Here is a 115,343-nt window from a genome sequence, read left to right on the forward strand (position 1 = left end):
CGCCACCGGACTCCGGGTACATGAACAGGTCGGGCAGGCTGTCGCTGGCGACCATCGTGGAGAACTTGGTGCCGTAGTCGTCGGCGGGGACGGCGGTGATGTCCACCCGGCCTCCGAGGAGCTTCTCGATCTGCTGCCAGGCGGCGTTCTTGCCGCGCGCGGGCGGCGGCGGGGAGAACGTCTCCATCGTCGCGCTGATCGGCTCGGCCCCCTTCAGCGGGGTACCTTTCGTGGCCCGCAACGGCTTGGCCGGGTAGCTGAAGAAGCCCTGCGGGACACCGGTGGTGGTGCCCTGGAGGTCGGGCTTGAGGCCGATGTTGCGGACCGCGGAGTTCGGGAGCAGCGAGGCGCTCTTGGCCTCCGCCTTGGCGGTCGTGCCACCGTCGCCGCAGGCGGCGAGCAGCGGAGCGGCGGCCAGACCGAGACCGACGCCCGCGCCCAGGCGGAACAGCGATCTGCGGTTGATGGGGGTGGAGCTCGACACCTGGAATCTCCTTGGGAGAGAAGGGAAGGGAAGTGCAGGGGGTGGCGGAGTGGCGGTCAGCCCTTGATGGCGCCGGTGAGCACGCCCTTGGTGAAGTAGCGTTGGAGGAAGGGGTAGACGCAGAGGATCGGTACGACGGCGATCACCAGGACCGCCATCTGGACGGCCTGCTGCGGGGCGAGGACCTCGCCGGCCGACGCGGCGTTCAGGCTCTGGCCCTGGAGGACATAGGTGCGCAGGACCATGGGCAGCGGCCACTTGTCGGAGTCGCCCAGGTACAGGAGCGAGTTGAAGAAGGCGTTCCAGTACGTCACCGCGTAGAAGAGGCTGATCACGGCGAGGACGGCCTTGGAGAGCGGCAGGACGATGCGTACGAGGACGCGGAAGTCGCCGGCTCCGTCGACCTTCGCCGCGTCGTACAGCTCTTCGGGCAGGTTCATGAAGAAGGACCGCAGGACGACCAGGTTGAAGGCGCTGACCAGGGTGGGCATGACGAGCGCCGCGTACGTGTCGTACAGCCCAAGTCCTTTGACCAGGAGGAAGTTGGGGATGATGCCCGCGTTGAAGAGCATGGTGAACAGGGCCGTCATCAGGATGAAGCGGGATCCGGTGACATCGCGGCGGGAGAGGCCGTACGCCATGCCGACGGTGACGAGCAGGCTGGCGAGGGTGCCGAACACCGTGATGCCGAGGCTGACCACGAGCGCCCGGGTGACGACTCCGCCGGTGAAGATGGTGCGGTAGGCGTCCAGGGTGGGGTGATCGGGCCACAGGACCAGTCCGGAACTGCGGATGATGTCGGTCTGCGAGGCGAAGCTCGTGCCGATGACGCCGAGCAGCGGATAGGCGACGGCGGCGACCACGACGACGATGGCGAGGCCCTTGGCGGCCTGCCCGACGCGGGTCGGCTTCTCCATCCACGGCGGACGGCCGTCGGACTGCTTCTTGCTCCGGGGAGTCTTCTTCGCCGGCGCCTTGGTGGGTACGGACGTGGCGGGCGGCTTCTCAACGGTCAGCACCGCGGTACACCCCTTCGTGGCCGAGGCGGTGGGCGAACTTGTTCGCGCCCAGGACGAGTGCGGTGCCGATGACCGCCTTGACGAGTCCGACGGCGGCGGCGACGCCCCAGTCGTTGTCCTTGATGCCGTGGTAGTAGACGTATGTGTCGAGGACCTCACCGGCGTCCGGGCCGACCGCGTCGCGCTGGAGCAGGATCTGCTCGAAGCCGACGGAGAGGATCTGCCCGAGGTTGAGGATCAGCAGAAGGATCAGAACCGGTGCGATGCCGGGAAGAGTGACGTGCCACAGGCGGCGCCTGGGACCGGCGCCGTCGATCGCTGCGGCCTCGTACTGGCCCTTGTCAATGCCGAGCAGCGCCGCGAGGATGATGATCGTGCCCCAGCCGGCGTCCTTCCAGGCCACCTGAAGGGTCAGCAGCCAGGGGAAGGCGTCGGGGTCGCTCATCATGTCGTAGCGCGGCAGCCCCATGCCCCCGAGGACATCGGGCAACAGCCCGGCGCCGCCCAGGATCTGCTGGAAGATCGAGACGATGATGACCCAGCCGATGAAGTGCGGCAGGTAGACGACGCTCTGCACGAAGCGCCGGATCCGTTCGCTGACGATGCTGTTGAGCAGCAGGGCGAGAGCCACCGGGATCGGGAAGAAGAACACCAGCTGGATGAGGGCGATCTCCAGGGTGTTGAGGGTCGCGGACCAGAAGGCCGGCTCGCCGAACGCGGTGGTGAAGTTGGCGAAGCCCACACAGGCGCTGTGCATGTAGCCGAGGTACGGCTGGTAGTCCTGGAACGCCACGACATAGCCGAGCAGCGGAACGTAGTGGAAGACGATGAAGTACAGCAGGCCCGGAAGGGTCAGCAGCAGCATCACCCGGTCCCGCTTGATCCGCTGCCAGACGGTCAGCCTGCTCTGCGGGAGAACGGCCCGGGTCGACGAAGACGACGACGTTGCAGTCCTCTGTAGCCGTTTTGACCGCTTTTCCCGAGGCAGCGGGGGTGCTGTTTCAGCCATGGTGCGTCCTGTTCGGCCGGTTGGCGCGTGGTGAGCCTTCTGCGGCCGCAAGTTAGTAAGCGGTTAACCCCAGCGTCAAGAGATCTGGAGAAACGGCTGCGTTACGCGGAGCCCTCACAGCCGAATCCTGGGGGATGAATCAGCAAAATAACCAAGAAACAGGATAGTTGACCGACGGTCATGCTTGACGGTCGGGCCTCGGGGTACCTAGCGTGCCGGTCATTCCATAGAACACGCTTACTGTCCGGAGGCAGGGTGCGAACCACCGAAGAGGCACCGGCTCATTCCGCTACCGACGCTGCGGAACTGCCCCCGAGGCGGCCGCGCACGGTCCTGGTCATGAGCCCCGGACTGCTCGACGACGTCTTCCCACCGCCCGTACGGACCCGGCTGGAGGAGGCCGCAGATCTCCTCGTCCCGTCCGCGGTCAGAGATTTCGACACACCGGAGGCCGCCGTGGCGCTGGCCTCGGCCGAGGTCCTGCTCACCGGCTGGGGCTGCCCGCCCGTCGACGCGGCCCTGCTGGACCGGGCGCCACAGCTCCGCGCCGTGATCCACGCGGCCGGCACAGTGAAGACCTTTCTGTCGCAGACGGCGTTCGACCGCGGGATCGTGGTCTCCTCGGCCGCGGCGGCCAACGCCGTACCGGTCGCCGAGTACACCCTGGCCGCGATCATCATGGGCGCGAAGCGGGTGTTCCCGCTGGCCGGTCTCTACCGGACCCGCCGGACCCACCGCACCGGCGCCGATCTCGACCGGCAGCACTGGCTCGGTACACACGGACTGACCATCGGCGTCATCGGCGCGTCCCGGATCGGCCGCCGGGTCATCGAACTGCTCGGGATCCTCGATGCCGAGGTGCTGCTATACGACCCGTACGTCGACGCCGACGAGGCCGGACGGCTCGGGGTCACCCCGACCGATCTGGACACCCTGGTGGCGACCAGCGATGTCGTCACCGTGCACGCCCCCGACACCCCTGAGACCCGTGGGCTGCTCGACGCGCGCAGGATCGGCCTGATGCGCCCCGGCACCCTGCTCGTCAACACCGCGCGCGGCCCCCTCGTGGACACCGAGGCACTGACCGAGCACCTGGTCAGCGGGCGGCTGGACGCGGTTCTGGACGTCACATTCCCCGAGCCCCTGCCGGACGGTCACCCCCTGTGGGACCTGCCGAACGTCTTCCTCACCCCGCACCTGGCGGGTGCGCAGGGCAATGAGGTGGGGCGGCTCGGCGCGCTCGCCGTCGAGGAGCTGGTGCGGTACGCACAGGGCGCGCCGTTCACCCATCCGGTCCACCGGGCCGACCTGGGGAGGATCGCGTGAACCCCACCCGCGCCCAGGCTCTAGGCTCGGCGTCACACAACAGTCACCAGGGGGTGAGTCGGATGCGCCGGCAGAGCACGGCCGCGGACGGATCGCGCAGGGCGACCGTCACGGATGTGGCCAGGCGGGCGGGCGTCTCGACCGCCACGGTCTCGCGCGTCATGAACCGCAACTACCCGGTCGCGGAGGCGACCAGGGAGCGGGTCGAGGCCGCGATGCGCGAGCTCGGCTATGTCGTGAACGCGCACGCCCGCGCCCTTGCCGGCGCCTCCGGCCGCACCGTCGGCATCATCGTCAACGAGCTCATCGACCCGTTCTACGCGTACATCGCCCGCGGCGTGGAGCGGGAGGCTGCGCTCGGCGGGCGGCTCTGCCTGGTGTGCTGCGCCCAGGGCGACCCCCAGCGCGAGCTGGCCTTCGTCGAGCTGATGCACGAGCGCAGGGCCGACGCGGTGATCGTGGTGGGCGGCAGCGTCGCCGACCGCGGCTACACCTCGGAGCTGGCCCGCCGGGCCCGCGAGCTGGACGCCGGCGGATCGAAGCTCGTGCTGTGCGGCAGGCCGCCGCTGGGCGAGCAGGCACCGACGGCCGCGGTCGAGTACGACAACGAGGGCGGCGCCTTCGCCATCACCGACCATCTACTGATGCAGGGGCACGAACGGATCCTCTACCTGGGCGGCCCGCCGAAGCTCTCCACCACCCGCGACCGGCTGGCCGGGCACCGGCGGGCCCTGGAGCTGCGCGGGGTGACACCGGACCCGGAACTGGCCCAGCCCGGCACCTTCAGCCGGAACTTCGGCTACCGGCGGATGGCGGAACTGCTGCGGGACGGGCCGGACTTCACCGCCGTCTTCGCCGCCAACGACATCGTGGCGGCGGGCGCCGCCCAGGCGCTGGAGGAGGCCGGGGTGCGGGTGCCCGAGGACATCTCCCTGGTGGGGTACGACGACATTCCGGTCGCCCAGGAGCTACGACCGCGGCTGACCACCGTTCATGTACCGCTGGAGGAGATGGGACGGCAGGCCGTGCGGCTGGCCGTCGGCGGTGGGGACGAGGACGACTGGCGCGAGCCGACCACGGGCGCCCTGCGGCTCGGCACGCACATCGTGGTACGCGATTCCGTCGCACCCCGGTCCGGTCGGTCTACCCGGATGTGACCGGTTACTGCGCCACTGCCCGTAGTTGACCATAGTAAATAACAGTAACTTCCTGAGCCCTCTTGCGGCTCGATAGCAACCGCTTACATGCTGACGGCGAGCTTCACCCGTTCCGCACGCTTCCGCCCCTCAATTGTTTCTGCAGGGAGAGTTCCGCATGCGTCAGTCCTCTTTCTCCGCCGTCACGCCTCCGGCCGTCGCCTCCGTCCCCGTCGGCCGCCGTTCGGTTCTCGCCGCCGCGGCCGGCGTCGGAGCAGCAGTCACGCTCGGCACCACCGCCCCCTCCGCCCGGGCAGCCGGTACCGCTGTCGCGGATTCCGCACAGCCCGTCAAGGTGAGCGTGACCGCGCGGCCCGCCGCCGAGGCGGAGCGGCTGCGGCTCGGACAGGCCCTGCGCGGCTCCGAGTTCCAGCCCACCGGCCTGTACGTCCCGGCCGCCACCCCGCTCTCGTTCACCGTCCAGCCGAACGACGGCCTGGTACCCACGCTCTGGATCGGTACGTGGGACTACTACGGTGAGATCACCGAGCCCCGCAGCTACCCACTGACGGCCGGCGCGAACACCGTGACCGACCCGCACGGCGGCCCCGTCTATCTGACCCTGACGGGGGACGGCGAGCGGGCCGGTGTGGTCTTCCGCTCCGGCGCCGTCCCGATGCCGGTCTTCACACTGGGCCGCACCTCCGAGGCCGACTACCAGCACCAGCTCGACACACTGACCATCTCGCCGTACGTCGAACTCCACGCGCCGCACACGATCATGACGCTCACCCGCGACGGCGCGCTCCTGTACCGCGGCGAGGACCATGCGGCGCTGCTCGAACTGGTCGAGACGATCATCGACTCGCACGCCCGGATCAGCGGGCTCGACGGTTCGAAGCCGGTGCACCGGCGCAAGGCGGGGCCGTACCACTTCACCGAGGTCAGCAAGGTGCCGACCGGCGTCGGCGCGTACGCCACGCACGGCTACAACGGCTTCCCCCGCGCCTATCTCGACCGGGCCACCACGGTGGAGGGGCTGCGGACCCGCGGCTGGGGGCTGTACCACGAACTCGGCCATCTGCACCAGCAGATGGCGTACAAGCCGGGCGGTCTGACCGAGGTCACGGTCAACATCTACTCGCTTGCCGCGCAGCGCACCCTGAAGCAGCCGTCCAACCTCCTCACGATCGATCCGAAGACCGGGCTCACCTATTTCCGGTCCGCGCAGCTCAAGTTCGGCACGGCGGGGCTGACGTACGAGAAGTCCTTCGGCGCGTACGAGAAGCTCGTCCCGCTGCGCCAGCTGGAGCTCGCCTTCGGTGACGACTTCTGGCCGCGTATGCACAAGCTGGTGCGCGAGGAGAACCCGCAGTCGGACTACACGGAGACCGACAAGCGCTACCGGGCACTCGCCACCTATTCCAGCCGGGTCTCCGGCTACGACCTCACGGACTTCTTCGTGAACACCTGGGCGTTCCCGATCGACGCCGTCGGCAAGGCGGAACTGGCCGCGCTGAACCTGCCGAAGCCGCCCGTCGACCCCAGCACGCTCACGGACTGATCGCAGGCAAAAGGAGACACCATGAACCTCAGCAGACGCACCCTGCTCGCCGCGACGGGCGCCACCGCGGCCGTCGCGGCCACCTCCGCCACGACGCTCGTCGCCACGGCCGGCGCCGCGCAGGCGCAGCCCGTGGCGGCCGGCGAGACCGCCGGCACCGTGGGTTTCGACGCGCTCCTCCAGCGCGCCGAAACCCTCCTGACCGGCGGCGCGTTCGACCTGTCCGACCCCGACGTCGTCGCGGCGGTCGCCACTCTGGACACCACGGCGAGGGGGCTCTGGGAGACCCTGGACCGCAGCGCCGGGCGGACCGCCCTCTGGCCGGATCTCTCCCCGGTCACCGACCCCGGTAACTTCGGCCAGAGCTACACCCGGCTCCGTACGCTCGCGACCGCCTGGGCCACCCCCGGCACCTCACTGGCCGGCAGCGCGGAAACGGCGGACGCCCTCGTCGCCGCGCTGCGCTTCACGTACGACACCGCGTACAACCCGGCCAAGCGTGAGACCGGCAACTGGTGGTTCTGGGAGATCGGCGCCCCACGGGCGCTGATGGACTGCTCCGTCCTGCTGCGTGGGCGACTGCCCGCCACCGATCTGACGGACTATCTGGCAGTGGTCGACCGGTTCTGCCCGAACGCGGACCGTCGCACCAACTCCCCCACGCTCGCCGAGACCGGCGCCAACCGCACCGACAAGGCCGTCATCGTCGCGCTGCGCGGACTGCTGGGACAGGATGCGGCCAAGCTGGCATCGGCCCGTGACGCGCTCTCCGACGTGCGCGACTCCGGACGCAACAGCCTGTTCCGGTACACGGGTTCGGGTGACGGCTTCTACGAGGACGGGTCATTCGTCCAGCATGACGTGGTCGCGTACACGGGTACGTACGGCACGGTTCTGCTCGGCGGCGCCGCCTATCTGCTGTCCCTGCTCGCCGGCTCCGAGTGGGCGGTCGCCGACCCGCAGGTCTCCGTGATGTACGAGGCAGTCGAGCGGACCTTCTCGCCGGTGGTCTTCGACGGGTTGATGATGGACGCGGTACGTGGCCGGGCGATCTCCCGGGAGCGCGCCGGTGACCACCGGGACGGTGCGGCGACCGTCGCAGCGATCCTGCTCCTGGCGACCGGCGCACCCGCCGCGTACGCGGACCGCTGGCGCGCGCTGGCCAAGGGCTGGCTGACCCGCAACCGCACCACCCCGTTCACGACTCTCGCCACGCTTCCCCAACTGGCCCTCGCCAAGGCCGTGCTGAATGACCGGAGCATTCCCGCCGGGGCGCGCACGACCGGTCACTTCGTCTTCGCCGACATGGACCGGGTGGTGCACCGCCAGCCCCGCTGGGCCTGCACACTGTCGTTGTCGTCGAAGCGGATCTCGGCCTACGAGGCCGGCAACGGCGAGAATCTGCACGGCTGGTACACCGGCGACGGCATGACATATCTGTACGACGGCGACGACCTGGGGCAGTTCAACAACGGCTTCTGGCCGACCGTCGACCCGTACCGGCTGCCCGGCACCACGGTCGACACCAGGCAGCGCACCGATCTCGGCACGGGCGCCGGCACCTCCACCTACCGTCCGACGAACGCCGTCGCGGGCGGAGCGGTGCTCCACGACCGGTACGGTGCTTCGGCGATGGAGCTCATCGGTCCCGCGGGCAGTACCCTGCGAGCCAGGAAATCCTGGTTCCTGCTCGACAACGCGGTGATCGCGCTCGGCGCGGGTATCACGGCGACCGACGGACGCACGGTCGAGACGGTCGTCGAGAACCGCAATCTCGGCACGGACGGCACGCAGCGGCTGACGGTCGACGGCGTCCGACAGCCGGCGGAACAGGGCTGGACCGAGGAGTTCGGCCACGCCCGGTGGGCGCATGTCGACGGCGTCGGCGGCTATGTCTTCCCCGACCCCACTGCTCTTCAAGCGCTGCGCGAGGAGCGGACCGGAACCTGGCGGGCGCTCAACACCGGGGCGGACACCGGCGGCAGCACCGATCCGGTCACCCGCCGCTATGTGACACTCTGGGTCGATCACGGTGTCTCACCCACCGATGCGGGCTACGCCTATGTCCTGCTGCCCGGCGCGTCCTCGGCCGCGACAGCCGTCTGGTCGCACTCGCGTCCGGTCCGGATCGTCGCCAACGACGCCACCGCGCAGGCCGTGGAGGTCCGCAGGCAGGGGCTGACCGCGGTGAACTTCTGGGCAGCGGCCACCGCCGCCGGGATCACCGCATCCGGACCGGCCTCGGTGCTGGTCCAACGAAGGGACCAGGAACTCGCCGTCGCCGTCGCCGACCCGAGCCGCACGCAGACCACGGTCACGGTGGAACTGCCCTTCCCGGTGAGCAGGGTGGTCACGGCCGACCCGACCGTGTCCGTGACACCCGGCCGTCGCCCCGTCCTCACCGTCACGGTCGGTGGATCGCGCGGTCACACGCACACCGCCACCCTCTCCTGAACAGGCACCTGCGACCGGTCTTCCCCTCCTTCCTCAGGGAGTACGCATGCACGCTTCCCCTGCCTCGTCCCCGTTCAGCCGCCGCAGTGCCCTCGCCGTCCTGGCGGGCGCGGGCGCCGCGACCCTGCTGGGCTCCGGGACCGCCTCGGCCCGCCCCGGTACCACCACCGTCCGCGCCACAGCATTCCCCTCGGCGGAGACCGAGCGGCTGCGCCTGGCCACCACGTACCGCGGCTGTGACTTCATCACGACCAAGCGGTACGCCCCGGCCGGCGCCACCCTCACCGTCAGAGTGCGGGCACCGCACGGAGTGCTGCCGACGCTGCACATCGGCACGTACGACAACCACCACGACGTGGTGGCACAGCGGGCCCCGCGCGACCACACCCTGACTCCGGGCATCAACACGCTCACCGACCCCTACGGCGGACCCGTCTATCTCCGCTTCGCCGGACAGGGTGAGCGCGCCGAAGTGACCTTCCTCTCCGGTGCCGTGAACCTGCCGACGTTCACCCTCGGCGAGACCACGGAGTCCGAGTTCCAGGCGCTGGTGGACGCGGCCAACGACTCCGGATACGTCGAACTGACCTCGCCGCACGCGATCATCACCGTCACCCGGGACAGCTTCCTCGCCCACCGGGACGAGGACCATGACGCGTTGATGCGTCTCGTCGAGAGCCTGGTCGCCTCGCATGCGAAGGTCAGCGGGCTCGACGGCTCCCTCCCACTGCACCGCCGCAAGGCGGGCCCCTACCAGTTCAACGAGGTGTCGAAGGTTCCCGCCGGTGTCGGGGCCTATGCCACCCACTACTACAACGCCTTCCCCGCCGCGTATCTCGACCGGCTGATCACCGTCGAAGGCGTCAAGAACCGGGGCTGGGGTTTCTACCACGAACTCGGGCATCTGCACCAGCAGTTCGCCTACCGGCCGGCAGGCCTGACCGAGGTCTCGGTCAACATCTACTCGCTGGCCGCGCAGCGTATCTTCGGCCAGACCTCCAATCTGCTGACGGTCAACACCACCACCGGGCTCAACTGGTTCCAGACGGCGCTGCCCAAGCTCGGCACCCCCGGCCTGAGCTTCGCCACCTCCTTCGGCGCGTACGAGAAGCTCGTCTCGCTGCGCCAGCTCGAACTCGCCTTCGGCACCGGCATCTGGCCGCGACTGCACAGACTGATCCGGGAGGAGAACCCGCAGTCCGACTGGCAGACCCAAGACGCTCTGCGCTGGTCGAACTTCGCCACGTACACGAGCCGGATCACTGGTTACGATCTCACCGACTTCTACGTCGACAAGTGGGCGTACCCGATCGACGCGGACGGCAAGGCCGCCCTCGCCGCGCTCAACCTGCCCACACCGCCCGTAGACCCGTCGACCCTGACGGACTGAGGAGCACCGCCCGCATGACCCCGCCCTTCCTGCACCTCCCCCCGACCGACCGGCTGCTGTCCTCGCGGACCGGCTGGACGCGCGCACACTGGGAGGCCTCGGCCGACCGCATGCTCGACGCGCTCGTCCCTTACGCCACACCGGGCTTCGCGCAGTACCGGCTGCCCGGCCGGGCCAGCTGGTCGGGCGTGGTGTCGGACGGGCTCGAAGGATACGCACGCTCCTTCCTGATGGCGGCCTTCCGCATCGCCGGAGCCCGCGGGGACGTCGATCCGAAACTGATCGAACGCTACGCGCAGGGTCTGGCAACGGGCACGGACCCGGCCTCCACCGAGGCCTGGCCCAGGCTCACCGACTGCTCGCAGCAGATGGTCGAGGCCGCCTCGATCGCCGTCGGTCTGCATGAGACCCGCCCCTGGATCTGGGACAAGCTGGACACCCAGGTCCAGGAGCGGGTCGTCGACTGGTTCTCCGGCTTCGTCGGCGGTCGCACCTGGGACAACAACTGGCGTCTCTTCCAGGCGGTGTCCGAGCAGTTCCTCGCCTCGGTGGGCGCCCCCTACAGCCGCTCCGACATCGAGAGCAATCTGGACAGAATCGAGGACTGGTACGTCGGGGACGGCTGGTACACCGATGGGGACGGCCGGAACTTCGACTACTACATCGGCTGGGCCATGCATCTCTATCCGCTGCTCTGGTCGCGGATGGCGGGCCCGGACGACGACGGCGGCAGGACCGAGGTCTACCGGCAGCGGCTCTCCCGGTTCCTGCAGGACTATCCGCACTTCTTCGGCTCCGACGGTGCGCCGGTCCACCAGGGGCGCTCACTGACGTACCGGTTCGCGGCGCTCGCACCGGTCTGGATGGGGGCGCTGGCCGACTGCACGCCGCTCGCACCCGGACTCACACGCCGGCTCGCGTCGGGCACCCTGCGGCACTTCGTGGAGCGCGGCGTCCCGGACGAGCGGGGGCTGCTGACCCTCGGCTGGTACGACACGTTCCTGCCGAGCACCCAGCCGTACTCCGGTCCCGCTTCCCCGTACTGGGCGAGCAAGGGCTTCCTCGGGCTGCTGCTCCCGGCGGACCACCCGGTGTGGACGGAGCGGGAACTCCCGCTCCCCATCGAGGAGTCCGACCAGTACACCGCGCTGCCCGCACCGGGGTGGCTGCTGCACGCCACACGGCACGACGGCATCGTCCGGCTGATCAACCACGGCAGCGACCACAACCCGCCCGCCGCCACCGACGACACCACGGACGCGGACACGGGCGAGGAGGACCCGCACTACGCGAAGCTCGCCTATTCGACGGCGACCGCGCCCGAGTCCGCGCCGCACGCCGTGGCACGCGCCATCGACGGCCATCTGGCACTCCTCGCTCCGGACGGAACCCCGTCACGGCGGCGCAGGATCCATCCGCTGCGTTGTGAGGACCGCGTCGCCTCGTCCTGGTACGCGGCCCGGCTACCCCGCGACGACCGCACGTACCGGATCGAGACCGCAAGTGTGCTGCACGGCCCGTGGGAGATCCGGGTGCACCGGGTCGAGGCGCCGGAGGGTGCGGTGGTGCGGGACGGCGGACATGCGGTCGCGCACGCCGAGCGGCCGTTCTCCTCGTCGGGACCCGGCTGGGCGCTGACGCGTACCGCCGACGGTCTGACCAGTGCCGTGGTCGCCCTGTACGGCTGGGACGTCGCGGCGGGCGGGACGCCCGAGGAGGCAGCGGAAGGGTCCGGCGTCGCGCGGGACGTGCAGTCCAACGCGTACGGGCCGCACTCCGCGATCCCGTATCTTCGGAGCGACCGTCATCCGGGCGGGCGGAGCATCCATGTCTCGCTGGTCGCGCTGTCCCGCGACACCGTCCATCCGCAGGCACTGCGTGAATCGGTGGCGGTGCGGGCCGATGATGAGTCGGTGGTACTGACCTTCCTGGACGGCACGACGGTCGAGGTCTGAGCGCGGGCGTCCGGGCATGGGCGGCGGCTCGCACACGTCCGAGGCGCGGGCGGCACGACGGATCAGAGCGCGATGGTGCCGTTGTCCTCCCGTCGGTGGATGTGGCCGACGAGTTCCTGCGCCAGGGACTTGATCGTGTCGAGACCGGCCCGCCCCCAGGGGCTGGGCACGGTGTCGACGGCGCAGACCGCCCCCAGCGCGATGCCCGTACGGTCGATGAGCGGCGCCCCCAGATAGGAACGGATGCCTATGTCGTCGACGACCGGATTGCCGGCGAATCTCGGGTAGTCGCAGACGTCTTCCAGGACGAGCGCCTTCCGTCGTGCGACGACGTGCGGGCAGTAGCCGTGATCGAGGGCCACGTACCGACCGCCACGGCCGCTGCCCGCGGCCATGGCACCCAGTTCGCAACCGGTGTGCGTACCGGTCGGCGTGTGCAGTCCGGCGAAGAACTGCCGGTTCCCGTCGATGAAGTTGACCACGGAGAAAGGAACATCGGCCATTTCGGCCACCTTGTCCGCAAACGGGTCGAAGCTGTCGAACGACCCACCGGCCCGTTCCCCGAGCCCGAGCGTCCGAAGCCGCTGGGCGCGGACGGGGCATCGCGGTCGACGGGGGTCAGTAACAGCCGGCCGCTGGTGCGTCCGTTCACGGGTGGGCTCCCAAGGTGGAGAGCGGGGCGGGGTCGGAGGTGGCGTTGATCAGATGCTGGACCAGAGTGACCAGCGCTCCGGTGCCCGAGTTCGCGATCCTGGCGTCACAGGGGACGACCGGCACCTCGGGCGGAAGGTCGAGCGCGGCCCGTACCTCGTCGGGGCCGTAGCGGTAGGCGCCGTCGAACTCGTTGACCGCGACGATGAATCCGATACCGCGCCGCTCGAAGAAGTCGACCGCAGGGAAGCACTCCTCGAGCCGCCGGGTGTCGGCGAGCACGACCGCTCCCAGCGCACCCTGGGAGAGCTCGTCCCACATGAACCAGAAGCGCTCCTGGCCCGGGGTGCCGAACAGATAGAGCACGTGCTGCTCGTCGAGGGTGATGCGGCCGAAGTCCATGGCGACCGTCGTGGCGGTCTTCGACTCGATACCCTCCAGGCTGTCGGTCGCCGCACTGACCTGGGTCAACAGCTCCTCCGTGCTCAGCGGTGCGATCTCGCTGACGGCGCCCACGAACGTCGTCTTGCCGACGCCGAAGCCGCCCGCCACCAGGACCTTGAGCGCGACGGGGAAGCATTCGGGGCCCCCGGGGGCGTCGCCTCGGCCCGAGATGCCGGAGCCGTCAGAGCTGTCGTCGTAAGCCATCGAGCACTGCCTCCAGCAGAGATCGGTCGGTGGGCATGTCATGGAAGGCGGGCGGATGCGCGGTGACTGCGCCGCAGTCGACCAGATCGGAGACGAGCACCTTGGTGACGACTGCGGGCAGTCGCAGATGTGCGGCGATCTCGGCCACCGACGTGGGCCCGCCGCACAGCCCGAGCGCCACGGAGTGCTCGGGGCCGAGATGCGTCTGCGGATCGGTGCCGGTGGCCCTCACCAGGGAGAGCAGATCGAGCACGGCGGTCGGACGGGTACGGCCGTTGCTCACGGTGTACGGACGGATGAGCCGGCCCGCCGCGTCGTCGAGCAACGGCCCGTCGTGCGGGGCCGACACTCTCACAGCCCCGTGGTGCTCGGTGCCCCGGCCGCTTGCCTGGCCGGAGTATGCAGATACGGCCGGACGCTCTTGACCAGCATCGTCATCTCGTAGCCGAGCACCGCGGCATCTGCCTCGCGTCCGGCGAGGACAGCGAGACAGGTACCGGAACCGGCGGTGGAGACGAAGAGCAACGTCGAGTCGAGCTCCACCACCACCTGCCGGACCTCCCCGTTGTCCCCGAAGCGCGCCCCGGCGCTGCGGCCGAGGGAGTACAGACCGGCGGCCAGCGCCGCCATATGGTCGGCGCTGTCCGCGTCCATGCCGTGGAGGGACTTCACCAGCCCGTCGGCGGAGAGCAGGACCGCGCTGCGCGTGTACGGCACGCGCTGTACCAGCCCGCTCAGCAGCCAGTCGAGGTCCGCGACCTGACCGGACGGCGTATCGGTCGTCATGGTGCATCTACTCCTTCAAAGTATTCGTTTCGAGGGGGTCCGGTTCGGGAGGGAGCGGGGAGGCGGTCGCGGTGGTTCCCCGGACGGGCAGCGGTTCGAGGGGCTGCCGGGCCGGCGGTCCGGACGCGTCGGGAGCGCTGTCCGGAGCCTGTGCGGTGTCGGCGTCCCCTTCGCTCCGGGCCTCGGCGAGCTCGATGCCCCGCCGGAATGACGCCATCAGCCCCGGGTCGTGCGGGGGGGGTTCTTCGTCCTCGGCACGGGGGGCGGGGGCTTCGCGCAGCTGCGGGACCAGGTGTTCCTGGTGCGCGCGCCTGGGGAGTTGGGGTCGGCCCATGGTGCCGCGCACGGTTCCGGGCTCCGGCTGGACGGCCAAAGGCGCGTCGTCCGGGCGCTGGATGCCGGGTCGGGCGTCGGCGGGGGTGGGCCGGCTGACACGCTCGACGCGCAGCGGCAGCAGCGGTCCCTCACCCTGCCTTCGCGGCTGCTGGGGCGTTTGGTGCAGGCGGAGCGGCTGACTGGGCACCTGGGCCTGCCGGTTCGGGGCCGGGCTCAGATTCCGCTGCTGCGCGGTGTCGTCCTGGGCCGGTGGCCGGTGTACGGGCCCGGGCGGCGGGACCGGGACGGCGTCGGCCGTGGTGGGTGCGTCGGGGTCGACGCCGAGCAGGGACTGCGGGAGTACCAGTACGGCCTGGGTGCCGCCGTAGATGTTGCTCTGCAGTCGGACCGCGATGCCGTGCCTGCGGGCCAGCGATGCGACGACGAAAAGCCCGATCCGGCCGTCCTGGAGCAGATGGGCGACATTGACCTGGTCGGGGTCGGCGAGCAGGGCGTTCATCCGCTTCTGCTCGTTGCCCGGCATGCCGAGCCCCCGGTCCTCGACCTCCAGGGCCAGCCCGGCGGTGACGTGCTGGGCCCGCAGCAGCACCTGGGTGTGCGGGGCGGAGAACACGGTGGCGTTCTCGACGAGTTCGGCCAGCAGATGGATCACATCGGCCACGGCGTGACCGCGCAGGGTGCCGTCGATCGGCGGCACCAGTTTGACCCGCGGATACTGCTCGACCTCGGCGATCGCCGAGCGCAGCACCTCGGTCGTGGTGACCGGGTTGCTCCACTGGCGCCGGGAGACGGCTCCCCCGAGTACGGCGAGGTTCTCGGCGTGCCTGCGGATGCGGGTGGCGAGGTGATCGACCTGGAAGAGGCCCTTGAGGAGATCGGGGTCCTCGACCTCGTGCTCCAGCTCGTCGAGCAGCTGGATCTCCCGGTGGACGAGGGACTGCAGGCGGCGGGCGAGATTGACGAAGACCTCGACCCGCTGTTCCTCGCCGGAGTTGTTGCTGAGCCGGGCTGCCTGGACGACGGCGGCGACGGCCCCTTCGTGCGACCGGCCCATTTCCTGGGCGAGCAGGTCGAAGGCGTCGCTGCCGGCGGCGACGGGCCGCGGGGGGCGCCGCGCCGGCACCGGCCGTCCGTTGCGGAGCTGCTCCACCAGCCGCTGCAGGTCGGCCTGGTCCTGGGCACTGGCACGGCGCAGCGCCAGACAGCGGCCGAGGACGGTGGTCGTGACCCGGTTGGCGCCAAGGAATGCGGCGACCACGGCGGCGACGGCCAGCGCCCCGGATCCGCCCAGCGCGGTCCAGAGCTGGATGGTCGGGCGGGTACCTGTGGAACGGATGGTGAAGATGACGGCTGCGGCACCGCTCAGCACCGCGGCGATGGCCGGGAGCAGGGTGGTACGCAGGATCTGTGGGCGCATGCGGGCGTCAGGAGATGGCTGTGCGGCGCGCGGCCTGGCCGCGGCCGAGTGGGAACGGGCAACCGGTCGGCCGTGCCGCGCGCCCTCTCGGCGTTCCGGTCGCGCTTCAGGTGCGCGAAGTTGAGACATCAGCGTCCTCGGTACATGGGGCACCAGGAATCGGCGTTCATACGGTGGCACCTACGGTGGTCGGTCAGGCTCGGGTCAACGCTCGGGCAAGCTCGAACGATATGAGCCCAGCGTTGACCACCGGCCACACACAGTAGTCGCCAATCGGGCTCCCGCGACGGGCAGTTGTCAAACTTGCCCGCGATCCGTCCCGCTCTGGTATGAGCTCTCGCACAAGAGACCGATAACGCCGCATTGACACGGGTCGCCCAGCAGCCTGACCGCCGGGTGCGACGGACCGACGGACCGACGGACGCGCGCGAACGGCCCGGTCGACGGTCGCGGCGGCCAGTGGGTGCAGTTCGGTCTGGACACACTTGCCGTGGCCGGGAACGAACCGGAACCGCATCCCGATGGTGACCCGTTCGCAGCCGGCCACCCCAAGTCCCTGGAGCTACGCCACACTGCTCCTGCAGTCACGCAGCCGCCGCTGCCTCACCGGCGAGACCGATGGCCGTAGTCGAGCCTCGACCGGCAGCGGACGCTCGGAGGATCCTGGGCGGTTCCTCGCCACGGGGCGCCCGCCGCCAGGTGACCTCGGGCGCCCGGTGCGACTGCTGTCACCTCACGTTGAGCGCCGTGTCGTCGATGACGAACGAGGTCTGGAGCATGGAGCCCTCGACGCCGGTGAACTTGATGGTCACGGTCTGGCCCGCGTAGCTGCTGAGGTCGAAGCTGCGCAGAGTGTAGCCGCCGACGGCGTTGAGGTTGGAGTAGGTGGCGAGGGTGCCGAGCACGGTGCCGGAGCTGTTGAGCACCTGGGCCTTGAGGGTGTCGTAGGCGGTGCTGGTGGTGGTCTCGGCGGTGTCGATGTGGAGGTAGAAGCTGAGGGTGGCGGCGCAGCCGGACGGGATGGTGACGGACTGGGAGAGGGTGTCGGTGGTCGCTGAGCCGTAGCCGCCGAGCCAGGCCTTGTAGGAGCCGGTGCGGGCGGCCTCGCTGCTGCTCGTGGTGATGACGCCGCTGCTCGCGGTCCAGGAGGTGTTGCCGGACTCAAAGCCGGGATTGGCGAGCAGTTGGGCGGCGGTGCAGGTACCGGTGCCGCCGCCGCCGCTGCTGCCGGAGAGCCACTCGGTGGCGTTGAGGGCGAGGGTGGCGTTGGTGGCGCCGGAGTCGTTCCAGCCGTCGTACAGAGTGTTGCCGGACTGGCCGGTGCCGTCATCGATCGGCGAGCTGTCGCCCCAGAAGGCGACGCGGCCGCTGCCGAAGGTGCTGGTGGCGAAGAAGGCGCCGGTGTTGCCGGAGTACCCGGTGCGGTAGAGCAGGCCCTTGACGCTGGAGTTGTCGGCCGGCTTGAGGGTGGCGGTCGTACCGCTGGCGATGAGGCTCTTGGTCACCGTGCCGAAGGAGCCGTGCAGCACCGCGTTGGTGCTGTCGGTGATTGCCGCCGGGTAGTCGGAGCTGATGCTGAGCGAGTCGACGGAGAAGCCGAACGGGTCGGTGCTGTCGACGGTGTTGTTGGTCATCAGGTCGTTGATGATCTCGACCGCGTCCTCACCGTCGCTGTTGCGGTCGGCGCCGGTGTGGTCGGAGATCAGGAACAGGCCGCCGCCGTTCTTCACGAAGTTCATGACGGCGGTCTTCTCCGCCGCGGTGAGCAGAACGTTCGGCTCGGGCAGCACGAAGGTGTCGAAGTTCATCAGGTCGGTTGCGCTGGTGGTGCCGTAAGTGATCGAGCTGCCCGACGGCAGCGTCTTCAGGCTGTACTTGCCGGTCTTCTGCAGGGCCACGCCCCAGGAGGAGAGGGCGCCGGTCCAGGAAGTCTCCGAAGTGGGGCTGGAGTTCTGGCCCAGAGGGTCCGGCTGGCTGGTGCTGATGATCCAGTCCGCGTTGCCGGCCGTCTCGGCGTGTGCGTTGTCGAACAGCACGCGGTTGGTGGTGGCTGCGGTGGCGGTGGGGGCGGCGTGAACCGCCTGGACGGCGGTGCCGGCGGCGAGAACGCCCAGAACGGCCATACCGCTGACGAGCCTGCGACGAGGGGACTTACCGGATCCAAGCATCCGTCATACCTCCGGGAGGGGTTGATCTACGAGGGCACAGCCGCTGGGTACTGAATTCTTCGCGCGTAGAACAATGGCTGGGATGCGACCTGGCAACAGAACGTTTAAGCGTACATGACAAACAGCTGCAAGGAAGAGCCCCCGCGCTCAATGGGTGACCGGGCGAATCGACCCCACGCCGCTGGGTGCGGTGCGGGGTCGTGGCAGTTGTCGTGGAGTCTCGGGCCTCAGTGCGCCCTTGCGCTCCCCCATCCGCCGCCAGAAGGTACCTCTTCCGAAGACCACGACCACTGGCCTGCTGACGCACTACCAGATGGAGTTGCCTCCTTGACGCATCCGAGCGGCTTTCGCGAGATCGTCCACGCCGGCATCACCGCTCCCCCGCAAGGTCGAGATCACCCCGGGCGGCCGACGCAGTATCCGGCACCTCGGAGCGGCGCCACGGGTGCGCAATAGGCGCGGACACCGCGCGCCACCAGGGGTCCGTGGGGAGCATCCCCGCCGGCTCGAAGGGTTCGCCGGGCCGGGGGAACGCCACCGCCTGCCCGACCTCCGCAGCAGCATCCTTCGTCCCCTCCCCCGGCTCGGCCCACGGGTGCGGGGCCAGATTGAACGTGGCCCAGTGGATCGGCAGCATCGCTCCGAGCGGCTCCCCGCCCTGGAGGTCCAGATGGGCTCGCATGCCCTCCGCCGGTGTCATATGGATGTCGGGCCAGTACTCGGAGTAGGCGCCGATCTGAATCATCGTCGCGTCGAACGGGCCGTGCTCGGCGCCGATGTCCTTGAAACCGGGGAAGTAGCCGGTGTCACCGCTGTGGTAGATCCGGTGCTCCGGGCCCGCGACGGCCCAGGACGCCCAGAGGGTGTGCTGCTGGTTGCGCAGGCCGCGCCCGCAGAAGTGCCGGGCGGGGGTCGCGGTCAGACTGATCCCCGCGATGTGCGTGGTCTCGTTCCAGTCGAGCTCGCGGATCCGGTCGGCGGAAACGCCCCAGCGCTCCAGATGGGCGCCGACGCCGAGCGGCACGGCGAAGACCGTGTCCGTGCCCGCCAGGGACTGGATCGTCGGCAGGTCGAGGTGGTCGTAATGATCGTGGGAGATGACGACCACGTCGACCGGGCCGAGCGCGGCCAGCGGCAGCGGGACGGGGTGCAGCCGCTTGGGCCCGGCGAACGCGAAAGGCGAGCATCGCTCGCCCCACACCGGGTCGAAGAGCACCCGGCGGCCGTCGATCTCGGCCAGCACGCTCGAATGCCCCATCCAGGTGAGCCGCAGCCCCGTGACGGGCGGCGCGGCGAGGTCGGCGAGCGTGGTGGCGTGGACGGGTACCGTGCCGGTCGGCGTCCGGCGGGCCCTCTCCTCCTTGCGGAAGAAGACCTTCGCGAACTCCAGCATGGAGCCGGACGGCCTGCTCCGCGCCCCCATGGGGTTCTGGAAGACGCCGTCGGCGAAGTTGGGTGAGCGCCGGATGCGCTCCATGCGGTCGCCGTCGGGGTCGGCGCCGAATGCGGCAGGTCGCAGCGTACGGAGCCGGGTGCGGAGCGGGTGCAGGGAGTCAGCGCCGGTCACAACATCTCCTGAGGGAGTCGGTGTCGTTTCATTATGAGCAGGGGGTACGACGGTGCGAGTACGGAACGGCCAGGGGAATGAAGGCCGGACCCCGCCACCTCAGCCACGCGGCTGCCCGTACACATGCTCCACGTGCAGTCGCAGGACGATCCGCCGGTCGCGGACCATGGCACTGCGGTAGCCGTCCCAGTCGGGGTGCTCGCCCTGCACGTCGCGGTAGAGCGTGATCAGCTCCTCCACGGTCGCATCGTGCGGATCGACGGCGACCGGCGACAGCTCGGCGGTCCCGTCCGCGACCGTCCAGGCCCAGCGATCCTTGCTCGTGACGTGGTAGCTCGCCCTGGGATCGCGCCGGAGGTTCCGCGTCTTCGCCCTGCCCTCGGTGATCGAGACGCGGATGATGCGCTCCTCGGGATAGTAGAAGTGATTGACATTGGACAGCTGGGGCCGGCCGTCCCGCTTCAGCGTCACGAGCACCCCGCCGTCCTCCTCGGCGATCAGCCGGAGAAGCGCGTCCTTCTCTGCATCGATTCCCGTCATGCCGGAACCAACGTCCGCACCCGTCGCAGGATTCCGCGATCGGCCGCTGTCCGATGTCACATCCGGCAGCCCTCGCCCGTCGCATCCGTGACAGCAGCCGCCGCCGGCACCCCCAAGGAACCGCGCGGCGGGCTCGGAACCGAACCGAAGGAGACCCGTCATGACCGCCCGTATCTCGCTCGACCCGCCCCGCAGCCTCCTCTTCCGCACCGTGTCGTGGTACTCGAACCGAACGTTCGGGAAGGTCATCGATCCCGTACGGGCCACCGCCCACCACACCAGGGTGCTGTGGGCCGGGCTCCGCTTCGAGCTGGCCGTGGGCCGGTGGAAGGCGCTGGACCCGCAGTTCAAGGCCCTTGCGGTGATGACGTCCGCGGCGACCGTGGGCTGCAGCTGGTGCATGGACTTCGGCTACTGGGAGAACCACCGGCACGGGATGGACCCGCGCAAACTGCGCGAGGTGCCGGTGTGGCGGGACAGCGAGGCGTACACACCGCGGGAGCGTGACGTCATGGAGTACGCGGAGGCGATGAGCCTCACCCCGCCGGAGGTCACGGACGAGCTGGTGGACCGGCTCAGGACCGCGCTCGGCGAGAAGGCCCTGGTGGAGCTGACGACCATGGTCGCCGTGGAGAACATGCGCTCGCGGACGAACTCCGCACTGGGTCTGACCAGCCAGGGTTTCAAGGACGAGTGCGAGGTGCCGCGCCCCGCCGCCCCCTGACGGTCGCACCTCAGCTACTGAACACCGATTCAGTAAAGATCACATTGACAGGGGCGTCCCCGCCTCCCAATACTGACTGGCGATTCAGTAAATCGACCTGTTGGTGGAGGGAGGCAGTGTGTCCGAGCAGCCGAGGCCGACCTCACTGACCGGCGGCGAAGCCGTGGTTCGCGCACTGGCGGAGCACGGTGTGACGCAGGCGTTCGGGATTCCGGGAACGCACAACCTGGAGATCTACCGGCATCTGGCCCCGTACGGAATCGCGCATGTCACCCCGCGCCACGAGCAGGGCGCGGGGTACGCCGCCGATGCGTACACGCGGGTCACCGGGCGCCCCGGGGTGGCGATCACCACCACCGGTCCGGCGCTGCTGAACATCGCGGCGGCGGTCGGGCAGGCGTACTCGGACAGCGTGCCGTTGCTGGTCGTCTCGCCCGGCATGCCACTGCGCCACCCACGCCAGTCGACCGGTCTGCTGCACGAGATGCGCAGCCAGACCGAGGCGCTGCGGGGGGTCTCGGCATTCAGCCACCGGGTGTCGACGGTCGAGGAGATCTTCTCCGCGGTGGCGCGCGCCTTCACGCTGTTCCGCACGGGACGCCCTCGCCCGGCCCATATCGAGGTGCCGCTCGATCTGCTGGAGAAGCCGGAACTGGCGGGTCCGATGCGGCTCGCCCCGCCGACGCCCGCGATCTGCCCGTCCCTGCCCGCGCTGCGGGACGCGGCGCGGGTGCTGCGGTCGGCCCGGCAGCCCGCACTGGTCCTCGGTGGCGGTGCCAGGAACGCCGCGGCACAGTGCCTGACGCTGGCCGAGGAGCTGGGTGCGCCGGTGGTCACCACTGCCAACGGCAAGGGGATCGTCGACGAGACGCACCCGCTGTCGCTCGGGGTGTCGCTGCACAGCCCGTCCGTACAGCAGTGGCTGGCCGGGTGCGATGCGGTGCTGGCCGTGGGCACGGAACTGGCCGAGTCCGATCTCTGGTCCGCGCCGCCCGCGCTGCGCGCCACCCTGATCCGGGTGGATGTCGACCCGGATCAGATGTACGCGGGACTGCCCGCGCAACTGCCGCTCGTCGGCGACGCCCGCGCCACCCTGGAAGCCCTGCGGCAGCAACTCGCCGAGCCCCACGGCGCACCGGCTTCCGGGGCTCCGGACCGGACCGGTGCCGTACGGGCGCTGCGCGCCGGGCGGGACGCGGAGACCGCTGAGCGCGATGCCCACCGGCTGCCGTATCTGCAGGCCGTACGGGCCGTGCTGGACGCGGACGCGATCCTGACCTCGGACAGTGCGCAGTGCTGTTACTACGGCGCGATCCCGCATCTGCCGGTGGGTCCGGCGGGGCGCTATCTCCATCCGACCGGCTTCGGCACGCTCGGCTATGCCCTGCCCGCCGCGATCGGCGCGAAGACCGCGTATCCCGCCCGTCAGGTGGTGGCACTGAGCGGCGACGGCGGGCTGCAGTTCTCCGTGCAGGAGCTCGCCACCGCCGCCCAGCTGCGACTGCCGCTGCCCGTCGTGGTGTTCGACAACGGCGGATACGGCGAGATCCGCGACGAAATGACGGCGCGCGGCGACACCCCCACGGCGGTCGATCTGCCGTCCGTCGACCTCCCGGCGCTGGCCCGTGCGTACGGCGGCCACGGTGTCCACGCCGATTCACCCGAGGCGCTCACCCGCGCCCTGTCCCTGGCCCTGACCACCCCTGGGCCCACCCTGATCACTGTGACCGAGGAGACCCCCCGATGACGACGCCGACGACGACCGCGTCCCCGACCACCCCGCCGGCTCCGCTGATCTCGCTGACCTGGACGGACCACGTCACCGGACGCCAGGGCCATCTGGTCGTCGACCGGCTGGTGCGCGGTGTGTCCAGCGGCGGGCTGCGGATGCGGGAGGGCTGCACGCTCGACGAGGTGGCCGGACTCGCCCGCGGCATGACGATGAAGGAGGCCCTGCACTTCGACGCCGACGACGCACAGGCCCGCTACATACCGCTCGGCGGCGCCAAGGGCGGCATCGACTGCGACCCGCGCGCCCCGGAGGCGTATGGGGTACTGGTGCGCTATCTGCGGGCCGTGCGCCCGTACATCGAGAACATCTGGACGACCGGTGAGGACCTCGGGCTGACGCAGGACCTCGTCGACCGGGCGGCCGCCGAGGCCGGGCTCATCTCCTCGATCCAGGCCGTCTATCCCCTGCTCGACGACGAGACGGCGGCGCGGCAGCGGCTCGCCGACGCGTTCGCCGTCGAGGTGGACGGCATCGGGCTCGACGAACTGGTCGGCGGCTGCGGGGTCGCCGAGTCGGCGCTCGCCGCGCTGGACCGGGCGGGCGTGGCGTACTCGCAGGCGCGCGTCTGTGTGCAGGGCTTCGGCACGATGGGCGGGGCGACGGCGCGGTTCCTGGCGCGGGCCGGGCTGAAGGTCGTCGCCGTCGCGGACATCAAGGGCACCATCGCCAACCCGGCGGGCCTCGACGTCGAGGCGCTGCTCGCCGCCAGGGACGCGTACGGAACGGTGGACCGCGGTGCGCTGCGGGACGGGGACCGCGAGCTGCCCGCCGACGCCTGGCTGGCCCAGGAGGCGGAGGTGCTCGTCCCGGCAGCGGTCTCGTACGCCATCGACGCCACGAACCAGGCTCTCATCACTGCCCGTTGGGTGGTCGAGGCGGCGAACATGCCGGTGCTGCCGGAGGCGGAGGCGCTGCTCGCCGGGCGCGGGATCACCGTGCTGCCCGATGTGGTCGTCAACTCCGGTACGAACGCCTGGTGGTGGTGGACCCTGTTCGGCGACATCGGCGCCGACGCCGAGGAGGCGTTCGGGCACACCCGTCGCTCGATGCGCGCCCTGATCGACCGGATGCTGGTCCGCGCCGAGGCCGACGGCTCCACGCCCCGTGCGGCGGCCCATGCGCTCGTCGCCGAACGGCTGCCGGTGATGGCCGAACGGTTCGGCTGGTACCGGTGACGCTCCGCAAGCCTTCGCTCAACTCCCGTTGATCTAAAGGGTTTACGGCGAATAGCTGCCATGGCAGCTTCCCGCCAGCACCGACCGGCCCCGCGCCGCCATGCTCCTGACATTCTCGCCTCACCACCCCCTGGGAACACACGAGTTCACGAGGTGAGAATGAGACGGACCAGATGGGCGGCGGCCTGCGCCACAGCGCTCGCCGCCGCCCTTGCCGGTGGATCACTCCCTGCCGCCGCCGACAACGCCCCCGCCTTCGCCGACCCGGCCATGTCCCCGGCCGCAGGTGGCGCAGCCCGCACCGTCACGCTGCTGACCGGCGACGTGGTGACGTACTCCGGCAGCGGGAACGCCCTGCAGATCAGCTCGATCGTGCCGGGTTCCGGCCGTGAGGGCATGGGCTTCACTCGGTTCCGGGCGGACGGCCACGAGTACGCGGTGCCGATCGACGCCGTCGGACAGATCGCGCAGGGCCGCGTCGACCGACGGCTGTTCGACGTGACCGAGCTGGTCGCATCGGGCTACGCCGACAGCAGCACCGACACCCTGCGGGTCCTGGTCGGCGGCGACACACCGTCCGCCGCGAGCCCCGACGCGCCGAAGGGCGCCCGCGTCGCCGTGGCCTTCCGCACCGCACGCACCACGGCGCTGAGCGTGCCCAAGAAGTCGGCCGGCACCGTGTGGAAGCAGCTCGGCACGGCGTCCGGGGCCCGCAGCGAAGGCATCGGGAAGGTCTGGCTCGACGGCAGGGTACGGGCGACGCTCGACCGGTCCGTACCGCAGATCGGCGCGGACACGGCTCACCGCGCCGGAATCACCGGCAAGGGCACCAAGGTCGCGGTCCTCGACACCGGCTACGACCGCACCCACCCGGACCTGAAGAACGCTGTCACCGCCTCGCAGGACTTCACCGAGGACGGCGACGTCCAGGACCTCCAGGGCCACGGCACCCATGTGTCCTCGATCATCGCCGGATCCGGCGCCGCCTCCGGGGGCCGGTACGCGGGTGTCGCGCCGGGCGCGGAGCTCGTCGAGGGCAAGGTCCTCGGCAACGACGGCTACGGCTACGACTCCTGGATCCTCGCCGGCATGCAGTGGGCCGTCGACCAGGACGCCCGGATCGTCAACATGAGTCTCGGATCGAACCGGGCCTCCGACGGCACCGACCCGCTGTCCGCCGCGGTCGACAAACTCTCCGCCGAGCACGGCACGCTCTTCGTGATCGCCGCGGGCAACAGCGGTGACCGGACGATCGGCGCGCCGGGCGCCGCCGATGCCGCGCTGACGGTCGGCTCGGTCACCAAGTCCGGTGAGATGTCGGCGTTCTCCTCACGCGGACCGCGCCAGGGTCGGCCCGCCGTCAAGCCGGAGATCTCCGCACCGGGCAGTGCCATTGTGGCCGCCCGCGCCGCCGGCACGCTGGACGACGCGGCCGTCACCGAGCAGTACGCCTCGCTGTCCGGTACGTCGATGGCCAGCCCGCATGTCGCGGGCGCCGCCGCCCTGCTGGCCCAGCGCCACCCCGACTGGTCGGGGGCGCAGCTGAAGTCCGCACTGGTCGGCAGCGCCGCCCCGGTGGCGGGTGCGTCGGTCGCCGACACGGGCGCAGGTCTCACCGACGTACCGGCGGCGCTGGCAGCGAAGGTGGTTGCCGTCCCCGCCACGCTGGCCGCCCACGCCACCTACCCGAGCGCCTCCGCCGCAGCGCAGAGCCACCAGGTGACGTGGACGAACACCACGGACAAGCCCGTGGAACTGCGGCTGTCCGCCGGGCCCGGCCGGGTGATCGGGGTGGGCGCGGAGACGGTGACTGTGCCCGCTCGGTCGTCCGCGGTCACGGAGGTCGTCCTCGATCCGTCACGGGTCGAGGCGGGGACGACGTACAGCGGAGCGGTCACCGCGACCTGGCCGGGGCGCGGCAGGGCGACGGTGCCCGTCTCCGTCGAGGCCGATCCGGAGACGTACACCCTCACCCTGACCGGTCCCGCACCGCGCGAAGGCACCGAGCGCACCTCGACGGGCGCGGTCCTGCAGAACGAGAAGACGGGCGCGTCCCAGCTGATCGGCCTGGACGGCACCAAGCCGAGGACGGTGACGCTGCCGCGCGGCAAGTACCGCATCCTGGGGCACACCTGGGAGTACGACACGGTGGGCAACACGGTCGTCGGGACCACCGCGATCCATTTCGCCCACCGGGTGATACTCGATCGGAGCAGCACCCTCGCACTGGACACCAAGGACGCAGAGCCCGTCAGGATCGGTGTCGACGACGGGTCCGCCCGGGTGTCGCTGCAGTCGGCCACCGGGATCGCGTCACGGGTCGGTTCCGGCACGGATGCCGCGGACACCGGGCTGGTCGCACCGAGCTCCGCCGGCCAGTACCGCGTGGAGGCGGTGCCCTCCACGGGCGGGACGCTGGACGGGCTCACCTTCTTCGGCGGTCTGAGCTGGCAGCAGCGGGAGGTCGACGCCCACGAGCCGGGCTCATCGGCCGACGCGCTGAGGCTGCTGCTCTCCCAGTACAGCATCTACAGCTGGCTGGGTACGGCCACCGGCGAGGTCGTCGACATCGGCACCGGGGCGGACACCGACCCGGCGGCCATGGACCTCAAGGGAAAGATCGTCCTGTGGACACCGGCCACCAGCCAGACCGCGTTCAACAACGCGCTCTACCAGAAGCTGACGGACGCGGGCACGGCCGCCATCGTGTATGTCGGCTACGGGCTCTCGGTCTACAAGCCGACACCGGTGCTCAGGCTGGACACGGCCAGTGTGCCCGCCCTGCGGGCACGGCTGGCCGAAGGGCCGCTGACGCTGACGCTCGACGGCATCAGCACCTCGGCGGACGCCTACTTCCTGCACCACTCGGTCGACGGCAGGGTCCCGGCGGGGGCCGACTGGTTCGACCGGCGGTCGAATCTGGCCTGGGTGACGACGGTGGAACGCACGCACGGCTACCCGACCGATCCCAAGGGCATGTACGCCTGGACGACGTGGCACGGGCTGACGCTCTACCAGCAGTCCACCCGCTACCGGCCGCCGTCGGAGCAGACTCTTTACTACAGCCCGGACGTCGCGTGGACGACGGCGACCTTTCACTACCAGTACGACGTCTCCGACCTCGTCTACCCGTTGGGGACGCTGGTCGGCGCGCCCACCGTGTACCACGCGGGCGGTGACTACCGGGACGACTGGATGTCCGCGCCCTTCAACCCGGCGCTCGGCGAGCAGGCCGGGGCGGCGCAGATCACCCGGGAGGGCGACAAGCTGAATGTGGCGCTCCCGGTGTTCTCGGACGCGGCCGGGCACCGTGCCGAGACGGCGCCGGGGGCGGACACCGGCAGCACGGTCCTGGCGGACGACGGCGGGAAGGTGCTGGCCCGCAACGACGCACCGGGCCGCGCCACGTTCGACCTGCCGCGCAAGGACGACTGGTACCGGCTGACCGTCGACGCCACCCGTACGTCACCGGACCCGGTGACGTGGATGCTCGGCACCCGGATCACCAGCGAGTGGCGGTTCCGCTCCGGTCACGAGAAGTCGGCTGCCGCGGCCCGGCTGCTGGACCTCGACTACCGGCTGCCGCTGACCGGCGAGAACGCGGCCGACGCGGGAAGGCCGCTCGATTACATGGTCGGACTCACGGCGCAGGGCAGTCGGCAGGCGCTTGCCGTCGCTTCGTTGAAGGTCTGGTACGCGACGGACGGCACCGGCTGGAAGCAGGCCGCGGCGGCGCGTACGGCCGACGGCAGGTGGAAGGTGACGGTGCCTGCGATGGGCACAGCCAAGGTCGACCTGCGCACCACCGTCACGGACACCTCAGGTGCCTCGCTGACGGAGACCCTGATCGACGCGTACAACTCCGGCTGCGCCGATATCTGGTGCTGACCTGCGCCGGAGCCTTGAGGTGACAGGTGGTGAGCAGGGGGCGGGGCCGTATGCGGTCCCGCCCCCGACCTGTCCGGGAGCGGCGCATTGGTTAGGGTGACGCCGTGGCAAGAGTGCGGTTGAGCGTGGCGGAACGACGCGAGGAGCTGCTCCGCGCTGCCGTCGAACAGATCGAGGTGCGAGGTGTCGCGGCGGTACGGATCGCCGATGTCGCGTCCGTGCTCGGCGTGAGCAACGCCCTGGTGCTTTACCACTTCTCGACGAAGGAGAAGCTGGTCGCAGCCGCCTTCGCGCATGCGGCCGAGGCGGACCTCGCCCATCTGCGCAAGCTCCTGAGCCGTCGCACGAGTGCGGTACGGCGGTTGCGCGCCGCCGTCCGCTGGTACGCACCGACCGGGCAGGCCAAGGGCTGGCGGCTGTGGATCGAGGGCTGGGCGGCCTCGCTCCGGGACCCGGCGCTGCGCAATGTGGCCGGCGATCTCGACCAGCAGTGGAAGGCGGAGCTGGCCGAGGTCATCGAAGAGGGCGCCGCCGCGGGTGAGTTCCACTGCGACGACCCGATGTCCGTGGCCTGGCGACTGACCGCCCTGCTGGATGGTCTGGCCGTCCAGATGACGTCGTACGCCGGTCCGCTCTCCCGGGCCACGATGCTGGCGTGGACCGATGAGGCGCTCGCCCGCGAACTGGGCATCGACCGGGCGACGCTGACGGCCTGACCCGGCCGGCCACTCCGCCTCCTTCGCTTCCTTCCCGCACTGTCGACCGATCAGGTCTGGCGCAGAGGCGTGTACGCGTCTCCGTCCAGCCCGAAGGTCCAGGCGACGCCGCCCTTCGCGGTCCTGGTCGAGGGCGGTACCCGCAGCCAGTACGTGCGATGGGTCCCGTCGGGCTCCGGGGTCGAGTTGACCACCTCGACCATCACCACGTCCTCGTCGCCGTCCAGCGCGATCCGCCACAGGATGCCCGTCTCGTCCCGGTGCACCGGCTCGGCGCCCGACTCGGTGAGGTAGCGGTCGTAACCGTAGAACTCCAGCATCACGCGGCGCAGCTCCGCGTTCTCCTCCTCGCGTATCCGCTCGGGGGTCAGGGCCGTCAGTTCCGCGAGGAACTCGGCGGGAACAGGCATGCCACGCCAGGCGTACAGCGTGAACCCGTCACGGTACGAGAGGGCAGGGCCGTCCCCGCGGTCGAGCCGGCCCGCCTCGTCGCGGTGGAGCGTCTCCGGGCGTTCGCTGATCACCACGGTGCGCTCGTACGGCCACCACCAGCCCGCGTGCCTGGCCACCTCCGCCAGGCCGTCGAGCCGGTCCCCGCGGCCGTCGAACGCGGCGAGCCACGCCGCGTCGTGCTGGCCGAGGACCGCGTCGAGCAGCACCATACGCACATCCGTCTCGTCCTCCGGGCTCTCGGCGAGGGCCGCGACGACACCGGTCCGTATCCGCTCGGCGAGCGCGGCTGTGGTCTCCCAGAGCTGGGCGCCCGTGGCCGACCAGAGGGAGGACCAGCCGGCCGGACCCAACTCGTCGTACATCCGGCGCCGTTCCTCCGCCCACGGCCGGGTCCGCACCTCGTCGCGCACCGAGCGGCCGGCGCCGACGAGTTTCTCGACCACCTCGACGGCCGCCTTCGGCGAATCGGCCCAGACAATCTGCTCCGGCTCGGCCAGTCCCGCGCTGCGGTAGGCGAGGCGGACCCCGTCCTCGGCCGCTCCCCGGTCCGCCGCACCGGTCGCCGCTGCCACGGCCCGCCATGAGTCCACGTACTGCATCGGTTGTCCCCGTTCCCTGTTCACTCTCTTGGATCTCTGCTGTTCGCCGCCTGTCCGGCGGTTCGCCGTGCCGCCCGGTACCGGCCCGCTGCGTCGCGCGCCGCCTGTCCGGACCGGCCGGCTCAGTCCGCGACGATGCGGACCGCACCCGGTGCGTACTCCCGCTGGCGCACGACGCGGTACCAGCCCTTCGACAGCGGTATCGCCGCATGCTCCTCGTGCACCACCCGCCCGCCATCGGGGAGATGGAGCAGCATCGGGCCGAAGGCGCCCGCCTCACGCATCAGCCGGCCGGGTCCTTGGACTGCATGCGCATGACCGGTGACCTCGCCCAGCGCGAGCACCATCCGCCCGCGGGCGTCCCGCGGCTCCCCCGGCGCGTCCGCCAGGTGCGCGGGCACCTCGGACTCGTCCAACGCCACGATCAGTACATCGCCCTGCCGGTACACAGACGTCTCCCCTCCAGGGTGGCACCCGCTGTGCCGACCCTGGAGAAAACGCTAAGGGGAGGGTCTGACAACCGGTCACAACCGCTCCCCCGCCCGCCGCATTGTCAGTGGGACTTGATAAACCTTGCGGACATCAGCCGTCCCCCAGTCTCAGGAGCTCAGGGCCATGTCCGGTGTGGATCATCTGCACGAGTTGCTCGGCCTGCCGGCCGTCGACTTCCGGCACGCGACGAACGAGGCGCCGGCGCAGGCCGCCGATGCCGCGGCCTGGCGTATCGCGGTCGATCCGTACGACGACGAGTCCGAGATGACCTGGGAGCAGGCGTTCCAGGCGTTCCTCGGGGCGGTCGATCCGGGCGGCGTGCGGGCCCTGATCATCGGACAGTGGGGGGAGGCGACCGACGAGACGTCGTCCTACCCGATCGGTCTGGTGACCGCCGCGGCCGACCGTCTGACTTCGCTGGAGGCGATCTTCGTCGGCGACATGACGCGCGAGGAGAACGAGATCTCCTGGATCGAGCAGTCCGACGTCACCGCGCTGCTGAGGGCGTTCCCCGGCCTGCTGGAACTGGGCGTGCGCGGCGGCACAAGCCTGGAGTTCTCCCCGTCGAAACACGAGCGGCTGCGTTCGCTGACCATCGAGACGGGCGGGCTGCCGGCCGGAGTGATCCGCGGCATTCTGGACAGCGAGCTGCCCGCGCTGGAGCGGCTCGATCTCTGGCTCGGTGTCGCCGAGTACGGCGGCGACGCCGATGTTTCGGACCTGGCCCCGCTGCTCTCCGGCTCGCGCTTCCCCCGCCTGCACCACCTCGGTCTGCGCAACAGCGAAGTGCAGAACGAGATCGCGACGGCCGTCGCGGGTGCCCCGGTCGTCGCCCAGCTGCGCACCCTCGATCTGTCGCACGGGACGCTCGGCGACGAGGGCGCGGCCGCGCTGCTCGAAGGCCAGCCGCTGACCCACCTCGAACGGCTCGATCTGCACCATCACTTCCTCACCACGCCGATGGAGCGCCGGATCAAGGAGGCGCTGGAACCGTACGGAGTGCAGGTCGATGTGTCCGAACGCGAGGAACCATGGGGCGATCGTGGGGCCGAGGGCCGCTACACCACGGTTTCGGAGTGACGCCCCATGACTGACATCGACCATCCCGAGACGTTCCACGGCCTGCCGGTCCTCACGCTGCCCGGCCCCGGCCTGCCGCACACCGTTCCGCTTCCGGCGGCGGACGCGGTCGCCTGGCGGCTGGAGAGCGCCTGGCAGGGCAGCCTGACATTCGCCACCCTGTGGCAGCACTTCCTCGACACGGTCGACACCACCCAGGTGCGAGCCCTGCTGATCGGTCCGTGGTGGCAGGAGGAGTACGAACCGTTCGCCCCCGTCGTCGACCTGCTGGCGGGCCACGCGGACCGGTTCCCGTCCCTGCGGGCGCTCTTCCTCGCCGATGTCGTCAGCGAGGAGTGCGAGCTCTCATGGCTGGAGATGGCCGACATCACCCCTGTGCTCGAGGCGTTCGGACAGGTGCAGGAGCTGACGGTGCGCGGCTGCGGCGAGCCGATCGCCGGCAAGCAGACCCTTGATCTGCGGCCGGTGCGGCACGAGGCACTCACCTCGCTGCGGTTCGAGTCCGGCGGGCTTCCGTCGGCCGTCGTACGGGCGGTCGGGGCGTCGGAGTTGCCCGCGCTGGAGCGCCTCGAACTCTGGCTCGGCGTCGCCGAGTACGGCGGGGACGCGACGGTCGAGGACCTTGCGCCGCTGCTCTCCGGTGCCGCGTTCCCGAACCTGCGCCATCTGGGTCTGCAGAACAGTGAGATCCAGGACGAGATCGCGGCCGCGGTGGCGTCCGCCCCGGTTGTCGCCCAGCTGGAGTCGCTCTCCCTGGCGATGGGCACGCTCGGGGACCTCGGAGCCGAGGCGCTGCTCGCGGGCCAGCCGCTCACCCACCTGACCTCGCTGGATCTGCATCACCACTACATCAGTGACCCATGGCTGGACCGTCTCAGGGGACTGCTCGGTGCCGACCGGGTCAACGGTGAACCGAACGAGGTGGAGTACTGGGATCCGGATGAAGACGACGAGCGCTATGTCGCAGTCACCGAGTAGGGCGGGCGGCCCGGCGGTGCGCTTCGCCGTCGTGGGAGTTCCCGGCAACCGCCGGGTCACACTCTTCCGGGACGCCGTACGCGCCGCCGGGCTGCCGGCCGCGCGTGTGGTGCCCTGGCTGGATGTCCTGGGCGGCAAGGCCGTTTTCCGGCGGGGCGAGACCGTACGGATGGACTCGCCCGGTGAGGACGCCGAGGTCGAGCGGTTGCTGCGGTCGGTGGACGATCCGACGAGGGTCGAGGGCACCGCCCTCTGGTACACCCGGTTCACCGGAGCGGTGCGGACGGTCGCGCGGGCGGCCGACGCGGCCGGAGCGGTCCTGCTCGACGCCCCGGGCGATGTCGCCGTGCTGTTCGACAAGCGGCTGTGCCATGCCGTGCTGGACGGCGCCGGGGTCCCTGTACCGGCTTCGCCGACCTCCGGCGCTGCGGCGCCCGTGGTGCGCGACTGGGCAGATGTGCGCGAGCGGATGGCTCAGCACCGGATGCCACGGGCCTTCGTGAAGCTCGCGCACGGCTCGTCCGCCTCGGGGGTGCTGGCCGTGGAGACGGCAGGTCCCGGCCGGGTGCGGGCCACCACGTCGGTGGAGCGCGACATGTCCGGACGGCTCTTCAACTCACTGCGGGTGCGCGGCTGTACGACGGAGCGCGAGGTGGCGGCGATCGTCGACGCGCTCGCACCGGACGGGCTGCACATCGAGCGCTGGCTGCCCAAGGCATCACAGCGTGGGCGCTCGGCCGACCTGCGGGTCCTGGTGGTGGCGGGCCGCGCCACCCATGCCGTCGTACGGACCAGTCACTCCCCCATGACCAATCTTCACCTCGGCGGCGAGCGCGGAAGCCTCGACGAGGTCCGCGCGGCCGTCGAGGCGGCGGGCGGCAGCTGGGCCGAGGCCCTGGCCGTGTGCGAGCGCGCCGCTGCCTGCTTCCCGGACACGCTGTGTGTGGCCGTCGATCTGCTGCCCGCGACCGGCTGGCGGCGGTTCGCCGTCGGCGAGGTCAACGCCTTCGGCGACCTGCTGCCACGCCTGACCGGGCTGCCCGGCAGCGGCTTCGAGGGCCTGGACACCTACGCGACGCAGGTCGTCGCCGTACTGAACAGAACAAGGAACCGCCGTGCAAGCGCCACCCCCTGACGCCGGACAGGCCGTCGCCGACATCCGCGACGTGGACGCCGCTCCCTCGGAACACGCCGGGAATCCGGACATGAGCGAGATCGTGGGCAGTCACGATCTGCTGCTCATCACCCTCGACACCCTGCGCTACGACGTGGCGGCGGAGCTGGCCGCCGCCGGACGCATCCCGCATCTGGCCCGCCATCTCCCGGGCGGCATCTGGGAGAAGCGGCATGCCCCGGGCAGCTTCACCTATGCCTCGCACCAGGCGATCTTCGCGGGATTCCTGCCGACGCCCGCCGCCCCCGGCCCGCACCCCCGGCTGTTCGCGGCACGCTTCGCGGGCAGTGAGACCACCGCTTCCCGGACCTTCGTCTTCGACACCCCGGACCTGGTGTCCGCTCTCGCCGGGGCCGGCTACCGCACGGTGTGCATCGGAGGCGTCGGCTTCTTCAACCGGCAGGGCCCGCTCGGTTCCGTGCTGCCGGGCATGTTCCAGGAGAGCCACTGGGAACCCGAGTTCGGCGTCGCGTCACCCACCTCCTTCGAGGCCCAGGTGGCACGGGCCGAGCAGGTCGTCGCGGGGCTCCCCGCCGAACAACGGCTGTTCCTCTTCGTCAACGTGTCGGCGCTGCACCAGCCCAACTGGTTCCACCAACCGGGCGCCACCCGCGAGTCGGGTGACTCCCGCGCCACGCACGCCGCAGCCCTGGAGTACGTCGACGCACACATCGGCCGGCTCCTTGCCGCCGCGAGCAGCCGGCGACGCTGCTTCGCCATCGTCTGCTCCGACCACGGCACGGCGTACGGGGACGACGGCTACACCGGTCACCGGCTCGGCCACGAGTCCGTCTGGACCGTTCCGTACGCGCACTTCTTCCTGGAACCGGGGGCCACCGCACGATGACCGGTTCGCACACCGTCCGCCCGTACCAGAGCTACGTCTACGCCTATCCGCACAAGACGGCGTACCGCCCGCTCACCGGCCACCCCGCCGGCCGGCCCGCGCTGCGCGAGCTGTGGGCGGGAGAGCGCAAGGACGCGCTCTCGCTCTATCTCCACATACCGTTCTGCGAGGTCCGCTGCGGTTTCTGCAACCTCTTCACCCGGATCGGCGCCCCCGACGAGCTGACGACCCGCTATCTCGACGCACTGGACCGGCAGGCCACCGCCGTCCGCGACGCACTGGGTGACGACGAGCCGGTGCGGTTCGCCGCGGCGGCGTTCGGCGGCGGCACCCCCACCTTCCTGACGGCAGCCGAGCTGGAGCGGCTCTGCGACATCGCGGAGAAGCGGATGGGCGCCGACCTGCGGTCCGTACCGCTGTCGGTCGAGACCTCGCCGTCGACCGCGACAGCCGACCGGCTGGCCGTCCTCGCCGACCGCGGGACGACCCGGATCAGCATCGGCGTACAGAGCTTCGTCGACGCCGAGGCACGCGCGGCGGTCCGCCCCCAGCGCCGCGCCGATGTGGAGGCGGCGCTCGGCCGGATCCGCGACGCACGCATCCCGGTCCTCAACATCGACCTGATCTACGGCATCGACGGACAGACCGAGGACAGCTGGCGTTCCTCCCTGGACGCGGCCCTCGCCTGGCAGCCGGAGGAGCTGTATCTCTATCCGTTGTACGTGCGTCCGCTGACCGGCCTGGGCCGGGTCGGCGCCGACGCCGAAGCAGCGGCAGACGCGGTCTGGGACGAGGAGCGGCTGCGGCTGTACCGGGGGGGCCGGGACCATCTCCTCGCCCACGGCTACGAGCAGGTGTCGATGCGGATGTTCCGTCGCGGCGACGCCCCGCGGCAGGGTCCTGACGACTACGCGTGCCAGACGGACGGCATGATCGGGCTGGGCTGCGGCGCACGCTCGTACACCAGTCGGCTGCACTACTCGTTCGACTACGCGGTGGAGATGCGGGAAGTGCGGGCGATCATCGACGGCTACACCGCCACCGAGGACTTCTCCCGTGCGGAAGTGGGGCGGTATGTAGACGGCGACGAGGCGCGCAGGCGCCACCTTCTGCAGTCGCTCCTCCAGGCCGAGGGGCTGCAGCTGGCGGAATACCGCGAGCGGTTCGGCGCCGCTCCCGGTGACGACTTCCCAGGTGAGCTGGACCGGTTCGAGGCACGCGGCTGGCTGGACGGGTCCGCCATGGCGTCCGGGCTGCTGCGGCTCTCGCCCGAGGGGCTCGCCCACTCCGACGCGCTGGGTCCCGAACTGTTCTCCCCCGCTGTACGGGCCGCGATGGCCGCGTACGAACTGAAGTGAGCACTCCCATGGATCTGACGATCCTCTATCGGGGCCCCCTGGCGTCGTGCGACTACGACTGCCCGTACTGCCCGTTCGCCAAGCGGCGCGACAGCCCGGAGCAGCTCCGTGCCGACCGCGCCGCGCTGGAGCGGTTCACCGCGTGGGCCGCGGCGCAGACCAGGGACAGGATCTCGGTGCTGTTCACGCCGTGGGGCGAGGGGCTGGTCCGTTCCTGGTACCGCCGCGCGTTGGTGGAACTGGCGCAGCTGCCGCACATCGGCCGGGTCGCGATCCAGACCAATCTCAGCGGTCGTACACGGTGGTTGGCCGAGGCCGGTGGAGCCGGCCGCGACAAGATCGCGCTGTGGTGCACGTATCACCCCGGGCAGACACCGTACGACCGTTTCCTCGCCAGGTGCCGGGAGCTGTCCGCTCTGGATGTCCGGTACAGCGTCGGTGTCGTCGGTCTCGAGGACCATTTCGACGAGGCGCGACGGCTCCGTACCGACCTGCCCGACGAGGTCTATCTCTGGATCAATGCCGCTGAGGGGCAGAGCTACACGGACGAGGAGGCGGACCGCTGGACGGTCCTCGACCCCCTCTTCCCGTACAGCCGCCACCCGCACCGCTCGGCCGGCCTGCCGTGCCGGACCGGCGAGTCCGTCATCTCGGTGGACGGTGACGGCACGGTGCGCCGCTGCCACTTCGTCCCGGCCGAGCTGGGCAACCTGTACGACGGCAGCTACCGGAGTGCGCTCGGTCCGCGGGCCTGTCCGCTCGCCGTCTGCGACTGCCACATCGGCTATGTGCATCTGGAGACGCTGCCGCTGTACGACGTCTTCGCGGGCGGCGTCCTGGAGCGCATACCGGTCCGACGCCCGGGCATACCGGCGCCCTCGGGACGCCGGCTTCTGCCGCTGTCCCCCGTCGCCGGACAGGCCTGAAGCCCCCGGGAGTCAGAAAGGGAGCGGGCCCGTCCGGCAGCCGAGGCCGAAGACGGGTCCTAAAGCGGCAGGAGGTCCGGCCGCTTCGCCTCGACGTGGTCGCCGGAGGACTCGCCGCGCAGCCGCCGTCCTATCCACGGCACCAGGTACTCGCGCGCCCAGTGGATGTCGTCGCGCCGGACCTCCAGCGTGCCGCGCTGTGCCTGCGGGGGCCATTCCTGGTCGGGGTCGGCCGGGACATCGAGGCCGAGGACCTGGGCGGCGCGCAGCGCGACCCGGGTGTGCCCCTCGGGTGACAGGTGGAGCCGGTCGTCGTCCCAGGCTCGCCGGTCCTGCACGGACTTCAGCGACCACAGGTCGAGGACGGGGCAGTCGTAGCGGTCGGCGATGGAGCGCACATGGGCGGTGTACGTGGCGATCTTGCCGCGCAGATGGCGCAGTACGGGAACGCCGCGGGTGTCGAAGCCGGTGGTCACCAGCACGGTGCCGACCGAGTCGGTCAGCTCGGCGACCGCGCGCTCGAAGCGCTCGGCCACGTCGTCCGGGTCGGTGCCGGGCCGGATGATGTCATTGCCGCCCGCGCAGAAGCTCACCAGATCGGGTGCGAGCTCCTTGGCGCGCGGCACCTGCTCCTCGACGATCTGGTCGAGGAGGCGTCCGCGTACGGCGAGATTGGCGTACCGGAAGTTTCCGTGCGCGGAGCCCTCGGAGCTCGTCGCCGCATCGGTGTCCGGGAGCTGGTCCGCGAGAAGTACCGCGAAACGGTCCGCCCAGCCGACGAAGGTTCCGTCCGGGCCGGGGTCTCCGACTCCCTCGGTGAAGCTGTCGCCAATCGCTGCGTACGACCCGATGGCGCCATGCCGGTTGATGACGCCACGTTGATTGTTTCTCGAATCGTCTGCCACAAGCGCATATCCTGCACCGCCGAATGTGACTTACGCGACCGTAATAAGGGGTTGACGGGTGGTGAGATAGACCACCCGGTCAGGTTTTGGTAAAGGGGGAATAAGTGAAGGGGCGGTGCGCCGCCGCGCACCGCCCCTTCACCGAGCCGACCGGATCAGCCGTGGATCAGACGTAGATCCCGTGCGAGGCCAGGTAGGCGATCGGGTCGATGTCCGACCCGTACGCCGGGCCGGTGCGGATCTCGAAGTGGAGGTGCGGGCCGGTGGCGTTGCCGGTCGCGCCGGAGAGACCGACCTGCTGGCCCGCGGTCACGGTCTGGCCCGCCGAGACGGAGAGCGAGGACATGTGGCCGTACTGCGAGTAGTGGCCGTCGGCGTGCTTGATGACGACCTGGTTGCCGTACGCGCCACCCCAGCCGGCGGTGACGACGGTGCCGGAGGTGATCGCCTTCACACTGGTGCCGGTGGCGACCGGGAAGTCGATGCCCGTGTGGCTGCCGCTGGACCAGTTGGAGCCGGAGGCGCGGTAGGCGGTGGTGTGGTTGCCCGGGACCGGGTGCACATAGCCGGAGTTGGTGCTCTGGCCGGCCGCGGCGGAGGTCTTGGCGGACTCCGAAGCCTTGGGCTGCGACGCGGACTTGTCGGCCGAGGAGGTCGACGGAGCGGCCTTCGACGGAGCCGGGGCGGACTGCGTGTCCGCCGTCGCGGCGGAGCCGGCCGGCTTGCCGCCGAGCGTCAGCTTCATGCCCGGGAAGATCAGGCCCGGGTTCTCGCCGACGACCTCGCGGTTGTCCTGGTACAGCTTCTGCCAGCCGCCCTTGACCTGCTGCTCGGCGGCGATCTTCGACAGGTAGTCACCGGCGACGACGGAGTACGTCCGGGTCTCGACCTGCTTCTTCACGACCGGCGCGGCCTCGACGGCGACGTGCGTGGCTGCCGACTGCGCGGTGGGCGCGGCCTGCTCCGCGGCGTGGGCACCGGTGGCGCCGAGCAGCGGAAGGGCAATGACGGCCCCACCGGCGCCGGCGGCGGCGACGCCACGGGCGATCGTGCTGGACTTGGTACGGCGATGCTTACCCGATGTGGGCATGAAGAATTTCCTCTCCGGCGCCTACGAGGTGAGCTGTCGGGTTCGGGCTGGAGATGCCCGGTCGCAGTTCGCGACTTCACCCCGAGCCGGCCGGATCTCTCCGGGCGGCGGCTTACCTGGTTCCCCCGCTCCTGCCACACGTGAGTGGGTGCGAATTCCGGGCGGCGGCAGGATTAGGCGGTCCGTCCGGATTGAGGGTGACCGTAGGCGAGTGAGGACGGCGGAAACAAGCCATCGATTACTCAAGGGAATCCGCGAAGGGAAATCGGCGCGGAATTCCGGTCACCCTCCGTGGATTACGGATCTTGGCTTTCCGCGCGACGTCCGGAATACCCATCCGTGGCGCCACCACACACCGTCACGGATATGATCCCGCTCACGAGTAGGGCATCATCTCCCGCAGAAGTAGGCCATGTTCCACTAAATGCCGCAATACGGACATGTCATGGGTGTCCGCCACGTCGGAGCCTCAGCACCTTCGCGTCCAGGTCCCCCCGCAGCCCGGTGTGCAGACCCTGATGCAGCAGCACGGCGCCGTGGTGGACCGCCCCGGTGTCCAGGTCGGTGTAGGTCGCCGCAGGGTCGAGCCCGCGCAGCCGCAGGGCCGGCGGCCGCTCCCCGTACCGCTGCGCCTCCAGCCACATCAGCACCACGGCCTCGTCGCCGTGCACGTACTGCACGGCGCTGAGCCCACCGCGCGGGGCACGCAGCCGGTACAGCGCGCCGTGCTGCACCGCGGGACGGATCTCCTTGTAGAGATCCACCCAGCTCCGGGCCTCGGCCAGCTCCTCGTCACTCCACTCGGTGAGATCCCCGCCGACCCCGAGCACCCCGGCCATCGCGCTGACGAAGCGGAAGCGCAGCGAACTGGTCCTGCTGTTGAGCTGGACATTCGGACTGTCGGTGACCCAGGCGGCCATCACCCGCGCCGGATGGATCTGCCCGAAGCCCTCCTGGATGGCCAGCCGGTCAAGCGGGTCGGTGTTGTCGGAGGTCCACACCTGGTCGGTACGGGCGAGGATCCCCAGGTCGATCCGGCCGCCGCCGCCCGAGCAGGACTCGAAGGCGACGCCGGGGTGGGCGGCCCGCAGCCGGTCGATCAGCGCGTAGAGCGCGTCCACATGCGCGATCCAGAGCTTCTGCGGATAGTCCTCGCGCGGCCAGCCCGCATCGGTGAAGCAGCGGTTGAAGTCCCATTTCACATAGTCGATCGGGGCGCTGGAGAGCAGCGTGTCGAGCTGCTCCCACAGATGGTTCTGCACATCGGTCCGGGCCAGATTGAGCACCAGCTGATGACGGAATTCGGTCCGGGTCCTCCCGGGGAAGTGCTGCACCCAGTCGGGGTGCGCGCGATACAGATCACTGTCGGCGTTCACCATCTCCGGCTCGACCCAGATGCCGAACTGCATGCCGAGTCCGTGCACTTCGTCGGCGAGCGGCTTCAGCCCGCCGGGGAATCGCTCGGGGTTGGGGGTCCAGTCGCCGAGTCCGGCCCGGTCGCTGGTGCGCTGCCCGAACCACGCGTCGTCCACGACGAACAGCTCGACGCCCATCGCGGCGGCGCGCTCGGCGAGGGCGCGCTGCTGGTGCTCCGCGATGTCGAAGCCGGTCGCCTCCCAGGAGTTGTAGAGCACCGGCCGCAGGCTCTCGGCGTCCGGGACGACATGGGCCAGTTGCCAGGCGTGCCAGGCCCGGCTCGCCCCGCCGAACCCTTCGGCGCTCCACAGACCGGCGAACACCGGTGTGGTGTACGTCTCCCCCGGTGCGAGCCGCAGCAGCCCGGAGTCGTCGTATCCGGCGCCTCCGGTGATCTGCACGAGCCCGTCGGGGAGCTGCTGCACCGCGATCCGCCACGAGCCGGACCAGCCGAGCGCGCAGCCGTACACCTCGCCGTCCTCCTCGGTGGCGGCGCCGTCCGCGTCGAGCGCGACCCATGGCAGGAACTGGTGTCCGGTGTGGCCGCGCCTGCTGGAGAGGACCTTCTCGCCGTACGTCAGCTCCGACCGTACGAGCTGTGTCTCAGCCGCCCAGCGGCCGTGCAGCTGGCTCAGCCGCCAGCTGTCGCGGGCGGGCAGCGCCCAGGCCGCCGCGTCGGCGCGCAACAGCTCCAGCGGCGGACCGTCAGGACCGGTGTGGGTGACGGTGGCCCAGCGCTCGATGACATCGGAGTCGTCCCGCATCCGGTAGTGCAGGGTGAGCGCGAGCCACTGCCCGGAGTCGGCGAACGCGATACGGAGTTCGTCGCCGTCCACGGCGGCCCCGGCGAACACCCATTCGGTGCCACGGACTTCGGGGGTGCGTACGGAGAGAGCGGGCCGGACGAAGCGGGGGCCGCCCTCGACCGGGTACTCCTCGCGGCCGTCCAGCTGCGACTCGAAGCCCCGGAAGGGCGGCTCGGGCGCGGCGGCGAGGGCCTCGGCGGCCGCGAGGGAGATCCGTGGCCCCCAGTGCAGATGCAGCAGTTCGTCCCGGTCGCCGAGGTGCAGCGCGTAACTGCCGCTCGCCCCGGTCAGCAGCCAGGTCCGACCCCAGTCACCCGTCTCGATCATGTCATCCCCACATTCCCACAGTTCCGCACATCATCGACCGCCGGCCGACAGCCGGGCAACGCCCGTGCGAGGGGAATTCCGTGGGGAGTTCAGCAGGAAACGGCCGAGATGATTGCCCGAGGAATCAATGTCGTATCGTCGCAGGAACTGACCTCGCCGGCGAGCCGCGCCGACGCCAGACACTCCAGGAGACACCGTGACGCAGCAGGTGCCGCAGGTCCCGTCGACGGAACCCGAGCTGGCAGGTGTGCGCAACTTCCGCGATGTGGGTGGCCTGCCCACCACGGACGGCCGCCGGGTGCGGTACGGACGGCTCTTCCGCAGCGGTCACCTCGCGCACGCCACCGACGAGGACGCCGCGTTCCTCGGCGGCCTCGGGCTGCACACGATCTTCGACTTCCGCAATGCGGCGGACCACAGGCTCGACGGCCTGGACGTGGACCTGCCGGGCGTACGCAATGTGAACATTCCGCTCTCCGACCCGGCCGACGGCGCCGAATTCTGGCGGATGGTCCGCGACGGCGACATCGAGCAGCTGCGCTCGATCCTTGCCGACGGCAAGGGAGCCGCGCGGATGACCGCCTCGTACAAGTCGATCATCAGGGACCGTACCGCCGAGCACAGCCGGGTGCTGCACGCCCTGGCCGAGGACAGCGTTCCCGCACTGATGCACTGCGCGGCCGGCAAGGACCGTGCCGGTCTCTCGATCGCGGTGTCGCTGCTGGCGGTCGGCGTCGAGCGTGAGGCCATCGAGGCCGACTACCTGAAGTCCAACGATCCGCACCGTCGGTACAAGGTCCGGCGCACCGACACCTCGTCGACCGGGATGTCGCCCGAGGTGATGGAGCTGCTCAGCCCGCTCTTCGACGCCCGCGCCGAGTACCTCGCCCAGGCCTTCAGCACCATCGAGGAGACCTGGGGCAGCACGGACCGCTATCTCGCCGAGGGCCTGAAGCTGACTCCGGAGATCCTGGAGCGGCTGCGCGGACGACTCCTCGACGAGGCGTAGCGGGACCGCGTAGGTCAGCCCTTTCCGGCGACCGCGAAGAGCAGGTAGAGGAAGGCCGCGAAGATGTGTCCCGCGATGAGATAGGCGAACAGCCTGATCACCACGCCGCGCGGAAACTTCCGCTCCTGCGCCTCGTAGTTCTTCCGGGACCTCGGGGTGAGCGGATCGAAGTGCTCTGAATCGGACATGACAGTCCTCTCTGGTGACCGGCCGGGCCGGTCTCAGCGACGGTGGATACCGCTGCCGAGGCACAGCTCGGCGGCGGGGCTCTGCAACAGGGTGTGGACGAAGAGCAGCTCGGATCCGTCTCGGTCCACGGCGGCGATCCGGTGCGGGGTGAGCGAGTCGAAGTGGGCGCTGTCGCCCGGGTCGAGATCGTGCACGGTGTCGCCGAGGCTCACCCGCAACCGCCCGGCAAGGACGTACAACCACTCCTCGCCGGGATGGACCCGCACGAGATCGCCCTGGGTCCCGTACGGGACCCGGACGCGCAGGGCCTGCATGGCCCGGCCGGACCCGCCGGCCTGCCGGTACATCCAGCCGTCGGCCTCGGCCCCCTCGAACCGGCCACCGCGGACGATCGCGTCACGTTCGGGGGCGATCTCGCCGAGCAGCTCGGAGACCGTCGTACCGTAGATCCTGGCAAGCCCGAGGAGCATGGGCAGCGACGGCTGCCTCCGGCCCGTTTCGAGCCGGGACAGATGGGCCGGGGAGAGCCCGGCGTGCTGGGCGGCGGCCTCCAGGGTCAGACCACGGCGGCGGCGCAGATCGCGCAGTCGTGGCGCGACCCCGGGCAGCTCGTCGGCCACCCCTCCATGGGGAGAGTTCATATACCTATTGGGCCAGGATCATGCCTCAGAGGCAAATGTTTTGCCTCTGAGGCAACTCGCCCTCAGCGGTTGGCGACGGCCTGTTTGACCAGCGTCTTTCCGAAGTCCCACATGAGCCCGCCGCCGCTGTGCGCGTCCTCCATCACCGCTGTGAACGCGGTCACGAACCGGTCCACCTCCGGCTCCCCGATGACCAGCGGCGGAATCAGCTTGATCACTTCCAGATGGTCGCCGGAGACCTGGGTGAGGATCCGGTGCTTCTGCAGGAGCGGCACGACGACCATCTGCGCGAAGAGACCCTTGCGGGCCGCCTGCAGCATGGTCCAGCGGCTGCGCAGCTTCAACGAGCTCGGCCGGCCGAACTCGATGCCGATCATCAGCCCGCGGCCACGGACCGCGTGCAGCAGTTCGTAGCGCCCGGTGAGCGCGGCGAGCCGCTCGCGCAGCAGATCACCGGTGCGGCGGGCGTTCGCGACGGTCTCCTCGTCCTCCATCACCGCAAGGACCGCGAGCCCCGCCGCCATCGCCTGGGCATTGGAGCCGAAGCTCGCCGAGTGGACCAGAACCCGGTCCATCGACGAATAGACGCGTCTGAAGATCCAGTCCTTCCCGAGGGTCGCCCCGACCGGCACATAGCCGCCGGATAGCGCCTTGGCGACACAGACCAGGTCGGGTTCGACGCCTTCCTCGTGCTGGTACGCGTAGAAGTCGCCGGTCCTGCCGAGACCGGTCTGCACCTCGTCGGCGATGAGCAGCGCCTTGTGCCGGTGCAGCAGCTCCTGTGCGGCGCGCAGGTAGCCGGGCGGCGCCTCATGGACGCCCTTCCCCTGGATCGGCTCGACGACGAGCGCCGCCACATCGCCCCGTCCCAGTTCGCGCCGCAGTGCGTCGAGATCGCCGAGCTCGACGGCGGTGTCGGGGAGCAGCGGTGCGAAGCCTTCCCGGAAGCCCGATTCCCCGTTGACCGAGAGCGAGCCGGCGGTCAGGCCGTGGAAGGCGTGGGTGCAGTAGAGAATGCGGGGCTTCCCGGTGGCGTACCGGGCAAACTTCAGCGCGGTCTCGACGGCTTCCGTACCGCTGTTGCCGAAGAAGACCCGGTCCAGATGCGGACTGTGCGTGAGCAGCTTCTCGGCCAGCAGTCCGGGCAGCGGCTGGCAGTCGAAGCGGGTGAGGTCGGCGAGCGAGGCGTCCATGACGTCGTGGAGTGCCTTGCGGACGACCGGGTGGTGGCGGCCCAGACCCATCACGCCGAAACCGGCGAGCATGTCGAGGTAGTCGTTGCCGTCCGCGTCCCAGAAGTGGGCGCCCTCGGCCCGCTCGTACACCCTGTCGAAGCCGATGGTGTGCAGCATCCGAGGGAGCTGGTGGTTGAGGTATTTCGCGTGCAGCTCGTATCGCTCGGCCCCGCGTTCCGCGAGGAGCTGCGCCAGATCGAAGCCCTTGGGCCCGTCGTCCTTCATTCCCCGCTCTCCTCAATCCCCCGGACCGCTCCCTTGGCGGCCAGCGCGCCACTGATCCGGCCGGCGATCTCGACCGGAGTGAGCCCGATGTCGGCCAGCACCTCCGCACGCTTGCCGTGCGCGAGGAACTGCTCGGGGATACCGAAGGTCCGCAGCGGTACGTCGACACCGGCGTCGCGCAACGCCTGCCCGACCGCCGAACCGACGCCTCCCGCCCGGCTGTTGTCCTCGACGACGGCGACCATCCGGTGGCGTGCGGCGAGCGGGGCGAGCTGCTCGTCGACCGGCTTCACCCAGCGCGGGTCGACGACCGTGCAGCGGATACCGCCGCCCGAGAGCAGGTCGGCGGCCTGCAGGCAGACGGAGGCGAGCACACCGACCGCCACGATGAGGACGTGGGGGTCGTCGGCGCGGTGCAGTACGTCCATGGAACCGACGCGGCCTGTCGCCGGTACCGGCTCCCCCACCGACTCCTTGGGGAAACGCAGCACGGTCGGTGCGTCGTCGACGGCAACGGCCTCGCGCAGCTCCTCCCGGAGCCGTTCCGCGTCACGCGGGGCGGCGATCCGCAGCCCGGGCACGACCTGGAGCACGGACATGTCCCACATGCCGTTGTGCGAGGCGCCGTCGGGGCCGGTGACCCCGGCCCGGTCGAGGACGAACGTCACCCCGCACCGGTGCAGGGCGACGTCCATCAGCAACTGGTCGAAGGCGCGGTTGAGGAAGGTGGCGTAGACGGCGACGACCGGGTGCAGCCCCCCGGTGGCGAGCCCCGCCGCGGAGACCGTCGCGTGCTGCTCGGCGATACCGACGTCCCAGACCCGCTCGGGGAACGCCTCGGCGAACTTCGTCAGCCCGACGGGGTGCAGCATCGCCGCGGTGATGGCGACGACATCCGGCCGCTCGGCGCCGATCGCGGCGATCTCGTCCCCGAACACCGAGGTCCACGACGGACTCACCATGGGCGCGAGCGGTGCGCAGGTCAGCGGGTCCATCGCGCCGACGGTGTGGAACCGGTCGGCCTGGTCGCGCAGTGCGGGCGCGTAGCCGCGGCCCTTCTCGGTGAGGCAGTGCACCAGCACCGGGCCGTGGAAGCGTTTCGCGCGGCTCAGTGCGGATTCGACGGCTGCGATGTCGTGCCCGTCTATCGGCCCGACGTACTTGAGTCCCAGGTCCTCGAACATGCCCTGCGGGGCGAAGCTGTCCTTGAACCCCTTCTTCGCGCCGTGCAGCGACCCGTACAGCGGCTGTCCGACGACCGGGGTGCGCTGCAGGACGTCCTTGCCCCACGTCAAGAAGCGCTCGTACCCGTCGGTGGTACGGAGGGTGGCCAGGTGGTCCGCGAGCCCGCCGATCGTCGGGGCGTACGAGCGCTCGTTGTCGTTCACCACGATGATGAGCGGCCGGTCCCGCGCCGCCGCGATGTTGTTGAGCGCCTCCCAGGCCATGCCGCCGGTGAGCGCCCCGTCCCCGATGACGGCGACGACGTGGTCGGGGCGGCCGAGCACCTCGTTCGCCTTGGCCAGGCCGTCCGCCCAGCCGAGCACCGTCGAGGCGTGCGAGTTCTCGATGATGTCGTGCACGGACTCCTCGCGGGAGGGGTAGCCGGACAGGCCGCCCTTGCCGCGCAGCTTGGAGAAGTCCTGCCGCCCGGTGAGCAGTTTGTGCACGTAGCTCTGGTGCCCGGTGTCCCACAGAATGCGGTCCACCGGTGAGTCGAAGGCCCGGTGCAGGGCGATGGACAGTTCCACCACCCCGAGGTTGGGCCCCAGATGTCCGCCGGTCCTGGCCACCGCCTCGACCAGGAACTTCCTGATGTCCTCGGCGAGTTCGTCGAGTTCCGGTCCGCTCAGCGCCTTCAGGTCGTGCGGTCCCCGGATGGTCTCCAGAATGGTCACGCTCGGGCCCCCTCTCCGGTCCTGTCTCAGCTCACGGTGACGGCGGGGACACCTGACGGTGTCCCGGCGTCGTCCATGTCCTCGGCGATCTTCAGGGCTTCCTCGATGAGCGTCTCGACGATCTTCGACTCGGGAACCGTCTTGATGACCTCGCCCTTGACGAAGATCTGCCCCTTGCCGTTCCCGGACGCCACACCCAGATCCGCCTCACGGGCCTCACCCGGACCATTGACGACACAGCCCATCACGGCAACCCGCAACGGCACCTCCATGCCCTCAAGACCCGCCGACACCTGATCCGCCAGCTTGTACACATCCACCTGCGCCCGACCGCACGACGGACACGACACGATCTCCAGCCGCCGCTGCCGCAGATTCAACGACTCCAGGATCTGGATACCGACCTTGACCTCCTCGGCCGGCGGCGCCGACAACGACACCCGGATCGTGTCCCCGATCCCCTCACTCAGCAACGCACCGAACGCCACCGCCGACTTGATCGTCCCCTGGAACGCCGGCCCCGCCTCCGTCACCCCCAAGTGCAACGGGTAATCACACTGAGCCGCCAACTGACGGTACGCATTGACCATCACCACCGGATCGTTGTGCTTCACCGAGATCTTGATGTCCCGGAAACCGTGCTCCTCGAAGAGCGACGCCTCCCACAACGCCGACTCCACCAACGCCTCAGGAGTCGCCTTCCCGTACTTCTTCAGCAGCCGCGCATCCAGCGAACCCGCATTCACACCGATCCGGATCGGCGTCCCCGCATCACTCGCGGCCCGCGCGATCTCCTTGACCTTGTCGTCGAACTGCTTGATGTTCCCCGGATTCACCCGCACCGCCGCACAGCCCGCATCAATCGCCGCGAACACATACTTCGGCTGAAAATGAATATCCGCAATCACCGGAATCTGCGACTTCCTGGCAATCGTCGCCAACGCATCCGCATCATCCTGCGTCGGACACGCCACCCGCACGATCTGACAGCCCGACGCCGTCAACTCCGCGATCTGCTGCAACGTCGCACCGACGTCCGACGTACGGGTCGTGGTCATCGACTGCACCGACACCGGCGCATCCCCACCGACCGCCACCGACCCGACCTGGATGCGCCGCGAGGGGCGACGCATCGCGAGCGGCCGGGCCGGCAGCTCGGGGAGACCCAGTGCGACTGGTTCTCCAGAGGTCATGACGTCACCGGTTCCCGGAGACGGTTTCCCGCGCGGCGCGCAGGGATTCCTTCAGCGACCCCATCGTGGCGAGGACGGCGGTCGGCTCGTAGCCGCAGTGCGCCATGCAGTTGGCACAGCGCGGGTCCTTGCCGCGGCCGTACTTGTCCCAGTCGGTCTCCTCGATGAGTTCCCGGTACGTCGGGACGTACCCGTCGCTCATCAGATAGCACGGTCGCTGCCAGCCGAAGAGCGAGTAGTTGGGGATCGCCCAGGCCGTGCACGGGAAGTCCGCCTTGCCCTCCAGGAAGTCCAGGAAGAGCGGCGAGTGGTTCAGCCGCCAGCGGGCCCGGTTGCCGCCCGCGAAGGACTTCTTGAAGAGCTCGCGGGTCTGCTCGACGCCGAGGAAGTGCTCCTGGTCGGGCGCCTTCTCGTACGCGTAGGCGGGCGAGATCATCATCTCGTCGACCTTCAGATCGTCATTGAGGTAGTTGAGCACCTCGATGATGGTCTGCGGGGTGTCGGTATTGAAGAAGGTGGAGTTCGTGGTGACCCGGAAGCCGCGCCGCTTGGCCTCCTTGATCGCCGCCACCGCCTCGTCGAACACGCCTTCCTTGGCGACCGATTCGTCGTGCCGCTCACGCAGGCCGTCGATGTGCACGGCGAAGGCGAAGTACGGCGAGGGGGTGAATTTCTCGATCTTCTTGCGGAGCAGCATCGCGTTGGTGCAGAGGAAGACGTACTTCCTCCGTGCGACCAGTTGCCGCACGATTTCGTCGATCTGCGGGTGCATCAGGGGTTCGCCCCCCGCGATGGAAACCATCGGGGCACCCGATTCCAGCACCGCGCCGACGGCCTGGGCCACCGGCATGCGCTGCTTCAGGACTCCGGCCGGATGCTGGATCTTTCCGCAGCCCTCGCACGCCAGGTTACAGGCGAACAAAGGCTCCAGCTCGACAATCAGCGGGAACTTGTCCCGCTTGCGGAGCTTTTGTTCAACGAGGTACGTCGCAACCTTGATGGTCTGACGGAGCGGCATGGCCATCTAGCTCACCTCCTGGGGAGCAGCAAAGATCGGTGCCATTCATAGAAAGCAGGGAGGACGGCACGAAGAACACGGAAGGCTGATATTCCACCGCGTACTGTGCCGATGCGGACGAGCTCGTGCTCCGGAGCGTCCACGACCACCCGTACAGCCGCAACCGGGCGCGGCCCGGTGCGCAGGGCGGTGCGAAGAGTGGCGGCGGACTCCATGTCCACCGCGATCGCCCCGGTGGCCCACAGTTCGGCCCGCTCATGTCCGCGTACGACATGGCCGGAACCGGTCAGCGGACCGATGTGGACGGTGCGGCCGGGCACCGCCCCGGCGAGTGCCTCGGCGAGCAGATCCACGCCGGTACAGGCCGTCGACTCCCCGGCTTCCCGGGTCTCGTCGGCGACCACCAGGTCCCCGGGGTGCATGCCGGGTGCGAGCCCGGCACAGAACCCGGAGGCAATGACCGCGGAACCGGCCGTCCGGCCCTGGGTGAGCGCGCGTTCCACGGCCGTCTCGGCGGCTTTCGGACCCATGCCCGTACGGAGCACGGTCACCGTGCCCGGGGCGTCGCCGGCCCGTCCTCTGCCGCTGCGCAGGGCCAGTTGCTCGATACCGAGCGCGCAGGCGATCAGCAGAGGCGCTGCGGGGCCGGGCGGCCCCGGGGTATCGCCCATCAGGCCCCCTCGCCGGTGGCCGTGCGGGCGGCGAACGGGTCACCGTACACGTACCGCCCGAGCGCGGTGAGAGGGAAGACCTGGCGGTAGAGGTGGTAGTTGATGGAGAAGTCCCAGGGGAACCCGGTGCCGGTGAAGTACGGCTCGTCCCAGGACCCGTCGGCCTGCTGGTTCTCGGTCAGCCAGGTGATGCCGCGGGCCACCGCCGTGCTGTCCCGCCGGTCGGCGGCGAGGAGGGCGAGGAGGGCCCACGCGGTCTGGGAGGCAGTGGACGAGCCGTGCCCGATCCACTTCTCCTCCCGGTACGAGCGCAGGTCCTCGCCCCAGCCGCCGTCGTCGTTCTGGACGGACTCCAGCCAGCCGACCGCCCGGCGGATCGCAGGATGGGAGGCGGGCAGCCCGGCAGCGATCAGGGCGGGCACCACCGACCCTGTTCCATACACGTAGTTGACGCCCCAGCGGCCGAACCAGGCACCGCTCGCCTCCTGTTCGGCGAGCAGCCACTCGATGCCGCGCCGGGCGGCGGGATGGTCGGACCGCCCCTCCATGGCGAGCATCTCCACCACGTGTCCGGTGACATCGGCGGACGGCGGGTCGATGACCTCTCCGAAGTCGCAGAACGGCAGCCGGTTGGGGAACGGGCTGGTGTTGTCTGCGTCGAATGCGCCCCAGGCGCCGTTGCGGGACTGCATGCCGAGGTTCCAACGCACCCCGCGTTCGATGGCGGCCTCGATACTGGCCGGGTTGGGGTGCCGGACCCGGCGCAGCGCGAGGACCACCTCGGCGGTGTCGTCGATGTCCGGGTAATTGTCGTTGTGGAACTCGAACGCCCATCCGCCTGGGTCCAGTTGAGGTCGACGCACGGACCAGTCGCCGAACCTGACGATCTCCTCGCCGAGCATCCAGTCCGCCGCTTTCACGAGCGCGGGGTGGTCGGGCCTGACTCCGGCATCGGCGAGCGCGATGGTGGCGAGGCAGGTGTCCCAGACCGGTGACTGGCAGGCCTCGATCATGCGGGCGCCGTCCTCGCGCCAGACTGCGAACCGGTTCAGCGAATCCAGGCCGGCCCGCATCACGGGGTGGTCGAGGTCGTAGCCGAGGAGGTGCAGGGCGATGACGGAGTACACGGCGGGCGGCTGGATGCCGCCCCAGCAGCCGTCGTTCTCCTGGCGTTCGATGATCCAGCGGGCGGCCGCGTTCATGGCGATCCGGCGCAGTCGGCGCGGGGCCACCTTGTGGTAGACGTGCAGCGCCTTGTCGAGGCGCTGGAAGACACCGTCCCAGCTGGCCGCCGGGGCGGGGCGCCTGGGCGGGTTCGGGACGAGCGGGTCGGTGTGCAGTTCGTCGAGGGCGAAGGGCGCGGGCCGTACCGGCCGCTTCGCCGAGACGACGGTCAGCGGCACAATGGTCTGCCGGGCCCAGCAACCGAAGTCGTAGATGTTGAGCGGGACCCACTTCGGGAAGAACATCAGCTCCGGTGGGAGCTCCGGCAGGTCGTCCCATTTCCACCAGCCGAAGAGGGCCAGCCAGATGCGGGTGAACACGCGGCTTTCCGCGATGCCGCCCTGTTCCCGGATCCATCCGGAGGCCCGGGCCATGTGCGGCTCGTCCGGCCGGTCCCCGGCCAGCCGCAGCGCGACGTAGGCCTCGATCGTGGCGGAGAGGTCGCCCGGGCCGCCGTAGAAGGTGGCCCAGGTGCCGTCGACGAGCTGCTCGCCGCGGATGAAGAGTCCAGCCGCCTCGACGGTGGCCGGGTCCTGGATGCCGAGGAACTGACGGAGCAGCAGGTCCTCGGCGTCCATCGTGACGTTGGTGGCGAGGTCGCCCTTCCACCAGCCCTGGGCGTCCTGCCTGCCGAGGAGATGCCCCACCGAGCGTTCCGCGGCCCGCCGCGCGGCGGCGAGCACATCGTCCGCGGCGATGGTTGATTCGGTCGGTTCGCTGGCCGAGGCTGCGCGGGGGTTCACAGCCCCGGTGCTTCCGTCGGTCGTCGCTGTCATGGCTTCCCCTTCGTGCAGTTGGTCCTCTGCTGTGCTGGGGTCTCCGTCGGCCGGCGCCCCCTACGGGCACCGGCCGGCGACTGCGAGTCATATGCGAATGGTGATCATCTCTTTCGTACGACGACGAAGTCCGCGAGCGCAGTGAGCTGCGCCCGCACGGTTTCCGGCATGTCGACACCGTGCAGCGCCTCGATGGCGACCGCATGCTGCCGACGGGCCTCCTGGGCGGTCCACTCCCGGCCGCCCGCCTCCTCGATGAGCGCCGCCCGGGCGGCGAACTCCTCCTCGGAGAAACTGTCGAAGTCGCTGCTCTTGGCGTCCGCGGCGAGCAGTTCACCGAGGCGCTCCGAGGCCGGTCCGCCCGCGGCGAGCGCGGCGACGACCGGCAGGGACTTCTTGCGCTGACGCAGATCGCTCCAGGTCTGCTTGCCGGTGGACTCCGGGTCGCCCCAGATACCGAGCAGATCGTCGACGGCCTGGAAGGCGAGGCCGAGGTGGTAGCCGTACGCCTCCAGGGTGTCGGCGGTGCGGTCGTCGGCGCCGCCGAGCACCGCGCCGATGGACACGGCGCAGGCGAGCAGGGCACCCGTCTTGTTGCCCTCCATCTCCAGGCACTCCTCGACGGTGACCCGCTCGCGGTGCTCGTAGGAGATGTCCTGGGCCTGCCCGTCGATGAGCTTGCGGCTGGCGGTGGTCAACCGGCGGGCCGCGCGGCCCGCCTCGACCGTGCCGAGCTCCAGCAGGATCTCGTTGGCCAGCGCGAAGAGCGCGTCGCCGACCAGGATCGCCTGGGCGGGGCCGTGCACCTTCCACACGGTGTCGCGGTGACGGCGCTGCTCGTCGCCGTCCATCAGGTCGTCGTGCAGCAGCGAGAAGTTGTGCACGAGTTCGACGGCGACGGCGCCGGGGATGCCTGCCTCGGCGGCGGCGCCCGCCGCCTCCGCGGACAGCAGGGCGAGCGCGGGGCGGACGGCCTTGCCGCCGTCGCCGTCGGCGGGGCGGCCCTGAGCGTCGATCCAGCCGAAGTGGTAGGCGGCGACGGTGTCCATGGGTGGTGCGAGCCGGTCAACGGCGGCCCGGAGCACCGGAGCGGACATGGCCCGTCCGCGCTCCAGAAGCGCGGTGACGTCCGCGGTGTCTGCCACGGTGTCGAAAGCCGGATTCGCCGGGGTCACTGACTCTCCTCTTGTTCCGGTGGTACTGCTCATGCCGCCTCCTGCAGCGGATGTTCATGGGTGCGGCCGAGCGAGGAGAGCGCGGCGCCGGCGGCGCTGAACCCGCTGCGGACAGCGCCCTCCATCGTCGCGGGCCAGCCCGTGGCCGTCCATGCTCCGGCCAGAAGGAGGCCGGGGGTACGAGTGCGGGTCCCGGGGCGCAGCCGGCCGACGCCGGGGGCGGGGGCGAAAGTCGCCGTCCGCTCCCGGGTGACGAAGAAGTCCCTGATGCCGGCTCCGCGGGCGGCGGGGAGCAGCCGCTCCAGTTCGGGCAGGTAGCGACGGCGCAGTTCGGCGACGGGCAGGTCGATCTCGTCGTCGGCCGCGGACTGGGAGATCGCGAGGTACTGCCCGGGCCCGGTGAGTCCGGAGGCGTCCGTACGGTCGAAGACCCACTGGACCGGGGAGCCGAGTGCGGCGAAGAACGGGCGGCGCAGCACCTTGCGGTCGTAGACGACGTGCACATTGAGGATCGGCGAGGTGCCGATGTCGAGCAGCCTGTCCGGCGCGTCGAGTGCGCCCTCGGGCAGCAGCCCGTGGGTCTCCCGCTGGGGGACGGCGAGGACGACGGTGTCCGCCTCGATCCGTTCGGCGCCCGTGTCGACGATCCAGCGTCCGTCGTCGGTACGGGAGAGGCCGTCGGCCTTGGTGCGCAGCTCGGTCCGTACGCCTGCGGAGTCGAGCGCCTTGCGGGCCAGCGTGTCGTGGACCTCGCCGAGCGGCACGCTCGCCCAGCCGATGTCGGCGGCGCCGGGCTCGGAGAGAAGTCCGGTCTTGAAGACCTTCGCGGCGAGGGCCAGGGAGGAGTTCGGTGCGGTGGCGTTGAGTGTGGCGACGCCGACCAGGTCCCAGAGGGCCTCGATGGTGCGCGGGGACTGTCCGTGCCGGGCCAGCCAGCTGCCGAAGTCGATGGTGTCGAGCGCCGGGTCGTCCGGGTCGAGGCGGCCGAGTGCCAGCGCGGCACGTCCGACGGACGCCCGTTCGGCGAGCGAGAGGTGCGGATAGCCGGCGAGTCCGGCGGCGAGGTGGAACGGGACGGGAAGCGCATTGCGGCGCAGCCGTCCGAGCCGGGGCCCCGAAGAGCGTCCGACGTCGAGAACGGGCACGTCCAAACGGTTTTGCAGGGGTGCCAGACGGGCGCCGTCGACCCGGTCGAGGAACCAGCGGTAAGCGGTGCAGCAGCGCAGATAGACATGCTGCCCGTTGTCGACCGTCAGTTCGCCGCGACGGAAGGAGAAGGCGAGTCCGCCGAGCCGGGGCCGTCCTTCGAGCAGGGTCACGTCAAGCCCGGCATCGGCGAGACGGAGGGCCGCGGTGATGCCGGCGAGTCCGCCGCCGATCACGACGGCGCGGGAGGAGCGCAGGGCCTCGTCGGTCATGCGTCCCCCCTCCGTTTCCGCCGGGTCGAACCGGCTGGGCTGGTCATGTCGGTCAGGCACGTCGTTTCAGTCAGGGACGCGTCATCCCGTCGGAGGGTTGCCCGCCGAAGAGACCGGATGTCCGTGATGCACATGTTGCGCGAGTTGTCCTCGATACGCATCAGACACGCCCCCGGGCCGTCCGGCGCGAAATGTACCGCGCGTCCAGACCCGACAGGCCACGCACCGCGACATACGCCTTCTCGTGGCCCGGCAGCGAGACCCGACCGCGCAGCACCGCCTCCGGGTCGCGCTCGATCCGGTCGAGCAGCCGCCGGTAGATACCGGCCATGGCGGCGACGCAGGCGCCGCTGCGGCGGTCCAGCATCGGCAGCAGCCGGTAGCCCTCGGCGAAGAGGGCACGGGCGCGCCGGACCTCGAAGTGGACCAGGCCCGCGAAGTCGGAGCCCGGCGGCGGTGTGGCCCGGTGGAAACCGGCGGAGCAGCCGAACTTGGCAAGGTCGTCGGACGGCAGATACGTACGCCCGTTGCCCGCGTCCTCGCGGACGTCGCGGAGGATGTTGGTGAGCTGCAGGGCGAGGCCGAGCGTGTCGGCGTACTCCGCGGCCCGGTCCGCGCCGGGCGCACCCGGTTCCGTCCCGAAGACGCCCAGGCTGAGCCGCCCGATGGCTCCGGCGACACACCGGCAGTAGACCTTGAGGTCGTCCCACGTCTCGTACGTCGCGCCGCGCACGTCCATCAGCACGCCGTCGATCAGCTCGTCGAGCCCACCGAGCGGCAGCGGAAACCGGCGTGCGGCGTCGGCGAGCGCGACAGCCACCGGGTCGGTGTCGTCCTCCTCGACCGCGCCGTCCCGGATCCGGTCCAGGAGTGTGCGGGTGCCCTCCAGCCGGGTCCGCTTGGTCTCCCGGTCCAGCTCTCCGTCGCCGATGTCGTCGACCCGGCGGGAGAAGGCGTACAACGCCGACATGGCCTGCCGCTTCTCGGTGGGCAGCAGCCTGATTCCGTACGCGAAGTTACGCGCCTGCTGTCCGGTGACGGCCTCGCAGTAACTGTATGCGGCCTGCACCGGCGCCGACATGTACGTCGTCTGTCCCTCCACGGTCCGGCTCACCCCTCTCTACGCGCTCTTCGCAAGACAACTCCCACCTCGCGCAGCAGGCTGGGCTTGGTGGGCTTGGGCGGTCCGGGCAGTACGTCGAACCCGGCGGCCGCGATCGCGGTGAGGGCGGCGCGCCCCCCTCCCACAAATCCGGCGAGAAGCAGCTTGAGCCTGCCGTGGACGCTACCCACGAGGGGGGTGCCTTCATTCAGCAGGTTCCGGGCGCGTTCTGCTTCGTATGCAACCAGTGCGCGCACCGATGCGCCCCCGGAGGGGGTTGCGAGGTCGGCCTCGGTGACATGGAACCGGGCCATGTCCTCGGCCGGCAGATAGATCCGGTCGCGACCGAGGTCCTCGGTGACGTCCTGGAGGTGCTCGACGATCTGCAGGGCGGTGCAGACGGCGTCGGAGCGACGGATCCGCTCGGGACTCGCAGTCCCGGTGATCCCGAGGACCAGCCGGCCGACGGGATTGGCGGAGAGCTCGCAGTAGGCGAGCAGTTCCTCGTACGTTCCGTACCGCCGGACCTTCTGGTCCTGCCGGTTCGCCTCGATGAGCCCGAGGAACGGTTCGGGGGTGAGCGCGCAGCGCCGCACGGTGGGGCGCAGTGCGCGGAGCAGCGGGTGGCGCGGGCTGTCGCCCGCGGGGTCGAAGACGCGGTGCAGATCGGCCTCGAAGGCGTCGAGCATCGCGAGCCGGTCATCGGCCTCTGCCGGATCGAGTCCGAGGTGGCGGGCGTCGGCGCCACCGGGGGCGAGGTCCCCGTCGCCGATGTCGTCGACGAGACGGGCATATCCGTACACGGCCATCAGATCGTTACGCCACGCGCGCGGCAGAAAGAACGGGGCCACAGGGAAGTTCTCGTCCGCGGCCTTGTCGAGCGTGGCGGGTACGGCGGCGTCATGGCGCGCCTGCCGGGTACGAGTCACCACGGACCGCCCGGCGCGGGGACGGCATATACACCTCGGAGCTGGAGATTTTCCGTCATTGCCGTCACATCTCCCGTTCTACACTGCCGACCCAAAACATCCCATTCCGGACACGCCGCCCGCTCTCCCGAGTGCGGAGGACCGTCTAGGGTCGGTACTCCCAGGCGGTATCGCCCCACTTGCTACGAATCAGCACCGGTACAGCTTACGTTGTACAACGCTCAGCCATACGCCCGGGTGCAGTGCGCACTGCAACAACGCTGCCTTTCCCGCCAACCTTCCCCGTGCGCAAGGAAATTGACGTCATCCGCCGGGAGGAGATCGCCCCTGGCGTGGCGCAGAGCCCCGTGCACGCGCGCCGGATGCCCACGATCCGGACACGGCAGCGGCCTCCGCCGGAATGCTCCGGCGGAGGCCGCTGCCGTGAGGGGGACGGCGGAGCGCCTACTTCCCGGTCTCCCGCTCGTACGCCTTGAGGACCTCGTCGGTCGGGCCGTCCATCAGCAGCTCGCCCTTCTCCAGCCAGAGCACCCGGTCGCAGGTGTCCCTGATGGACTTGTTGCTGTGGCTGACCAGGAAGACCGTGCCCGCCTCCTTGCGCAGCTCGCGGATGCGCTTCTCGGAGCGGATCTGGAACTTGCGGTCACCGGTGGCCAGCGCCTCGTCGATCATGAGGACGTCGTGGTTCTTGGCGGCGGCGATGGAGAACCGGAGCCGGGCGGCCATACCGGAGGAGTACGTCCGCATGGGGAGGGTGATGAAGTCGCCCTTCTCGTTGATGCCCGAGAAGTCGACGATCCCCTGGTAGCGCTCGCGGATCTCCTCACGCGTCATGCCCATCGCGAGCCCGCCGAGCACCACGTTCCGTTCGCCGGTCAGATCGCTCATCAGCGCCGCGTTCACGCCGAGCAGCGACGGCTGTCCGTCCGTGTACACCTTGCCGTGCTCGGTCGGCAGCAGACCGGCGATGGCCCGCAGCAGGGTCGACTTGCCGGAGCCATTGGTGCCGATGAGACCGATGGCCTCGCCCCGGTAGGCGGTGAAGGAGACACCGCGGACGGCGTGCACCTTCCGGACTCCGCGCGCCTCGCCCTTGCCGCGGCGCACTATCCGGCTCAGCGCCGCGGTGGCACTGCCCTTGCCTCCGCCGGCGCCGTTGACCCGGTACACGATGTGCACATCGTCGGCGATGACGGTGGGGATGCGCCCCGAAGTGTTGTCCTCAGCCACGGCCGTACCGTTCCTCTGCCTTCCAGAAGTACACAAAGCCCGCGAGGCCGATGAAGACCGACCAAACAAGCCCGACGATCCAGACGTGCGGCGGCAGGTTCTCGGAGCCGTAGCCGTCGATCAGCGCGAAGCGGATCAGGTCCATGTAGATCGCCGCCGGGTTGTACTGCAGCACGCTCGCGATCCACTCCGGCTTGTCCTTGAGCATGACCGGGATGGAGAACATGACACCGGACGCGTACATCCAGGTGCGCATGATGAACGGCATCAGCTGGGCGAGGTCGGGGGTCTTGCTGCCGAGCCGGGCCATGATCAGGGCCAGGCCGGTGTTGAAGACGAACTGCATGACCAGCGCGGGAACGATCAGCAGCCAGGAGAGCGACGGGTAGCTGCCGAAGCCGATCGCCACGACCGCCAGCACGATCATCGAGAACAGCAACTGCTGGAGCTGCTGCAGCGAGAACGAGATGGGCAGCGACGCGCGGGGGAAGTGCAGGGCTCGGACCAGTCCGAGGTTGCCCGAGATCGCCCGCACGCCCGCGGTCACCGAGCTCTGCGTGAAGGTGAAGACAAAGACGCCCGTCACCAGGAAGGGGATGAAGACCTCCTGGGTCATGCCCTTCCTGGTGCCCAGGATCAGCCCGAAGATCAAGTAGTAGACCAGGGCGTTGAGCAGCGGCGTGGCCACCTGCCACAGCTGGCCGAGCTTGGCCTGGCTGTACTGGGCGGTCAGCTTGGCGCGGGAGAACGCCATGATGAAGTGGCGGCGGCCCCAGAGCTGCTGGACGTACTCGAACAGCCCGGGCCGGGCGCCGCTCACCGTCAGGCCGTACTTGCCTGCCAGTGCGGCGGCGCTCAGGCCGTCGTCGGCGGATGGCGGGGTGCTCAGCGCGACCGCACCGTCATGGGTTGTGTCACTCACCAGATGAAACTCTCGTATTCAAGATGCGCAGCCAGTCGCGGTCGCGGTTCAGGCGGACAGGTCCCAAGAAAAAAATACGCCTCATGCTCTCAGAGGAGAGCTTCTCAGATCACGGGAGGTCGGCCGAGTCTGGTCAGCCGCCACACCGTGCGCCACTTCATCGGACGGCGTGGTCCGGAGGGCTTGGTCCAGCCTTCCCGGAAGCCGCCGAACCATGCCTTCAGCGCGGGGCCCGAGGGCTTGCGGAGCAGCGTCAGCAGCAGCCAGACGCCGAGGTAGACGGGGACCAGGGGCGCGGGCAGATTGCGGCGCGCCAGCCAGACCCGGTTCCTGGCCACCATGCGGTGGTAGACCGCGTGCCGGGACGGGGCGGTGGTCGGGTGGTTGAGAACCATGTCCGCGCGGTAGTCGATCATCCAGCCGGCGTCCAGTGCCCGCCAGGCGAGATCCGTCTCCTCGTGCGCGTAGAAGAAGTCGCCCGGCAGCCCGCCGACCTCGGCGAGAACCTGGGTACGGACGGCGTTGGCGCCGCCCAGGAAGGTCGTCACCCGCGACGAGCGCATCGGGTCGGCGGCGCGCAGCCGTGGCACGTGGCGGCGCTGGGTCACGCCGGTGTCCGGGTCGGCGATCCGAAAGCTGATGATCCCCAGCTTCGGGTCCTGCTCGAACGCCTGCCGGCACAGCTCGGCGGTGTCGGTCAGCGGCAGCAGTCCGTCGTCGTCGAGGAAGAGCAGCGCGTCGACGTCGGCGCCGGACGGGCCGAACGCCTCGATGCCGACGTTGCGGCCGCCGGGGATGCCGAGGTTCTCAGGGAGCTCGACGGTCCGTACACCCGCGGGGACGTCCGGGACCGGCGCGCCGTTGCCGACGACCACCACCTCGATCCGGTCGCCGTCCTGCTTGGCGACCGAATCGAGGAGGGCGCGCAGTTCGTCAGGACGGTTGCCCATCGTGATGATGACCGCGCCGAGCTTCATGGGGCTCACTTCAGCCTGCTCGACGCCAGGACCGACACCAGGTGCAGCAGCGTCTGTACGAGGGCGATACCGGCCAGCACGGCGACGCCGAGCCGGGAGAAGAACAGGTCGCCCCTGACCGCGTCCAGGACCGCCAGGACCAGGATCAGCAGGGATGCCTCGATCCCGAGCACCAGGCGGTGGAACTTCAGCGCCGCGGCGGCCTTGCGGGCCAGTGCCAGACCGGACGAGCGCGGCTCCGACGCCGCCTCCTTGACGGGCGGCAGTCCGCCCTGGTGACGGGCGACGCCGACGAGGTCGGTCTCGGCCTTGATCAGGACAGCGCCGAGGGCGGCGAGGGTGCCGAGGAAGGCCCACAGCCAGTCGATCCGCCCGGAGCCCCACAGATCAGCCGCGCGCAGCCCGAAGCCGACCAGCACCGCGGCGTCGCAGAGGTAGGCGCCGACGCGGTCCAGGTAGACGCCGCCGAGCGAGAACTGCTTCTTCCAACGGGCGATCTCGCCGTCGATGCAGTCGAGCAGCAGATAGAGCTGGACCATCACCACCCCGAGGACGGCGCCCGCGATCCCGGGCACCAGCAGGGCCGGGGCGGCGAGGACGCCGCAGACCGTCATCAGGTAGGTCAGTTGGTTCGGCGTGATCTTGGTGTTCACCAGGTACCGGTCTATGTGCAGCGAGATCTCCCGCATGTACATGCGCCCGGCCCAGTGTTCACCGCTGCGCCGGTCCTTCACACCCTCCGGGTGAACGACCGGACGGAGTTCAGCTACTGATGGTCTTGGCATAGTCGGCGTACGCGTCCCTGATCTGGTCGGTGGACAGGTTGAGGTGTTCGAGGATCGTGAAGCGTCCCGGACGTGTCTGCGGGGCGTAGTCGACGGCCTGGACGAACTCGTCGGCGGTGAAGCCGATGTCTTCGGGCAGGACCGGCAGCCCGTGCCGGCGCAGGGTGGTCACCATGAGCAGCGACTCCTCGCGCGCACCTCGCAGGTACATGGCGAAGCAGGCGCCGAGGCCGACCTGCTCGCCGTGGCTGGCAGCGCGCTTGGGGTACAGCAGGTCGAAGGCGTGGTTGATCTCGTGACAGGCGCCCGAGGCAGGCCGGGAATCCCCGGCGACCGACATGGAGATGCCGGTGAGCACCAGGCCCTCGGCGAGCACCTTCAGGAAGGCGTCGTCGCCGACCCCGCCGGGGTGGCGCAGCACGGCCTCACCCGCCTGCCGGGCCATGGCGGCCGCCAGCCCGTCGATCTCCTCGCCCTTGACGTCGTGGGCGAGCTCCCAGTCGGCCACGCAGGAAATGTTGGAGACCGCGTCGCCGATGCCGGAACGGACGAAGCGGGTGGGCGCCTCGCGGATGATGTCGAGATCGATGACGACGGCGATCGGGGTGGGGACCCCGTACGAGCCCCGTCCGTTGTCGTTGTCCAGGGTCGCCACGGGCGAGCAGAGACCGTCGTGCGAGAGGTTCGTCGCGACCGCGACCATCGGCATGCCGACGCGCGCCGCGGCGTACTTCGCCACGTCGATGATCTTGCCGCCGCCGAGGCCGACCACGGCGTCGTACCGGTTGCCCTTGATCTCGTCGGCGAGCCGCACGGCGGAGTCGATCGTGCCGTCGGCGACCTGATACCAGTGGGCGCCCGGCAGCACCGGGGACAGCCGCTCGCGCAGGACCCGGCCCGAGCCGCCGCTGATCGCGACGGCGAGCTTGCCGGAGGAGGAGATCCGCTGGTCGGCGAGGAGGCCGGCCAGGTCGTCCAGGGCGCCGCCGCGGATGTCGACGACGACCGGGGACGGGATGAGCCGGGTCAGTACAGGCACGCGATCTCACGGCCCTTCGCGAGGTCGTCGTGGTTGTCGATCTCGACCCACGTCACTTCGCCTATGGGGGCCACGTCGACGGTGAAGCCGCGGTTGACGAGCTCCTGGTAGCCGTCCTCGTAGTAGAGGTCGGGGTCGCGCTCGAACGTCGCCTTCAGGGCGTCGGCCAGCTCCTCGGCGGCCTCGGGCTCGATCAGGGTGACGCCGATGTACTCGCCGGTCGCCGTGGTCGGGTCCATCAGCTTGGTGATCCGCTGGACGCCCTTGTCGCCGTCGGTGATGACCTTCATCTCCTCGTCGGCGAGGTTCTTCACCGTGTCGAGGGCGAGGATGATCTTCTGTCCGTTGCCGCGGGCGGCGAGAAGCGTCTTCTCCACGGACACCGGGTGCACGGTGTCGCCATTGGCGAGGATGACGCCCCGCTTCAGGACCTCACGGGCACACCACAGGGAGTAGGCGTTGTTCCACTCCTCGGCCTTGTCGTTGTCGACAAGAGTGAGCGTCAGGCCGTACTTCGCCTCCAGCTCGGCCTTGCGGTCGTACACGGCCTCCTTGCGGTAGCCGACGACGATCGCGGCCTCGGTGAGGCCGATCTCCGCGAAGTTGGCGAGCGTCAGGTCGAGCACGGTCTTCTCGCCGTCGACCGGCACGAGGGCCTTCGGAAGCGTGTCGGTGTAGGGGCGCAGACGCCGTCCTGCACCGGCTGCGAGTACGAGGCCGATCATGCGGGTTCTCCTTCGTCGTGAACGGCAGGTGCTCCGGAGGACACCCAGAAGCGGATGGACTCGGCAAGCACCACCACGGCCACGGCCACCGCGAAAGCGGTGAGTGCCACGGTGAAACCTGAATGCTGAGTGAGTACGGCGGCGAGTACGGCCACCACCAGGGTCCGGCCCTCGTGCCCACCGATCGTTCGCACCAGCCACCGGGGCGGCGCGCCGGTGCCCCCGCGAATGCGGTACACCGTGTCGTAGTGATGGTAGGCGACGGCCGAAATCAGTCCGAAAGCCGCAGGAAGGGCTTGATCGACATCACTGCGGGCGGCCAGAGCAAGGATCGTGCAGTACTCCGCCGCCCGGAATATCGGGGGCACGAGCCAGTCGAGTGCGCCCTTGAGGGGACGGGCGACGGCGACGCCGGAGCAGACCGCGTAGAACACCGCGGCGACGATCATCTGCCGACTGCCGAACGGTTGCAGCAGAGCGGCGGCGATCAGGGCGGCCGCACCGACGAGGGCCACCACCGGGGCGGCCCACCCGCCCCGGATGCGGGGTCCCCTCGCCGCGACGAGGCCGGCCAGCGGCCCGGAGTCCGCGAGGTCGGCGAGCGCCTGGGCGGCCCGGTCGGTGCGCTGCGCCTTGCGGGTCAGCGAGCGCAGCAGGCGGCCGGCGGTGGTGTAGCAGGCGGCGACGGAGCAGCCGATCAGCAGAGCGTAGAAGACGATCCGCGGGGTCGTCACCGCGGTCAGCACGGCGATCATCGCCCAGCGCTCGCCGATCGGCAGCACTATCATCCGGCGCAGCCAGACCGTCCAGCCGACGCTGTCGAGCTTGTCGGAGAGGGCTGCCGTCGGGCTCGAATTGGCGACCGCGTCGTGGTTGGCCTCGTTGAACGAGAAGTCGACGACATGACGGCAGGTCTGCAGCACCATCGCGCCGAGGGCGAGCGCCCATACGTCGTCGCCGTTGCGGGCCGCGCCGAGGGCGAGGCCCGCGTAGTACGCGTACTCCTTGGCCCGGTCGAACGTGGCGTCCAGCCAGGCGCCCATCGTCGAGTACTGCAGCGAGTAGCGGGCGAGCTGCCCGTCGGTGCAGTCCAGGACGAAGGAGAAGAGCAGCAGCAGTCCCGCGGCGATGTACCCGCCGCGGCTGCCGGTCGCCGCGCAGCCCGCCGCGATCAGCGCGGTGAGCAGGGAGGCGGTGGTGACCTGGTTCGGCGTGAGGCCGCGGCGCGCGCACCAGCGGGCGATGTAGCGCGAGTACGGGCTGATGAAGTAGGTGGTGAAGAAGCCGTCGCGGGCCTTCACGGCGCTGCGCAGCCGTACCGCCTCGTCGTCGACCGCGTCCACAGCGGACTGGGCGGTGGCGCGGGCGGCCTGGTCGACGGGGACGGCCGCGACGAGCGAGCCGAGCTCCGGGCGCTGCACGGCGGTGCCCTCGGCCTCCAGCGCGACGGCGAGACGGCCCGGCACGGTGCGGTCGGTGACGGGCACGGTGTCCGCGCCGCCGGCCCGTCCCAGCGGGACGCCCGCACCGATGGCCGCGGTGGTGCTGCGCAGGGCGCGGGCGAGCGCGGGGCGCGCCTCCGGCTGTGCGGTGAGCGCACCGGGGACGGTGGCGGCGGGGAAGCGGGGGTCGGTCAGTCCGAGCCGAAGGGCGTGGACGTGTCCGACGAAGCGGGGATCGACGAGCGCGACGCGGGCGTCGGCAGGGGCTGCGGAGAGCAGCTCGGCGGCCTCGGTGACATCAGCGGCGGTCTGCACGTCGAAGCCCAGCGACCTCAGATCGTCCGCGAGCGACGATCCGGGTACCGATGCACCGGTGAGGATGGCGGTCGACAGACGAACTCACTCCTTGGTGCTGACAGGGTCGGCGCGCGACAGTGCGGCCCGGATGCGGGCCGGCGGCACGTCGGCAGAGGCTATCGGATGAACGGAAGCGGGAGTTCACTGCCCGTTTGTGCTCCGTTCGGGGCGGACCGGCATCATGCGGCGCCGCCCGCGATCATCATCGTCGATCCCGGCCCCGGCTCACAAACCGCGGGGGTACCGGGCTCCCCCTCGGCTCACACGCCGCAGCGGCATAGACCTAGGCTGACGGGTATGACATGGCTGATCACAGGCGGAGCGGGATATATCGGGGCACATGTGGTGCGGGCCATGGCGGCTGCCGGGGAGCGGGTGGTCGTGCTCGACGACCTCTCGACCGGCATCCGCGACCGGATCCCGGCCGATGTACCGCTGATCCGCGGCTCGACCGCCGATCGCGCGCTGCTCGACCGCACGCTCGCCAGGCACACGGTGACGGGTGTGGTGCATCTCGCAGCGAAGAAACAGGTGGGCGAATCCGTCGAGAAGCCGCTGCACTACTACCGGGAGAACGTGTCGGGGCTGACCGTCCTGCTGGAGGCCGTGGTCGCCGCCGGTGTGCGGAGCTTCCTCTTCTCCTCCTCGGCCGCCGTGTACGGCGTACCGGACGTGGAACTCATTACCGAGGAGACTCCCTGCGCCCCGATCAATCCGTACGGTGAGACCAAGCTCGCCGGGGAGTGGCTGGTCCGGGCGACCGGGCGGGCGCACTCCCTGTCCACCGGCTGCCTGCGCTACTTCAATGTGGCGGGAGCGGCCGCGCCGGAACTCTCGGACACGGGCGTCTTCAATGTCATTCCGATGTTCTTCGACCGGCTGACCCGCGGCGAGGCCCCCCGGATCTTCGGCGACGACTATCCGACGCCGGACGGGACCTGCATCCGCGACTACATCCACGTCGCCGATCTCGCCGACGCGCATCTCGCTGCGGCCCGCAGACTCGCCGGGCAGGACAGCCCCGGGGACCTGACCGTGAACATCGGCCGCGGCGAGGGCGTCTCGGTGCGCGAGCTCGCTGATCTGGTGGGCGAGGTCACCGGCCACCCGATCAAACCGGAGACCGAGCCGCGTCGGCCCGGCGACGCGGCCAGGGCAGTCGCCTCCGCCGCCCGGATGTCCGAGGAGCTGGGCTGGACGGCCCGGCTCGGGGTGCGGGACATGGTCGAGTCGGCCTGGGAGGGCTGGTGCCTGCGCCACCCCGAGGCGCTCGCCTCATGATCCGCGCCTGAGCGTTGCACCGCCCTGACCTGCCACCATTTCCGCAGGTCAGGGCACATGACAACGGTGTTCAGTGCCGTGTTGCCCGATACCCCCTACCCGTAGTTCACTGGCCTTCTCGGGCCGATACGGGTCCGGTTCCGCAAGACGACCGGAGGCGTCCCCATGGGAGCTGGGCACGATCACGGACACTCGCACGGCGGGCCGCCGCCCACCGGCACCGCGACCGCCGCGTACAAGGGACGGCTGCGCATCGCGCTGTGCATCACACTCACCGTGATGGTCGTGGAGATCATCGGTGGTCTGCTCTCCGACTCGCTCGCGCTGATCGCCGACGCCGCCCATATGGCGACCGATGCGCTGGGGCTGGGCATGGCGCTGCTGGCGATCCACTTCGCCAACAAGCCGGCCGGGCTCAACCGGACCTTCGGCTACGCCCGGGCCGAGATCCTCGCCGCTCTGGCCAACTGCCTGCTGCTGCTCGGTGTGGGCGGCTACCTGCTCTACGAAGCGGTCGAGCGCTTCGTCACGCCCGCCGAGACCCGGGGCGGGCTGACGATCGTCTTCGCCCTCGTCGGCCTGGCCGCCAACATGGTCTCCCTGTCGCTGCTGATGCGCGGGCAGAAGGACAGCCTCAATGTGCGCGGCGCCTATCTGGAGGTGCTCGCGGACGCGCTCGGCTCGGTCACCGTGCTGGTCTCGGCCGGCATCATCCTGGCCACCGGCTGGCAGGCCGCCGACCCGATCGCCTCGCTGCTGATCGGCCTGATGATCGTCCCCCGTACGGTCAAGCTGCTCCGGGAGACGCTCAATGTGCTGCTGGAGTCGGCCCCCAAGGGCGTCGACATGGGCGAGGTACGGGCCCACATCACCGCCCTGCCCGGGGTGCTGGACGTCCATGACCTGCATGCCTGGACCATCACTTCGGGGATGCCGGTGCTCTCCGCCCATGTGGTGGTGCAGCAGGAGCTGCTCGACTCGATGGGGCACGAGAAGCTGCTGCACGAGCTGCAGGGCTGTCTCGGCGACCACTTCGACGTCGAGCACTGCACGTTCCAGCTGGAGCCGAGCGGGCACGCGGAGCACGAGGCCAAGCTCTGTCACTGAACGGCAATTCAGCGCGATACCCGAACTGCCGTCCTGGAGCGGGTGTAGGGTCCTGCGCAGAGGCATACGTGCCTCCCCCTGCCTGAGAGAGGAGCTGAGGTTGATGACCGTCGCGACGGCGCTTGCCCGGCGCAGCATCCGGTCCTTCTTCAGCTCCCGGGTTCCCGGCTAGCACCCCGGCTCACGCACGCCGAGTCGCCACGTTGGCCGGAACCCTCTCACTCAAGGGTTTCCCACGTTGACCGACAACGATCACACCGCCCGTTACGAGGCGTTCTTCTCCCTGCACCACCACCTGCCCCGGCAGAGCCCCGGCTCCGACGCCACCACCCGGTGGATGCTGGCCCGCACCGGCCGGCTGCCGCGGCGTCCGCGCGTCCTCGATCTGGGCTGCGGTCCCGGCCGTGCCGCGCTGTTGCTCGCCGCCGAAGCCGGCGCCGAGGTGACGGCCGTAGACACCCATCAGCCGTTCCTCGACGAGCTGCGCGCGTCCGCGGAGGCGCGCGGGCTCGGCGACCGGATCCGTACCGTCCACGCCGACATGGGCAGGCTTTCCGGCCCGGGTACCCCGGACTTCGCGGACGCGTCGTTCGATCTGGTCTGGGCCGAGGGGTCCGCGTACATCATCGGCTTCGACACCGCGCTGCGGGACTGGAAGCGGCTGCTCGCCCCGGGCGGCTCCCTGGTGGTCAGTCACTGCGTCTGGACGACGGACGCGCCGTCGGACGAGGCGCGTGCCTTCTGGGACCAGGACGGCCCGATGCTCCCGGTGTCCGCACAGACGGCGCGGGCCGTCGCGGCGGGCTATCACGTCCTCGGGGCGCGGGTGCAGCCCGAGAGCGACTGGGACGAGTACTACGTGCCGCTCGCCGAGAAGGTCGCGGCCGCCGACCCGTCGACGCCCGGCATGGCGTGGGCGCTCGCATCCACCCGGGAGGAACTGGCCATGCGCCGCGACCACGGTACGGAGTACGGCTATGCCGCGTACGTCCTGCGCCCCGCCGACCCCCGCTGGACCACCCGGCCGGAGACGACGGCGGACATCGATGCGGTGCACGCGGTCAATGCGGCAGCCTTTCCGACTCCGGACGAGGCCCGTCTCGTCGACGCGCTGCGCACCGATCCACAGGCCTGGCTGCCCGGTCTGTCCTACGTGGCACGGGAAACCGGAGGGACCGGGGACATCGCGGCGTACGCCCTGCTGACCCGGTGCCGGGTGGGTGACGCACCGGCGCTCGCACTGGCCCCCGTGGCGACGGCCCCGGACCGCCGGCGGCAGGGTGCGGGTCAGGCGGTGGTGCGGGCCGTGCTGGACGCGGCCCGACTGCGGGGCGAGTCACTCGTCCTGGTGCTCGGGCATCCCGACTACTACCCGCGATTCGGCTTCGTACCGGCGTCCCGGTTCGGGATCCTGGCGGGCTTCGAGGTGCCGGACGAGGCGATGATGGCTCTGGTCCTCGACGATTCCATGCCCGTACCGACGGGCACGATCCAGTATCCGGCGGCATTCGGGATCTGACGTGCTGTCCGGTACCGCCGCATCCACCAGGTGCGGCGGGGCCGGACATGCCAGGACCCGAAGTACGGACAAGCCGCTTTTGTACGGCAGACTTGAGCAGACTCGAGGGGACCGGCGCACCAGGCCGGGGACCATAGCGAAGGATGGGTATGCCGACCACACCAGCCACCGCGGCGAACAGCTCGTCGAACGGCACAGCAGAAGCGATCATGCTCGAACTGGTCGACGAGAACGGCACCACCATCGGCACGGCGGAGAAGCTCGCCGCCCACCAGGCACCCGGTCAACTGCACCGGGCATTCTCCGTGTTCCTCTTCGACGAGCAGGGCAGACTGCTGCTGCAGCGCCGGGCGCTCGGCAAGTACCACTCCCCCGGTGTCTGGTCGAACACCTGCTGCGGCCACCCGTACCCGGGCGAGGCACCCTTCACCGCCGCCGCCCGGCGTACGTACGAGGAGCTCGGGATCTCGCCCTCGCTGCTGGCCGAGGCGGGCACCGTCCGCTACAACCACCCCGACCCGGCATCGGGCCTGGTGGAGCAGGAGTTCAACCACCTCTTCGTCGGCATGGCGCAGGCGGAGCTGCAGCCGGACCCGGAGGAGGTCGGCGAGACGGCGTTCGTGGCCGCCGACGAACTGGCGAAGCGGCATGCCGAGGCACCGTTCTCGGCGTGGTTCATGACGGTGCTCGATGCCGCGCGCCCGGCGATCAGGGAGCTGACCGGCCCGTCCGCGGGCTGGTAGCGGCGAACCGAACGGCGGGCGCGGGACGGGTGGGGGGGTCAGAGGAACGGGGTCAGCGGCAGTGCCGCCCAGATGACCTTTCCGCCGCCGGCGGTGTGCTCCACATCGCAGGTGCCGCCTGCCTCGTTCGTGATCTCCCGGACCAACAGCAGCCCGCGCCCGCCCGTCTGCGCGTAGTCCGTCTCCAGCGCCGTGGGCCGGTACGGGTGGTTGTCCTCGACGGAGACTCTGACCCATTCGGCACCGACGGCCACCTCGACCGCGAGCTCCGGGGAGAGCAGAGCGGCGTGCTTCACGGCGTTGGTGACCAGCTCGGAGACGATGAGCAGCAGGCCCTGGGTGATGCCCTCGTCCATGGGCACGCCCTGGCGGTTCAGCAGATCGCGTACGGCGTGCCGGGCCTGCGGTACGGAGACGTCGACGGCCGGCGCGGTGAACCGCCAGACTCCCTCGTACGACACGGGCCTGGCGGGGACACTCCCGCGGCTCTCCATAGTTCCCGCACCCGCTCTCGACTCGACAGTCACTGCACGTCGAAGTACAGAGTGCGGGGAGTAGTTGGTCCGGGCCGTGCCACTGAACAGAAGTCGACCTCTATCGACAGAATTTTTTCGAATGAGTATGACAGCGTCAGTTCTCGGACTGGTTCTGATCTTCTTCTGAGGGCTTGTCCGGCAGTTCCTCGGTCGCCGTCCGGTCCGAAACCAGCGGGACGACGCGGCGGCCACCGACCCCGGTGCAGACGGGACCGGCCAGGCCCGCCACGACCAGGAGGGCACCGAGCAGGACGAGCCCGCCGAAGCTGCGGCTCGGTTACCCGCCCTGGAATTCGGGCCGTCCATCTGACAGCTCCTCACGGTGCGTGACTTCGCGACCCCTTCTTGATCACAGGTTCGAACGGTGCGGATAGCATCCGGCGCATGGACCGTACGGAACCGCAGCTGCAGCTCACCGTCGCGGACGGCATCGCCACCGTCGTGATCAGCAACCCGGCCAAGCGCAACGCCATGACGGCCACCATGTGGCAGGCGCTGCCCGGACTGCTGGAGCGGATGGCCGCCGACCCCGCCGTGCGCGCCCTGGTTCTGACCGGCGCAGGGGACACCTTCTGTGCGGGCGCGGACATCTCCTCGCTGCGGGACCGGGCGAGCGATCCGGCGTACGATCCACAGGCTCTGGCAGTCGCGGCCGAGGAGGCCCTGGCCGCCTTCCCCCGGCCGACGCTCGCCGCGGTGCGCGGCTACTGCGTGGGCGGCGGCAGCCAGCTGGCCGCCGCCTGCGATCTGCGGTTCGCCGAGGAGGGCGCGTCCTTCGGCGTCACCCCGGCCAAGCTCGGGATCGTCTACGCCGCGTCGTCGACCCGGCGGCTGGTCTCGCTGATCGGACCGGCCGCGGCAAAGCATCTGCTGTTCTCCGGCGAGTTGATCGGCACGGAACGGGCGCTGCGGACCGGACTGGTGGACGAGGTGCTGCCGGCCGGTGAGCTGGACAAGCGGGTGGAGGCGTACGTACGGATCCTGGCATCGCGCTCACAGCTGACACAGGCGGCGGCGAAGGAGTTCGCCACGGGGCGGGAGGACCGGGACGCGTACTGGGTGGAGCAGGCACGCCGCAGCGGCGACACTGCGGAGGGTGTCGCCGCCTTCCTGGAGCGGCGGGCGCCGCGCTTCACCTGGACGACCTGAGCGCCGGACATGATCCGCCGGACATCCCGGCAGGGCGTGTCGGCAAAGTCTCGCCCGGCCCGCGGCGGGCCACGCCCTCCGGGCGGACGGCGGTCCTTCGCAGCCACCCCCGGCGGTACTGTGCGGCCCTCCCCTATCGGAGGATGAAGCGGCTCTTGGCGCGGAATTCCTCGACGAGCGCGGCCGGAGCCTTCTCCGGTGACCCCGCGTCGTACGGCGGCTGGGGGTCGTACTCCGTCAGCAACTGCACGGCCTGGGCGTGCTCGTCGCCGGCGATGCGGCCGAGCAGAGTGAGCCCCATGTCGATGCCGGACGAGACACCGGCGGCCGTCACGTACTTGCCCTCGATGACGACACGTTCGCCGGTCGGCTCGGCTCCGAAGGTCTTGATGAGGTCCAGGGCGAGCCAGTGCGAGGTGGCGCGCCGCCCCTTCAGCAGACCGGCTGCGGCGAGCAGCAGCGAGCCGGTGCAGACGGAGGTCGTCCAGGTGCTGGTCGCGTCCGCGGCGCGCAGCCAGCCGAGCAGCGTCTCGTTCTCCATCTGGGCGCTCTGGCCGGGGCCGCCGGGGACGATCACCACATCCGGGGCGGGTACGTCGGCGAGGGTCCGATCGGCGACGAGCGCGAGGCTGCCGCTGTCGTTGCGCACGGGGCCGGTCCGCTCGGCGACGAAGACGGTCTCGGCGCCTGGGGCGCGGGAGAGGATTTCGTAGGGGCCGACGGCGTCGAGGGCCGTGAAGCGGTCGAAGAGGACGATGGCGATCTGCATGGTGATCCTTTCAGTTGACACTGGTGGTCGCGCTGGTCATGGGCTGGGACGGAAGCGGCGCCGGTATTCGGCGGGGGCGGCACCGAGGGCCTTGATGAAGGCACGGCGCATCGCCTCCGGGGTGCCGTACCCGCAGGTGCGCGCGATCCCGGCGACCCCGTCGGTGGTGTCCTCCAGCAGTCGTCTGGCGTGTTCGAGCCGGACACGGTCGACGTACCGGCCGGGGGTCATCCCCGTCTCGGTCTGGAAGGCGCGGGCGAAGTGGCGGGGCGAAAGGCGGGCCCGGGCGGCGAGCGCGTCGACGGAGAGGTCGTCGTCGGGGTGTTCGGTGATCCAGTGCTGGACCTCGCGCAGTGGCTCGCGGCGTGCGGTCTGTGCGGTGAGCTGGGCGCTGAACTGGGCCTGGTTCCCGGGTCTGCGCAGAAAGACCACGAGGTGGCGGGCGACGGTGAGGGCCACCTGCCTGCCGAAGTCCTCCTCGACGAGAGCGAGGGAGAGATCGATGCCCGCGGTGACACCGGCGGAGGTGGCCAGCTTCCCGTCGCGTACGAAGATCGGGTCCGGGTCGACCTCGACGTCCGGGTAGGCGCGGGCGAGGTGCTCGGCGACCACCCAGTGGGTGGTCACCCGGTGCCCGTCCAGCAGGCCGGCGGCGGCGAGGAGCAGCGCTCCCGTGCAGACCGAGACCAGTCGTTCGGCGTGCGGGGCTTGGGTGCGCAGCCAGTCGACGAGTGCCGGATCGGGGTGACGGGTGCCCTGGCCGCCGGGGACGAGGAGGGTGTGGGGCGGTTCGGCGTCGGCGAGGCTGCCGTCCGGAACGAGGGTGAGGCCGACGCTCGTGCGGACCGGTGCCCCGTCGAGAGAGGCGGTGCGGAGGCCGTACGTGACGTCCGGGAAGCGGGAGGCGCCGGCGAAGACCTCCATGGGCCCGGTCACGTCGAGACTCTGAACGCCGTCGAAGAGGACGACGAGTACGGATCGCTGCGTCATGTCTGCCATCCTGGGCGGCCGCGAAGATGGCTGCAATGACGAAGAACCCACCTTTTCTGCCATGCCGGTTCCGGTCGAAATTGGGCCGGGTCCCGGGGTTACGGGACGTACCGACCAGTCGGTAACGTGCGGGCATGAGTACTCTGCCGCCGCGCGCCGGACGCCGCTGCCACAACGCCATCAACCCGCTGCACTCGACGGTCTACTTCTCCCCCAACCTCGGCAAGGAGCTCGCAGAGCTCGGCATCCACGACTCGAACGCCACCTACTTCGCCGCACGCGGAGCGGCGCTCGGCGCCGTCGGACCCGGCACGGTCACCGCCACCTTCTACAACTTCAACCACGAACTCGTCGCCCGGCACCTCCCCGCGGTGTGGTCCGTCGCCTCGCCGCAGGCGGTCCTGGACGCCCGGCTGCGGGCCGTGGACACGACGCTGCGCCGGCTGCTCGGCCCCGAGATCATCGACTCCCCCGAGCTGGCCGAGGCCGCGGAGCTGGCGCTGCGCGCCACCGAGGCGTGCACGCGACACGCCCGGCCGCTCTACGCCGCCCACGCCGATCTGCCGGTGCCGGAGCAGCCGCATCTGGCGTACTGGCACGCCGGGACGCTGCTGCGCGAACACCGCGGTGACGGCCATCTCGCCGCGCTCGTCGCCGCCGGCCTCGACCCGGTCGAGGCCCTGGTCAGCCACACCGCGACCGGAAAGGGGATGTCTCCGCGCTGGGTGCTCGCCACCCGCGGCTGGCGCCGCACGGACTGGGAGGACGCGGCCGAACGGCTGCGGGGGCGCGGACTCCTGGACAGCGAGGGCGAGTTGACGGAGGCGGGCGTCGCACTGCGGGCGGAGCTGGAGGACACCACGGACCGGATGGACCTGGCACCGTACGAGCATCTGGGAGCGGAGGGCGTGGAACGGCTCACCGAGCTGGCGCGCGGATTCCTCCTCACGGCGGCTTCCGCGGGTGCGTTCCCGGCGGATCTGGTCGGCAAGGGCTGAGCCGCCGACCGGTCGACAAACGGGGTGGTCGGGCGACACGGCGCCCGACCACCCGGCACAATGCTGGCGAAGGGGCCACGGCGTGCCCTGGCCCCGGTAAGCACAGCCAGTACGAGAAGGCGAGTCGGTAGAAACCGTGACGACGTCCATCGAAGGCAGGATCGCCGAGGAGCTCGGCGTACGCGAGCGGCAGGTGAAGGCGGCCGTCGAGCTGCTCGACGGCGGGTCGACCGTGCCGTTCATCGCGCGCTACCGCAAGGAAGCGACCGAGATGCTCGACGACGCGCAGCTGCGCACGCTCGAGGAGCGGTTGCGCTATCTGCGGGAGCTGGAGGATCGACGTTCGGCGATCCTCGAGTCCGTACGGGAGCAGGGCAAGCTGGACGAGGCTCTGGAGGCGCAGATCCGGGCGGCCGACACCAAGGCCCGTCTGGAGGACATCTATCTGCCGTTCAAGCCGAAGCGGCGGACGAAGGCGCAGATCGCCCGGGAGGCGGGGCTCGAACCGCTGGCCGAGGGTCTGCTCGGCGACCCGTCGGTCGACCCGCTCGCCGCGGCAGCTGCCTTCGTGGACGCCGACAAGGGCGTCGCGGACGCGGCGGCGGCGCTGGAGGGCGCCCGGGCGATCCTGACCGAGCGATTCTCGGAGGACGCGGACCTGATCGGCGAGCTGCGTGAGCGCATGTGGTCGCGCGGGCGGCTGGCGGCGAAGGTGCGGGACGGCAAGGAAGAGGCCGGCGCGAAGTTCGCCGACTACTTCGACTTCGCCGAGCCGTTCACCGCGCTGCCCTCGCACCGGGTGCTCGCGATGCTCCGGGGCGAGAAGGAGGACGTGCTCGACCTGGTCCTGGAGCCGGAGGAGCCGTCGGACGAGCCGGGCCCTTCGACGTACGAGAACATGGTCGCCCGGCGCTTCGGCGTGGCCGACCGGGGCCGCCCCGGCGACAAGTGGCTCGGCGACACGGTGCGGTGGGCGTGGCGGACCCGGATCCTCGTCCACCTCGGGATCGATCTGCGGCTGCGACTGAGGACGGCGGCGGAGGACGAGGCGGTACGGGTCTTCGCCTCGAACCTGCGCGATCTGCTGCTCGCCGCGCCGGCCGGAACGCGCGCCACGCTGGGGCTCGACCCCGGTTTCCGTACGGGTGTGAAGGTCGCCGTCGTCGACGCGACCGGCAAGGTCGTCGCGACGGACGTCATCTACCCGCACGTCCCGGCGAACAAGTGGGACGAGTCCCTGGCCAAGCTGGAGCGGCTGGCGAAGGAGCACTCCGTCGACCTGATCGCGATCGGCAACGGCACGGCGTCCCGCGAGACGGACAAGCTCGCCGGTGAACTGTGCGAGAGGCACCCGGAGCTGAAGCTCACCAAGGTGATGGTGTCCGAGGCGGGCGCCTCGGTCTACTCGGCCTCCGCCTTCGCCTCCCAGGAACTCCCCGACATGGACGTGTCGTTGCGCGGTGCGGTGTCGATCGCGCGGCGTCTGCAGGACCCGCTGGCCGAGCTCGTGAAGATCGACCCGAAGTCGATCGGTGTCGGCCAGTACCAGCACGACCTGTCCGAAGTGAAGCTGTCCCGCTCGCTGGACGCGGTCGTCGAGGACTGTGTGAACGGTGTCGGCGTCGACGTCAACACCGCGTCCGCCCCGTTGCTTTCGCGGGTCTCGGGCATCGGCTCCGGCCTCGCCGAGAACATCGTCGCGCACCGGGACGCGAACGGGCCCTTCCGGTCCCGGAAGGCGCTGAAGGATGTGGCGCGGCTGGGCCCGAAGGCGTACGAGCAGTGCGCGGGCTTCCTCCGGATCCGGGGCGACGACCCGCTCGACGCGTCGAGCGTGCACCCGGAGGCGTACCCGGTGGTGCGGCGGATGGCGAAGGCGGTGAGCGGCGAGGTCGCTGCGCTGGTCGGCAACTCGAGCGTGCTGCGGTCGCTGCGCGCCGACGACTTCGTGGACGAGAAGTTCGGTCTGCCGACGGTCACGGACATCCTGAAGGAGCTGGAGAAGCCGGGTCGCGACCCGCGGCCCGCGTTCAAGACGGCCACCTTCAAGGAGGGCGTCGAGAAGATCGGTGATCTGGCCCCCGGGATGGTGCTGGAGGGGGTCGTCACGAATGTCGCCGCGTTCGGGGCGTTCGTGGACATCGGTGTGCACCAGGACGGTCTGGTGCATGTGTCGGCCATGTCGAAGACGTTCGTGAAGGATCCGCGGGATGTCGTGAAGCCGGGCGACATCGTGAAGGTGAAGGTGATGGACGTCGACATCCCGCGGAAGCGGATCTCGCTGACGCTGCGGTTGGACGACGAGGCGGCACCGCAGGCTTCCGGCGGCGGCCAGGGCCGGCGCCGTGAGCGCGCCCAGGGCGCACGCCCGCCTCAGCAGCGCACCCCCCGCGAACGCAGAGACGGCGGAGGCGGCGCCCGCCAGGCGGCGGCCCCGGCCCCGGCCCCCACGAACAGTGCGATGGCCGACGCCCTACGCCGCGCGGGCCTGGCGGACGGCGGCAGCCCCAGGGACCGCCGCGGCAAGCGCTGACCAGGCCGGGGGCCGGGCCGGGTGACGAGACCCGGCGGGCCCCCGGTGGGCCCACCCGGAATGCGCCGAGGGAACCGGCCGGGACCGGAGCCGGGCGCCCGCTGAGCACGCCGACCAGCCGGTGCACCGTGCTGCTTCCCGCTGAGCTGCGCAGTTCCCGTACGAGGGGCGGGCGCCCCAGGGTGTGCACCCTGGGGCGCCCGCCCCTCGTTCGGGTGGCCACTAGTGCCGCGAGCGCGCGTGCTGGGCGGTGCGACGGGGCAAAGCTTGCCGGGAGGGGCACTAGCCTCCGGCCACCCCCGCCGTCTCCTTCCGGTCCGCCCTTTCCCCGGTCGCGCGGAGCTGAAGCGACGCACGGTGGGCCGGGATCAGCAGGGCCACGAGGGCCGCGGCGAGGCAGAGGAGGGTGAGCAGGGCGAAGCCGTGGGTGTAGCCGGACTCGTACGGGAGCCCGGTCGGCTGGAGCCGGCCGGTGACCAGGATGCCGGTGACCGCGGCGCCGATGGAGCCGCCGATGGTGCGAATGTTGGCGTTCATGCCGGTCGCAGCGCCGGTCTGCTCGGCCGGGACGCTGTGCACGATGAGGGTGGCCATGGAGGCGAACGCCAATCCGATGCCGAGGCCGAACACCCCGGCGGCCACGGAGACCTGCCAGACCTGTCCGTGCCAGACGGTGAGCAGTCCGCAGGAGACCGCACCGAGAGCCGCGCCGGTGACGAGCAGGCTCTTCGCGCCGACCACGGGAGCGAGGCGGCCACTGAGCACACCGGAGGCGAACATCGCGACCAGCATGGGCAGCATCAGCAGTCCGGCCCCGGTGACACTGGAGCCGAATCCGTACCCGGCGGCCGACGGGGTCTGTGCGAAGCCTGGCAGGAATGACCACACCGCGTACATGCCCGCCCCGAAGAGCAGTGCGGTCGCGTTGGTCGTCCACACCGGGTACAGCCGCATGATGCGCAGATCGATCAGCGGGTGTTCGGCCCGCGCCTCGGCGACCAGCCATGCAGCGAACAGCACGACGGCGACGCCGAACAGGCCGAGGACCCGGGCCGAGCCCCAGCCCCACGAGCTTGCCTGGCTCAGCGGCAGCAGCAGCGCCACCAGCCAGCCGGAGAGCAGGATCGCACCGCTCCAGTTGACGCGGCCCTCGGCGCGCCGCGGCGACTCGGGCACGTACCGGAGGGCGATCGCGGCGGTCAGCGCGACCACGATCACCGGAAGCCAGAACAGCCAGCGGTAGTCGAGCGTGGCGACGATGGGCCCGGCGAGGACGATGCCGAAGCCACCGCCCGCGGCGATGACCGCGGACAGGTTGCTGATGCTGGCGCCGACCCGGGAGGCGTCGAACTCGTCCCGGATGATACCGAAGGACAGCGGGAAGAGGGCGCCGCCGATGCCCTGCACGACCCGCGCGACGATCAGGATGCCGATGTTGGGCGCGAGCGCGGCAAGCAGACAGCCGACGAGTACCGCGACCAGTGCGGCAACGAGCGTGCGCTTCTTGCCGATCAGGTCGCCGACGCGACCGAGGATCGGGGTGAAGATCGAGGCGGAGAGGAGATAGGCCGTCATCACCCAGGTCACCGTCGCCTGCGAGGTGTGCATGGCGTGCTGGACGGTGGGCAGGGCCGGTGCGATCAGAGACTGGAGGAGGGAGAACACACCCGCACCGGTCGCGAGGACGGCGAAGGTGACCCGGTTCGAGGAACGCGGTCGGGATGGAGCGGACAAAGTCGGCTTCTCTCTCGGGTATGCGGGCATGCCGTTTCTGCGGGTCGGCGGAAACCGGCCGTATGCACTGGTAGGGAGTGCGGGGTGCCCTGGGGGCACGGACGCGGGGCGCGGCCTCGCTGCCGCGTCCCGAAGGATGGGAGCCGTCGGGCACAGCCGACGCCGGAAGCCGCTCCACTGGTAAAGTGGAGGAGCACCTCCAGATTAGCGGAGGCACCCCTCCGGTTCAAGTCAGGGAGACACAAGGTGGCGCACACCCCGGTGAGCGAGATCGTCGAGGCCCGGCGCCCGCGCCGAGCCGACGCCCGGCGCAACTACGACGCGCTGCTGAAGGCCGCCCGTGAGGCCTTCGCCGCCCAGGGCGCCGACGCCTCCCTGGAGGACATCGCGCGCCGCGCGGGCGTCGGCATCGGCACGCTGTACCGCAATTTCCCGACCCGCCTCCAGCTCTTCGAGGTCGTCTACGCGGACGAGGTCGACGCCCTGTGCAAGGTCGCCGACGAGGTCGCGGACGAGCCGCCGTGGCAGGCACTGACCGTCTGGCTGCGCCGCTTCGTCGAGTACATGGTCACCAAGCGGGCGATCCGCGAGGCGGTGGACGGCGAGTCCGATGTGTTCGTCTCCTGCCGCACCTCGATGTACGAGGCGGGCGGCCCGCTGTTCACGCGCGCCCAGGAAGCCGGCGAGATCCGGCCCGACATGTCCTTCGACGACCTGATCCGCATGGTCGCGGGCGTCACCGGGGCGTCGTACCCCACGACCGAACAGCGCGACCGCGTCCTGGAGATCGCCCTGGACGGCGTACGCACCCGCTGACCCTCAGCTCTCGGTGACCCTGCCCCCGTCCACCCGCAGCATGCGCGTGGTGCGGACGACGTCGAGCATCCGCCGGTCGTGCGTGACCAGCAGCAACGTCCCGGTGTACGAATCGAGCGCCGACTCCAGCTGCTCGATCGCGGGCAGGTCGAGGTGGTTCGTCGGCTCGTCGAGGACCAGGAGGTTGACACCCTTGCCCTGAAGAAGGGCGAGGGCCGCGCGGGTCCGTTCGCCTGGGGAGAGAGTCGTGGCGGGCCGCATCACATGGTCCGCGCGCAGCCCGAACTTGGCGAGCAGCGTGCGGACATCGGCCGGTTCGGTCTCGGGGACGGCTGCGCAGAACGCCTCCAGCAAGGTCTCCGAGCCGTGGAACAGTTTCCGTGCCTGGTCCACCTCGCCCACCACCACGCCCGAGCCGAGCGTCGCATGGCCGGAGTCCAGCGGAAGACGGCCGAGCAGTGCCGCGAGGAGAGTGGACTTGCCGGCTCCGTTGGCGCCGGTGATCGCCACCCGGTCCGCCCAGTCGATCTGCAGCGACGCCGGCCCGAACGCGAAGTCGCCGCGCACGACCTGCGCCTCGCGGAGCGTGGCGACGACCGATCCGGAGCGCGGGGCCGTGGCGATCTCCATCCGCAGCTCCCACTCCTTGCGCGGCTCCTCGACGACATCGAGCCGTTCGATCATGCGCTGCGTCTGCCGGGCCTTCGCGGCCTGCTTCTCGCTCGCTTCGCTGCGGAACTTGCGGCCGATCTTGTCGGAGTCGGTGGCCTTGCGGCGGGCGTTCTTGACGCCCTTGTCCATCCAGCTGCGCTGCATCTGGGCGCGGCCTTCGAGGGCGGAGCGCTTGTCGGCGTACTCCTCGAACTCCTCACGGGCGTGCCTGCGGGCCCGGTCGCGCTCCTCAAGATAGGCCGCGTACCCACCGCCGTAGAGGTTGATCTGCTGCTGGGCGAGATCGAGTTCGAGGACCTTGGTGACCGTACGCATCAGGAACTCGCGGTCGTGGCTGATGACAACGGTGCCGGCGCGCAGCCCGGAGACGTACCGTTCCAGTCGCTCCAGTCCGTCCAGGTCCAGATCGTTGGTGGGCTCGTCGAGGAGGAAGACGTCGTACCGCGACAGAAGCAGCGAGGCGAGTCCGGCGCGGGCGGCCTGGCCACCGGAGAGCGCGGTCATCGGCAGGTCGAGGCCGACGGTCAGACCGAGGTCGGCGGCGACCTCCTCGGCGCGCTCGTCGAGGTCGGCGCCACCGAGGGCCAGCCAGCGTTCGAGGGTTTCGGAGTACGCGTCGTCCGCCCCCGGTGCCTCGTCGACGAGGGCCTGGGTGGCGGCGTCCATCGCCGTCTGGGCGTCGGCGACGCCGGTCCGGCGGGCGAGGAACTCCCGCACTGTCTCGTCCGGACGGCGTTCCGGTTCCTGCGGAAGGTGGCCGACGGTGGCGGTGGGCGGGGAGAGCCGCAGCTCGCCCTCCTCCGGCCGGTCGAGCCCGGCGAGCAGCCGGAGCAGGGACGATTTTCCGGCTCCGTTGACTCCGACGAGACCGATCACGTCACCGGGTGCGACGACGAGGTCGAGTCCGGCGAAGAGTGTGCGGTCGCCGTGTCCGGCGGCGAGGTCCTTGGCGACGAGAGTGGCAGTCATCAGGGTGTCGATCCTAGCGACCTGGTGCACGACAGCGAGCGGGCTCTCTGTCGTGCACCAGGTCGTAATCGGCGGACGGCTTCGCTCTCGACGGGTTTCAGAGCAGCCCGGCCAGTTTGTAAAGGGCGAGGGAGCCCGCCACGGCGACGTTCAGGCTCGCGCCTGTGCCGATCATCGGTATCTCCACGCACGTATCGAGGAGATCCAGGGCCTCGGGCGGGATGCCGTGCTGTTCATGGCCGAGAACGATCACGGTCGGTTGGCGGGCTGCGGGCAGGTCGGCGAGGCGAATCGCTTCCTCGGCCAGCTCGACGCCGACGATCCGCAGGCCGCGTTCGCGCTGCTTCCGCAACCAGCCGAGGGGATCGCCGGTCCAGTGGGTGCAGAGAGGTTCACGGAGGGTGTTGCCGCGGGCGAGGGCCTCGGGGACCCAGGGGAAGCGGGGAACGGTGAGGCAGGCGCCGACCGCGTCGCAGGTGCGGGCGAGGGTGCCGAGATTGGCGCCGTGCAGCGGCCAGAGCGGTGCTGCGTAGAGGTGGTCCCAGCAGGAGTGGGCGCGGGGGCGCCGGGTGCGGCGCAGTTCCGCGCGGGTGCGGGTGCGGATCGCGGGGGCGGGCTTGCCCCGGTCGCCGCTCATCGCGGCACGGAGGCGGACCTCCTGGACGACTGGTGGTGCGTTCGAGGCATCGTGTGCGGCGATTGGCGGCTCGCCGGGGCCATCGACTCCGTGCTCAGTGGTGGACCATGGGTGCCACCAGGACGCTCCCGGTGGTGCGTGCCACGACGAAGGATTGTCCCTTGACGGCCCGTGTGTCCAGTGGAATTCGGTGCTGCCCCGGCTCCAGTACGCCGTCGAAGACCTCCTGCACGTGGGTGCGGTACAGCCGGTCGAGGCGGTACGCGACCAGGCTGACCCGGCAGGCCGAGGTGACGTCGACCTCGGCCGTGCCGTCCGCCGCCGTCAGCCGGACCAGGCGGCGCCGGGCCGGTGCGCTGCGGTCCAGTGCGTGCTGGATCTGGGCGACCAGCACCGGGATCACCGGGGCCAGGCCGTCCACGTAGGCGACGTCCGTGGCGGCCCGGGTGAACGCGTGACGCACGGCGGCGCGTTCGTCCTCGGTGATCGCCCGGCCGAAGGCCACGGCGCGGTAGCCGCGGAGTTCCTCGGCCGGCACCTGGGCGGCGTCCGCGGTGATGTCGGCGCCGATCCCGATGGTGCGGAGCGCGGCGGCGAGCTTGGCGAGTACGGCGACGCGAGCGCCGATGAGCAGCACGCGCTGCCCGGCGGGCGCGTCCGGGCCCGGTTCCGTGCCGTCCGCCGCCTCGGAGGGGAGAAGGCGTTCCAGTTCCTGCCGGTACTGGTCGCCGTCGAAGCGGAACGGCCCTGTCCCGTGGTAGCCACCCTGTTCCAGGTCGACGGCCTCGTATGTCTGCCAGGCGAAGTCGCGCCAGACGATGTCGGTGCCGTCGCGTTCGATGACGGCGGTGACCGCCCCGCATGCGAGGCTCTCGCACTCCGGACACCCGTAGATCACATAGCGTCCGTCGGGCAGCGGGGCGTCCGCTTCGAGGAGCAGGCGCCGCACGTGGGTGGTGAAGATCGCGGGCGGTACGTCGGAGGCGAGCGGGGAGACAGCGTCGAGGTCGGAGAGATGGAACAGCAGCGGACGGCCGTCGATGACGAAGTCCATGAAGTCCCGGTGCACCCGGTAGTCACCACTGGCCAGGACTCCACCGGCTCGCATCGCCGGCGCAAGGCCGAAAGTCGCGTACTCGGCAGACATGTTCCGAGTATTCCCAACGCGGACCTCTTGTGCGCACTGCAGCGCGGATTCCGTTAGCGTCCGGCCATGAGCGACACACGGGCAGAGGTGACGGGGCGGGCGGACGTGCCGGACGTGATCGTGGTGGGGGGTGGGATCAGCGGGCTGACCACAGCCCTGGTGCTGGCCGAGCGCGGCCACCGGGTGCGGGTCTGGTCCCGGGAGCCGGCCGCGGCGACGACGTCGGCAGTGGCGGGGGCGTTGTGGTGGCCGTACCGGATCGAGCCGGAGGAGCTGGTCGGCGGCTGGTCGCTGACCTCGCTCCGGAGATATGAGGAGTTGGCCGGGCGCCCGGACGAGACGGGGGTGCGGCTGATCCCCGGTCTGCACGGGGGCGAGCGGCTCGTCGCTCTCGGGTCGTGGACAGGGCAGCTGAAGGACGTGGCGGAGGTCGCGGAGGGGCTGCGGGTCCGGCTGCCGCTGATCGACATGCCGGTCCATCTTCACTGGCTGGAGCGGCAGTTGGTGGCGGCCGGCGGCGCTGTCGAGCGGCGTACGGTCGCCTCGTTCGACGAAGCCGCCGCGGAGGCGGCGACGGTGGTCAACTGCACCGGTCTCGCGGCGCGCGAGCTGGTCCCCGATGCCGGGGTGCGCCCGGTGCGCGGCCAGCTGGTGCTGGTGGAGAACCCGGGGATCGAGGAGTGGTTCACCGAGGCGGACCCGGTGTCGGACGCGACGACGTACTTCTTCCCACAGCCCGGGAGGCTGGTTCTCGGCGGCACGGCCGAGGTGGGTAACTGGAGCACGGTGCCCGACCCCCGGACCGCCGAGGAGATCGTGGCCCGGTGTGCCCGGATCCGGCCGGAGATCGCGGGGGCCCGGGTCATCGGGCACCGGGTGGGTCTGCGTCCCGCGCGTGACGCCGGTGTGCGGATCGGGGTCGAACCACTGCCGGGCGGCGGGCGGTTGGTGCACAACTACGGGCACGGGGGTGCGGGGGTGACGGTGGCCCTGGGCTGCGCGCGGGCGGCGGCCGATCTCCTCTCCTGAAGCGGGCCGCGGGGCGGAGGGCGCGGGCGGCCGGGCAGATCCGCCGTTACCGGCAGATCCCCCGGCCGCCCGTCCTCTGTTCGTCCTGCGACACGAGTGGCACCTTTCACGGAAGCCGAGTTCCGCTCTCCGTAGGCAGTACCACACGCATCACATGGTTCACGTGATCAACAAGCCGTATCGGGTTGACCGTTTGTGAGGTGATATGTCGCCCGCTCGTCCAGGAGGAGCGGGATCAGGTTCCGGGCCGACTGCCGCAACGGTACGTACGCTCCGTCACCGTCGGGCCGGGAGGTGACGCCGTGCAGGGCGAGTTCGTCCTTGACGTCGGCGAACTGCTCGGCGCTCAGGCGGTAGCCGCACGGCGGATCCTGGAGGATCTTGACGGGTTCGGCCGGTTCGTTGTCCGCGCCCCCGAGGTAGACGGGACCGCGGTCGGCGTACCCGGCCGCACGGGACGCGGCGGTGGCGGCGCCGATGGGACCACGTCGTTCGTCGGTGAAGCGGAACAGACCGTCGAGCGCGACGAGTTGCGAGTCGACGCGGCGCCGGCTGTTGAGGGCGGGGTCGGCCTTCTCGGCGTCGGTGAGCGCATCGACGCGGGACTCGATGAGCAGGCCGACCGCGTGCTTGATGCCCGAGGTGTTGCGCAGGATGCGCTCCTGTCCGTCACCCGCCGTCTGCTTGATCGGGTCTCCGGTGACCGGGTCGGTCCAGATCCCGTAGAGACCGCTGCTGTAGCCGGCGTCCTTGGCGGTGGGCCGCACGTACTGTTCCGCCAGGGTCTGCGATTCGTTGTGCACCCGGTCGGTGGCGTTGAGGTTGCGGGGCCACAGGACGAACAGGTCCTTGTCGTAGTACGGCGGGGTGGCACCGTACTCGTGCAGGTCGTAGATCACCTCGGGCTTCCGGTCGCGGATGACCCCTGCCATGGCGCGCGCCTCGGCGGTCTGCAGGGCGATGTGGTCGCGGTTGATGTCGACGCCGTCGGAGTTGCCCCGGGTGTTCGCGGCGCGCCCGTCGGGGTTGGCGGTGGGCACCACGAGGACATCGGTGTGCGAGAGGAAGGTGCGGGTCGCCCGGTCGTCGGCGTACGCGAGATCGCGGATGGTGGTCAGACACGCCTCGCGGCCGGACGGCTCGTTGCCGTGCTGACTGCAGATCAGCAGGACCGTGGTGGCCGCGGGACCGTGGTTGCCGATGCGGACGAGCTGGAGCGGGCGGCCCTGTTTCGTCGTGCCGATCCGGTCGACGGAGACCCGGTCGCTGCCCCGGTCGACGGCGGCGAGGAAGGACTGCTCCTCGGGCTGGCCGGTCCAGTGGGCCCCGTTGCTGGTTTCGAAGCCGGTACGGGGCGGGGTGTGCGCGGCCTCGGCCGGCGCGGCGACCAGGGGGACGGCCAGCGCCGTCGCGACGACGGCGATGGCGAGGTTGCGGGCGAGCGGGATACGGGGTGTCATGAGCGGCTGCCTCCCGGGATACGGAGTGCGGGACGCGGCGGTGCCACGCCTTCGGGACGGGATGCGTGGGGGGTGGCTACCGCGTGCGCGGGGCCCGCGGTGGCGCGTACGAACGCTGCGGCGCCGCCGACGAACGGCAGCTTCGCGGACGTGCGCGCCAGATCGAGGGTGAGCGTGGGGGTGGAGGCCGGCGGGTCGATGAGGTCCCGGTCGGTGCCCGCGACGATCAGGGCGAGGCGGTGTCCGGCCGGCACCACGTGATCGCTCGCGGCCAGATCGACCGTGATCGTGTAGCGCTTGCCCGGGGTGAGCGGGCGGCCCTTGCCTGCGGAGGCGTACGTACCGAGGTCGGCCCAGCCGCGGCTGAAGACGGTCCGGTCGACGGCGGCGGTCCTGGCCGTCGTCTCCTTGAAGCAGGAGCTGTCGCCTGCCGTGCTCGCACCCCAGCAGGTACGGTCGACGAGGGTTCTGATGCCTTCGCCGGATGCGCCGTAGTCCCGGATGGTGTCGGGGCCGACATCGACGAGGACGGCCGAGAGATGGGCGGTCGAGGTGGTCGGGGTCGCGGTGACGGTCACCTTCGACGAGCCGGAGAGCCGCAGGTCGTGGGCGAGCGGCGCGGTGAGGAACCCGGCCTTGGCGTCCGTGGACCGGTCCAGGTCGGCGGCCCAGTCCGTCTCGCTCTGCTTCGGGTCGTCGGTGAACGTCTCGGTGGCGCCGGGTCGGGCGGTCCTCCGGGTGAGGGTGCCGACGCCGGGTGCGGTGCCGGTGCCGGGGCGCACGGTGGTGGCGGCGGTGGTGCGTGGCGGCCAGACCTTGTCGGTGGACCATTGGTCGGGGTGGCGTTCGATGTCGGCCATCGGTGCGCGGTCGATGCCGTTGTCGTAACCGAGGAGGTAGTGGTCGAACCACCGGTGCAGCGTGTCGACCCACTCGGCGCGCCGGTAGTCGAACGGGTCGACATGACCGGTCTGGGAGAGCCAGATCTTGCGCTCCACACCTTGGGCGGCAAGGGCGTCCCACCACTGGCCGAGGTGCTTGGTGCGGACGTTGAGGTCCTGCATCCCGTGCACGGCGAAGACGCTGGCCTTCACCTTGCGGGCGTCCTTCACGTAGTCGCGCTCGCTCCAGAGCTTCGTCCAGTCGCCGGTACGGGGCGCCTCGTCGACGAGTTTCTGCTGCACGGCTGCGCAGCGCGCCCGCGCCTCGGGGCTCTCGACATAGTCGGAGAGCCATTCGGGGCCACCGTCGTAGAGGGGGGCGCCCTGGGCGAAGTAGTAGTCGTACCAGGAGGAGATGGAACCGATCGGGACGATGGTCCGCAGCCCGTCGACTCCGGTCGCCGCCACACCGTTGGCGATGGTGCCGTCGTAGCTCTTGCCGATCATGCCGGTGCGGCCGTTGGACCAGCGTGCCGTGGTGCGTTCGGTGCCGGTGCGGGTGGTGTATCCGCGGGCCCGGCCGTTCAGCCAGTCGATGACGGCCGTCGCGGACTGGATGTCGGAGCGGCCACCGACGTCGACGCAGCCGTCGGAGCGATTGGTACCGGCCAGATCCACGGCGACGAAGGCATAGCCGCGCGGCACGAAGTAGTTGTCGTAGTAGAGCGGGAACTGGACGGGGTCGCCGTTGGTGTCGTAGGTCTTCAACTGGCTCTCGTTGCCCCGCCCGCAGCACGAGTAGTACGGGCTGGCGTCCATGATCACGGGTATCTTCCGGCCCTGTTGCGCGGGTTCGCGCGGCCGGACGATGTCGACGGCGACGCGGTCGCTCTTTCCGTTTCCGTCGCCGTCCAGTCCGGTGTCCACCCAGACGGACTCACGGACGGCGTTCCCGTACGAGTAGACGGCTCTGCTCTCCCGCGGGCTCGCGCCCTGTGCACCTGCCGGTGAGAGCAGGACGGTCATCAGGGCGGCCGAGGCCGCCACCACCAGCGATCTGTACGTCAAGCGGGTGCTCCGCGCACGTATCGGCATCTGCGGACGGTACCCCGGTCAACTCCTGCGCAACAGGGGGCGATCACAGGCCGATGTGACGGACAGGCAGTCAAGGTGCCACATCGGCCGAATGGCGATCGTGTGACAGCTGTGGCCGTGGACACGACCAGGACAGGGGACGCTGAACAGGGTCGAAAAGATCATCCGCCCCGAAGACGTGGAGCATTCGTGCACCGCAGACTCATCGTCCCGAGCGCACTCGCGGCCTTCCTGCTGCCGGCGATCCCGGCATCGGCCGCCGAAGGCGCCGCGGGCGCCCCGGGTATCGGCGACCCCTACTACCCGGCCGGCGGCGACGGCGGCTACGACGTGTCCCACTACGACCTGCGGCTGAAGTACGAGCCGATCCACGACCGGGACTGACCCACAGGGCCACTGTCGGCGCCGTCACGCCCGGGCGGGGGTGACGGCGCCGGATAGGCTGGCGGGGTTCGTGCTGGTCCGCCAGCCCCGGCCGCTCGCGGCCGGTCCCGTGCGCCCGAGGAGCGTCCCTTGCCCGGTCCGAGCCCCGATTCCGCTCGCGATGTCCGTCCCACGCTGGAGGCCGTGGCGGCCCTCGCCGGGGTCTCCAGGGCGACGGCCTCCCGGGTCGTGAACGGCGGGGCGGGGGTGCGCCGGCCGCTGGTGGACCAGGTCCGCAAGGCGGTCGAGGAGCTCGGCTACATACCGAACCATGCGGCACGGACCCTGGTCACGCGGCGCAACGGCGCGGTCGCCGTGATCATCGACGAGCCGGAGTTCCGGATCTTCTCCGACCCGTTCTTCTCCCGCCAGATCCGCGGAATCAGCCGTGAACTGAATGTGTTCGACGCCCAGTTGGTGCTGCTCCTGGTGGAGGGCAGCGGCGACTTCGACCGGGTCACCCGCTATCTGGCCGGGGGCCATGTGGACGGTGTGCTGGCATTCTCGCTGCACACCGACGACGAACTTCCCGCGATCATCCGCCGGTTCCGGGTCCCCACGGTCTACGGCGGCCGCCCCGGCACGACGGGCGCCGCGTCGGAACATGCCGTCCCCTACGTGGACTGCGACAACCGTGGGGGGGCCATCGAGGCCGTACGCCATCTGGTCTCCCTCGGCCGGCAGCGGATCGCGCACATTGCGGGTCCCCGCGACCAGACGTCGGCGCTCGACCGGATCGACGGCTACCTCGAGGTACTGCCGGACGCCGATCCGTCCCTGGTCGCGGACGGTGACTTCACCACCGAGGGCGGCGCCCGCGCGATGGCCGAGCTGCTGGCGCGCCACCCCGACCTCGACGCAGTGTTCGCGTCCAACGACCTGATGGCGTCCGGCGCCCTGCGGGTGCTGGGCGAGCACGGCCGACGGGTGCCGGAGGATGTGGCACTGGTGGGCTTCGACGACATGGAGCAGGTCGCCGAGGCGACCGATCCGCCGTTGACGACGGTCCGTCAGGACGTAGAGGGCATGGGGCGGTTGATGGTTCGTCTGCTGATGCAGCGGCTGGACGGCGAGGGAGAGGAGCCCGATTCGGTGATCACGCCGACCGAGCTCATCAAGCGGGCATCCGCCTGAGCAACACCACTCTGTGCCAAGCTCTGTTCATGAATGATCCTTCTCGCTCACTTACCGACAGGCTGCAGACGGACCGGCCACACTCGGCCCGGGTATGGAACTACCTCCTCGGAGGCAAGGACAACTACCCCGTCGACGCCGAGGCCGGCGACATGATCCTGCAGGCGTTTCCCGACTTCGCTCAGATCGCCCGGCTGCAACGGGCGTTCCTCGCCCGCGCGGTGCACTTCCTGACCGCGGAGGCCGGCATACGCCAGTTCCTCGATATCGGCACCGGCCTGCCCACCGCCAACAACACCCACGAGGTGGCTCAGCGGCTGGCGCCGGAGTGCCGGGTGGTGTACGTCGACAACGACCCGCTCGTACTGACCCACGCCCGCGCACTGCTCGCCGGCACCCCCGAGGGCGCGTGTGCGTACATCGACGCCGATGTGAGGGACGTCGACGCAATCCTCGAACAGGCGGCCAGAACACTGGACTTCAGTCGGCCGATCGGTCTGACGATGCTGGGAATCATGGGGCAGCTGCCCGACGAGGACGGTCCGGGGGCCATCGTCGACCGGCTCGTGGCCGCGCTGCCCTCGGGCAGCTACCTGGCGCTGAGCGACGGTACGAACACGAGCGAAACGCTGAACACGGCCGTCAGGACGTACAACGCGAACTCGGCCAGCTCGTACCACCTGCGCAGTCCGGAACAGATCGCCGGCTTCTTCCACGGCCTGGACCTGGTCGACCCCGGCGTCGTCAGGACGGCGGCCTGGCGGCCCGATCCCGGCCAGCCGCAGGCTGATGCCGCACAGGGCCACGCGGCCAGCGGTGTCGGGCGCAAACCCTGATCCGAACGCCTTGTCCCAAGGCCTGACGGGCGGCGCCGTCCACGCCGCCCGTCCACTCCGGAGGTGCTTCAGCGAGAAGCGCCCCGGACCGCTCTGCGGTGCCCCGCCCGCGCCTCGCGGGCGAACCGCAGATAGCGCAGCCGCTCAGGCAGCACGGGCACCACGACCCGGACGACACCGCAGAACCGCCGCAGCTTCCGCTCCTGCGCGTCCGTCCACTCCAGACCGATCGCCTCGCGCGCGTCCGGCGGCATCAGCCCGATGGTGATGAACCTGCGGAACCGGGCCAGTGGCGGGAACAGGACCGGCCACAAGGCCTTGAGCAGCCACCTGACCGGCAGCGGACCCCGGACCGGCGGCGGTACCGGCCGGTCCGTGGCGACCAGCTCCTCGACGACGACGGTCGCCTCGATCTCGTCGGCGAGCATCTTGCGGTAGTACGGCCAGAACTCCTCGATCGACTGCGGCATGTCCCGGTCGTGGATGCCGAGGACCCGGCCGACCTGAAGCCATTCCCGGTACAGGGCCCGTTCCTGCGCCTCGGTGAGGGGGCGAACGAGATAGCGCGTGGCGTGCCGGTACACGGGGAAGCCGGTGGCGTGCACCCAGGCGTAGTTCTCCGGTGACAGCGCGTGGTAGCGGCGCCCTCGGCTGTCCGTGCCCTGGATGGTGCGATGCAGCTTCCGCAGCCTCCGCCCCTCCGAGGCTGCTTCCTCGCCCCCGTACACCCAGAGCTGGAGCGAGCGCAGAGACCGTTCGCCGCGCCCCCACGGGTCCGTACGGAACACCGAGTGCTCGTCGACACCCGCGCCGACCGCCGGGTGCGCGACCTGGAGGGTGAGGGCCGCGGGGAGCATCAGCAGGGCGCGGACGTCCCCGGCGAGGCTCCACAGCACTCCGCCGGGCGGCGGCGGCTCCGGGCCGCTCCCCCGGGGTTCTTCGCTGCTCATGCGGGCGCTCCCAGCAGTCGGCGGGCGTGCGGATCGGTACCCGGTTGATGTGTCTTCCAGTATGCGATCTCCGGCGAGCGGCAGGGGCGGCGGGATCCGGCCCGGCAGCCGCGGCAACTCCTCGCCCTCCCCCTTCGGTGAATCGGAGTGCTCGTCTATCCAGGCCAGGGTCTCGGGCGAGATGACGCCGGACTCCGGTCCGCTGTTCCGTACGGCCGGCCGCCGCAGCAGCTCTTCGCGGTCGCCCTCGAAGTGCACCAGCTTCCCGTGACGAGGGTTCAGCCACGGTGCGCGACGGGCCCCTCCCCGTAGTCGTACACCGTCACGGATATCCCCCGGCCCACCAGCCGCTGCTCGATCAGCGGCTCGATCCGGGACCAACTGCCGCCCGAGAGACCGCAACCGATCCGTGGCATATGGACCGACGCCCCCAGCTCGACTGCCCGTTCGGCGACGAGGCCCAGCGCGGTGTCGATCGCCTCGTACCGTACGGGCACCCCCTTGCTGCCCGTACGCATTCCCCGCTGCCCCACCATGTTCGCCACCCACACGTACGGCCCCACCTGGACGAACTGCGCCGCGCCCAGGCCGAAGTCGTTGCCCGCGCGCTCCCGGTGCCAGCGCCGGTAGGCGGCCTCCGGTTCCGGCCAGCGGCGGGAGACGGCGAGGACGAACCCCTTGCCCCACCCGCCCAGGTCGTTGCAGACATGCGCGATCAGCTTGACGCCCTTGCCCTGTGGTGCGGTGGCGTCCCCCCGTACATACGTGATCTCCGACATGACACCACCGTACGGACCACCACTGACAACCGACCGGGTTCAGCCCTCCCTGTACAGCGCCTCGATGAGCTCTGCGTACCTGTCGTGGATCACCCGGCGGCGCAGTTTCAGGGACGGGGTCAGTTCGCCCGTCTCCGGACCCCATTCCTCCGACAGCAGCCGGTACCTCTTGACCTGCTCCGTCCCATTGAGCCTGGCGTTGGCCGCCTCGACGGCGCGGGCGATCTCCTCCCGTACGGCTGGGTGGTCGGCCAGTGCGGCCGGATCGCTGTCGATGCCCCGGGCCGCCGCCCAGGCCGGGGTCATCTCGGCGTCCAGGACCAGCAGGGCGACCAGGTAGGAGTGGCCGTCGCCGTGGGCGAGGGCCTGGCCGATCAGCGGGTGTTCCTTGAGGGTGTTCTCGACGAGCGCCGGGGAGACGTTCTTGCCGGTCGAGGTGACGATCATTTCCTTCTTGCGGTCGGTGAGCCACAGGTAGCCGTCCTCGTCGACCCGGCCGATGTCACCGGTCGCGAACCAGCCGTCCGAGTCGAGCACGCGCTCCACCGTGCCGTCGGCGCGCAGATAGCCCGTGAGGACCGTCTCGCCGCGGACCAGGATCTCGCCGTCCTCCGCGATCCTCACCTCCATCCCGGCCAGGGGCCGCCCCACCGAGCCGAGCCGGAAGCCGGTCGGGCTGTTGCAGGTGAAGACGCCGACCGTCTCGGTCAGCCCCCACGCATCCATGATCACGATGCCGAAGCCGGCCCAGAAACGGACCACGTCGAGCGGCATCGGCGCGGACGCGCTCGCCGCCCACACCAGCCTGTCGAAGCCGGCCCGTGCCAGGAGCGGTTCCAGCACCGTCGTCCTGGCCTGCCGGTAGGCGGCTTCCAGCTCGGCCGACGGCTGTTCGCCGCGCTCGCGGTGGGCGACGTGCTCGCGGGCCGTCCCGGCTGCCGCGTCGATCGCCGCGCGCTGTTCCTCCGGCAGGGCGACGAGGGCGGCCCGCACGGATGCGGCGAGCTTCTCCCAGACTCGCGGGACGCCGAAGAACTGGGCAGGGTGCAGAGCCCGCGCCGCAGCCGCGACCGCCGACGGGTCGGGGCAGAGGTGGACGTGCGAGGCGCGGAAGACCGGCAGGTAGATGCCGAGCATCCGCTCCGCGATGTGGGCGAACGGGAGGTAGCAGATGTGCGCGGCATGGTCGGGGAGTTCCACCACCCGGTCCAGGGCGACAGCGTTGACGACGACGCTGCGATGGTTGATCGGGACGGCCTTGGGGTCGCCGGTGGTGCCGGACGTGTAGACGACGGTGAGCGGGTCCTCGGCCCGCGACTCCCGCCATGCCTTCTCGAAGGCGTCCGGCCGGTACAGGCGGGCCCCGGTGGCGTGCAGCGATCCGTACGTACGGTGGGGTCCTGCCTCCGCCGCCTCGACGACGACCAGCTTCTCCAGCGGTACGGTGCCGTCCGCGAGGAGCGGCTCCCAGCGTTCCCGTTCCCGGGCGCCCTCGACGATCGCGAATCGAGCGCGGCTGTGCCGGGCGATGTGCGCGATCTGTCCGGGGGCCGCGGTGGAGTACACCGTCACGGGGACGGCTCCCAGGTGGGTGAGGGCGAGGTCGCTCAGCCAGTGTTCGGGCCGGTTTCCCATCATCATGAGAACCTGCTCGCCGCGTTCCACGCCGAGCGCGGCATATCCGGCGGCGAGTACCGCGACCTTGCGCCGCACTTCGCGCCAGGTGTGGGTCGTCCATCCGGAGTCGTCACCGTCGGCCCGCCACGAGAGCGCCGGAAGATCACCATGGTCCTCGGCGTTGCGCAGCAGCAGGGCGGGGAGCGTGAGTTGCCCGGGTTCGGCGGAAAGTCGCAGGATCGTGGTCACGGCCGCCTCCTGGCGCCATCGGCCGGACCGTGCGGGTCCGTACCGGGGGTGGGACTGCGCTTCGATGGTGCCGGACACTTTCACAACAGTGGTGAGACAGCAATACTGTTGAACCGGATTGATGCAACGGATGCGGCCGTGCCCACGTACAGCCGTCACCGAGGACAGCAGTGCCCAGCGGTCAGGACCAAGGAGCAGACATGGCGACCAGGACCGAGGAGCCGACGCTCACCGTCGACGAGCTGGCGGCGCGCGCCGGAGTCACCGTACGCACCGTGCGTTTCTACAGCACGCGGGGGCTCCTGCCACCCCCGGTGATCGGACCGCGCCGGGTCGGTCACTACGGGCACGAGCACCTCTCGCGGCTGGCGCTGATCGAGGAGCTTCAGCACCAGGGCATGACCCTCGCCGCGATCGAACGCTATCTGGAGCAGCTGCCGCCCGATCTGAGCGCTCACGATCTGGCCATCCACCGGGCGCTGGTGGCGTCCTGGGCGCCGGACTCGGCGGAGCACACGACCCGGGCGGAGCTGGAGCGGCGAGCGGGACGGGCGCTGGCCGAGGGGGACATCGACCGGCTGGCCGCGATGGGCGTTCTGGAGCGTGCGGATGCGGCGGCCGGGAGCTACCGGGTCGATCCCGGGCTGCTGCGTCTCGGCGTCGAGCTGCTCGACGTCCCGATCGCGCACGAGACGATCCTCGCGGCCCGCACGGTTCTGCTGGAGCACACCCGTTCCGCCGCGCACGAGCTGACGCGGCTGTTCCGGGACGAGGTGTGGAATCCGTACCGGGAGCGGGAGTCGGACCCGGAGCATGTGGCGGCGATGAAGTCGCTGTCCGCCCATATGCAGCCGATGGTGCTGCAGGCGCTGGTGACCGCGTTCCAGCGGTCGCTCAAGGAAGAACTGCGGGCGGCGTTCACGGCGGAGTGAGCCCCGTCGGCGACAGGGGCTCACTGTCGGCGCCTGGCCTGTTACGGGGCGTCGTCCCACAGCTCGGTGGTGTGGGCGTCGATGAGCGCGCCGATCCGTTCGAGGAAGGCGTCGGCGGGTTGCGGGTCGAGGCGGCGTCCGTCGCGCAGCCGTACGGCGACGTGGTCGTCGACGGCTTCCTTGGCTCCGATCACCGCTTGGTACGGCACCAGGCGGTCCTCCCGGATGCGGGCGCCCAGGGTGCCACGTTCCGGCCCGGCGATCTCGGCCCGCAGCCCGCGGTCGGTGCAGCGCGCGGCCAACGCGACGGCGTTCGGCAGTTCCGCCTCGGAGACCGGGAGGATCGCCAGCTGGGTCGGGGCGAGCCAGGCGGGGAAGGCTCCGCCGTGCTGTTCGATGAGATGGGCGACGGCACGCTCCACGCTGCCGATGATGCTGCGGTGGACCATGACCGGCCGGTGCTTCGCGCCGTCCGCGCCGATGTAGTACAGATCGAACCGCTCGGGCTGGTGGAAGTCGACCTGGACGGTGGACAGGGTGGATTCCCTGCCCGCACCGTCGGTGACCTGGACGTCGATCTTCGGGCCGTAGAACGCGGCCTCGCCCTCCGCCGAGTCGTACGGCAGGCCGGAGCGGTCAAGTACCTCGGTGAGCAGGGCGGTGGACCGCTGCCACTTCTCGGGGGCGGCCACGTACTTGCCGCCGGGGCCGGGGAGGGAGAGCCGGTAGCGGGCCGGGCGGATGCCCAGCGCCTCGTAGGCAGTTCGGATCATCTCCAGGGCGGCCCGCGCCTCGTCGGCGACCTGGTCCAGGGTGCAGAAAATATGCGCGTCGTTCAGCTGGATGGCCCGGACGCGGGTCAGCCCGCCGAGCACACCGGAGAGTTCGGAGCGGTACATGCCGCCCAGTTCGGCCATGCGCAGCGGGAGCTCGCGGTAGCTGTGCGAGCGGGAGCGGTAGATCACCGCGTGGTGGGGACAGAGACTCGGCCGCAGGACGACCTGCTCCGATCCCAGGTCCATCGGCGGGAACATGTCGTCGCTGTAATGCGACCAGTGCCCGGAGATCTCGTACAGCTCCCGCTTGCCCAGCACCGGCGAGTACACATGCCGGTAGCCGGCCCGCCGCTCAGCGGTGCGGATGTACTCCTCCAGGGTGTGCCGCACGGTCGCGCCGTCGGGCAGCCAGTACGGAAGTCCCGCGCCGATCAGCGGGTCGGTGTCGAACAGGGCCAGTTCGCGGCCGAGCTTGCGGTGGTCGTGCATGGCGGTCTCCTCGCGGTCATCGGGCGAGTGGCCGCAAGCCGAAGCCCCGGGGCACTCGCCCCGGGGCTTCGGACTGAGACATCGGTCAGCGCGCCGGGACACTCTCCGGCGTCGTCGTCATGGCAGCAGCGCGCTTCATGGCACCGACGCTAGCAGGGTGTCCCGCTGTCCACCCGGCATTTTCCGGCCGGAGGGTGCGGATGCCGCAGCCTCCGGCCGTACGTGGCCCGCTGGGCCGCCGGTCAGTCGTGGAAGGTCTCGCCCTTCTCGGCCTTCTCCAGCAGCAGCGCGGGCGGCAGGAACCGGTCGCCGTACTTCTCGGCGAGTTCCCGGGCGCGCGCCACGAAGCCGGGCAGGCCGCCCTCGTACCCGTTGATGTACTGGAGCACGCCTCCGGTCCACGGCGGGAAGCCGATGCCCATGATGGAGCCGATGTTGGCGTCGGCGACCGAGATGAGGACGTTCTCCTCCAGGCAACGGACGCTGTCCAAAGCCTCGGAGAAGAGCATCCGCTCCTTCATGTCGACGAAGGGGATGTCGGTGCCGGCCTTCGTGAAGTGCTCGCGCAGCCCCGGCCACAGCCGGGCCCGCTTGCCGTCCTCGTCGTACTCGTAGAACCCCGCGCCACCGCTCCGGCCGGTACGTCCGAACTCGTCGACCATCCGGTCGATGACCGCGTCCGCAGGATGCCCGGCCCAGGTGCCGCCCGCCTCCTCGACCGCGCGCTTCGTCTCGTTGCGGATCTTGCGCGGCAGGGTCAGCGTCAGTTCGTCCATCAGCGAGAGGACCTTGGCCGGGTAGCCGGACTGCGCCGCTGCCTGCTCGACCGACGCGGGCTCGACGCCCTCGCCGACCATGGCGACGCCCTCGTTGATGAACTGACCGATGACCCGCGAGGTGAAGAAGCCGCGCGAGTCGTTGACGACGATCGGCGTCTTCTGGATCCGGCGGACCAGGTCGAAGGCGCGCGCCAGGGCCTCGTCGCCGGTCTGCTCGCCCTTGATGATCTCGACCAGCGGCATCTTGTCGACGGGCGAGAAGAAGTGCAGGCCGATGAAGTCGGCGGGGCGCGTGACCCCCTTGGCAAGGACCGTGATCGGCAGGGTCGAGGTGTTGGAGCAGAGCAGCGCGTCGGGCTCGATGATGTCCTGGATCTCCTGGAACACCTTGTGCTTGAGCGCGGTGTCCTCGAAGACCGCCTCGATGACGGCGTCGCAGCCCGCCAGATCGGCCGGGTCGCCGGTCGGGGTGATGCGGGCCAGCAGCTCGTCGCGCTTCGCCTCGGTCGTGCGGCCCCGGGAGAGCGCCTTGGCGAGCAGCCTCTCGCTGTACGCCTTGCCCTTGGCGGCCGCCTCGGTGGAGACGTCCTTGAGGACGACCTCGATGCCGGCGCGCGCGCAGGAGTACGCGATACCCGCGCCCATCATCCCGGCGCCGAGGACGGCGACCTTCCTGACCTGGCGCTCCTCGATGCCCTTGGGGCGGTTGGCGCCGGAGTTGACGGCCTGAAGGTCGAAGAAGAACGCCTGGATCATGTTCTTCGAGATCTGGCCGGTGACGAGCTCGGTGAAGTACCGGGCCTCGATGGTCAGTGCGGTCTCGAAGTCGACCTGGGAGCCCTCGACGGCGGCGGCCAGAATGTTGCGGGGCGCCGGCATGGGGGCGCCCGCGAGCTGCTTCTTCAGGTTGGCCGGGAAGGCGGGCAGGTTGGCCGCGAACTTCGGGTTCGACGGGGTGCCGCCGGGGATCCTGTAGCCCTTGACGTCCCAGGGCTGCTGGGACTCGGGGTTGGCGTCGATGAAGGCGCGGGCCTTGTCGAGCATCTCCTCGGGCGTGGCCGCCACCTCGTGGACGAGGCCGTTCTCCAGGGCGCGCTTCGGGGTGTACTGGGTGCCCTGGAGGAGGACCTTCAGCAGCGCGTCGGCGACGCCCATGAGGCGTACGGTGCGGGTGACGCCGCCACCCGCGGGCAGCAGGCCGAGGGTGACCTCGGGCAGGCCGATGCGGGAGCCGGGCGTGTCGAGGGCGATGCGGTGGTGGGAGGCGAGCGCGATCTCGTAACCACCGCCGAGGGCCGCGCCGTTGATGGCGGCGACGACGGGGATGCCGAGGGTCTCGATGCGGCGCAGTGAGTTCTTGATGGCGGTGCCGACGTCGAAGGCGTCCTGGGCGCTCGAAGGCCCGACCTTGATCATGTCCTTGAGGTCGCCGCCCGCGAAGAAGGTCTTCTTGGCGGAGGTGTAGATGATGCCGCGGATGGAGTCCTTCTCGGCTTCCGCGCGGTCGGCGATGGCCGCGATGGAGTCCTTGAAGGCCTGGTTCATCGTGTTGGCGGACTGGTTGGGGTCGTCGAGTACGAGGGTGACGACGCCGGTCTCGTCCTGTTCCCAGCGGATGGTCGTGCTCTCGGTCATTGCGGTGTTCTCCGTAAGCAAGGGGTGGCCGGGGACGGTCAGAGACGCTCGATGACGGTGGCGACGCCCATGCCGCCGCCGACGCACAGGGTGGCGAGGCCGTACCGCTTGTCCTGGCGCTCCAGTTCGTCGATGAGGGTGCCGAGGATCATCGCGCCGGTGGCGCCGAGCGGGTGACCGAGCGCGATGGCGCCGCCGTTGACGTTGATCTTGTCGAGGGAGAGCCCCATGTCGCGGGCGAAGCGGAGGACGACGCCGGCGAACGCCTCGTTGATCTCGACGAGGTCGATGTCGTCGATGGTGAGCCCGGCCTTGGCGAGGGCCTTGCGGGTGGCGGGCGCGGGGCCGGTCAGCATGATGGTCGGCTCGGATCCGGAGACCGCGGCGGAGACGATCCTGGCTCGCGGGGTCAGACCGTAGCGCTCGCCGATCTCCTTCGAGCCGATCGCAACGAGTGCGGCGCCGTCCACGATGCCCGAGGAGTTGCCCGCGTGGTGGACGTGGTCGATCTTCTCGACCCAGTGGTACTTCTGCAGTGCCACGGCGTCGAAGCCGCCCAGCTCGCCGATGGTGGCGAACGAGGGCTTGAGCGCGGCCAGCGAGTCGGCGGTGGTACCGGGGCGCATGTGCTCGTCGTGGTCGAGGACGACGAGGCCGTTGCGGTCCTTGACCGGGACGACGGAGCGCGCGAACCGGCCGTCCTTCCATGCCTCGGCGGCCCGCTCCTGGGAGAGTGCGGCGAACTCGTCGACGTCGCGGCGCGAGAAGCCTTCGATGGTGGCGATGAGGTCGGCGCCGACGCCCTGCGGGGCGAAGCCGGTCTCGTAGTTGGTCATCGGGTCCATCGCCCAGGCGCCGCCGTCGGAGCCCATCGGCACCCGGGACATCGATTCGACGCCGCCCGCGAGGATCAGGTCCTCCCAGCCCGAACGGACCTTGGCTGCAGCCAGGTTGACGGCTTCCAGCCCGGAGGCACAGAACCGGTTCTCCTGGACGCCCGCCACCGTGTCCGGGAGCCCGGCGGCGATGGCGGCGATCCGGGCGATGTCGGAGCCCTGGTCGCCGAGCGGGCTGACCACGCCGAGGACGATGTCGTCGATGGCGGCCGGGTCCAGGTCGGGGAAGCGGTTACGGATTTCGTGGATGAGGCCGACGACGAGGTCGATCGGCTTGGTGCCGTGCAGGGCGCCATTGGCCTTGCCGCGGCCGCGCGGGGTGCGGATCGCGTCGTAGACAAATGCTTCGGTACTCAAGACAGCAGCCTTTCGGGGGTGGTCGATCGTCGGGGTCAGGCGAGCAGCGAGCGGCCGATGATCTCCTTCATGATCTCGGTCGTGCCGCCGTAGATGGTCTGGATGCGGCCGTCGGTGAACGCCTTGGCGACCCGGTATTCCGTCATGTAGCCGTAGCCGCCGTGGAGCTGGAGGCAGCGGTCGGCGACGCGCTTCTGCAGCTCGGTGGCCCACCACTTGGCCATCGACGCGTGCACGGCGTCGAGCTTCCCGTCCGAGTGGTCGACGATGCACCGGTCGAGGAAGGCCCGGGTGACGGCGCACTCGGTGGCCATCTCGGCGATCTCGAAGCGGATGTGCTGGAGCTTGGAGAGCGGCCGTCCGAAGGCCTCGCGCTCCTTGACGTACTGGGTGGTGATCTCCAGGAGGTACTCGGCGGCGGCGATACCGGCGACCGCTATGCCCATCCGCTCCTGCGCCAGGTTGGTCATCAAGTGGATGAACGCGCCGTCGCGCTCACCGAGCAGGTTCTCCTTGGGGACGCGGACGTCGTTGAAGAACAGCTCGGCCGTGTCCTGGGACTTCTGGCCGATCTTGTCGAGGTTGCGGCCCCGCTCGAAGCCCTCCGCACCGCGTTCGACGACGATCAGCGAGAGCCCCTTCGCGCCGCCCTCCGCGGTGGTCTTCGCGACGACGATCACCAGGTCGGCGAGGATGCCGTTGGAGATGAACGTCTTGGAACCGTTGAGCAGCCAGTGGTCGCCCTTGTCCTCGGCGGTGGTGCGGATGCCCTGGAGGTCGGAACCGGCGCCGGGTTCGGTCATCGCGATGGCGGTGATGATCTCGCCGCTGCAGAAGCCGGGCAGCCAGCGCCGCTTCTGTTCCTCGGTGGCGAGGCCGGTGAGGTAGGGGCCGATGATGTCGTTGTGCAGGCCGAGCGCGAGCCCGGGGGCGCCGGCCCGGGTGAACTCCTCGGCGAGGACGGCGCTGTAGCGGAAGTCGGTGGTGCCGCCGCCCCCGTACTCCTCGGGGACGGCGAGGCCGAGCAGCCCTTGCCGGCCGGCCGCGAGCCAGGCCTCGCGCGAGACGATGCCGTCCTTCTCCCACTGCTCGTAGTGCGGGAGGACTTCCTTGGTCAGGAAGGTCCGGACGGTCTCGCGGAACGCGTCGTGCTCCTCGGTGAAGATCTGCCGCTGCACTGCGGGCCCCCTAGAGCCAGTTCTTGACGGTGGAGATCAGCCGGGCCGGGTCGGGACCGACCGGGATGACGTTGAGCATGGTGACGCCCGACTCGCGGAACGCCTCGATGCGGTCGCGTACGTACCCCTCGGGCCCGCACAGCGACATGAGCTCGCAGAATTCGTCCGGGACGGCGGCCTCGGCCTCCTTCTTCTTCCCGGAGAGATAGAGCTCCTGGATGAGCGCGGCTTCCTTCTCGTATCCGTACGCGACGGCGAGGTCGTTGTAGAAGTTCTTGCCCTTGGCGCCCATGCCGCCGACGTACAGGGCGATCTGCGGGCGGGCGAGGTCCCTGAGTGCGGCCGCGTCGTCGCCGATGGCAAGCATCCCTCCGGCTACGGTCTGCAGCGGTCCGCGCGCCGGGTCGCGCTCGGCGGCACCTTCGGCGAGGGCCGTGCCCCACACCTGCTGGGCCTTCTCGGGGAGGTAGAGGGTGGGCAGCCAGCCGTCGGCGATCTCGGCGGTCAGCCGGACGTTGGCGGGGCCGAGCGAGGCGATGTAGAGCGGGATCTCCTCGCGCACCGGACGGGTGAGGATCTTCAGCGGCTTGCCGAGCCGGCCGCCCTTCTCCTTGGGCAGCGGCATGTCGGTGATGCCGTGGTGGTCGATGACCTCGCGGCGCCAGATCCGGCGGCACAGGTCGACGGTCTCGCGGGTCCGGCCGAGCGGCTTGTCGTACGCCTTGCCGTGCCAGCCCTCGACGACCTGCGGCCCGGACGCGCCGAGCCCGAGCAGCGCCCGGCCGCCGGAGATCGCGTCGAGTCCGGCACCGGTCTGGGCGATCAGGGCGGGGGTGCGCGAGTAGACGTTGAGGATCGCCGCACCGATCTTCATACGTTCGGTACGCGCGGCCAGATAGCCCATGAGGGTGGGCGAGTCGAAGCCGTAGGCCTCGGCGACCCAGACGGCGTCGAGCCCGGCGGACTCCAGCGCTGCGACCTGGTCGCAGGCCTCGCGCGGGTCACCCGCGTAGTTCAGCGGCAGGGAGAGTTCCATCAGGCGGTGGTGTCCTTCCGGGACCGGTGGATGCTCGGTACGTCCCAGTCCCGGGCGACGCCCTCGGTGTCCGCGCCGGGCTGCGCGGGTCCGCTGCGTACGGAGACCGGGGTGGCGGAGAAGCGGGGTGCGGGGGCGGGCTGGGTGAGGCCGGCGTGCTCGACGAAGGTGGAGCGGGCGGCGAGGTGCGGGTGGTGCGGGGCCTCGCGGAGCGAGAGGACCGGGGCCACGCAGGCGTCCGTGGCTTCGAAGACCTCGGTCCACTCCGCGCGTGTCCGGTTCCTGAACCGGTCGGCGACGACCGTGCGCAGCTCATCCCAGCGGGTGAAATCGCTGCGGTCCGGGGCCCGGTCCTCGATGCCGAGGAGCTTGACGAACTCGTCGTAGAACTGCTGCTCCAGCGGGCCGACCGCCATGTACTGGCCGTCGGAGGTCTCGTACGACCCGTAGAACGGGCAGCCGCCGTCCAGGAGGTTGGAGCCGCGCCGGTCCTGCCAGCCGCCGGCCGCCAGCATCCCGTGGATCATCGTGGCGAGATGGGCGGCGCCGTCGACGATCGCCGCGTCCACGACCTGGCCCGTGCCGCCGGGGGTCCGGGCGTGCTGGAGGGCGGCGAGGACGCCGACGACGAGGTAGAGCGAGCCGCCCGCGTAGTCGCCGACCAGATTGGCGGGGACGGTGGGCGGCTCGCCGGGCTTGCCGATCATGGAGAGGGTGCCGGTGAGGGCGATGTACGCGATGTCGTGCCCGGCCCGTTCGGCGAGCGGCCCGTCCTGGCCCCAGCCGGTCATCCGCCCGTACACGATCCGCGGGTTGCGGGCCAGGCAGGCGTCGGGGCCGACACCGAGGCGCTCGGCGACGCCCGGCCGGTAGCCCTCGATCAGGATGTCGGCGCGTTCGACCAGGTCCAGGACGCGGTCCGGGCCGTCCTCGGCCTTGAGGTCGACGAGTACCGAGCGTTTGTTGCGGTTGGTGAGGTCGTACGCGGGGTCGATGCCGAGCCCCGCGCCGCCGGGCCGGTCGACCCTGACGACGTCGGCGCCGAGGTCGGCCAGCAGCATCGCGGCGAACGGGCCGGGTCCGATACCCGCCAGCTCGACCACGCGCACACCCGCGAGAGGGCCGTGCTCTGTCGTTGCCATCGAACCCCCAGCGGTGTGACACAACTGATGTAACAGCGACGATGCTAAGAATGCTCCGCGCTCCGCACAACCCTTTTGGCCGAGCAAGCGCTTAGTTCTTTCTCGAGGATCCTCCCCCACGAGCGCCGCCCGACTGCACACCGCCACGAACCCCTCCGCTAACCTCTGCCTGCTACATCGGCGCCGGCCCCTGCGGAGGCACTCGTGAACAGGCAGAACGGGGCACAACGCCCCTATGACATAGTCCTCTTCGGCGCCACCGGCTTCGTGGGTGTCCTCACCGCCGAATATCTCGCCGCCCACGCACCCGACGGCTGCCGCTGGGCGCTGGCCGGCCGCAGCCCGGCCAAGCTGCAGAAGCTGCGCGAACGCCTGGCCGTCATCGATCCGCGCTGCGCGGACCTTCCGCTGCTGCACGCCGACGCCGACGACCCCGGTTCACTGCGCGCACTCGCCGAATCGGCCCACGTGGTGGCCACCACCGTGGGCCCCTACGTCTGGTACGGCGAGCAGTTGGTCGCCGCCTGCGCGGAGGCAGGGACGGATTACACGGACCTGACCGGCGAGGCGGAGTTCGTCGACCGGATGTTTCTGGAGCACGATGCGCGGGCCCGCGAGACCGGGACGCGGCTCGTGCACGCCTGCGGCTTCGACTCCGTACCGCACGACCTCGGCGTCTACTTCACCGTCCAGCAGCTGCCGCAGGACGTGCCGCTGACCATCGACGGGTTCGTCCGCAGCAACGCCGCCTTCTCCGGCGGCACGTTCGCCTCGGCGCTCACCGCCATGGGCCGCGGCCCGCAGATGCTGCGCGCCGCGCAGGAGCGACGGCTGCACGAACCGCGCCTGGTCGGACGCCGCGCCCGCGCCCGCCTCGGCACCCCGCACTTCAGCGCCGAGACCGGCACCTGGGCGCTGCCCCTGCCGACACTGGACCCGCAGGTCATCGAGCGCTCGGCGCGGGCGCTCGCGCGGTACGGCCCCGACTTCCGCTACCGCCACTTCGCCTCGGTGAAGACGCTGCCGATGGCGCTGGGCGGCACGGCCGCGATCGGCGCCCTCATCGGCGCCGCGCAGCTGCCCGCCGCGCGCAGCCGGCTGATGGACCGGTACGAGCCGGGTGAGGGCCCGGACGTGGAGCGTCGGAAGCGGAGCTGGTTCACGGTCCGGTTCGTCGGAGAAGGCGGCGGACGCCGGGTGTTCACGGAGGTCTCCGGCGGCGACCCCGGCTACGACGAGACGGCGAAGATACTCGCCCAGTCCGCGCTCTGCCTCGCCCTGGACGAACTCCCGCCGACATCCGGGCAGGTCACCACTGCCGTCGCGATGGGCGACGCACTGCTGGAGCGGCTGCGCGGGGCCGGGCTGCGCTTCCGGGTCGCGGCGACGCGCTGAGCGGATTCACGCCGGGACGGCCGCATCCGGCCGGCCGTCCCGGCGTCAGAACATCCAGGACGCGAGCGTACAGATCATCGAGATGGTCCAGACGACCCCGGCAAGGACCCCGAGAGTCATCCCTATGGCGACGCGCCGCTGGGCGACGTAGACGGTTCCGGCGCGTGTGGACGTTCGATGATCGGTCATACGCACCAGCGTGCCGTTCATGATCGGCACGTGGTATCCGTACGCATACTCAGATACTCGGACGCGGGCGCCGTCGGATGCTCAGACGGTCGCGTCCCGGAGGACCCGCCTGCAGAGTGCGTCGGCCCTGCGGGTGGTCTCCGGCTGGCGGAAGTCCCTGGCCAGCAGGAGTGTGTGCGCGCAGGCGTTGTCCAGACCGGTCCGGTGGCCGACGGACACGTACACCGGCTTGGTGCCGTCCTGGGTGCGCAGCGCCCTGCCCACCTCCTCGTCCCCGTCGACGAGCGGGGAGAAGTCGCCGCGCCGGGGGCCCGGCTGTTCGTACGTGAAGGTGAACGGGTTCTTGGCGACGCCGATGACCGGGAGTCCGGTGAGGACGCCGAGGTGGCTGGCGAGCCCGAACCGGCGCGGGTGCGCCCTGCCGTAGCCGTCGCAGACGACGAGGCCGGGGTCGACCGGGAGGGATTCCAGCGCGGCCAACACAGTCGGTATCTCCCGGAAGGCGAGCAGCCCCGGGATGTACGGGAAGGTCACCCGGCCGGTGGCGGTGGCCTCGGCGACGACATTGAGGGTGGCCGCGTCGAGCACGACCGCCGCCGCCACGACGAGGTCGCGCTCGTCGTCGTAGGCGACGTCCACACCGGTCACCCGTCCGGTGCCGGGCGGCGGTCCCGGCTCGTCCAGCACCACGCGGGCGCGGAGGGTGTCCTGGATGGCGCGGGCTTCGGCTGCGTCGGCCGGGGTGCGGAGCGTCGTCATAGTGCCTTCCAGCTTAGAAGTCCCGTCCGCCCTCCCTCGATGAGGCCTCGGTAGGGTTGCGAGCTGCTGTCGGTTTACTGAGCCGAAGTGAGTGGTGGTGTGCGGGAGTGGGTCCTGGCGGTGTATTCGCGGGGGTGGGAACGGGGGTTCTGGGGCCGAATGGGTGACCTTGGTGGCTGCTGCTCGTTGGGTCGGGTGGCAGGTGTCCGGCCCGGTAGGGGGTGATGTGGTGGGTGGTTTGCGGGAGTTGGCCGTGCCCTTCGTGGTGCCCGGGCCTTGCGGGGTGGCGATCCGGGACCGGCTCAAACACCTAACGCCCCAGGACGAGATGGTGCTGCGCGCGGTCGGTGCGCACCAGGGTGCGCTGGCTTCCGGTGATCTCAAGGCTCGCTGTGCGGATGGTCTGGAGCACGGTGCGGACACCTGGGCGGCGCGGAAGCGGGAGCTGACGGCACGGTCGTCGTCGCGGATCGCGGGTGCGATCACCAAGGCCACGCACGATCAGTGGGCGCTCGCACGCCGTTGCCAGGCAGCGCACATCCAGAACCTGGCGGCCGGGATCAGGACGCTGCGGCACCGCCTGTCCCTCCCGGTCGGGGCGCCCGGAACGAAGCGGGCGGCGGGCGGCTACCGGTCGAAGGGCGAGTGGTTCCGCAAGTCCCGCCGCCTCGCAGCACTAAAGGCGCGGCACGCTGCTGCTGTCGCCGAGTGGCAGGCCGGGCGGGTGCGGGTGGTGCGGGGCGGTAGACGTCTCCTCAACACCCGCCACCACCTCACCCAGGCCCAGCTCACCGAAGACCAGTGGCGGGAACGCTGGAAGGCGGAACGCTGGTTCATCGCCGCTGACGGCGAGTCGGGTAAACGGTTCGGGAACGAGACGATCCGCGTCACCCCGGACGGCAAAGTGTCCATCAAACTGCCAGCCCCGCTCGCGCACCTGGCCAACACCCAGCACGGCCGGTACGTCCTCACCTCCACCGTGGCGTTCGCGCACCGGGGCGCCGACTGGGCTGACCGCATCGAAGCGAACCGGGCCGTCGCCTATCGCATCCACCTCGATACGGAGCGCGGCCGCTGGTACCTCACCGCGTCCTGGCAACGCCCCGTCATCCGGACCGTCCCGTTGGAGACCGCCCGCGCCCGGGGCATGATCGGTGTCGACACCAACGCCGATCACTTCGCCGCCTACCGGCTCGATGTCCACGGCAACCCCATTGGTGACCCGCGGCGTTTCCCCTATGACCTGTCCGGTTCGGCCGGCCACCGTGACGCACAGATCCGCCACGCCCTGACCCGGTTGATCAACTGGGCGGTGCGTGCCGGGGTCGCCGCGATCGGCATCGAAGACCTCGACTTCACCACCGAGAAGACCCGCGAGAAACACGGCCGCAGGAAACGGTTCCGGCAACTCGTCTCCGGCATCCCGACCGGCAAGCTCAAGGCCCGACTGGTCTCCATGGCCGCCGAACACGGCCTGAGCATCGTCGCGGTCGACCCCGCCTACACCAGCCTGTGGGGTGCCCAGCACTGGCAGAAACCGCTGACCACCCCACGCCGAAAGATGTCCCGTCACGATGCCGCAGGTATCGCGATCGGGCGACGCGCCCTCGGGCACCCGGTCCGGCGTCGGACGGCACCGCCCCCACACGACCGGAGTGATCGTGCGAGGCATCGGACCGTCCAGGCCGGACCAGGTCACCGGGGGCGTGAGGGAACCCGCCCACCCACAACGGACCGGCCCCCTGGAGGACTGTCGCCGAACGGGACGCGAACGCGGGAACCCAGCGCATCCAAAACCGTTCGGGATGCGCCCAGTACGCAACAGTGGGTCCAAGACTCATTCACGCACACTGGTTAGGAACGGTGAGACCCATGTTCGTACTCGAGTTGACCTACACCGCCCCCGTCGAGCGCGTCGACGCGCTCCTGGAGGCGCATGTCGCCTGGCTGGACACGCAGTACGCGGCGGGGGTCTTCATCGCGTCCGGGCGCAAGAACCCACGCGACGGCGGGGTGATCCTCGCCGTCGGGGACGACCGCACGCAGATCGAGAAGATCACGGCGGCCGACCCGTTCGCGGCCGAGGGCGTGTGCGCGTACCGGATCACGGAGTTCATCGCGACGAAGACGTCGGACGAACTCGCCCCCTACCGGCAGCAGTTGCCGTAGGGCTTCTCGTTTGGATCATGCCGGGCCCGCGGGGCCCGGCACGCACATCTGCCGTGTTGTCGTCAGTCTTCCCCAAGCTCTCGGCTTCGCCCGAGCAGGGGAGACCCCCATTCGCTCCGCGTGGCTCCTTCTCCGCCTTGCAGCTGCACACGCCACGGCGCCACCAGCCGCTCGCGGCGGGCCGTTCCCTGATCCGGCCTGACCCGAACGAAAGACCGTAGCGGTCCAGCAATCGCGCCACCCTGGCGTGGAATCCGGGTCCTGGACGAGGGTCCCGGAGCGGTGCTGCCGGACCTGGTCTTCGCTGGGTGGCCGTGCCGGCGGAGCAGGGTGAGCCCGCCGACGAGCCTGTCGAACCTGCGCCGGGAACCCTCGAGGCTGATCGCGCAGTAGGCCGGATCCTCGTTCCCGTGCCGGCCTGACCCGAACAAAGGACCCAAAGGGCTGTTCCGCCAGGGACTACGGCGCAGCCCTTAGTTCATCCGGGCGATCCGCCCCTTCTCCCCCGCCGCCCAGCAGCCGCCGTCCTGCGTGCAGTCCACGGTGTCGTACGAACCCGTGTCGACGGTGTGCCAGGTGCGGCCGCCGTCCGTCGTCAGATCCGTCCCGGTCGGTCCGACGGCGAGTGCCGTGGAGCGGCTGTTCGGGGCCCAGGCGACGCCGGAACGGTAGGCGGTCGGCGGGGTGGTGGATCGCTGCCAAGTCCGGCCTCCGTCGCCCGTGACAGCCGCGGCGTCCGGAGAGGCCTGGCCGGCGCGGTAGTCGCCGCCGACGGCAATGCCGTGCGTACGGTCGCGGAAGGCGAGACCGAAGACGCCGCGGGCCGGGTCCCCGGCCGGGATCGTCGATTCGGTGGCCGTCCAGGTCAGCCCCCGGTCGGCGGAGTGCAGCACCCGTGCGGTGGCCGCCCCGCCGGTCGCCAGCCAGACGTCCTTCGGTCCCGAGCTGACCAGGCACTGGCCGCTGGCGGCGAAGCCCGCCTCGCCCGCCTGGGCGGCCGGCATCCCCGCTGTGGGCAGTACGTTCCAGCTGCGGCCACCGTCCGCGGTGGACAGGATCCGGTACCTGCCGTCGACGGGATCGCTCATGGCGAGCCCGTGGCGGCTGTCGAAGAAGGTGAGGCAGTCGTAGAAGGCACGGGCATCGGTATTGCGGAAGGACTCGGTCCAGGTCGCTCCACCGTCGTCCGTACGGAACACCCGCGACGCCTCGCCCTCACCGATGGCCAGCGCCACCGCACGCCGCGCGTCGAACGCCTCGATGTCACGGAATTCCAGTGCCGCCTCCGCCGCTCCCGCCGGCGACACGTCGCGCCAGTGACGGCCGCCGTCGGAAGTGCGCAGCACCGTGCCCTTCGAGCCCGCGGCCCAGGCGGTGCGGCGGCTGACGGCGGAGAGGCCGCGGAAGCGTGCGTCGGTTCCCGTCTCCGTGAGTGTCCAGCCCGTCCGGTCGCCGGGTCCGTGCCGCTGCCCCGGCGCGGCCTGCGCTGCCGGCGTGACCAGTGCCGCGGTCAGCGCCGCCCCGCACAGTCCCCATGCCATCAGTCGTATCGTCTTCCCCTTGGGCCTCATGGCGCAGGAAGCTAACCCACGGACAGTACGCCGTCCAGAGTGCGCCGCCGCCACGCGGGCACGTGCATCGAAGGGGGTGCGGTGCGGTGACGCAGCTCACCCCCTCGCCCGTGCACGGATCAGGAAGTTCCGTCGTCTCTGTCAGTGCCGGGAACCGTTCATCTGGCCGCAAGAGGGAGCAGGTCTTGTCCAGCGTTATCGAGCAGTCCGTGCAGGCCCGCATGGTCGCATCCGCGCCGCGGATGGAGACCCTTCCCGCCACTCTGCAGTACGACCGCAGGGATCCGTTCGCCGTGCGCATGGCCTTCCCTGCCCCGGCAACCCTGGAGGGCACCGAGGTGTCCTGGGAGTTCTCCCGCGAACTGCTGGCGGCAGGAATGGAAGGTCCGGCCGGGGTCGGGGACGTACGGATCAGGCCGTTCGGCTACGACCGTACGGTCCTGGAGTTCCATGCCACCGAGGGCATCGCCATGGTGCATGTCCGCACGGCGGAACTGTGTCGCTTCCTCAGGCGCGCCGAGGAGCTGGTCCCGTCGGGGCAGGAGCACCGCTTTCTGGATCTCGACCGGAGTCTGACGGACCTGCTCGGCGGAGCGTGCTGAGCCGGTCAGTCCGTCTTCACCGGTTTGACCTCCACCAGGTTCCGATCGTCGCAGTACATCACCGCGGCGGAATTCGCAGCGGGGAAGGCAATGCAGTCCGACGTCCAGCGTCGGCGCACCGCGCCGTCGTAGCCGACCAGCAGTAGTTTCCGCCCGACCTGGAAGAGGCCCTCCACCACCTGCCGGGCCCCCGCCCCCAGCGCCTTGGTCCGCTTCCGGTCGGCCAGGGCGGCGCCGAGCGGGCGGTCGGGGCGGCCGGGGGCGCGGATCAGGTCCGGGGAGCCCCTGCCGTCCGCCGCGACCACGTACGCCCCCTCGGCGAGCCGCCGGGGGCTGTGCTCCGGGCCGAAGTACGGGTCGAGGACCAGGGCGCCGCCCCGCTCGGGCAGCACCAGGTCGTAGGCGGTGTTCAGGGGCAGGCTGGGGTTCCAGCGGCACCCGGTGTGCGGATCGCGTGCGGCCTGCGGCTGGTCCCAGACGAAGTCGTACCGCCACCCCTTGTGTTCGTCTCCCGGCGGAGCGGCCGCCAGAACCGTCGCCCGGCAACTCCCCCTGGCCGGTGCGGTGACCAGGAAGGTCCGGTAGCTGAACCGGGCGACCCGGTCGACGGTCCCGGCCGGAGGGCGCAGACCGGGGATCCACTCCGGGCGGTGCGTCTCCTCGTCCAGGGTGCCGACCCGGTCCTTGCCGATGACCAACGGCTCGCACAGCCCGGGGGCGGCTTCGCGGCCGCCCAGCGCGTCGGCGCCGCACGGGGTCAGTACCCGGTACGCCCCCGGGATCAGGCGGCTCCACTGCCGTGTCCCGCGGTGGACGTCCCAGGCGGTGAACCGGCATCCGGCCCCTGAGCAGGTGGCCGCTCCGATCGCCGGCCCGGTGGTGCCGGGCAGCGCGAGGACCCGGCTGCCGGGCGGCAGGATGTGCCTCCAGAGGAAGGCGCCGCTGCTCGGGTCGGCAAGGGCGACGGCGGTCGGATCCGTGCGGCCGGTGCGGCCGCCGATCAGCACGATGCCGTACGGGAGAGGGACCGCCGAGTGGGGTCGGCCCGGCAGCCGCGAGGTGATCGCGAACTCGGCGGGAAGGGCTGCCGTCCATCCCTTGACCGGCGCGCGCACGCCCTTCTCGCCCTCCTGCGGGATACGGGCGAGCTTGCGCCCCTGGCCGATGAGCCCTTCCTTGGCAACGAGCAGCGACCAGCTGCCGTCCGGCCCCGGCGGGACGGTCAGCGGAATGCGCCGCTGCTCGGAGGGGACGGACACGCCGTCCCCGAACCTCGGCGGCTGCGGTCCGAAGCAGCCGGTCAGCACCGCACCGGCGCAGAACACCGTGAGCATCCTCAGGGCTCTGCCCGTCCAGTGACCTGTCATTGTGCGGCCCCCGATCCGCCGCACCCACCGGCGCGGCCGGGATCAACGTAAATCGTTTGCCGGGACGCGAGGTCCCGTCGTACCGTTTGTGACGTCCTTGTTGTCGTCGGATCGGAGAAGGACGTTGCTCGTCTGAGGTCGTGAGACACCGCGTTGCGCGCCGTGTCCGGACAGTGCATGCCCGTTCAGGTCTGTCATGTCTGTCATGTCTGCGCGCCCGAGTGTGACCTCAGCTCTTCGAGCCGTCCTCCGCAACCGGGGCTCCTCCTTGGCCATGTCCGTGGAACGCCCGTGACCGGTGTCTCACCCGTTGCCCCCTGCCCTTCCTCGCAACCGGGAGATCCGTATGTCTACCCCCATGACTCATATCGCCTGTTCGTCGCTCTCCTTCGCCTGGCCCGACGGCAGTGAGGTCTTCGACGAATTCCAGCTGACCGTGGGCCCCGGCAGGACCGGCCTCATCGGCGTCAACGGCTGTGGAAAGTCCACCCTGTTGCGGCTGATCGCGGGTGAACTCACCCCCACCGAGGGCCACATCCGGACCCGGGGCGAGATCGGGTATCTGCCGCAGAATCTGGTCCTGGACACGGCGCTGCGGGTCGATGCGGCCCTGGGCATCGCCGGCACCCGGGCCGCTCTGCACGCCATCGAGGCGGGTGACGTCCGCGAGGAGCAGTTCGCGGCCGTCGGCGACGACTGGGACGTGGAGGAGCGCGCCCGCGCGACGCTCGATCAGCTCGGCCTGGGTCACATCGGGCTCGACCGCACGATCGGCGAGATGTCGGGCGGCGAGTGCGTGCTGCTGCGCCTGGCCGCGCTGCTGCTGGCCCGCCCCGGGGTGCTGCTGCTCGACGAACCCACGAACAATCTGGATCTGTACGCGCGCAGGCGGCTGTACGAGGCGATCGGCGCATGGGCGGGTGTCCTGGTCGTCGTCAGCCATGACCGTGAACTCCTGGAGCGGGTCGACCAGATCGCGGATCTGCGGGACGGATCGGTCACCTGGTACGGCGGGAATCTCTCGGAGTACGAGGAGGCGCTCGCCGTCGAGCAGGTGGCGGCCGAGCGCATGGTGCGGGTGGCGGAGGCCGACGTGCAGCGCCAGAAGCGTGAACTGGCCGACGCACAGGTCAAGTTGGCTCGGCGCAAGCGCTACGGACAGAAGATGTCGGACACCAAGCGCGAGCCGAAGATCGTCATGGGCAACCGCAAGCGGGCCGCCCAGGAGTCGGCCGGCAAGCATCGCCTGATGCACGCCGGGAAGCTGGCAGAGGCGAAGGAGCGCCTCGACGACGCCGTCGAGGCGGTGCGGGACGACGACGAGATCAGGGTCGAGCTGCCGCACACCAAGGTGCATCCGGGCCAGGGTGTGCTCGTACTGCGCGATCTGGAACTCGCTTACGGAGCAAGGGTGAGCGGCGGGTTCGAGCTGCGGGGCCCCGAGCGGATCGCGTTGGTGGGCCGCAACGGCGCGGGCAAGACGACGCTGTTGCGGACCATTGCCGGTGAGCTGGCACCGGTATCCGGCGAAGCCACACCCCAATTGCCGCTGGGCTTTCTGCCGCAGCGTCTGGATGTGCTCGACGACGGACTGAGCGTGGTGGAGAACGTGGTGCGATTCGCACCGAATGCCACGGACAACCGGATCAGGGCGAGGCTGGCGCGCTTTCTGTTCAAGGGGGGCCGGGCGGACCGGCCCGTGGGGACGCTGTCGGGCGGGGAACGCTTCCGTGCGGCACTGGCGGCGCTGCTGCTGGCCGAACCGGCACCGCAGCTGCTGATGCTGGACGAGCCGACGAACAATCTGGACATGGCGAGCGTACGTCGGCTGACGGCGGCTCTGGAGTCGTACGAGGGAGCGCTGATCGTGGCGAGCCACGATGTGCCGTTCCTGGAATCGCTCGGCATCACGCGCTGGCTGCTGCTGGACGGCGAACTGCGTGACACCACGGCCGAGGCGGTGGCGACGGAACTCTGAGAGCCGTGGGAGATGCGGGGGAAAGGCGGCGGCCGGGACTACCGGTGGAGTAGGCCCGGCTCCTGCAGTCGCCGGCCGGAGTCAGTGCGAAAGGGAACTCCCGGTCCCCCTGCACTGCGAGTCGACCGCGGCGGCGAGCAGCCCTATGCTCTCGCTGCGGCGCTCGCGACCTTCCTCGGACTTCTCGACCGATCCGTGGGACGGATGCTGACGGATGCTGTTCGCAGAGGAATCCGCAGGGCATCGAACCGCCGGTCGACCCGGAGCAGCATGTCCCGGTCCGGCGCCGCAGTGCCTCGGCTCGACACGGTGCAGCTCGGCTCCTCGCACGGCTCGATGCCGATATGTAACTGCGCCGCTACCGGGGATCGTTGGAGCGACTGCGGACACTTGCTCCACCGGCCCAGGCATCGCGCTACGTCATCCGAGGCGTGGCCGAGGTGGCCGGCCCGCACCTCACCCCGAAACCCTATGGAGGGAACTACCCGTGCCCAGCAGAAAAGCTCTGGTCCGCCGCCCCGACCCACGTCTCACCGAGGGTCTCGTCACCCATGTCGAGCGCACCCCCGTCGATGTCCGCCTCGCCGTCGAGCAGTGGGAGCGGTATGTCGCCGTCCTCGGCGAGTACGGATGGGAGACGGTCGAGGTGAAGCCGGCGGCCGGATACCCGGACAGTGTGTTCGTCGAGGACACCGTCGTGATGTTCCGGAACGTGGCTCTCATCGCCCGGTCCGGCGCGGAGTCCCGCCGGGGCGAGACGGCAGCCGTGGAGGAGGCACTGGCCGGGCTCGGCTGCTCGGTGAACCGGGTGAGGGAGCCCGGCACGCTGGACGGCGGCGACGTCCTGAAGATCGGCGACACGGTCCTTGTCGGGCGTGGCGGCCGGACGAACGCGGAGGGGGTGCGGCAGCTCAGATCCGCGTTCGAGCCGCTGGGCGCCCGTGTCGCAGCCGTGCCGCTGACCAAGGTGCTGCATCTGAAGTCCGCGGTGACGGCGCTGCCGGACGGCACGGTCGTCGGGTACCCACCCCTGGTTGACGAGCCGTCGCTCTTCGGCCGTTTCCTGTCGGTTCCGGAGGAGGCGGGCTCGCACGTGGTGCTGCTCGGTGACGGGAATCTACTGATGGCCGCGAGCGCGCCGAAGACCGCGGAGTTGTTCGCGGGGCTCGGATATTACCCTGTATCGGTTGATATCAGCGAGTTCGAGAAACTGGAAGGGTGCGTGACCTGCCTCTCCGTACGCCTGCGTGACCTGCAGACATAACAGTACGTAGTCGGACTTCGCGCGGGCGGGGTTGGCGGGGGCCTTACTCCCCCTTTAACCTACGGTCTCGTAACCTACGAGGCCGTAGGTACTTCTCCCGTCCCCAGGAGCCCCCCGTGACGATCACCTCTCCCCACCTCGGCAGTTCAAAGGCGTGGACCGACGCCCAACTGCTGTACGCCCTGGAAGAGGTGGTGGAGAAGGAACTCAACCGCCATCTCAAAGTCGCCAAGGACTGGATGCCCCACGAGTACGTCCCCTTCTCGGACGGCCGGAATTTCCCCGGCATCTTCGAGGACGGTAAGGCATGGCAGGCCGACCAGTCCAAGGTCACCGACATCGGCAAGATCGCACTGGTCGTGAACCTGCTGACCGAGGACAACCTCCCCAGCTACCACCACGAGATCGCCTCCCTGTTCGGCCGTGACGGCGCCTGGGGCACCTGGGTGCACCGCTGGACTGCGGAGGAGGGCCGGCACGGCATCGTGATGCGCGACTACCTGCTTACCTCGCGCGCCGTCGACCCGGACAAGCTGGAGCAGTTCCGCATGGCGCACATGGCGGAGGGATTCGAGTCCGACAACCGACACTCGATGCTGCACTCCGTGGCGTACGTCGCCTTCCAGGAACTCGCGACCCGCGTCTCGCACCGCAACACCGGTCACCAGTCGGGCGACCCGGTCTGCGACCGCATGCTGGCACGGATCGCCACCGACGAGAACCTGCACATGGTCTTCTACCGCAACCTGCTCGGCGCGGCCTTCGAGCTCGCCCCGGACCTGACGATGCAGGCCGTGCGTGACGTCGTGGTCAATTTCCGGATGCCCGGTCACGGCATGCCCGGCTTCGAGCGGGCCGCAGCACAGATGGCGATCGGCGAGATCTACAACATGCGGATCCATCACGACGACGTGATCCAGCCCGTGCTGCGCTACCTGAAGGTCCTGGACATCGACGGGCTCGGCCCGGACGGGCTGAAGGCGCAGGAGGAACTGGGGCTCTTCATGGGTGGACTGGACACCGAGGCGGCCAAGTTCGACGAGAAGCTGGCCACGCGCAAGGCGCGGATGGCCGCCCGCGCGAACGCCTGACCCGCCCGCCTCGCGGAGGCCTGGGCCCCAGGCCTCCGCGAAACGCCTGACCCACAGCCCGCACGGCACCCGACGGCCCACGAGCCCGCTCACTCGTGGGCCGTCGTTCTTGTGTGACGCGGAGGCCGAAGGCGGCGGCGAGTCGTCGTAGGTGCGTCCACGGAGCTTCCCTCTGGCTTTCCCGACGGCCATGCCCTCGCGGGTTCGGGCGCCAACGGGGTCGGCCTCGAACTCAGTGGCCGTCGCGAGGACGTTGAACAGCAGCCGGCAACCGGCCCATCGGGGTCGTGCACGCGGGAGCCGATCCGGAGCTTCACGCCGTTGTCGGTGAGCTCGTCGACGATGTCGCGGGCGTCCCGGACGGATCGGGCGAGCCGGTCGAGTGTGGTCACCACAAGGGTGTCACCGGCCCGGCACGCGGCAAGTGCCTCACGAAGTCCGGCGACCTGCGGCAAGATTGAGCCGTGCCGACTGAGTCAGACAGGATTGAGCTGAGCGAACACGAACTTCGTGAAATCGCGGGCTACGCGGCCGATTGTGCGAGCAGGGCGCTGTCGATCTTCGAACAGAGTCTTCCTGCTGACACGCGCCCTCGTGACGCCATCGACGCAGCTCGCGCTTTCGCTGGGGGCGGCCGGCGCACGGCCGCTCTGCGACAGAGCGGTTGGGCGGCGTTCAGAGCGGCACGAGAAGCCGATTCACCCGCTGCGGTCGACGCGGCACGAGCGGCAAGCCATGCGGCCGGCGCCGCGTTCCTTCATCCCCTGGCAAACGCTCATCAGGTGAAGCACATTCTCGGTGCGGCAGCGCATGCGGCGCGTGCCGAAGAGTTGGCGTCCGGAGAAGACCGGAGTGTCACTGCGGGGACCCTTGAATGGGCGTGTCATCACGCACCACCATCGGTCACCGCGGTGCTCGGCCGTTTTCCCGCCGCACCTCCCGGAGGCGGGCGCGTGGGAGAGTTCATTCGCGATCTCGACGCCGCTCTCCGGCCGTCCTCCCAGATGCGGGCGCTCCCGCGCGACCGGCCCGCGGGGAGCGCCACGGGCGGGCCGTACGCGTGAGGGGGTGGAGTCATCCTCTGCCGGGCTGCTGCCGCTCGGACCCCCTCGCCGGGCTCCCGTTCAGTGCGGGTCGGCCCGCGCGCAGGCGTCGTCGAGGAAGCCGCCCGACTGGTGCTGTCACAGCTCGGCGTGGGCGTCGCGTGCTGAAGGCGGCGGGGAAGTGGACGTGCTGGTGAAGGCGGGGTCGGCGCGAGGCAGATTCCGGGCGCCGGGCCGGGGCGTCACTTCAGTTCCATGAGGATGTCGGCGCGGGCGAAGTAGTCGGCCACCGGGAGACGGTCGCGGGTGATCCTGGCAAACCCGGCTTTCTCGTAGAGGTGGATGGCGGGAGCAAGCTTGCTGTTCGTACCGAGAAACAGCCGGGCCCCGCCGAGTGCGCGGGCGCGATCGACCGCTGCGGCAATGAGTTGCCGGCTCACGGCTGGCCCACAGACTTGTCGCGCGGTTCAGTCAGCACAAGGTCATGCTCACCGCTGCCCGGGGCGCAGTCGCTGTGCAGGGGCGGCGTCCGGTATGGGCCGGCGTCAGGGGACGGTGCGCCGCACGACGGCCATGTGGTGCGGGAAGCCGATCCGCAGGACGGCGGCGGCAACGGCGGCGGCGAGGACCACAGCGCCGAGGACGGTACGGCAGCCAGACCGACCAGCACCCAGGCGCCGCTGCCGGCCCAGCCGGGGGAACCCTGCTCGATCGCGGCGACCAGGAGGACCTGGAGCGGCTCGGCCTCCAAGCCCGGCTCATCGGCGCCGACCGCCTCTACGCCGTTTCCACCGGCGATGTACGCGCCCAGGACACCGTCGTCCTCCTCGACAACGACGCCACGTCCTGGCGGTCCTGGAACGTCTACGCCGAACAATTGGCCCACGACACCGGGGCCCGCACGGTACACATCTCCGACGGCGGCGTCACCGGCCCCGCTTTCTTCGACCACGTCCGCCGCAGTCGCCGCCCGGTCATCAACTCGCCCAAGGGTCAGGCCGCCCCTCTGCCGCCCGACCTGGTCCAACGCCCGGTCGTCACACCGGAGGTGTACTGGACCTGGTCCCTGGTCCAGCGCGCCGGCGAGGTCCGCTCCGCGGTACGCGCCGTCGTCGACGTGCTCTGTGACGGCGTCGGCGACCTGGGAATCCACGCCCCGGGCGCCTGGCTGCCCGACGGCGACGCACACAGGCAGTAGGCAGCCCCGCTCCCCCGCCGAAGCGGGCCCGGGGTGCCGGCCCGACAGCCCCGTCCACCTGGGCCGGG

96 protein-coding genes, 3 pseudogenes and 1 riboswitch (1 of these 100 running past the window's edge) are annotated in these 115,343 nt (G+C 70.4%); of the genes and pseudogenes, 40 read left to right on the forward strand and 59 right to left on the reverse strand.

The features are described 5' to 3' along the window. From OG972_RS05920 to OG972_RS05930, 3 genes are all read right to left on the reverse strand, one after another. Positions 1–484 carry the start of an extracellular solute-binding protein gene (locus OG972_RS05920; RefSeq protein WP_266978928.1) on the reverse strand. 1,190 nt of this gene lie to the left of the window's left edge, so 484 of the gene's 1,674 nt are visible here — the first part of the coding sequence; it begins with the start codon at positions 482–484; its stop codon lies off the left edge, out of view. A gap of 56 nt (positions 485–540) precedes the next feature. Continuing rightward, positions 541–1,401, reverse strand: a complete 861-nt coding sequence (locus OG972_RS05925) for a carbohydrate ABC transporter permease (RefSeq protein ID WP_266990298.1) — start codon at positions 1,399–1,401, stop codon at positions 541–543. A gap of 88 nt (positions 1,402–1,489) precedes the next feature. Then, positions 1,490–2,368: an ABC transporter permease subunit gene (locus tag OG972_RS05930; RefSeq protein WP_323135850.1), complete on the reverse strand. Its 879-nt coding sequence runs from the start codon at positions 2,366–2,368 to the stop codon at positions 1,490–1,492. Between the two features lie 483 nt (positions 2,369–2,851). On the opposite strand from OG972_RS05930, the gene OG972_RS05935 reads away from it, so the two are divergent. From OG972_RS05935 to OG972_RS05960, 6 genes are all read left to right on the forward strand, one after another. Beyond that, positions 2,852–3,838, forward strand: a complete 987-nt coding sequence (locus OG972_RS05935; protein ID WP_266978931.1) for a hydroxyacid dehydrogenase — start codon at positions 2,852–2,854, stop codon at positions 3,836–3,838. A 62-nt stretch (positions 3,839–3,900) separates the two neighbouring features. Then, positions 3,901–4,995 carry a LacI family DNA-binding transcriptional regulator gene (locus OG972_RS05940; RefSeq protein WP_266978932.1) on the forward strand — a complete coding sequence of 365 codons (1,095 nt, stop codon included), beginning with the start codon at positions 3,901–3,903 and terminating at the stop codon, positions 4,993–4,995. 157 nt (positions 4,996–5,152) lie between these two features. After that, positions 5,153–6,538, forward strand: a complete 1,386-nt coding sequence (locus OG972_RS05945) for a M60 family metallopeptidase (RefSeq protein ID WP_266978933.1) — start codon at positions 5,153–5,155, stop codon at positions 6,536–6,538. Positions 6,539–6,559: 21 nt separating this feature from the next. Beyond that, positions 6,560–8,992, forward strand: a complete 2,433-nt coding sequence (locus tag OG972_RS05950) for a polysaccharide lyase 8 family protein (protein ID WP_266978934.1) — start codon at positions 6,560–6,562, stop codon at positions 8,990–8,992. Between the two features lie 46 nt (positions 8,993–9,038). Further along, entirely contained in the window at positions 9,039–10,382 is a 1,344-nt protein-coding gene (locus tag OG972_RS05955) for a M60 family metallopeptidase (protein WP_266978936.1), read from the forward strand. Positions 10,383–10,396: 14 nt separating this feature from the next. Continuing rightward, complete coding sequence (locus tag OG972_RS05960) at positions 10,397–12,337, forward strand: DUF2264 domain-containing protein (protein WP_266978938.1); 1,941 nt, start codon at positions 10,397–10,399, stop codon at positions 12,335–12,337. 62 nt (positions 12,338–12,399) lie between these two features. Here OG972_RS05960 and OG972_RS05965 read toward each other — a convergent pair. The 8 genes and pseudogenes from OG972_RS05965 to OG972_RS06000 form a co-directional block, all read right to left on the reverse strand. After that, positions 12,400–12,989, reverse strand: a pseudogene (locus OG972_RS05965) (GAF domain-containing protein). After that, a complete protein-coding gene (locus OG972_RS05970; protein ID WP_266978940.1) occupies positions 12,986–13,636 on the reverse strand; it encodes an ATP/GTP-binding protein in 651 nt (216 codons plus the stop codon). The pseudogene OG972_RS05965 and the gene OG972_RS05970 overlap by 4 nt, the downstream one beginning before the upstream one ends. Beyond that, positions 13,614–13,985 (reverse strand): DUF742 domain-containing protein, encoded by a 372-nt coding sequence (locus OG972_RS05975; RefSeq protein ID WP_266990300.1) that lies wholly within the window; start codon positions 13,983–13,985, stop codon positions 13,614–13,616. Before OG972_RS05975 ends, OG972_RS05970 begins: the two co-directional genes overlap by 23 nt. Positions 13,986–13,987: 2 nt before the next feature. Next, positions 13,988–14,422, reverse strand: coding sequence for a roadblock/LC7 domain-containing protein (locus tag OG972_RS05980; protein WP_266978942.1), 435 nt, complete (start codon positions 14,420–14,422; stop codon positions 13,988–13,990). 7 nt (positions 14,423–14,429) lie between these two features. Then, positions 14,430–16,304, reverse strand: a complete 1,875-nt coding sequence (locus OG972_RS05985) for an ATP-binding protein (RefSeq protein ID WP_266978944.1) — start codon at positions 16,302–16,304, stop codon at positions 14,430–14,432. 599 nt (positions 16,305–16,903) lie between these two features. Beyond that, positions 16,904–18,343 (reverse strand): hydrolase, encoded by a 1,440-nt coding sequence (locus OG972_RS05990; RefSeq protein ID WP_266978946.1) that lies wholly within the window; start codon positions 18,341–18,343, stop codon positions 16,904–16,906. 370 nt (positions 18,344–18,713) lie between these two features. Continuing rightward, entirely contained in the window at positions 18,714–19,910 is a 1,197-nt protein-coding gene (locus OG972_RS05995; RefSeq protein WP_266978948.1) for an MBL fold metallo-hydrolase, read from the reverse strand. A 99-nt stretch (positions 19,911–20,009) separates the two neighbouring features. After that, the gene (locus tag OG972_RS06000; protein ID WP_266978950.1) at positions 20,010–20,450 is read right to left on the reverse strand and encodes a PPOX class F420-dependent oxidoreductase; all 441 of its coding nucleotides are present in this window, start codon (positions 20,448–20,450) and stop codon (positions 20,010–20,012) included. A gap of 160 nt (positions 20,451–20,610) precedes the next feature. Between OG972_RS06000 and OG972_RS06005 the strand changes: the two genes are divergently transcribed. From OG972_RS06005 to OG972_RS06025, 5 genes are all read left to right on the forward strand, one after another. After that, positions 20,611–21,174 (forward strand): carboxymuconolactone decarboxylase family protein, encoded by a 564-nt coding sequence (locus OG972_RS06005; RefSeq protein WP_266978951.1) that lies wholly within the window; start codon positions 20,611–20,613, stop codon positions 21,172–21,174. Between the two features lie 118 nt (positions 21,175–21,292). Further along, on the forward strand, positions 21,293–22,921 hold the full coding sequence (locus tag OG972_RS06010) for a thiamine pyrophosphate-binding protein (RefSeq protein WP_266978952.1): 1,629 nt from the start codon (positions 21,293–21,295) through the stop codon (positions 22,919–22,921). Next, positions 22,918–24,141, forward strand: coding sequence for a Glu/Leu/Phe/Val dehydrogenase dimerization domain-containing protein (locus OG972_RS06015; protein ID WP_266978954.1), 1,224 nt, complete (start codon positions 22,918–22,920; stop codon positions 24,139–24,141). Before OG972_RS06010 ends, OG972_RS06015 begins: the two co-directional genes overlap by 4 nt. A gap of 159 nt (positions 24,142–24,300) precedes the next feature. Beyond that, positions 24,301–28,029: a S8 family serine peptidase gene (locus OG972_RS06020; protein WP_266978956.1), complete on the forward strand. Its 3,729-nt coding sequence runs from the start codon at positions 24,301–24,303 to the stop codon at positions 28,027–28,029. A gap of 104 nt (positions 28,030–28,133) precedes the next feature. Then, positions 28,134–28,745: a TetR/AcrR family transcriptional regulator gene (locus OG972_RS06025; RefSeq protein ID WP_266978958.1), complete on the forward strand. Its 612-nt coding sequence runs from the start codon at positions 28,134–28,136 to the stop codon at positions 28,743–28,745. A 50-nt stretch (positions 28,746–28,795) separates the two neighbouring features. On the opposite strand, the gene OG972_RS06030 is transcribed toward OG972_RS06025, so the two are convergent. Then, a complete protein-coding gene (locus tag OG972_RS06030) occupies positions 28,796–29,797 on the reverse strand; it encodes a DUF6745 domain-containing protein (RefSeq protein ID WP_266978960.1) in 1,002 nt (333 codons plus the stop codon). Positions 29,798–29,919: 122 nt separating this feature from the next. Continuing rightward, positions 29,920–30,246 carry a hypothetical protein gene (locus OG972_RS06035; protein ID WP_266978962.1) on the reverse strand — a complete coding sequence of 109 codons (327 nt, stop codon included), beginning with the start codon at positions 30,244–30,246 and terminating at the stop codon, positions 29,920–29,922. A gap of 166 nt (positions 30,247–30,412) precedes the next feature. Between OG972_RS06035 and OG972_RS06040 the strand changes: the two genes are divergently transcribed. The 6 genes from OG972_RS06040 to OG972_RS06065 all read left to right on the forward strand — a co-directional run bounded on the left by OG972_RS06040 (position 30,413) and on the right by OG972_RS06065 (position 36,652). Next, positions 30,413–31,369: an STM4015 family protein gene (locus tag OG972_RS06040; protein ID WP_266978964.1), complete on the forward strand. Its 957-nt coding sequence runs from the start codon at positions 30,413–30,415 to the stop codon at positions 31,367–31,369. A gap of 6 nt (positions 31,370–31,375) precedes the next feature. Then, the gene (locus OG972_RS06045; protein ID WP_266978966.1) at positions 31,376–32,347 is read left to right on the forward strand and encodes an STM4015 family protein; all 972 of its coding nucleotides are present in this window, start codon (positions 31,376–31,378) and stop codon (positions 32,345–32,347) included. Next, the gene (locus tag OG972_RS06050) at positions 32,328–33,482 is read left to right on the forward strand and encodes an STM4014 family protein (protein ID WP_266978968.1); all 1,155 of its coding nucleotides are present in this window, start codon (positions 32,328–32,330) and stop codon (positions 33,480–33,482) included. Before OG972_RS06045 ends, OG972_RS06050 begins: the two co-directional genes overlap by 20 nt. A gap of 70 nt (positions 33,483–33,552) precedes the next feature. Next, positions 33,553–34,368 carry an STM4013/SEN3800 family hydrolase gene (locus OG972_RS06055; RefSeq protein ID WP_266990302.1) on the forward strand — a complete coding sequence of 272 codons (816 nt, stop codon included), beginning with the start codon at positions 33,553–33,555 and terminating at the stop codon, positions 34,366–34,368. Continuing rightward, complete coding sequence (locus tag OG972_RS06060; protein WP_266978970.1) at positions 34,365–35,726, forward strand: STM4012 family radical SAM protein; 1,362 nt, start codon at positions 34,365–34,367, stop codon at positions 35,724–35,726. Before OG972_RS06055 ends, OG972_RS06060 begins: the two co-directional genes overlap by 4 nt. Before the next feature lie 8 nt (positions 35,727–35,734). Beyond that, entirely contained in the window at positions 35,735–36,652 is a 918-nt protein-coding gene (locus OG972_RS06065) for an STM4011 family radical SAM protein (RefSeq protein WP_266978972.1), read from the forward strand. Between the two features lie 59 nt (positions 36,653–36,711). Here the strand turns inward: OG972_RS06065 and OG972_RS06070 are convergent, their stop codons facing one another. The 3 genes from OG972_RS06070 to OG972_RS06080 all read right to left on the reverse strand — a co-directional run bounded on the left by OG972_RS06070 (position 36,712) and on the right by OG972_RS06080 (position 41,196). Continuing rightward, positions 36,712–37,557: an SGNH/GDSL hydrolase family protein gene (locus OG972_RS06070; RefSeq protein WP_266978974.1), complete on the reverse strand. Its 846-nt coding sequence runs from the start codon at positions 37,555–37,557 to the stop codon at positions 36,712–36,714. Positions 37,558–37,723: 166 nt separating this feature from the next. After that, positions 37,724–38,647: a LysM peptidoglycan-binding domain-containing M23 family metallopeptidase gene (locus OG972_RS06075; RefSeq protein ID WP_266978976.1), complete on the reverse strand. Its 924-nt coding sequence runs from the start codon at positions 38,645–38,647 to the stop codon at positions 37,724–37,726. Between the two features lie 3 nt (positions 38,648–38,650). Next, a riboswitch (cyclic di-AMP (ydaO/yuaA leader) is annotated at positions 38,651–38,808 on the reverse strand. Between the two features lie 282 nt (positions 38,809–39,090). Then, entirely contained in the window at positions 39,091–41,196 is a 2,106-nt protein-coding gene (locus OG972_RS06080; protein ID WP_266978978.1) for an alpha-galactosidase, read from the reverse strand. A 196-nt stretch (positions 41,197–41,392) separates the two neighbouring features. Between OG972_RS06080 and OG972_RS06085 the strand changes: the two genes are divergently transcribed. Continuing rightward, positions 41,393–42,205 carry a tyrosine-protein phosphatase gene (locus OG972_RS06085; RefSeq protein WP_266978980.1) on the forward strand — a complete coding sequence of 271 codons (813 nt, stop codon included), beginning with the start codon at positions 41,393–41,395 and terminating at the stop codon, positions 42,203–42,205. A gap of 14 nt (positions 42,206–42,219) precedes the next feature. Here the strand turns inward: OG972_RS06085 and OG972_RS06090 are convergent, their stop codons facing one another. The 19 genes from OG972_RS06090 to OG972_RS06180 form a co-directional block, all read right to left on the reverse strand. Continuing rightward, positions 42,220–42,393: a DUF6126 family protein gene (locus tag OG972_RS06090; protein ID WP_266978982.1), complete on the reverse strand. Its 174-nt coding sequence runs from the start codon at positions 42,391–42,393 to the stop codon at positions 42,220–42,222. Between the two features lie 33 nt (positions 42,394–42,426). Then, the gene (locus OG972_RS06095) at positions 42,427–43,035 is read right to left on the reverse strand and encodes an XRE family transcriptional regulator (protein ID WP_266978984.1); all 609 of its coding nucleotides are present in this window, start codon (positions 43,033–43,035) and stop codon (positions 42,427–42,429) included. Between the two features lie 62 nt (positions 43,036–43,097). Then, entirely contained in the window at positions 43,098–44,495 is a 1,398-nt protein-coding gene (locus OG972_RS06100; protein WP_266978986.1) for an aspartate aminotransferase family protein, read from the reverse strand. Next, a complete protein-coding gene (gene dxs, locus OG972_RS06105; RefSeq protein WP_266978988.1) occupies positions 44,492–46,393 on the reverse strand; it encodes a 1-deoxy-D-xylulose-5-phosphate synthase in 1,902 nt (633 codons plus the stop codon). Before dxs ends, OG972_RS06100 begins: the two co-directional genes overlap by 4 nt. Positions 46,394–46,419: 26 nt before the next feature. Then, on the reverse strand, positions 46,420–47,586 hold the full coding sequence (gene ispG, locus OG972_RS06110; protein WP_266978990.1) for a flavodoxin-dependent (E)-4-hydroxy-3-methylbut-2-enyl-diphosphate synthase: 1,167 nt from the start codon (positions 47,584–47,586) through the stop codon (positions 46,420–46,422). 4 nt (positions 47,587–47,590) lie between these two features. Continuing rightward, on the reverse strand, positions 47,591–48,610 hold the full coding sequence (hpnH, locus tag OG972_RS06115) for an adenosyl-hopene transferase HpnH (protein WP_266978992.1): 1,020 nt from the start codon (positions 48,608–48,610) through the stop codon (positions 47,591–47,593). A 5-nt stretch (positions 48,611–48,615) separates the two neighbouring features. Beyond that, complete coding sequence (locus OG972_RS06120; protein WP_266978994.1) at positions 48,616–49,275, reverse strand: 1-hydroxy-2-methyl-2-butenyl 4-diphosphate reductase; 660 nt, start codon at positions 49,273–49,275, stop codon at positions 48,616–48,618. Beyond that, a complete protein-coding gene (gene shc, locus OG972_RS06125) occupies positions 49,275–51,275 on the reverse strand; it encodes a squalene--hopene cyclase (protein WP_266978996.1) in 2,001 nt (666 codons plus the stop codon). The genes OG972_RS06120 and shc overlap by 1 nt, the downstream gene beginning before the upstream one ends. A 104-nt stretch (positions 51,276–51,379) precedes the next feature. Next, positions 51,380–52,483: a polyprenyl synthetase family protein gene (locus tag OG972_RS06130; RefSeq protein WP_266978998.1), complete on the reverse strand. Its 1,104-nt coding sequence runs from the start codon at positions 52,481–52,483 to the stop codon at positions 51,380–51,382. Further along, a complete protein-coding gene (gene hpnE / locus OG972_RS06135; RefSeq protein ID WP_266979000.1) occupies positions 52,480–53,868 on the reverse strand; it encodes a hydroxysqualene dehydroxylase HpnE in 1,389 nt (462 codons plus the stop codon). Before hpnE ends, OG972_RS06130 begins: the two co-directional genes overlap by 4 nt. A 160-nt stretch (positions 53,869–54,028) precedes the next feature. Further along, positions 54,029–54,949 carry a presqualene diphosphate synthase HpnD gene (gene hpnD, locus OG972_RS06140; protein ID WP_266990304.1) on the reverse strand — a complete coding sequence of 307 codons (921 nt, stop codon included), beginning with the start codon at positions 54,947–54,949 and terminating at the stop codon, positions 54,029–54,031. A gap of 29 nt (positions 54,950–54,978) precedes the next feature. Next, positions 54,979–55,899, reverse strand: a complete 921-nt coding sequence (gene hpnC / locus OG972_RS06145) for a squalene synthase HpnC (protein ID WP_266990306.1) — start codon at positions 55,897–55,899, stop codon at positions 54,979–54,981. A gap of 444 nt (positions 55,900–56,343) precedes the next feature. After that, a complete protein-coding gene (locus OG972_RS06150) occupies positions 56,344–57,129 on the reverse strand; it encodes an ABC transporter ATP-binding protein (protein WP_266979002.1) in 786 nt (261 codons plus the stop codon). Then, on the reverse strand, positions 57,122–58,051 hold the full coding sequence (locus tag OG972_RS06155; protein ID WP_266979004.1) for an ABC transporter permease: 930 nt from the start codon (positions 58,049–58,051) through the stop codon (positions 57,122–57,124). The genes OG972_RS06150 and OG972_RS06155 overlap by 8 nt, the downstream gene beginning before the upstream one ends. Before the next feature lie 104 nt (positions 58,052–58,155). Then, positions 58,156–59,028, reverse strand: a complete 873-nt coding sequence (locus tag OG972_RS06160) for a glycosyltransferase family 2 protein (protein WP_266990308.1) — start codon at positions 59,026–59,028, stop codon at positions 58,156–58,158. Positions 59,029–59,033: 5 nt separating this feature from the next. After that, positions 59,034–59,813, reverse strand: a complete 780-nt coding sequence (locus tag OG972_RS06165; protein ID WP_078840313.1) for a CDP-alcohol phosphatidyltransferase family protein — start codon at positions 59,811–59,813, stop codon at positions 59,034–59,036. Next, entirely contained in the window at positions 59,791–60,852 is a 1,062-nt protein-coding gene (locus tag OG972_RS06170) for an iron-containing alcohol dehydrogenase family protein (protein WP_266979009.1), read from the reverse strand. Before OG972_RS06170 ends, OG972_RS06165 begins: the two co-directional genes overlap by 23 nt. Then, complete coding sequence (locus tag OG972_RS06175; protein WP_266979011.1) at positions 60,840–61,577, reverse strand: phosphocholine cytidylyltransferase family protein; 738 nt, start codon at positions 61,575–61,577, stop codon at positions 60,840–60,842. The genes OG972_RS06170 and OG972_RS06175 overlap by 13 nt, the downstream gene beginning before the upstream one ends. Then, positions 61,574–63,334, reverse strand: coding sequence for a DUF5941 domain-containing protein (locus OG972_RS06180; protein ID WP_266979013.1), 1,761 nt, complete (start codon positions 63,332–63,334; stop codon positions 61,574–61,576). Before OG972_RS06180 ends, OG972_RS06175 begins: the two co-directional genes overlap by 4 nt. Positions 63,335–63,673: 339 nt before the next feature. Here OG972_RS06180 and galE point away from each other — a divergent pair, with 339 nt between their 5' ends. The 4 genes from galE to idi all read left to right on the forward strand — a co-directional run bounded on the left by galE (position 63,674) and on the right by idi (position 68,026). Next, positions 63,674–64,657, forward strand: coding sequence for a UDP-glucose 4-epimerase GalE (gene galE / locus OG972_RS06185; protein WP_266979015.1), 984 nt, complete (start codon positions 63,674–63,676; stop codon positions 64,655–64,657). A 165-nt stretch (positions 64,658–64,822) separates the two neighbouring features. After that, positions 64,823–65,764, forward strand: coding sequence for a cation diffusion facilitator family transporter (locus tag OG972_RS06190; RefSeq protein ID WP_266979017.1), 942 nt, complete (start codon positions 64,823–64,825; stop codon positions 65,762–65,764). A gap of 238 nt (positions 65,765–66,002) precedes the next feature. Next, positions 66,003–67,283 (forward strand): bifunctional class I SAM-dependent methyltransferase/N-acetyltransferase, encoded by a 1,281-nt coding sequence (locus tag OG972_RS06195; RefSeq protein ID WP_266979019.1) that lies wholly within the window; start codon positions 66,003–66,005, stop codon positions 67,281–67,283. A gap of 149 nt (positions 67,284–67,432) precedes the next feature. Further along, positions 67,433–68,026 (forward strand): isopentenyl-diphosphate Delta-isomerase, encoded by a 594-nt coding sequence (idi, locus tag OG972_RS06200; protein WP_266979021.1) that lies wholly within the window; start codon positions 67,433–67,435, stop codon positions 68,024–68,026. 38 nt (positions 68,027–68,064) lie between these two features. Here the strand turns inward: idi and OG972_RS06205 are convergent, their stop codons facing one another. Beyond that, a complete protein-coding gene (locus tag OG972_RS06205) occupies positions 68,065–68,520 on the reverse strand; it encodes an ATP-binding protein (RefSeq protein WP_266979023.1) in 456 nt (151 codons plus the stop codon). Between the two features lie 426 nt (positions 68,521–68,946). Between OG972_RS06205 and OG972_RS06210 the strand changes: the two genes are divergently transcribed. After that, positions 68,947–69,711, forward strand: coding sequence for an enoyl-CoA hydratase/isomerase family protein (locus OG972_RS06210; protein ID WP_266979025.1), 765 nt, complete (start codon positions 68,947–68,949; stop codon positions 69,709–69,711). A 133-nt stretch (positions 69,712–69,844) separates the two neighbouring features. Here the strand turns inward: OG972_RS06210 and OG972_RS06215 are convergent, their stop codons facing one another. Continuing rightward, entirely contained in the window at positions 69,845–70,480 is a 636-nt protein-coding gene (locus OG972_RS06215) for a DJ-1/PfpI family protein (RefSeq protein WP_266979027.1), read from the reverse strand. 36 nt (positions 70,481–70,516) lie between these two features. Continuing rightward, positions 70,517–71,470, reverse strand: a complete 954-nt coding sequence (locus OG972_RS06220; RefSeq protein ID WP_266979029.1) for a GlxA family transcriptional regulator — start codon at positions 71,468–71,470, stop codon at positions 70,517–70,519. A gap of 134 nt (positions 71,471–71,604) precedes the next feature. On the opposite strand from OG972_RS06220, the gene OG972_RS06225 reads away from it, so the two are divergent. After that, on the forward strand, positions 71,605–72,468 hold the full coding sequence (locus OG972_RS06225; RefSeq protein WP_266979031.1) for a hypothetical protein: 864 nt from the start codon (positions 71,605–71,607) through the stop codon (positions 72,466–72,468). Between the two features lie 136 nt (positions 72,469–72,604). After that, entirely contained in the window at positions 72,605–75,001 is a 2,397-nt protein-coding gene (locus OG972_RS06230; RefSeq protein ID WP_266979033.1) for a Tex family protein, read from the forward strand. Positions 75,002–75,283: 282 nt separating this feature from the next. On the opposite strand, the gene OG972_RS06235 is transcribed toward OG972_RS06230, so the two are convergent. Next, entirely contained in the window at positions 75,284–76,735 is a 1,452-nt protein-coding gene (locus tag OG972_RS06235) for an MFS transporter (protein WP_266979035.1), read from the reverse strand. 246 nt (positions 76,736–76,981) lie between these two features. Here OG972_RS06235 and OG972_RS06240 point away from each other — a divergent pair, with 246 nt between their 5' ends. After that, complete coding sequence (locus OG972_RS06240; RefSeq protein WP_266979037.1) at positions 76,982–77,551, forward strand: TetR/AcrR family transcriptional regulator; 570 nt, start codon at positions 76,982–76,984, stop codon at positions 77,549–77,551. A gap of 3 nt (positions 77,552–77,554) precedes the next feature. On the opposite strand, the gene OG972_RS06245 is transcribed toward OG972_RS06240, so the two are convergent. From OG972_RS06245 to OG972_RS06255, 3 genes are all read right to left on the reverse strand, one after another. Continuing rightward, positions 77,555–79,192: an ABC-F family ATP-binding cassette domain-containing protein gene (locus tag OG972_RS06245; RefSeq protein ID WP_266979039.1), complete on the reverse strand. Its 1,638-nt coding sequence runs from the start codon at positions 79,190–79,192 to the stop codon at positions 77,555–77,557. 97 nt (positions 79,193–79,289) lie between these two features. After that, entirely contained in the window at positions 79,290–79,829 is a 540-nt protein-coding gene (locus tag OG972_RS06250) for a TrmH family RNA methyltransferase (protein ID WP_266979041.1), read from the reverse strand. Between the two features lie 94 nt (positions 79,830–79,923). Next, positions 79,924–80,976 carry an oxidoreductase gene (locus OG972_RS06255; protein ID WP_266979043.1) on the reverse strand — a complete coding sequence of 351 codons (1,053 nt, stop codon included), beginning with the start codon at positions 80,974–80,976 and terminating at the stop codon, positions 79,924–79,926. A gap of 66 nt (positions 80,977–81,042) precedes the next feature. Here OG972_RS06255 and OG972_RS06260 point away from each other — a divergent pair, with 66 nt between their 5' ends. Next, positions 81,043–82,005 carry an FAD-binding oxidoreductase gene (locus OG972_RS06260; RefSeq protein WP_266979045.1) on the forward strand — a complete coding sequence of 321 codons (963 nt, stop codon included), beginning with the start codon at positions 81,043–81,045 and terminating at the stop codon, positions 82,003–82,005. A gap of 167 nt (positions 82,006–82,172) precedes the next feature. Here the strand turns inward: OG972_RS06260 and OG972_RS06265 are convergent, their stop codons facing one another. Beyond that, positions 82,173–83,465, reverse strand: coding sequence for a M14 family metallocarboxypeptidase (locus OG972_RS06265; protein WP_266979047.1), 1,293 nt, complete (start codon positions 83,463–83,465; stop codon positions 82,173–82,175). Beyond that, positions 83,462–85,441 carry a Xaa-Pro dipeptidyl-peptidase gene (locus tag OG972_RS06270; RefSeq protein ID WP_266979049.1) on the reverse strand — a complete coding sequence of 660 codons (1,980 nt, stop codon included), beginning with the start codon at positions 85,439–85,441 and terminating at the stop codon, positions 83,462–83,464. Before OG972_RS06270 ends, OG972_RS06265 begins: the two co-directional genes overlap by 4 nt. Before the next feature lie 189 nt (positions 85,442–85,630). Here OG972_RS06270 and OG972_RS06275 point away from each other — a divergent pair. From OG972_RS06275 to OG972_RS06285, 3 genes and pseudogenes are all read left to right on the forward strand, one after another. After that, positions 85,631–85,807: pseudogene (locus OG972_RS06275) on the forward strand (M1 family peptidase); the annotation flags it as partial. Between the two features lie 147 nt (positions 85,808–85,954). Further along, a complete protein-coding gene (locus OG972_RS06280; RefSeq protein WP_266979051.1) occupies positions 85,955–86,998 on the forward strand; it encodes a LacI family DNA-binding transcriptional regulator in 1,044 nt (347 codons plus the stop codon). Positions 86,999–87,027: 29 nt separating this feature from the next. Further along, positions 87,028–87,834 (forward strand): SAM-dependent methyltransferase, encoded by an 807-nt coding sequence (locus tag OG972_RS06285; RefSeq protein ID WP_266979053.1) that lies wholly within the window; start codon positions 87,028–87,030, stop codon positions 87,832–87,834. Between the two features lie 68 nt (positions 87,835–87,902). Here the strand turns inward: OG972_RS06285 and OG972_RS06290 are convergent, their stop codons facing one another. From OG972_RS06290 to OG972_RS06300, 3 genes are all read right to left on the reverse strand, one after another. Then, complete coding sequence (locus tag OG972_RS06290) at positions 87,903–88,784, reverse strand: oxygenase MpaB family protein (RefSeq protein ID WP_266979055.1); 882 nt, start codon at positions 88,782–88,784, stop codon at positions 87,903–87,905. Positions 88,785–89,062: 278 nt separating this feature from the next. Further along, positions 89,063–89,563, reverse strand: coding sequence for a macro domain-containing protein (locus tag OG972_RS06295; protein ID WP_266979057.1), 501 nt, complete (start codon positions 89,561–89,563; stop codon positions 89,063–89,065). A 39-nt stretch (positions 89,564–89,602) separates the two neighbouring features. Further along, the gene (locus tag OG972_RS06300; protein ID WP_266979059.1) at positions 89,603–91,429 is read right to left on the reverse strand and encodes a long-chain fatty acid--CoA ligase; all 1,827 of its coding nucleotides are present in this window, start codon (positions 91,427–91,429) and stop codon (positions 89,603–89,605) included. A gap of 200 nt (positions 91,430–91,629) precedes the next feature. On the opposite strand from OG972_RS06300, the gene OG972_RS06305 reads away from it, so the two are divergent. After that, positions 91,630–92,361, forward strand: a complete 732-nt coding sequence (locus tag OG972_RS06305) for a MerR family transcriptional regulator (RefSeq protein WP_266979061.1) — start codon at positions 91,630–91,632, stop codon at positions 92,359–92,361. Between the two features lie 41 nt (positions 92,362–92,402). Here the strand turns inward: OG972_RS06305 and thrS are convergent, their stop codons facing one another. The 6 genes from thrS to OG972_RS06335 form a co-directional block, all read right to left on the reverse strand. Continuing rightward, on the reverse strand, positions 92,403–93,728 hold the full coding sequence (gene thrS, locus OG972_RS06310; protein WP_266979063.1) for a threonine--tRNA ligase: 1,326 nt from the start codon (positions 93,726–93,728) through the stop codon (positions 92,403–92,405). A 140-nt stretch (positions 93,729–93,868) separates the two neighbouring features. Next, a complete protein-coding gene (locus OG972_RS06315) occupies positions 93,869–96,040 on the reverse strand; it encodes a 3-hydroxyacyl-CoA dehydrogenase NAD-binding domain-containing protein (RefSeq protein WP_266979065.1) in 2,172 nt (723 codons plus the stop codon). A gap of 38 nt (positions 96,041–96,078) precedes the next feature. Further along, the gene (locus OG972_RS06320) at positions 96,079–97,293 is read right to left on the reverse strand and encodes an acetyl-CoA C-acetyltransferase (RefSeq protein ID WP_266979067.1); all 1,215 of its coding nucleotides are present in this window, start codon (positions 97,291–97,293) and stop codon (positions 96,079–96,081) included. Between the two features lie 35 nt (positions 97,294–97,328). Then, entirely contained in the window at positions 97,329–98,471 is a 1,143-nt protein-coding gene (locus tag OG972_RS06325) for an acyl-CoA dehydrogenase family protein (protein WP_266979069.1), read from the reverse strand. Positions 98,472–98,481: 10 nt separating this feature from the next. Then, entirely contained in the window at positions 98,482–99,507 is a 1,026-nt protein-coding gene (locus OG972_RS06330; RefSeq protein ID WP_266979071.1) for an LLM class F420-dependent oxidoreductase, read from the reverse strand. Next, entirely contained in the window at positions 99,507–100,649 is a 1,143-nt protein-coding gene (locus OG972_RS06335) for a CaiB/BaiF CoA-transferase family protein (protein ID WP_266979073.1), read from the reverse strand. Before OG972_RS06335 ends, OG972_RS06330 begins: the two co-directional genes overlap by 1 nt. 204 nt (positions 100,650–100,853) lie before the next feature. Here OG972_RS06335 and OG972_RS06340 point away from each other — a divergent pair, with 204 nt between their 5' ends. Further along, positions 100,854–102,044 carry a trans-acting enoyl reductase family protein gene (locus OG972_RS06340; RefSeq protein WP_266979075.1) on the forward strand — a complete coding sequence of 397 codons (1,191 nt, stop codon included), beginning with the start codon at positions 100,854–100,856 and terminating at the stop codon, positions 102,042–102,044. A gap of 45 nt (positions 102,045–102,089) precedes the next feature. On the opposite strand, the gene mmpA is transcribed toward OG972_RS06340, so the two are convergent. Both mmpA and OG972_RS06350 read right to left on the reverse strand, forming a co-directional pair. Beyond that, a complete protein-coding gene (gene mmpA / locus OG972_RS06345; protein ID WP_266979077.1) occupies positions 102,090–102,233 on the reverse strand; it encodes a morphogenic membrane protein MmpA in 144 nt (47 codons plus the stop codon). 81 nt (positions 102,234–102,314) lie between these two features. Continuing rightward, positions 102,315–102,992 (reverse strand): endonuclease V, encoded by a 678-nt coding sequence (locus OG972_RS06350; RefSeq protein WP_266979079.1) that lies wholly within the window; start codon positions 102,990–102,992, stop codon positions 102,315–102,317. 229 nt (positions 102,993–103,221) lie between these two features. Here OG972_RS06350 and OG972_RS06355 point away from each other — a divergent pair, with 229 nt between their 5' ends. Together OG972_RS06355 and OG972_RS06360 are read left to right on the forward strand one after the other, a co-directional pair. Beyond that, a complete protein-coding gene (locus tag OG972_RS06355; protein WP_266979081.1) occupies positions 103,222–104,850 on the forward strand; it encodes a transposase in 1,629 nt (542 codons plus the stop codon). Positions 104,851–104,864: 14 nt separating this feature from the next. Further along, positions 104,865–105,161, forward strand: coding sequence for a YciI family protein (locus OG972_RS06360; protein ID WP_266979083.1), 297 nt, complete (start codon positions 104,865–104,867; stop codon positions 105,159–105,161). 473 nt (positions 105,162–105,634) lie between these two features. On the opposite strand, the gene OG972_RS06365 is transcribed toward OG972_RS06360, so the two are convergent. After that, the gene (locus tag OG972_RS06365; protein WP_266979085.1) at positions 105,635–106,702 is read right to left on the reverse strand and encodes an oxidoreductase; all 1,068 of its coding nucleotides are present in this window, start codon (positions 106,700–106,702) and stop codon (positions 105,635–105,637) included. Positions 106,703–106,917: 215 nt separating this feature from the next. On the opposite strand from OG972_RS06365, the gene OG972_RS06370 reads away from it, so the two are divergent. Then, on the forward strand, positions 106,918–107,334 hold the full coding sequence (locus OG972_RS06370) for an SsgA family sporulation/cell division regulator (RefSeq protein WP_266979087.1): 417 nt from the start codon (positions 106,918–106,920) through the stop codon (positions 107,332–107,334). A gap of 5 nt (positions 107,335–107,339) precedes the next feature. On the opposite strand, the gene OG972_RS06375 is transcribed toward OG972_RS06370, so the two are convergent. After that, positions 107,340–108,668 (reverse strand): hypothetical protein, encoded by a 1,329-nt coding sequence (locus tag OG972_RS06375; protein ID WP_266979089.1) that lies wholly within the window; start codon positions 108,666–108,668, stop codon positions 107,340–107,342. A 379-nt stretch (positions 108,669–109,047) separates the two neighbouring features. Here OG972_RS06375 and OG972_RS06380 point away from each other — a divergent pair, with 379 nt between their 5' ends. The 3 genes from OG972_RS06380 to OG972_RS06390 all read left to right on the forward strand — a co-directional run bounded on the left by OG972_RS06380 (position 109,048) and on the right by OG972_RS06390 (position 113,034). After that, positions 109,048–110,679 (forward strand): ABC-F family ATP-binding cassette domain-containing protein, encoded by a 1,632-nt coding sequence (locus OG972_RS06380; protein ID WP_266979091.1) that lies wholly within the window; start codon positions 109,048–109,050, stop codon positions 110,677–110,679. 487 nt (positions 110,680–111,166) lie between these two features. Then, positions 111,167–111,943, forward strand: a complete 777-nt coding sequence (gene ddaH, locus OG972_RS06385; RefSeq protein ID WP_266979093.1) for a dimethylargininase — start codon at positions 111,167–111,169, stop codon at positions 111,941–111,943. A gap of 116 nt (positions 111,944–112,059) precedes the next feature. Continuing rightward, positions 112,060–113,034: an acyl-ACP desaturase gene (locus OG972_RS06390; RefSeq protein ID WP_266979095.1), complete on the forward strand. Its 975-nt coding sequence runs from the start codon at positions 112,060–112,062 to the stop codon at positions 113,032–113,034. Positions 113,035–113,123: 89 nt separating this feature from the next. Here OG972_RS06390 and OG972_RS06395 read toward each other — a convergent pair whose 3' ends face one another. Continuing rightward, a complete protein-coding gene (locus OG972_RS06395; RefSeq protein WP_323135948.1) occupies positions 113,124–113,429 on the reverse strand; it encodes a recombinase family protein in 306 nt (101 codons plus the stop codon). A 69-nt stretch (positions 113,430–113,498) separates the two neighbouring features. Here OG972_RS06395 and OG972_RS06400 point away from each other — a divergent pair. Continuing rightward, a pseudogene (locus tag OG972_RS06400) lies at positions 113,499–113,915 on the forward strand (putative immunity protein); the annotation flags it as partial. A gap of 404 nt (positions 113,916–114,319) precedes the next feature. Here OG972_RS06400 and OG972_RS06405 read toward each other — a convergent pair. Beyond that, positions 114,320–114,517: a GNAT family N-acetyltransferase gene (locus OG972_RS06405; RefSeq protein ID WP_266979100.1), complete on the reverse strand. Its 198-nt coding sequence runs from the start codon at positions 114,515–114,517 to the stop codon at positions 114,320–114,322. Positions 114,518–114,561: 44 nt separating this feature from the next. Here OG972_RS06405 and OG972_RS06410 point away from each other — a divergent pair, with 44 nt between their 5' ends. Then, the gene (locus OG972_RS06410) at positions 114,562–115,275 is read left to right on the forward strand and encodes a hypothetical protein (RefSeq protein WP_266979102.1); all 714 of its coding nucleotides are present in this window, start codon (positions 114,562–114,564) and stop codon (positions 115,273–115,275) included. The last annotated feature ends 68 nt before the right edge of the window (positions 115,276–115,343 follow it).

The organism is Streptomyces sp. NBC_01669, assembly GCF_026339735.1.
Taxonomy (GTDB): Bacteria; Actinomycetota; Actinomycetes; order Streptomycetales; family Streptomycetaceae; genus Streptomyces; species Streptomyces yanii.

Bases quoted from the DNA above. Each gene is read 5' to 3' on its own strand.
- OG972_RS06255 (WP_266979043.1), bottom strand. From the start codon at position 80,976: ATGTCTGCCGAGTACGCGACTTTCGGCCTTGCGCCGGCGATGCGAGCC.
- OG972_RS06250 (WP_266979041.1), bottom strand. From the start codon at position 79,829: ATGAGCGGCGACCGGGGCAAGCCCGCCCCCGCGATCCGCACCCGCACC.
- OG972_RS05940 (WP_266978932.1), top strand. From the start codon at position 3,901: ATGCGCCGGCAGAGCACGGCCGCGGACGGATCGCGCAGGGCGACCGTC.
- OG972_RS06060 (WP_266978970.1), top strand. From the start codon at position 34,365: ATGACCGGTTCGCACACCGTCCGCCCGTACCAGAGCTACGTCTACGCC.
- OG972_RS06260 (WP_266979045.1), top strand. From the start codon at position 81,043: ATGAGCGACACACGGGCAGAGGTGACGGGGCGGGCGGACGTGCCGGAC.
- OG972_RS06285 (WP_266979053.1), top strand. From the start codon at position 87,028: ATGAATGATCCTTCTCGCTCACTTACCGACAGGCTGCAGACGGACCGG.
- OG972_RS06315 (WP_266979065.1), bottom strand. From the start codon at position 96,040: ATGACCGAGAGCACGACCATCCGCTGGGAACAGGACGAGACCGGCGTC.
- galE (WP_266979015.1), top strand. From the start codon at position 63,674: ATGACATGGCTGATCACAGGCGGAGCGGGATATATCGGGGCACATGTG.
- OG972_RS06020 (WP_266978956.1), top strand. From the start codon at position 24,301: ATGAGACGGACCAGATGGGCGGCGGCCTGCGCCACAGCGCTCGCCGCC.
- OG972_RS06190 (WP_266979017.1), top strand. From the start codon at position 64,823: ATGGGAGCTGGGCACGATCACGGACACTCGCACGGCGGGCCGCCGCCC.
- OG972_RS05935 (WP_266978931.1), top strand. From the start codon at position 2,852: ATGAGCCCCGGACTGCTCGACGACGTCTTCCCACCGCCCGTACGGACC.
- OG972_RS06175 (WP_266979011.1), bottom strand. From the start codon at position 61,577: ATGATCGGCCTCGTACTCGCAGCCGGTGCAGGACGGCGTCTGCGCCCC.
- hpnD (WP_266990304.1), bottom strand. From the start codon at position 54,949: ATGTCGGCGCCGGTGCAGGCCGCATACAGTTACTGCGAGGCCGTCACC.
- OG972_RS06160 (WP_266990308.1), bottom strand. From the start codon at position 59,028: ATGAAGCTCGGCGCGGTCATCATCACGATGGGCAACCGTCCTGACGAA.
- OG972_RS06215 (WP_266979027.1), bottom strand. From the start codon at position 70,480: ATGCAGATCGCCATCGTCCTCTTCGACCGCTTCACGGCCCTCGACGCC.
- OG972_RS06360 (WP_266979083.1), top strand. From the start codon at position 104,865: ATGTTCGTACTCGAGTTGACCTACACCGCCCCCGTCGAGCGCGTCGAC.
- OG972_RS06225 (WP_266979031.1), top strand. From the start codon at position 71,605: ATGAGTACTCTGCCGCCGCGCGCCGGACGCCGCTGCCACAACGCCATC.
- OG972_RS06100 (WP_266978986.1), bottom strand. From the start codon at position 44,495: ATGAAGGACGACGGGCCCAAGGGCTTCGATCTGGCGCAGCTCCTCGCG.
- OG972_RS05925 (WP_266990298.1), bottom strand. From the start codon at position 1,401: ATGGAGAAGCCGACCCGCGTCGGGCAGGCCGCCAAGGGCCTCGCCATC.
- OG972_RS06075 (WP_266978976.1), bottom strand. From the start codon at position 38,647: ATGCCCACATCGGGTAAGCATCGCCGTACCAAGTCCAGCACGATCGCC.
- OG972_RS06045 (WP_266978966.1), top strand. From the start codon at position 31,376: ATGACTGACATCGACCATCCCGAGACGTTCCACGGCCTGCCGGTCCTC.
- idi (WP_266979021.1), top strand. From the start codon at position 67,433: ATGCCGACCACACCAGCCACCGCGGCGAACAGCTCGTCGAACGGCACA.
- OG972_RS05950 (WP_266978934.1), top strand. From the start codon at position 6,560: ATGAACCTCAGCAGACGCACCCTGCTCGCCGCGACGGGCGCCACCGCG.
- OG972_RS05970 (WP_266978940.1), bottom strand. From the start codon at position 13,636: ATGGCTTACGACGACAGCTCTGACGGCTCCGGCATCTCGGGCCGAGGC.
- OG972_RS05930 (WP_323135850.1), bottom strand. From the start codon at position 2,368: ATGCTGCTGCTGACCCTTCCGGGCCTGCTGTACTTCATCGTCTTCCAC.
- OG972_RS06050 (WP_266978968.1), top strand. From the start codon at position 32,328: ATGTCGCAGTCACCGAGTAGGGCGGGCGGCCCGGCGGTGCGCTTCGCC.
- OG972_RS05980 (WP_266978942.1), bottom strand. From the start codon at position 14,422: ATGACGACCGATACGCCGTCCGGTCAGGTCGCGGACCTCGACTGGCTG.
- hpnH (WP_266978992.1), bottom strand. From the start codon at position 48,610: ATGGCCATGCCGCTCCGTCAGACCATCAAGGTTGCGACGTACCTCGTT.
- OG972_RS06375 (WP_266979089.1), bottom strand. From the start codon at position 108,668: ATGCTCACGGTGTTCTGCGCCGGTGCGGTGCTGACCGGCTGCTTCGGA.
- OG972_RS05955 (WP_266978936.1), top strand. From the start codon at position 9,039: ATGCACGCTTCCCCTGCCTCGTCCCCGTTCAGCCGCCGCAGTGCCCTC.
- OG972_RS06410 (WP_266979102.1), top strand. From the start codon at position 114,562: ATGCTCACCGCTGCCCGGGGCGCAGTCGCTGTGCAGGGGCGGCGTCCG.
- OG972_RS05960 (WP_266978938.1), top strand. From the start codon at position 10,397: ATGACCCCGCCCTTCCTGCACCTCCCCCCGACCGACCGGCTGCTGTCC.
- OG972_RS06095 (WP_266978984.1), bottom strand. From the start codon at position 43,035: ATGAACTCTCCCCATGGAGGGGTGGCCGACGAGCTGCCCGGGGTCGCG.
- OG972_RS05990 (WP_266978946.1), bottom strand. From the start codon at position 18,343: ATGCTTGGATCCGGTAAGTCCCCTCGTCGCAGGCTCGTCAGCGGTATG.
- shc (WP_266978996.1), bottom strand. From the start codon at position 51,275: ATGACAGCGACGACCGACGGAAGCACCGGGGCTGTGAACCCCCGCGCA.
- OG972_RS06380 (WP_266979091.1), top strand. From the start codon at position 109,048: ATGTCTACCCCCATGACTCATATCGCCTGTTCGTCGCTCTCCTTCGCC.
- hpnE (WP_266979000.1), bottom strand. From the start codon at position 53,868: ATGACCGACGAGGCCCTGCGCTCCTCCCGCGCCGTCGTGATCGGCGGC.
- OG972_RS06270 (WP_266979049.1), bottom strand. From the start codon at position 85,441: ATGCCGATACGTGCGCGGAGCACCCGCTTGACGTACAGATCGCTGGTG.
- OG972_RS06350 (WP_266979079.1), bottom strand. From the start codon at position 102,992: ATGACGACGCTCCGCACCCCGGCCGACGCAGCCGAAGCCCGCGCCATC.
- OG972_RS06120 (WP_266978994.1), bottom strand. From the start codon at position 49,275: ATGGGCGATACCCCGGGGCCGCCCGGCCCCGCAGCGCCTCTGCTGATC.
- OG972_RS05945 (WP_266978933.1), top strand. From the start codon at position 5,153: ATGCGTCAGTCCTCTTTCTCCGCCGTCACGCCTCCGGCCGTCGCCTCC.
- OG972_RS06030 (WP_266978960.1), bottom strand. From the start codon at position 29,797: ATGCAGTACGTGGACTCATGGCGGGCCGTGGCAGCGGCGACCGGTGCG.
- OG972_RS06005 (WP_266978951.1), top strand. From the start codon at position 20,611: ATGACCGCCCGTATCTCGCTCGACCCGCCCCGCAGCCTCCTCTTCCGC.
- mmpA (WP_266979077.1), bottom strand. From the start codon at position 102,233: ATGACCGATCATCGAACGTCCACACGCGCCGGAACCGTCTACGTCGCC.
- OG972_RS05985 (WP_266978944.1), bottom strand. From the start codon at position 16,304: ATGTCTCAACTTCGCGCACCTGAAGCGCGACCGGAACGCCGAGAGGGC.
- OG972_RS06130 (WP_266978998.1), bottom strand. From the start codon at position 52,483: ATGAGCAGTACCACCGGAACAAGAGGAGAGTCAGTGACCCCGGCGAAT.
- OG972_RS06295 (WP_266979057.1), bottom strand. From the start codon at position 89,563: ATGTCGGAGATCACGTATGTACGGGGGGACGCCACCGCACCACAGGGC.
- OG972_RS06245 (WP_266979039.1), bottom strand. From the start codon at position 79,192: ATGACTGCCACTCTCGTCGCCAAGGACCTCGCCGCCGGACACGGCGAC.
- ispG (WP_266978990.1), bottom strand. From the start codon at position 47,586: ATGACCTCTGGAGAACCAGTCGCACTGGGTCTCCCCGAGCTGCCGGCC.
- OG972_RS06015 (WP_266978954.1), top strand. From the start codon at position 22,918: ATGACGACGCCGACGACGACCGCGTCCCCGACCACCCCGCCGGCTCCG.
- OG972_RS06290 (WP_266979055.1), bottom strand. From the start codon at position 88,784: ATGAGCAGCGAAGAACCCCGGGGGAGCGGCCCGGAGCCGCCGCCGCCC.
- OG972_RS06040 (WP_266978964.1), top strand. From the start codon at position 30,413: ATGTCCGGTGTGGATCATCTGCACGAGTTGCTCGGCCTGCCGGCCGTC.
- OG972_RS06065 (WP_266978972.1), top strand. From the start codon at position 35,735: ATGGATCTGACGATCCTCTATCGGGGCCCCCTGGCGTCGTGCGACTAC.
- OG972_RS06165 (WP_078840313.1), bottom strand. From the start codon at position 59,813: ATGCCAAGACCATCAGTAGCTGAACTCCGTCCGGTCGTTCACCCGGAG.
- OG972_RS06335 (WP_266979073.1), bottom strand. From the start codon at position 100,649: ATGGCAACGACAGAGCACGGCCCTCTCGCGGGTGTGCGCGTGGTCGAG.
- OG972_RS06210 (WP_266979025.1), top strand. From the start codon at position 68,947: ATGGACCGTACGGAACCGCAGCTGCAGCTCACCGTCGCGGACGGCATC.
- OG972_RS06000 (WP_266978950.1), bottom strand. From the start codon at position 20,450: ATGACGGGAATCGATGCAGAGAAGGACGCGCTTCTCCGGCTGATCGCC.
- OG972_RS06220 (WP_266979029.1), bottom strand. From the start codon at position 71,470: ATGACGCAGCGATCCGTACTCGTCGTCCTCTTCGACGGCGTTCAGAGT.
- OG972_RS06365 (WP_266979085.1), bottom strand. From the start codon at position 106,702: ATGGCATGGGGACTGTGCGGGGCGGCGCTGACCGCGGCACTGGTCACG.
- OG972_RS06055 (WP_266990302.1), top strand. From the start codon at position 33,553: ATGAGCGAGATCGTGGGCAGTCACGATCTGCTGCTCATCACCCTCGAC.
- OG972_RS06080 (WP_266978978.1), bottom strand. From the start codon at position 41,196: ATGATCGAGACGGGTGACTGGGGTCGGACCTGGCTGCTGACCGGGGCG.
- OG972_RS06205 (WP_266979023.1), bottom strand. From the start codon at position 68,520: ATGGAGAGCCGCGGGAGTGTCCCCGCCAGGCCCGTGTCGTACGAGGGA.
- OG972_RS06305 (WP_266979061.1), top strand. From the start codon at position 91,630: ATGGCGACCAGGACCGAGGAGCCGACGCTCACCGTCGACGAGCTGGCG.
- OG972_RS06330 (WP_266979071.1), bottom strand. From the start codon at position 99,507: ATGGAACTCTCCCTGCCGCTGAACTACGCGGGTGACCCGCGCGAGGCC.
- OG972_RS06265 (WP_266979047.1), bottom strand. From the start codon at position 83,465: ATGACACCCCGTATCCCGCTCGCCCGCAACCTCGCCATCGCCGTCGTC.
- OG972_RS06090 (WP_266978982.1), bottom strand. From the start codon at position 42,393: ATGTCCGATTCAGAGCACTTCGATCCGCTCACCCCGAGGTCCCGGAAG.